Genomic DNA, 111,999 nt, shown 5'->3' on the forward strand with positions numbered 1-111,999 from the left:
CGGCTGATTAGTTCCCGAGTTGAGGCTCGATCCCGTCGTCGTACCCGACGTACCGGTTCCCGTCGCCGAACTACTCGAACCGCCCGGCGCAGACGAAATACCGGCACCGCCGGAGTTCTGCGGTAACGAACTCGGCGCACTGATGCCGCCCGGCGAGGCCGCACCGCCCGCGGTGCCGCCGGCCCCGCTGCCGCCGCCTGTGCCACCGGTTTGGGCGGATGCACTCGACGCTGCGAGCAGTGCAGCCGCAATCATCAAACCCGTCTTGGATCGCATGACGTTCTCCCTTTGCTGTGAAGGAAGAACGGGTGCTGGCGCGATGTCGTTCCGCACCATTACACACGAGTTGGTGCGTCGGCGCGGAACAACGAACGCAATCAGGCGACTTGCGAAATGAAGCGCTGCACCTCGCTCCGCAGGCGGTCGACCTGGCCGGCGATCTCGCCGGAGACGCCGTTGACCCGCACCGCGATCTTGCCGGCATCGTCGGCCGCATGGCTGATACCAACGACGTTCGATGACACCAGCGCAGTGCCGGCCGAAGCCTGCTGCACGTTGCTGGCGATCTCGCGCGTCGCGGCGCCCTGCTCCTCGACCGCGGAGGCGATGGTCGTACTCACCTCGTTGATCTCGCTGATACGGCGGCTGATCGCCTCGACGGCGCCGACCGACTGCTCGGTGATCGACTGCATCTCGCCGATCCGCGCGGTGATCTCCTCGGTCGCCTTGGCGGTCTGGCTGGCAAGCGCCTTCACTTCGGCCGCCACCACGGCGAAGCCGCGGCCGGACTCACCAGCCCGCGCCGCTTCGATCGTGGCGTTGAGCGCCAGCAGATTGGTCTGCGCTGCGACCGCGTTGATCAGCTTGACGACATCGCCGATCCGCTGCGCCGCGTCCGCGAGTTGCTGGATCTTCGCGGTGGTCTGCGCCGCCTCGTCGACGGCCTGATGCGTGCTGGCGGTGGAGTGCTGGATCTGACGGGAGATCTCGGCGATCGAAGCGGTGAGTTCCTCGGCCGCGCTCGCAACCGTCTGGACGTTGGCGGAGGCCTGCTCGGCACCGGAGGCAACGCTCACCGATTGGCGGCTGGTCTCTTCGGCCGCATTGGCCATGGCGCCCGCATCGCCCTTCAGGCCGGTCGACGCGGTCACCAGCATGCTGGCGACATTGTCCATGCCGGCCGCGAAGCACTGCGCCTCCTTGGCGACGTCCCGCACCCGGCGATCCATCACCCCGGTGGCGTTGTTGATCGTGGTCGACGCCACCTTGAACGATCCGGGCAATCCGCGCGTCAGCACTTTGCGGAAGGTCTTGCCCTGGCTGACGTAGTCCATCGAGGCCGAAGCCTCGCGGACGAAGGCATCGACGATGTCCAGCATGTTGTTGACGCCGGCCTGCGCCTTGCCGATGTCACCGCCGTCGCGACGGCCTTGCACCCGTGCTTCGAGATCGCCATGCGCGGCGCTTTCGGCCACTGCCGCAATCTCGCCGACCGCACCCGCTGCACCACGCAGCAGCCACGCAGCGACGCCAATGGAGCCTAGACCGAGCAGCAGCCCAGCGATCTCCACGACCGAGCCGAGCGGCCCGATCAGGATGCGCGCTACGGCCAATCCGAGCATGACCACGGCGGCGACGGCGACCGCGAGCATCGCCTTAGACAGAGAAGATAAACTCATCATACTCGACGCCCCGGTCCTTGATCATGTTCATCAGCAACCCATAGCCCGCCATCATCCCGTCCTTGGCGTTGCGATGCCGGTTCTCCTCGTCGCGCAACTGGCGATACAGCGCCTCGATGCGGGCGACTTGATCGCGATCCGGCTTGCGGCGATTGGAATGGAAACCGGTGACGTTGCGATTGGCGTCGAGCGTCGGCGTGACATGGGCGAACACCCAGTAATGATCGCCGTCTCTCGCCATGTTCACCACATAGGCGAAGATCTCCTTCTTGGCCTGGATGGTGTCCCACAGCAGCTTGAAGATCGATCGCGGCATGTCCGGGTGGCGCACCAGCGAATGCGGCGCGCCAATCACTTCCGAGCGCGGAAACTTTGCCAGACGAACGAAGACGTCGTTGGCATACGTAATGTGCCCTTTGAGATCCGTTTTGGAGACGATCAACTCATCTTCGTCGAACGGGCATTCGATACCCGTCGGCTTCACCTGCGGCCGAGCCATCGGTCGTGCACTCCTGATAATTGAAACCTGAATGGGCAGGTCCGAGGCCGGTTGCCTCCCTCAGAAACAGCGCTTCTTATACCGAGTAGAATCTTATTGACCCCGTTACCCCGCCGTTAAACTGCTACTCAGTAGCAATACCGGGTTATGATGGGCCTGAGGAATAATCGATTCAAAAGCGCATCGTCATGCCGACATGCGACGGCTGAAATCCGAGGCGGACGTAGAACCGCTGCGCATCGACGCGGCTCTGATGCGTAAACAGTTCGACCAGTTTGCAACCCTGGTCGCGCGCCTGTGCGATTGCCCAGCGCACCAGCACTTCGCCGATGCCGCGGCTGCGGCAATCACCGGCCACACGAACGTCCTCGATGATTGCTCGGGACGCGCCCTGCGAACTCAGTCCCGGCAGCACCGCAAGCTGCAGACAGCCGACGACGCGGCCGTCGTGATCTTCCGCCACCACCATCTGAATGTGCGGCGAACGTTCCAATGCATCGAACGCCGCATAGTACGATTCCGGCAGTGGGTCTTCGAGCTTCTCGCGGCCGGCACCGAGATGATCATCGGCCAGCATCGCCACGATGGCGTACACATCGTCGCGGCGCGCGGTGCGGATTCCGATGGCGGGATCGGCATTCATGTGAGACGGGCTCACGAACTGAAAGCAGGCAAGCCGAGCCCAGCTTCGGCGCGGCTGATCCAACCTCGAATGGCCGGATAGTCATGCAGCTCGAAACCACCCTGCTCCGCCATCCGGGTGTAGGCCAGCAGCGCCACATCGGCGATCGACAGCCTCTCGCCGGCAAGAAATTCGGAATACGCCAGATGCTGCTCCATCCGGGCCAGCGCGGCGTGGCCGCGGCGAACCTTGTCCGGATCCAGTTCGCTGGCCGGCTTACCGAGATAGACCATCTGGAAGCGGCACACCGCGATATACGGCTCGTGGCTGTATTGCTCCCAGAACAGCCACTCGTCCATCTTGGCCTCGAGCCACGGATCGGCGGGGATCAGGTCGCTGCCGCGGGCGAGATAACGGATCACGGCGTTGGATTGCGCCAGCGAGCGGCCATCGTCGAAGGCGACCACCGGCACCTGCCCGGCCGGATTGAGCGCCAGGAAGACCGGCGTCCGGCTTTCGCCCTTCATCGTATCGACGGCGACCCACTCGTACGGCAGACCCAGCCGGTCGCAGGTCCACTTCACCTTCAGGCAATTGCCGGAGTTGAGGTCGCCGTAGATCTTCATGCGGAGAGGCCGCTCCCGTCTGCCGCCGGAGCTTAGGTCAATGCCGGCTCAGAACTTGTAGCCGATGCCGCCACGCACGGTGGAGACCGCCGTGTTGATCGGCGCCGCGAATTTCAGATATTCCCACTCGGCACGGAGAAACAGGCCTCGCGTAATCATCATGTCCATGCCGACGCCGCCGGCATAGCCATAGATGAAGTGATTGTTCTGCACCTGGCTGAGGCTGTCGCTGAACGGGATGTTCTGAAAAGGGGGCGCAGCTTTGGCGTTGACGGAGATGCCAGAGACTGAGGCTGTGCGGACGATATCGGCCTGACCGAGCGAAACGCCGCCGAACGCATAAGGCAGAAAGCTGCCGAACGCATAGGCGGCGCGGGCGCGCACCGACCCGATATCTTTGACTTTCATCGCCGCGGCTCCCGAGTACGTGACGCCGTTGGTATACCCATCCGATGTCGTGAAACTGCGGCCCATCGAGCCCGAATCAGAACCGCCAAAGTCGCCATGCATGTAGTTGGCTTCGAGGCCGAGTACGACGTCATCCCACTGCCAGTTGTAGCCGACGAAGCCGCCGAAGCCGCTGCCATGGCTGGACTTCTTACCGAGCACTGGCCAACGTGAAATGTTGTACTCATTCTCGATGGTGGTCAGAACCATCTGCTGGTGGGCGAGGCTGCTTGTGGCATCGGTAAAGTCCATATCGGAGGTGCCGTAGCCACCCTGACCGCCGACGTAGAAGCCTTCCCAGTTGATCACACGGGGTGTTTCCACCAGCGCGCCGCGGAGCGGACCGTAGTCCGGCATGTCGGCCGCATATGCCGTCTGAGCCATCACGCCGACTGCCGCAGCCACCACAACTCTACGCATCGCCACACTCCTCGACGAACCTTCCACGCCACAAATCATCGGCTGTTAACCTTAATTCTTCGTTGTCACCCGAGGTGTCGGACACAGAAAAACGGCGCGGGAAGCTCCCGCGCCGTTAAGACTTGTAAACAATGGAGGGCGACGATCAGCCCTTGCGCATCAAGGGCGGCGGGGCAGCGTAGAACGGACCCGCGTCGAGATTCCACCGCACGCCGAGCTTCAGGTCGTGCGAAGTGATATTATTGAATTTGAACGAATTGCCGCGAGTTGCAGAGTCATAGGCCCGCAGATCGGAGGCGGTCGTGCCCTTACCAAGGTCGACGTAGCTGTAAGCGAGCTCCATCGTCATATTCGGACTCAGCTTGTAAGCAAGACCGGCATGGGCGGCCCAGGCAAAATTCCACTGCGACCCTGAACCGGCGAGCGCATAGCTTGGATACGTACCGTAGATTGCCGTCGGTCCAGCGCCGACGAAGAGATTGTTCGATCCAACATCGGTGAAGTTTGAGATCGTCACGCGGGCAGCACCGACACCGGCGCCAATGAACGGGGTGATGCACCACCACGTGCCGAGATCGACATAGGCGTTCGCCAAGAACAGCAGTTCGGATTTGCTTGCGCTGTAGTTATCCACACCGCTGTACGGAAATCCGGTGTTCGTCGCCGTGAAAGTATCGGTTCCTTTGAAATTTGACTTGCCGCGGTATTGGCCAGTCAGATCGGCACGGAACCAGTTGTTGAATTGATAGCCGACACCCAACCCGAAGATGCCTGCGGTGTCGAAGGTGGTCGTTTGATCGAATGACGTAAGCTGGGTGTAGCGAGTCGGATCGGAGTGGCGCACATCCTTGACCTGCTGGTTGCTGAACCCGATGTCGCCGCGCAGGTACCAGCCACCAAAGTCTTCGGTCGGGGGAGGCGCGTAAGCGGGCGGAGGAGCAATCGGCATATCGGCCGCCACCGCGACCGAGGCAACCAGCGAAGCCGCTCCGGCGGCCATCAAAATCTTCACGCTACGCATTGGCTTCGTCCTTTGGTCCAATGATCAATTACGAAGGCCCCACACCCGGAAACCTATGAGATCAGACGATGCCACCAATTCCTTAAGCGCGACTTAACCCTAATTTTTAAGGTTGATATTTGGTGTCGCATCGCCATGCCCTGGTAACAACTCGATCCGCCAGGCCGCTGCGACGCCGCAATGACTAATAATTTATGACTAACGAGCGCGATCCGGACTGGCCGGCGCACGACCAAAAACGGCTCCAGTTCCATCGGAACCGGAGCCGGGATTTGAGCGGATCAGGGTGACGCCCTGCCCCAACGCCTCGCTAGTGGGCGTGCCGGGGCATCTTCGGCAGCAGCACCGCCAGCAGGCCGAGCGCCGGCAGGAACGAACAGACCTGATAGACGAAGTCGATGCCACGGATGTCGGCGACCTGGCCAAGCGCCGCCGCGCCGAGACCACCGATGCCGAACGCGAAGCCGAAGAATACGCCGGAGATCATGCCGAAGCGATGCGGCATCAGTTCCTGGGCGAACACGATGATCGCCGGCGTCGCCGACGCCAGGATGAAGCCGATGAACACCGTGAGCACCGCGCTGGCGGTGAGCCCCGCATAGGGCAGCGCCAGGGTGAACGGCAGGATGCCCAGGATCGAGAACCAGATCACATAGCGGCGGCCGAACCGATCGCCGAGCGGGCCACCGAAGAACACGCCGGCTGCGGTTGCAGCCAGGAAGATGAACAGGAAGATCTGCGCGGTCTGGGTCGAGACGTGGAACTTCTCGATCAGATAGAACGTGTAGTAGCTCGACAGGCTCGACAGATAGAGCTGCTTGGAGAACAGCAGCGCCACCAGCACCACCAGCGCGACCATCACCCGACGCCGGCTCGGCGCGTGCGGATGCGGCTGCACCGCCATCTTCTTCTTGCCGGCGACCTGCGGCTTGTACCAGACGCCGATCCGCCACAGCACGATGATGGCGAGAAACGCGATCGACGAGAACCAGGCGATCGACGGCTGGCCGAACGGCACCACGATCAGCGCCGCCAGCACCGGACCGAGCGCGGTGCCGGCATTGCCGCCGACCTGAAACACCGATTGCGCCATGCCATGGCGACCGCCCGAGGCGAGCCGCGCGATCCGCGCCGACTCGGGATGAAACACCGCCGAGCCGAGCCCGATCATCGCCGCCGCGATCAGGATCACCGCATAGGAATGCGCGACGCTGAGCAGCAGCAATCCCAGGAAGGTTGAGCCCATGCCGATCGCCAGTGAGAACGGCTGCGCCTTCTTGTCGGTGATGTGCCCGACCACCGGCTGCAGCAGCGACGCGGTGAACTGAAACGCCAGCGTAATCATGCCGATCTGGCCGAAATCGAGCGCGTAGTTCGCCTTCAGGATCGGATACACCGACGGGATCAGCGACTGCATGGTATCGTTGAGGAAATGCGAGAAGCTGATGCCGCCGAGCACGATATAGGCCGGCCCGGCCGCTGCAGGCGCCGCCGGCTTGGTGAGTTCGGGTACCGGCAGCTCGGCCGGATTGACCGGAGCAGCGATATCCGCATCGACGGTGACAGGCTTGTTCACGGCGTTTCCTGAAATAGGCTTGGGGGCGCCGATCGAATTGCGCGGCGCAATAACGACGAACGGCCGGCACGTTGGCCGACCGCTCATAAATTAGTTCCAGGCGCCGCTGGTGTGTAGCGCGGATTTGCGATGGCAGCGTTGCACCCCGCCTGATGAGGCGGGAGCAGGCCTCAGGCGGCTGCAGCCGCCGCGTTGCCGAGCGCGTCGACGATGCTGTCGACCACTTCCTCGACTACGTCGCGATCATCGCCCTCGCCCATCACCCGAATCACCGGCTCGGTGCCCGACGGGCGGATCAGCAGCCGGCCGTGACCGTTCAGCCGCTTCTCACCATCCTGGATCGCCGAGATCACGCCGCTGTTATCGAGCGGCCGGCCGCTGCGATAGCGCACGTTCTTCAGGATCTGCGGCAGCGGATCGAACCGACGGCAGACTTCGGACACCGGACGGCCGAGCTTCTGCACCATCGCCAGCACCTGAAGCGCGGCGACGAAGCCATCGCCGGTGGTGTTGAAGTCGGACAGGATGATGTGGCCGGAGGACTCGCCGCCGACATTGTAGCCGTCCTTCAGCATCTGCTCGAGCACGTAGCGGTCGCCGACCGGCGTGCGCAGCAGCGCGATGCCTTCGCCTGCGAGGAAGCGCTCGAGCCCGAGATTGGACATCACGGTGGCGACGACGCCAGGCTTGGCGAGGCGGCCGTCTTCCTTCCAGCTCTGGCCGATCACCGCCAGCAGCTGATCGCCGTCGACCACATGGCCGCGCTCGTCGACCAGGATCACCCTGTCGGCGTCACCGTCGAGCGCGATGCCGATATCGGCGCGCATCTCGCGGACCTTGGCGCACAGCGCCTGCGGCGCGGTCGAGCCGCATTCCTTGTTGATGTTGAAGCCGTCCGGTTCGACGCCGATCGAGATCACGTCGGCCCCGAGCTCCCACAGTGCTTCGGGCACCACCTTGTAGGCGGCGCCATTGGCGCAATCGATCACCACGCGCAGGCCTTCGAGGCTCAGCTCGCGCGGCAGGGTGCGCTTGGCGAATTCGATGTAGCGATCGTGGACGCCATCGATGCGGCGGGCGCGGCCGAGGCTGGCGCTCTGCGCCAGCTTCTTGTCGAGCGACTCGTCGAGCATCAGCTCGATCTGCTTTTCGACGTCGTCGCTGAGCTTGTAGCCGAGCGGGCCGAACAGCTTGATGCCGTTGTCCTCGAACAGATTATGCGACGCCGAAATCATCACGCCGAGGTCGGCGCGCATCGACTTGGTCAGCATCGCGACCGCCGGGGTCGGCATCGGGCCGACCAGCAGCACGTCCATCCCGACCGAGGTGAAGCCCGCGACCAGCGCGTTCTCGATCATGTAGCCGGACAGACGGGTGTCCTTGCCGATCACGACCCGATGGCGATGCTCCCCGCGCTGAAACGCGAGGCCCGCGGCTTGGCCGACCTTGAGGGCCAGCTCCGGCGTGATCAAACCATTGGCGCGGCCCCGGATTCCGTCCGTCCCGAAATATCTGCGGCTCATCCAATCATCCCCCGCCCTTGCCGGTCACGGTCAAAAACCCACGATTCGTCCGGGGCTTGCCGTACGGCGAAACGGCCTTATAGGCCCAAAATAGTTGCGGGGACTTCAAAAAATGTAATCAAAGATTACGCCGCCGACCTCGGCCGGCGGCGTAACTTGCTGAAAATACAGCCTTATCCGACCATGCTCAGGGTCGAATGATTAACCCTTGCGGTGGTTATCCCCATCCGGTTTCGATGGCGCCGGCTGGGTCACGCTGACCGGATCGGAGCCCGGAAACGAATCCTCCAATCCCTCATTGAGCTGTTCTTCCAGCTTTTTCTTTTCCTTGGCCGGGGTGTCGGTGGTCTTGGCGTCGGTCATCACGTCCTCCTGCTCCAGCCTTGCGACTTGGACGGAAAACGCGCTGCAACGCAGCGAGTTCCCAGGCTTCGCCGATCGCTCGACGCGACGATTTTGCACAGGGCGCCCGCGTGCTACAGGACGAGCGGCTCGCAACAACCCGCAAGAGGCGGACGGCAATTCCCATGAAAGAGATCACCTGCATCGAAGACCTCCGCCAGATCCACAAGCGCCGAGTGCCGAAGATGTTCTTCGACTACGTCGACCACGGCTCCTATGCCGAGGAGACGCTGCGGGCCAATGTGGATGACCTGAAGCGGATCAAGTTCCGCCAGCGCATTCTGGTCGACATCTCCAAGCGCGATCTCGCGACCACCATTCTGGGCGACACCTACGCGATGCCGCTGATCCTGGCGCCGGTCGGCTCGACCGGGATGCAGCATGCCGATGGCGAAATCCACGCCTGCCGCGCCGCGCAGGCCGCCGGCATCCCCTACACGCTGTCGACGATGTCGATCTGCTCGATCGAGGACGTCGCCGCCAATGTCGAGAAGCCGTTCTGGTTTCAGCTCTACGTGATGCGCGACCGCGGCTTCGCCAAAGCGCTGATCGAGCGCGCGATCGCCGCCAAGTGCAGCGCGCTGGTGCTCACGGTCGACCTGCAGGTGATCGGCCAGCGCCATCAGGACATCAAGAACGGCATGACGGTGCCGCCGCAGCTGTTCAAGCTGAAGAACGTCATCGACATCGCCACCAAGCCGCGCTGGGTGAAGGGCATTCTCGGCACGCCGCGGCGCAATTTCGGCAACATCGCCGGCCACCTGCCCGGCTCCAAGGATCTGGAGTCGGTGTCCGCCTGGGTGGCGTCGCAGTTCGACGCATCGCTGAACTGGCGCGACATCGACTGGATCCGCTCGATCTGGCCGGGCAAGCTGATCATCAAGGGAATCCTCGACGTCGAGGACGCGCGCGAGGCGGTGAAGGTCGGCGCCGAAGCGCTGGTGGTGTCGAACCATGGCGGACGCCAGCTCGACGGCGCGCCGTCGTCGATCGAAGTGCTGCCGGAGATCGTCCACACCGTCGGCTCGCATATCGAAGTAATGTTCGACGGCGGCATCCGCTCCGGCCAGGACGTGATGCGCGCGCTCGCGCTCGGCGCCAAGAGCTGCATGATCGGCCGCGCCTATATCTACGGCCTCGGCGCCTATGGCGGCCCGGGCGTCGCCAAGGCAATCGACATCATCGGCAAAGAGCTGTCGACCACGATGGGCCTGTGCGGCGTCAATTCGATCCACGAGATCGACGAGAAGGTGCTGGCGGACTAATTCCGCCTGCACAATTGCGTCTGTCATTGCGCACCATCGGGCGGCTCGAAGCGCCGCCCCATGACAGGCTCAGCGAAGCAATCCAGAGATGCAGTGCATGGCGCTGGATTGCTTCGTCGCTTCGCTCCTCGTAATGACGGGGAGACAGCCAACAAACAACGAACAACAAAAACAACAACCGGAGGAAATCCATGACTGATACGCAACGCGCGCCGCAGACCGCTTCCAGCGAAGTGCTCTATGCGGTCGAGGATCACATCGCCACGATCACGCTGAACGCGCCGGAGCGGCTGAACACCATCTCCGGGCCGATGCTGAATACGCTGGCGGCGCTACTTACCAAGGCCAACGAAGATCCGGACGTCCGCTGCGTCATTCTCACCGGCAACGGACGCGCGTTCTGCGCCGGGCTCGACCTCAACAAGGAGCGCGGCGACGAGGGCCTCAGCGCTGCGTCCTCACCGACCACGCTCGACCTGCGCAACACCCCGCCGACCGTTCTGCAGGCAATGGACAAACCGGTGATCTGCGCCGTCAACGGCGGCGCGGCCGGCTACGGCATGGACACCGCACTCGGCTGCGACATCCGCATCATGGCGGAATCCGCCAAGCTCGCCGCAGCTTTCGTCAAACGCGGCGTGGTGCCCGAGAGCGGCGGCACCTGGTTTCTGCCGCGGATGATCGGCTGGGCCAAGGCGGCGGAGCTGATCTTCACCGGCCGCACGCTGAGCGCGCGCGAGAGCCTGGAATGGGGCCTCGCCAACGAAGTGGTGCCCAATGCTGAGCTGATGGGGCGCGCCCGCGAGGTGGCCAAAGAGATCGCCGGCAATGCACCGCTGGCGGTGCAGGCGGCGAAGCGGATGATGCGGATGGGCCTCAACGAGACCTTCCCGGATCACGTCCATCACGTGTACTTGCAGCTGCTGCCGCTGTTCAAATCCAAGGACATGGCCGAAGGCATCCGCGCCTTCCTGGAAAAGCGCGAGCCGAACTTCCAAGGCAAGTAAGCCCCCGCGCCACGTAGTCCTACGCGGCGCCGTCTTACGGTTTGATTCACCGGTCGGGCGACACTGTGGGGCGACGCGCAGGCCGACTGCAGCCCTGCTGCAGACGGCTGCGCGCGTTCGCCATCGCAGTCAGCTCGATCGGAGCGCCATGACCGACCATCCCGAGAGCTCTGCCGCGGCCGCGGCGGGCTCAGCAGAGTTGAAGCCCCGCCTCCTGGTGATCGACGACGACCAGGTGCACCGCACGATCATCTGCAAGATCGCGGTACGCGCCGGATTCGAACCGGTCGAAGCCGGCTCGCTCGACGAGGTCGTCGAGCTGACCACCTACAACGATTTCGAAGGCGTCACGCTGGATCTGTCGCTCGGCGAACAGGCCGGCACCGAGGTGCTGCGTCATTTTGCCGATCGCGACTTCCGGGCGCCGGTCATTATCCTCAGCGGCGCCAAGAGCGAGATCGCGCGCAAGGCGCATGACTTCGGCGAATCGCTCGATCTCACCATGCTGGAAGCGGTGTCGAAGCCGGTCGATCTGACCGAACTGCGCGAGCAGCTTTCGATCATCGCACGGACGTGGCGGATCATGCACCACGCCGCGTAGCACCCGAACGATTACTTCGGGACCAGATCAGCCTCGACCAGAGCCCGCAGCTCCGGGGTGACGTGCGGCCGCGCCCCGAACCACAGATCGAAACCGCGCACCGCCTGGTGCAGCAGCATGCCGAGACCGTCCGCGGTGCGCAGGCCGCGCGCCTTGGCGGCGGCGAGCAGATCGGTCTCCAGCGGCACATAGACGAGGTCCGAAACCACCGCGTCCGCCGGCAGCGCCGACAGGTCGATCTGAAGCGGAGGCTGTCCCTTCATGCCGAGCGAGGTGGTGTTGACCAACAGGCCCGCGCCCGGCAGCGCGGCCGGGATGTCGCTCCAGGCGATCGGTACCACGCGTTCGCCGAACAGATCGCGCAGCGCCTGCGCCCTCTCGATCGAACGGTTGGCAAGTGCGATCCGCTGCACGCCGCGCTCCAGCAGGCCGAACACCACCGCCCGCGACGAGCCGCCGGCGCCGAGCACCAGCGCATGCGCGGAGCGGTCCCAGCCCGGTGCCGAGGCGTCGAGATTGCCGATGAAGCCTTCGATGTCGGTGTTGGTCGAGCGCAGCAGATCGCCATCGTAGTACAGCGTGTTGGCGGCGCCGACAGCACGGGCGCGCTCGTCCGGCTCGGTGAGCTGCAGCGCGCGTTCCTTATGCGGGATGGTGACGTTGGCGCCGACATAGCCGTGCGACTTCAGGTGCAGCACGAATTCGGCAAAGCCTTCCGGCGGTACGGCTTCGATCGAATAACCGCCCTCGATGCCGAGCTGGCGCAGCCAATAGTGATGGATCAGCGGCGAGCGCGAATGCGCCGCCGGCCAGCCGATCAAACACGCGGCGCGCTTAGTCGCAGCCATTTCGCCCTCCAACAGACGCGAGACCTCCGAAGCCTGTGAAAATCAGGCCGCCGCGCCAGCGTCAATCGCAAAACGCGCCGCCGCGACGGAAGTCGGTGGCCTCACGCCGAGGCGGGCTGCGGCGCGGTCGCCTCCTGGGGCGCAGGAGTCTTGCCCTTGATCTCGTCGACCGCACTCGCAATGTCGGCGCGGTAGTGCGCCAGCGGCGGCTTGACACCGTGGGTGAGCAGCGCACGCCGCACCGTCGGCGAGGCGCCGGTGATGATCAGCTTGATCCGCTTGCGCTGCGCCGACAGCGCAACGCGGTAGATCGCATTCGCGGCGGTGGAATCCAGCAGAGGCACCGCGGCGAAATCGACCACGAACACCTTGTGGCGGTCGGCGATGTTGTTCAGCACCGAAGAGACCGTCGCGGCGGCGCCGAAGAAGAACGCGCCGGTGATGCGATACACCACCACGTCCGGATCGGTGACCAGCGACAGGTCGGCGGCAGTGCCGCGCCGCTTGCCGCTTTCGTCGGCGCGGTCTTCTTGCGCCAGCCCGGAATAGGCCTCGACGCCAGTGACTTCGGACATGCGATGGATGAACAGCACCGCGCCGAGCGCGAAGCCGACCACGATGCCTTCGGTGAGATCGCGGAACACGGTGAGCAGGAAGGTCGCTAGCACCACCACCGCGTCGCCGCGCGAGGAGCGAACCAGCGTGGCGAATTCGTGCTTCTCGGCCATGTTCCAGGCGACGATCGCCAGCACCGCGGCGAGCGTGGCGAGCGGGATGTAGCTCGCCAGCGGCGCCGCCACCAGCATGAACACCAGGAGGAACACCGAGTGCAGCATACCGGCGATCGGCGAGCGCGCGCCGGTGCGGATGTTGGTCGCGGTACGGGCGATCGCACCGGTGACGCAGATGCCGCCGAACAGCGCCGAGCCCATATTGGCGAAGCCCTGCGCCACCAGCTCGCAGTTCGAGCGATGCCGCCGCCCGGTCATGCCATCGGCGACCACCGCAGAGAGCAGTGACTCGATGGCGCCGAGCAGCGCGAACGCGATCGCGTCCGGCAGCACCTCGATCACTTTGGAGACCGAGAACACCGGCCAGGACGGCAGCGGAAAACTCTCCGGAATGCCGCCGAACTTGGTGCCGATGGTCGCGACCGGCAGAGAGAAGCCCCAAACCAATGCCGCGGTGACGGCGACTGCGATCAGCAGCCCCGGCCAGTTCGGCCGCAATTTCTTCAAGCCCACGATCAGCACGATCGCGGCGACGGCGATGCCGAGCGCATAGACGTTCATGGTCGGCAGCGCCTGCGCCAACGCCTCGAGCTTGGGAATGAACGGCCCCGGCTCGTGCGCCAGATCGATGCCGAGCAGATCCTTGAGCTGGCTGGCGAAGATGATCACCGCGATGCCGGCGGTGAAGCCGACCGTGACCGGATAGGGAATGAATTTGACGTAGGTGCCGATCTGCAGGAAGCCGGCGATCACCAGCATGATGCCGGCCAGGAAGGTCGCGAGCAGCACGCCGTCGATGCCGTGACGCTGCACACTGAGCATCACCAGCACGATGAAGGCGCCGGCTGGACCGCCGATCTGAAACCGCGAGCCGCCGAGCAGCGACACCAGAAATCCGCCGACCACCGCGGCGTAGAGGCCGCGATCCGGCGTGACGCCGGAGGCGATCGCGATCGCGGTCGAGAGCGGCAATGCCACGATCGCGACGGTGAGGCCGGCGATCATGTCGGCGCGGAAATCGCCGAGGCCGTAGCCCTCGCGCAATACCGTGATCAGCTTTGGGGTAAACAGCTCGCGGAAGCTCGGTTTGGTCGCAGCCACAAGTCGCCGGGAGGTGTCCATGCTGTTTGCTCCTGGTCCGCCCCGCTGCTGCACCGAAACCCTTAGGCCTCGTTGCGCGGCGGCGCCGGCTCTTTGAACCGGACGCCGCGGCCGCCGCCTTCGCTGCGGGAATTGTCTCCGATCAGAGTCACGCCGCAGCGGTCGAGGGCCTCGATCACCTTGGTGAGGGATTCCACCACACCGCGGACGTTGCCTTCGCTCGCCTCCATCCGCTGGATGGTCGGCAGCGACACGCCTGACAGTTCGGCCAGCGTGCGCTGGTCGATGCCAAGCAGCGCGCGCGCGGCGCGCAATTGGGCTGCGGTCATCATGGATGAGACATGAACTCTGATGTCTGAAGACCCGAATATGATGCTTTGAACAGCATGACGCAAATAAAAAACGGCTGGAATGATGTCTGAGACATCAGTCCAGCCGCTTTGGGACAGTCATATTTTAGTGAGGGGCGGAAGGCTTCCCGCCCCATCTCGATCCTGGCTCAGGCCGCCGCCTGGCGATGGGCCGCAACGATCTGGTCGGCGGTTCGCCCGGAGACCTCGGCCATGTGGTCGAAGCTGCGGGTGAAGCTGCCTGCGCCGGCGGTGGCCGAACGCAGCTCGACGATCAGGTCGCCGATCTCGGCCTCCGGCATGGTGGCGCGCACCATGTCCCAGCCCGGCCAGCCGTCACGAGTGTCGAAGCCGAGGATCTGGCCGCGCCGCCCGGACAGGATGGCATTGACCTTGGCTGTCGCCTCGGTCGGGCAGACGATCTCGACGGTGTGGATCGGCTCCAGCAGCACCGGCTGGCACTGCGGCAGTGCCTCGGTGATGCCGATCCGCGCCGCGGTGCGGAACGCCTGATCCGAGGAGTCGACGCTGTGATACGAGCCGTCGGTCAGGGTGACATGGACGTCGACCACCGGGAAGCCGAGCGGCCCGGCCCTCAGGGCGTCGATCACACCCTCCTCCACCGCGCCCATGTAGTTGCGCGGCACCGCGCCGCCGACCACCGTCTCGGCAAAGGCGAAGCCCTCGCCGCGCGCCAGCGGCTTGATGTCGAGCACCACATCGCCGAATTGGCCGTGGCCGCCGGACTGCTTCTTGTGCCGGCCACGCTGGGTCACCGGCTTGCGGATGGTCTCGCGATAGCCGATCCCCGGCGCGTGCGACTTCACGGTGACGCCGTAGCGATCGTGCAGCCGCTCCAGCGCGACGCGCAGATGCATCTCGCCCTGCCCCCACAGCACCATCTCGTGGCTCTGCGGATCGTGCACGATGGTGAGCGAGGGATCTTCCTCGTTCAACCGCTGCAGCGCCTGGCCGAGCTTGACGTCGTCCTTGCGATCGGCGGCGGCGAGCGCCATCGCCAGCACCGGCGGTGCGGCGGTGACTTCGACCAGCGAGGCCGGCGCGGTCTTGCCGTTGCCGAAAGTGTCGCCGGTCTTGATCGTGTCGAGCTTGCCGAGTGCGACGACATCGCCGGCCGTAGCCGACGAGCGCTTGCTGTCGTGCCCGCCGCCAACGGCCTGCATGCCGGAGACACGCGAAGCCTCACCGGACGATGACTGCACGTTGTCGCCGTCCGCGAGCGTGCCGGCGAATAGCCGGGCCAGCGACAGCTTGCCGCCGTGCTGCAGATGCTGAGTCTTGAAGACGTAACCGATCGCATCCTTGCCGGCGGTGACGCCGAGGCGTGCCGCGGTTTCGGTGACGTCGGGCGCTTCGTGACGCAGCGCCTTGAGAAGACGCAGCACGCCGTTCTCGCGCAGCGCCGAGCCGAGCAGCACCGGACAGATCACGCCTTCGCGCAGCTCGCGGGCGAGATCGTCGAACACCGCATCGCGCGGCGGCTGGATGTCGTCGAGCAATTGCTCCATCAGCGCGTCGTCGTGATCGGCGAGCTTCTCAAGCATCGAGAACCGCGCTTCCTTCTCACGGTCGAGATTGCCGCCTTCGAGGTCGATCACTTCGGAAGGTTTGTGCTCCCGATAGACGAAGGCGCGCTCCAGCGCGAGATCGACATAGCCGGCGATCAGGTCGCCGTTCCAGATCGGAATCTGGCGGAGCACCAGCGGGATACGCGAGGCCGGCTGCAGACTGTCGAGCACTTCGCGAATGCGTTTGTTGGCGCGATCGATCTTGTTCAGGAACAAAAATCTGGGAATGCCGAGATCTTCGAGTTCGCGCAGGATGAGCTGCAACTGCGGCAGCTTGCGCTCGTCGGCTTCACACACCACCACGGCGGCGTCGACGGCGGGAAGCGCCGCGCGCATGTCGTGCGCGAATTCGACGGAGCCGGGACAATCGAGGAAGGTGTAGCTCTCACCCATGAATTGGGTGGTGACGGCCGTCAGGCTGAGGCCCATTTTGTGCTGGCGTGCCTCGGGGCTGGAGTCGCCGTGCGAGGTGCCCGCATCGACCGAGCCGGCCCGCGGGATGGCGCCGGTTCGTGCCAGGATCGCTTCAAGTAGTGTGGTTTTTCCGCTTTGGAATGGGCCCACCAGTGCGATGCACCGGGGACCACGGGGACTTCTGACGTCTTGTCCCATCGCCGCCTCCTTCTATCTGGAGCTCGGCCCGTGATTGGGTCGGCAAGACGTGATGCTTTCGCAACACACGACACTTGGCAAGCGCGAAAAATTACGACGCGATGATGTCGGTGTTGAGCAGGATCAAGGACACCAAAAATTTGCGCTGCGACGCGTTTGCATCGCAGCGCAATGTTGCAAAACAGGAATTGGACCGGCGAGCGCGCTGTTACTTAGCGGCCCGGACGCAGCTCGAGTTCCTGCAGTCCGACCGCAACGTTGACACCGGTCTGGCCCTGCAGGCTGACCGGCTGCAGCGCGATCGAATTCGCCGAGCCGCCGAGCAGCACGTTGGCGCCGAGACCGACGCCGACCGAAGCCGACCCTTGTGCACCTGCGTAGTTACCAGCGAGGTCGCCGGGGCCGAAGCGTTCGACCGGCGCGAACACCGCCCAGCCGAGCGCGGTTTCCGGGGTGATACCAATATCAAGACCGACCTTGCGGATGGTGGCGACATAGGGCGTGTCCGGGCGGCCTTCGGTGCGCAGTACGCAGCCGAGATTGGTCACCGAACCGACGATGAAGCCCATGCTGGCACCGCCGCGGCATTCGAGCATGCCGACGCGCACCCGGCCCTGTTGAGCATCGGCGGCGGTTGTTATCAGCGCGGCGGCGGCGAGGCCGGCGAGAAGCGAGAGGCGGCGCATAGCGAAGATCTCCGACGTGGGAAGGTGATGCGGAAGACGACCCGATTCGGGCAAACGCGCAAACGAGTGCGCGCCATCTAGTCACAGCATCGGCAAATCTTCAATGACACCCCCGGGCGCGCTGCGCCGCGACCGGGTGCCCGAGCGTACAAAAGCGTCCAGACGCAAAAAGGGCCCGCGCTGGCGGGCCCTTTTCGTTACGACGCTAATGCTTCGTAAACGCTGTCACTTAGTGATGATGACGGCGATGCTTGCGATAGTGCTTCTTGGCGATCGGGGCCGGCAGCAACTGCACGTCGACGATGCCGGCGGTCGCGTTCAGACCGGTCTGGCCCTGCAGGCTGAGCGGCTGCAGCGCGAAGGCGTTGTTCGAACCGCCGATCAGCAGGTTGCCGCCGACGCCGAAAACGAACGACGCGTTGGCGCCGACGCCACCGTAGCTGCCGCCGAGGTCACCGCGACCGACGCGCTGAGTCGGAGCGTACACGGCCCAGGCGAGGCCGGTGTTCTGGGTGAAGCCGAGGTCGACGCCGATGCGCTGCACGTGCGCGATGTACGGCTCGGGACGACGGCCGTCGGTCCGGAACAGGCACTCGAGCTGGGTGGTCGAGCCGACCACGTAGCCGACGTTCGGACCGCCGGCGCATTCGATCACGCCGACCTGCACGCGCTGTTGCGCGCTCGCGCTCGCAACCGAGGCGATCAACGCGACCGCAGCGATGCCGAACTGTCTCAGGGTAAACATATAAGCACTCCACATGTGGATTGAGATTGCGACGGCGACAAAAAGGAAGCGTCTTGTCCAAAACAAGGCGCTTTCGCAGTTTTGGAACGAATCCTGTGAACGTTGCGGATTGTTAATGAAATCTTTACCGCAAATTTCCACAGAACCGCTGGATGCGCTTGCAGGCGTCCTCGAGATCCGAGGTCTTGGTGGCGTAGGAGATGCGGAATGCCGGGCCAAGGCCGAACGCCGAACCCTGCACCACCGCCACGCCTTCCGCTTCCAGAAGCTCGGTGACGAAGTCCTGGTCGGTTTCGATCTTTTTGCCCGACGGCGCGGTCTTGCCGATGGTGCCGGCACACGACGGATAGACGTAGAACGCACCCTCCGGACGCGGGCAATCGATGCCGGTTGCCTGGTTCAGCATCGACACCACCAGGTCGCGGCGCTCCTTGAACACCTTGTTGTGGGCGTCGATGAAGTCCTGCGGACCGTTGAGCGCCTCGACGGCGGCCCACTGGGCGATCGAGCACGGGTTCGAGGTCGACTGCGACTGGATCGTCGACATCGCCTTGATCAGCTCGGCCGGGCCGCCGGCATAACCGATCCGCCAGCCGGTCATGCAATACGACTTCGACACGCCGTTCACCGTGAGGGTGCGATCGAACAGCTTCGGCTCGATCTGCGCCGGGGTGGTGAACTCGAAGTCGTCATAGACGAGGTGCTCGTACATGTCGTCGGTCATCACCCAGACATGCGGGTGCTTGACCAGCACGTCGGTGAGCGCCTTCAGCTCGGCACGGCTGTAGGCCGCGCCGGTCGGGTTCGACGGCGAGTTGAGAATGATCCACTTGGTCTTCGGCGTGATCGCCGCTTCCAGTGCCGCAGGCTGCAGCTTGAAGCCGAACTCGGCGGTGCACACCACCGGCACGCTTTCGCCGCCGGCGAGCGCGACCATCTCCGGATAGCTGACCCAATACGGCGCCGGGATGATCACCTCGTCGCCCGGATTGATGGTCGCCATCAGGGCGTTGTACAGCACCTGCTTGCCGCCGGTACCGACGATGATCTGGTTCGGCTTGTAGGTCAGGCCGTTCTCGCGCTTGAACTTGTCGATGATGGCCTGCTTCAGCTCCGGAATGCCGTCGACCGCGGTGTACTTGGTCTTGCCGGCCTCGACCGCATGGATCGCCGCCAGCTTGATGTTGGCGGGAGTATCGAAGTCCGGCTCGCCGGAGCCCAAGCCGATGACGTTGCGCCCGGCCGCTTTCAGCTCACGCGCTTTGTCCGTGACCGCGATGGTCGCGGACGGCTTCACACGATCGAGCGCGGTGGCGAGGAACGGCATCGTCTTCTCCTTGCAGCCGTCATGAGTCGGCATTTGGCGCGACTCTTCCATCTCTGACGGGAATATCCCCACACTAAGCGCGGCCACGTTGCATCGCAAGAAGCTTGCGGGAATGGCGGCATTGTTCAGTCGTCGGCACAACCGCCAGGAGAGGCCGCACGCCCCCCTGCCGAGAACGGTAGTTGCCAGTCATGCGCGGCATTGCGCGCACCCGCGCGATTTCGCATAGCGAAAAGACGAAATCGGTCGCAGCAGCGGGATTTTCGGGTCACCGCCGCCCCCTGTGCAATGCGGCATGGGATTTCGACCCTTTCCAGCGCTTGGGGCTTGCGGGGCCTGCCGGGGGACATCATTGTTTAGCCGCGTTAGGCGCGGCAGATGCCGGCGGCAGGGAGAGCGAAGCGACCTTCAGGATGTACAAGCTCTATTCGATGCAGCGATCGGGAAACAGCTACAAGGTTCGCCTTGCGCTGGCGCTTCTCGATGCCCCCTACCGCGCGGTCGAGGTCGATATCCTGCGCGGCGAAAGCCGCACGCCGGATTTCCTCGCCAAGAATCCGAGCGGCCAAGTGCCGCTGCTGGAGACCGCACCGGGCCGCTACCTCGCCGAATCCAACGCGATCCTATGGTATCTCGCCGTCGGCACCTCGCTGGCGCCGGACACCCGCATGGACCGCGCCGAAGCGCTGCAATGGATGTTCTTCGAGCAGCACGCGCTAGAGCCGAACATCGGCTCGGCGTATTTCTGGCTGTGCTTGGTCAAGGGCGGCCGCGACCTGCAGACCCACGCGCTGGAGGATTGGCTTGAGCGCGGCTATGCGGCGCTGCAGGTGATGGAAAATCATCTCAAGACCAACGATTACTTCGCAGCCGGCCAGCTCACCATCGCCGACATCGCGCTTTACGGCTACACCCACGTCGCCGACCAATGCGATTTCGACCTGTCGACGTTTCCGGCGGTGAACGCGTGGCTGCGCCGGGTTGAACAGACCCCGGGCTTCATCACCATGGATTGGACCCCGGAAACCATCGCCGCCGACCCGACGAGCTTCGCGGCCGAGGCTTGACGGCGGCCCTACCGCTCGAATTCCGCCGCGATTTGGTCATGATTGGCGCCCTTCGGCGCCGCACAAACGCCCGTGATCGCACGACAATTCACCTACGCCGGTGATTCGCCGGCGTTTGGTTCGAGGATTTCGAGTCATGCTTTCGTCGCCCGGCTCGGCGCCCGGCTTCAACCGGCCTGCCGCGCCCGTCACCTCTCCCCGTTTGGTTCGAGCCGTCGCCGCTTCACTGGTCATCGCGGTCGCCTCGCTCGGCACCATCCTCGCGCTGACGCTGCTGTCGACCCAATGCGGGCCAGGCTGCGGCATGGGGACGCCTTTCGCGCTCTGATCGGCTCGGCAACGATCCTTTCCCATCACGGCGCGTTGACTCGCGCGCCGCACCGCAGCCGCGACGGCCATCCTGCGAGGAGGCAGTGCGATGAAGGCTCCGATCGTCTGGGTTTCCGGCACGCTGAGCGCGTCCACCGCGCTGCTTGCCTCGCTGCTGATCGTCACCGCGAGCCGCGGCGAGATCACCACTTACGAATCCTCCGCCGGCCCGCTGACCGTGCAGACCGTGGCGCAGAAGCTGGTGCATCCCTGGGGTCTGGCGTTTCTGCCTGACGGCCGGATGCTGGTGACCGAGCGCCCCGGCCGCCTGCGGCTGGTGACGCCGCAAGGCCAGGTGTCGAAGCCGCTGCAGGGCGTGCCCGAAGTGTGGGCCTCGGGCCAGGGCGGACTGCTCGACGTCGCGGCCGACAAGGACGTCGCCAGCAACCACACGATCTACCTGTGCTACGCCGAACGCGATGGCAACGGCGGACGGACCGCGGTCGCGCGCGCGTCTCTCGACGCCGGCCAAGCGCCGCGGCTGAGCGACGTCAAGGTGATCTTCCACCAGCAGGGGCCGCCGTCGTCCGGCAATCACTATGGCTGCCGGATCGCGCAAGGCACCGACGGCAATCTGTTCGTCACGCTCGGCGAGCACTACGCGCATCGCGACCAGGCGCAGAGCCTGTCCAATCATCTGGGCAAGATCGTCCGCATTGCGCCGGACGGCGGCGTGCCCGACGGCAATCCGTTCACCGGCCGCGACGGCGCCGAGCCCGAAGTCTGGAGCCTCGGCCACCGCAATCCGCAGGGCCTCGCCTTCAACCCCGCCGACGGTAAACTGTGGGAGGTCGAGCACGGCCCGCGCGGCGGCGATGAGGTCAACATCATCCGCAAGGGTGAGAATTACGGCTGGCCGGTGATCGGCTACGGCATCGACTACAACGGCGCCAAGATCCACGAGGCGACCGCTAAGCCGGGCATGCAGCAGCCCGCCAAATATTGGGTGCCGTCGATCTCGCCGAGCGGGATGGCGTTCTACACCGGCAAGCTGTTTCCGACCTGGACCGGCAGCCTGTTCGTCGGCGCGCTGTCGGGACAGATGCTGGTGCGGCTGTCGCTCGACGGCGACAAGATCACCGGCGAAGAGCGGCTGTTGCAGACGCTGGACGAACGCATCCGCGACGTGCGTCAGGGGCCGGACGGTGCGCTGTGGCTCTTGACCGACAGCGACACCGGACGCCTTCTGCGCGTCGTGCCAGCGGCCAACTAAGCGGTATTTTCAGCGGAGAAATGCGCCCGCTGCCGCGCCCCGCCTCACACGTTAAGATGTAGTTGACGCGTCACTGCCGTGTAACAAACTACCGCTAGGGTCCGCTCGCGTCTGATCGAGGCCCCCCGTCGCCGATCAACGTCCCCAGCGGTCCCCGTCAGTCGCCGCGTCTGACCGGGGCCGCACCTTTTTGAGCGGCGCAAAGTTATTGCCATGCTGCGATTCATCCTCGTCATTGCCGCCGTCGTGCCGCTGACGTTGACCCTGCTGCCGGTGCATCTGCTGGCGATCCGCTTCGGCTGGCGCGCACAGCGCACAATTCCGCAGCTGTATCATCGCATCGTCTGCGCGCTGATCGGCGTACGCATTCATCAGGTCGGCCGCCGCTGCGACGGCCCGGTTCTGATCCTGTCCAATCACGTCTCCTGGCTCGACATCTGCGTGATCTCCGCGGTGGCACCGGTGTCGTTCATCGCCAAGAGCGAAGTCGCGACCTGGCCGGTGTTCGGCGCGCTGGCACGCTGGCAGCGCACCGTGTTCATCGATCGCCAGGCCCGGCAGCGCACCGGCGAAGCCACGCGCGAAATCGGCACGCGGCTGCAGAACGGCGACGCCATGGTGCTGTTCGCCGAGGGCACCTCGTCGGACGGCAGCCGGGTGCTGCCGTTCCGCTCGGCGCTGGTCGGCGCGGTGCATCATGCGATCGGCGAAGAGACCGGCGCCCGCGTCGCAGTACAGCCGATGGCGGTGACGTATACCGGTTTCGGAGGCCTGCCGATCGGCCGCGAACTGCGCCAGCGCGTGGCGTGGTACGGCGACGCCGAGCTGATTCCACATTTCGTCGAGTTGCTCTCGGCCGGCGCGATCGACGTCACCGTGAGCTGGGGCGACGCGGTCGCGACCTCGATCGACGCCGACCGCAAGCAGATCACCCGCGAGGCCGAGCAATCGGTCCGCCGGATGTGCGAAGCCGCCCGCCGCGCCGGCATGCGCGGGGCGATCGCGCCGCGCCCCGCCCCAGCGCCGGTGACGACGCCCGACGTGCAGCCGGAAGCGGCATAGCGCGCTTCAAGCGGCCGCGGGCACCGGCGACCACCTGATCTCGTCGCCCCCCACAAAACAGGCGTGCGAGAACAGGCCGAGGTCGAGCTCGTTCATCAAGCGAACGTCGCTCAAATCCGGGCAGCGCTTCTTGGCAGGATCGTAAGAGCGATCGATCTGCGAAATGATCACCAGAATGACACCAGCTCTACGGGCGAACGACCGCAGCGCGCGGATCTGGCTGTTCAGGTCCGGCGTGTCGCGACGCCGATCGAGCAACTGCAGATAGTCGATCACCACCAGAGACCCGCGTGCGGCTGACGCCAGTCGGGCAATGATGTAGTCGGAGCAGATCGCATCCGACGTATCGAGCGTAAACTTGTCCGCCAGCGACGCCGGATCGGCTCCGATCGCGCGAAGCCGCGTCAATACCTCAGCCTCAGTGTATTCGAGCGTGAAGAACGCACTGGTGCGCCCGGCCTTGATCGCTTCCACCGCAAGTTCGAGGCTGAGCAGTGTTTTGCCCTGCCCCGGCCTTGCGCCGAGCAGTACCAGATCCCCGGGGTTCAGCGCCCCGAACAGACGGACCGCCGGCGAAGCCGCTGCCGACTCAACCAGCAGGCTCCAACGCTCGAATCCTTCTGTTGCGGCGACATGATCCAGCGCCGCGTGCAGCGGCACGTTCTGGGCGCGGGACAGCAGTTTGGCTTTGCGTTTCAGGCGATAGACCGGCGCAGACAATCGCATCTCGATAACCTCCTCGATCGAGCCACTGCCGCAATCCCTCCTCATGCTGGCGCTCGAACAGGCGGTTCGACGGTCGTGCAGCCCTGTATGAAAGATACTTTCCCAATGGAGGGGGGAGGCGCGGGCCACGCCAGAATCAGATTGTAGCGCGCCTCGCCACGACCGAGAACAGCTTTCGCCGGCGACGCCGCTTGACGCTTGTGTGATCGGGGCGGTGCCTTGCGGCGCTGCGGGGTGCGCGCCACAATGGGCGGCTCCACGCATCTCTCAAGGACACTTCATGGACATACGCAATCTCGGCGGCAGCGGCCTGCGGGTCTCGGTCGTCGGCCTCGGCTGCAACAATTTCGGCCAGCGCACCGATCCCGAGACCTCGAAGAAGGTGATCCACAAGGCGATCGACCTCGGGGTCACGCTGTTCGACACCGCCGACATCTATGCCGGCATGGGCGGCTCCGAGACCGTGCTCGGCAACGTGCTCGGCGATCGCCGCAAGGACATCGTGCTGGCGACCAAGTTCTGCAAGCCGATGGCGACCGACGGCACCAAGCAGGGCGCGTCGCGGCGCTACATCGTCGAGGCGGTCGAGGCCAGCCTGAAACGGCTGAAGACCGACTGGATCGACCTGTATCAGCAGCACGATTACGATCCGCTGACGCCGATCGACGAGACCCTGCGCGCGCTCGACGACCTGATCCGCGCCGGCAAGGTGCGCTACATCGGCAACTCCAACTTCCCGGCATGGCGTATCGCCGAGGCCGAATACGTCGCGCGTGCGCTCGGCACCCATCGCTACGTGTCGTGCCAGGACGAATACAGTCTGGTGGTGCGCGACATCGAGAAGGACCTGCTGCCGGCCGCACAGGAATACAAGCTCGGGTTGCTGCCGTTCTTCCCGCTGGCGAGCGGCCTTCTGACCGGCAAGTATCAGCGCGGCGCGGAAGCGCCGGCGCACACCCGCTTCGCCAAGATGCCGGCGATCCGCGACCGCTATTTCACCGACGCCAATCTCGATCTGGTCGACAAGCTGAAAGCCTTCGCCGAAGCGCGCGGCCACTCGCTGCTCGAACTAGCGTTCTCCTGGCTCGCCTGCCGCCCGCAAGTCTCCAGCGTGATCGCCGGCGCCACCACGCCAGAGCAGATCGAGCAGAACGTCAAGGCCGTGAGCTGGAAGCTGACGGTCGAGGAGACGGCCGAGGTGGACGCGATCACCAAGGGGTAGTTCACGGCGGCGCCTCCTCACCCCGTCATTCCGGGGCGCGCCCGAAAGGGCGCGAACCCGGAATCTCGAGGTTAGTATCTATGGAGGTTCGTGTGCGTATCGGATTCCGGGTTCGCCGCTGCGCGGCGCCCCGGAATGACAGGTGGAGAGACCACGCCAATTCTATCGACCTGGAGCCTCGCCTGCCCCCTCCCCCTCCGCGACCTTCCGCGTATTGCATCGCGGCTCAGGCGGAGTACGCTGCGAGCGCGTTTCAACCTGCGTTCATTGGCCGTTGCTCATGCCGCTCCGCCCGACCTCGTCCGACACGCCCGCACCGCCGCCGCGGCGGCTGATCTGCGCCGGCTGCGGCGCGGAGTTTTCGTGCACGATGGACAGCGGCTGCTGGTGCTCGGCGGAGCCGGCGCATCTGCCGCTGCCGTCGGACGCGGTCGATTGCCTGTGCCCGGAATGCCTGCGCGAGGCTGCGAAGGCGAGCCGCAAATCGTGACCGGTGCACATGACTGGCTGATCGCAGCGGTGCTGCTCGATATGGACGGCACGCTGGTCGATACCGAGCGCCTGTATCTGGAAAGCCTGACTGAGGTGCTGAACGCATTCGGCCTGCCGGATGCGATCGAGACCTGCGAGTCGATGGTCGGGCTGCCGGGGCCGGAGTGCCAGGCGCTGCTGGTCGCGCGCTACGGCGAAACGTTGCCACTGCGCGAGATCAATCGCGCCTTCGTCGAGAAGCGCGACGCCCGGTTCGCGCAAGGTCTCCCGGTGAAGCCTGGCACCTGCGAGCTGCTCGACGCGCTGGACGATGCAGGCTGCCCGGTCGCGGTCGTGACGTCGTCGTCGCGCAAGACGGCTGACATGCACCTGACGCTCGCCGGCATCCGCGCGCGGTTTGGTACCATCCTGACCCGCGACGACGTCGCTCACGGCAAACCCGCGCCGGATCTGTATCTGCTCGCCGCCGACCGACTCGGCGTGCCGCCGGCACATTGCGTCGCGGTGGAAGATTCCAGCGTCGGCGTCGCTTCTGCCTTCACGGCCGGCGCCATCACGCTGATGGTGCCGGACCTGCTGCAGCCCGACGCCGCCACACGGGGAAAATGCGCCGCGGTGCTGCCGGATCTCAACGCGGTGCGGACGCTGCTCGGGATCCGCGGCCAGTTCGCGGCGCCAAACGCGGCCCTCGCACCGCGTTGAAGCTGCGCGGCAGGGCTGCGACCACCAGCTTGGCCGCCGCCACGCCCGCGGTCTCCATGTAGCTCGGGTCGCGATGCAGCAGCACCACCGCGAACGAGCCGTCGAGCAGCAACAGCATTTGCCGGGCGAGTTCCTCAGGCGCATCGATGCCAGCTTCGGCGAATGTCTCGCGCAGCCAGCCCTCGAACTTCTTCTTGTGCGCGGCGCCGATCTTGATCGCCGGATGGCCGGGCAGATTAGCGAGCTCGGCGGAGGTGCGCAGGAAGCCGCAGCCCTTCCATTTCGGATGCCGCGCGGCCCGCGCAAGATTGCGGAAGATGCCTTCGACCTTGGCGGGCAGTTCCCCCGGCGTCTCCTCGAACCACTGCCGGAATAGCGCCAGGTTCGGCTGGTCGCGGCCTTCAAGATAAGCCGCAACCAGATCGTCCTTGCTGCGGAAGTGATAATACAGCGTCCGCTTGGTGACGCCCGCCTTCTCCGCCACCGCGTCGACACCGACGGCGCGGATCCCTTCGCTGTAGAACAGCTTGGCGGCGGCCGCGACGATGCGGTCACGGGTCGGGCTGGACGGAAACGCCTTCGGCGCTACGGATGCTCGGACGGCCATCCGGCTTATGTATACCGACCAGTGAATATACACAACGCGCCGCCCACAGTAACCATCGCGTGCCCCGATGGAGACCGCGACATGACTGAACTGATCCCGATGGAGCTGCGCGACGACGTCGCGCTGCTGACGCTGAACCGCCCCGAGAAGCTGAACGCGCTGAGCTACGCGCTGATCGACCGGCTGATGCAGCGGCTCGACGCGATCGAAGTCGATGACGCCGTCCGCGCCGTGATCCTCACCGGCGCAGGCGAGCGGGCGTTCTCCGCCGGCGCCGACATCGCCGAGTTCTCCGGCAGCGTTGCACGCGGCGCGGATCACGCGGTGCGCGATTTCGTCCGCCGCGGCCAAACCATGACGGCGCGACTGGAGAGCTTTTCCAAGCCGGTGATCGCGGCGGTGAACGGCCTCGCTTACGGCGGCGGCTGCGAGATCGCCGAAGCAGTACATCTGGCGGTCGCGAGCGATCGCGCCCGCTTCGCCAAGCCGGAGATCAAGCTGGCGATGCCGCCGACCTTCGGCGGCACCCAGCGGCTGCCGCGCCTCGCCGGCCGCAAGCGCGCCCTGGAATTGTTACTCACTGGCGAGCCGTTTTCGCCCGACCATGCGCTCGCGATCGGCTTGGTCAATCGCGTGGTGCCGCACAAGGAGCTGATAGGCGCGGCGGATGCGCTGGCACGGCAGATCATCCGGCATCCGCCCGGCGCGGTGGCCGCGGTGATTACGGCGACGACGCGCGGGCTCAATCTGTCGATCGACGAGGGCCTGTTGGTCGAGCGCGCGCAGTTCGCCATGCTGGCCGGCCGCGAGGAGCTGGCGCGTGGCCTCGCCGAGTGGCGCAGCCGGCCGCGCGACGCGGCTCAGACCGGATAGCCGGGCGTGGCCCGCGCCAAGCCGCCGAATGCATCGAGCAGCCGTTCGCGCCAGGCGTAGACCGGGTCGTCGCTCTGCAGCAGCGAGAAGTCGCTGACGACCCGGGCCCATTGGAAGCCGCCGAACACGATGTAGTCGGCGTAGTTCGGTGCGGCGCCGCCGATGAAGGCTTGCGTCTTCAGCGTCAGCCGTAGCGGGTCGAGCGACTTGCGAAAGCCCTCGACCGCGCGATCACGGGGCGCGGCGGCCTCCTCCAGCGTTGTCTTCAGCCGCGCCTCACGCGACTGCCGGAAATACGCGGCATCGTCCGGATCGAGCCGCTGGGCGATGTCGGCGACGATCATCGGGAAGATGCCGCCGACGATCGCGAGGTCGCCCCACCAGTTCAGCATCCGCGCCATCGCCCGGCCGCCATCGCCGCCGAACAGCGACGGCCGATCCGGATAGGCGTCTTCGAGGTAGTTGGCGATTGCCCAGGAATCGACGACCGTCTTGTCGCCGTCGAGCAGCACCGGCACCTTCTCCGAGCCGTAGGGTGCGATCGCCGCCTTATCGGTGAAGCGCCACGGGATCGTCTCGGCCGTCAGCCCCTTGTGCGCCAGCGCCATCCGCGTCCGCCACACGAACGGCGAAAACGGCCGGCCCACATCGGCCCCGACCAGTTCGAACAGTTTGAGAGTCATGTCGCGCGTCCTCGGGTCTCGCGATGGTTGTGGGCACTCGCCGCACATCTCTGGCGCCGGGCGCTCGCCACACACTTCACGTCATCGCCGGACTTGATCCGGCGATCCATCTCTTCAAGATGATGGATGCGCGGGTCAAGCCCGCGGATGACGCTGTGCGGGCGAACGGCACCGCCGCGCCCTGCTCTGCCGTTGGTTGTCATTCCGGGGCGCCGCGCAGCGGCGAACCCGGAATCTCGTTGGACTACCTGCCGCAACAACCTCTGGATTCCGGGTTCGCGCCCTGGCGGGCGCGCCCCGGAATGACGTGCGGGTGGAGCTGCGCCTCCCCTACTCGATCTTCGCCTTGACCGGCTCGATCACCTCGAAGTTCGGTGAGAAGTCTTCGAACAGGCCGAACAGTTCGCGCAGCTTCAGCGGATTGCCGCTAACCCAGAGGTCGCCGCTCAGCACCGCGCCGAGGAAGCCGCGCTGCTTCAGCGAGATCGCATCGAAGGTGGCGCGGTTCAGGGTGACGCTGACGTCGGCGTTGTCGGACAGCTTGCCGGAGATGTGGGTCAGCGCCGAATTCTCCAGGTTCATGGTGTAGGTCTCCTTCAGGTCGGTGAAGGTCCAGTTCACCACGATGTGCTTGCCCTCGGCCTTCGCCGCATTCAGCCGCACCGCCAGGAAGTCGAACGCCAGATCGATCGATACGCCCTTGAGCAGATCGGGATTGGACGTGACCGAATCGGTCTTGATCAAACCGTTGCGCAGTTCCTGCGCGCCGAGCAGATAGGCGTTGCGCCAGGTCGAAGCTTCGGCCTGATAGCCGAGCTGCTCCAGCGCGTCGGCACCGAGCGCGCGGGCTTCGGTGTTGGCGGGATCGGCGAACACCAGCTTGCTGGCCACCGTCGCCACCCAGCGATATTGCCCAGCCTTGTAGTCGTCGCGGGCGCGCGCCAGCACCGCAGCGGCGCCACCCATATAGTCGATCTCCTTCTTGGCCTGCTCGGCGCGCGGCAGCGGATTGAGATCGGCCGGGTTGGCGTCGTACCAGCCGAGATAGAACTGATACACCGCCTTGGCGTTGTGGCTGACCGAGCCGTAATAGCCGCGCGCGGCGAATTCGCTCGTCAGCGACGGCGGCAGCGTCAACCGCTCGGCGATCTCGGTCGGCGTCAGGCCGTGATTGAGCAGGCGCACGCTCTGGTCGTGGATGAACTTGTAGACGTCGCGCTGCTTCTTCAGATAGCCGACGACGCGGTCACGGCCCCACACCGGCCAGTTGTGCTGCGCGATCACCACGTCGGTCTTGTCGCCATAGCGCTCGATCGCCTCGCCGATGTATTTCGACCACAGCCGGCCGTCGCGGATCGCGGCGCCGCGCAGGGTGTAGAGATTGTGCAGCGTGTGGGTGGTGTCCTCCGCCATGTTCAGCACCTTGAACTGGGGATAGTACGAGATCATCTCCGACGGCGCCTCCGACTCCGGCACCAGGTGGAATTCGATCTCGACGCCATCGATGCTGCGGGTCTCATAGGCCTGTTTGATCAGGTCGTTCGGCGCGATCAGCGACACCGTGCCCTTGGCCAGCGCCTTGCCGAGGCCGGCATCGACCTGACCGCGCTCACCGACCGGGAGCTGCGTTCCGAACTGGAATTGCGCGCGGCGGCTCATCGCGTTGCCGGCGATGACGTTCTCGGCGACCGCATGTTCCAAGAAGCCGGTCGGCGCGATCACCTTGACCTTGCCGCTCGCCGCATCCGCCTCGTCGATCAACCCGCGGGCGCCGCCGAAATGGTCGATGTGGCTGTGGGTGTAGATCAGCGCCACCACCGGCTTCTTGGGCCGGTGCTGGTAGTACAGATCGAGTGCCGCCTTGGCGGTCTGCACCGTCAACGTGGTGTCGGTGATGATCAGGCCGGTGTCGCCTTCGACGATCGTGACATTGGCGATGTCGAGCCCGCGGACCTGATAGACCCGCTCGGCCACCTGGAACAGGCCGCTGGCGAGGTTGAGCTGCGCCTGCCGCCACAGGCTGGGATTGACCGTCGCGGAGGGCTGATCGCCCTTGAGGAAGTCGTACGGCTTGAGGTCCCACGCGGCCGGCGCCCCCGCCGGTCCGGGGACCACGCCATCGGGCAGCGAGGCGATCAGGCCGCGCTGCGCGTCCTCGAAATCGGCGCGATCGGCAAGAGGCAGGAACTTGTTCACCACCTCGTTCGCCGCCCGCGTCGCCGGCTCGGCGTCGTTGGGCTGGGCAGCCAGCGGTGCAGCCAGCAGCGACAGCGCCGCGGTGGTAGCAAGTATCATCGACGGTATAATTCGTGCCATGATCAATCTCCGGAAGGGCGCGGATCATCGCCCGGTTCCCGCCGCGGTGACCATCGCAATCCCGCCCGCGAAATCGAAATTCTGTACCCTGCACAGTGCTCTCCACAGCCGAAGTTTTGCCGCGGTGCAAAGTATTCCGTAACGCGAATTGAACATGATCCCTCTCCGCCGACACCACCAGCGGCGGCCGATCGGCAACCAGACCGACGGCCGGGCGAAGGGAGAGTTGCGATGCGCTATTCGGCCGAAGATCTACAAGCCGCGGCCCAGGCCGGCGTGATCACCCCGGCGCAGGAGGCGGCACTCCGCGCCTTCCTGGACGCCAGACGCCCGGCGGTCGCGAGCGACGCCCCGCGCTTCGATATCGTGCATCTGCTCTGGTATGCGGGCGCGCTGATCGTGATCAGCGCGATGGGGCTGTTCTCGACCATGGCGTTCGCCGGCCTTGGCGGCGCAGCGCTGACTGCCACGGCGCTGATCTATGCCGTCGCGTTCTGGTGGACCGGGCACTATCTGTGGCACGTGAAAGCTCTGCGCACGCCCGGCGGGCTATGCATCGCCGTCGCGGTCGGGATGATGCCGCTGGCGGTGTATGGCGTGCAGGAGGCATTCGGGCTGTGGTCCGAATTCGGCAAGCCCGACACCATTCGCAGCTTCTACATCTGGGTCAAAGGCAGCTTCATCTTCATGGAGCTCGCCACCATCGTGGCCGCACTGGTGGCGCTCGCGTTCTATCGCTTCCCGTTCATCGTGTTTCTGATGGCGGTGGCGCTGTGGTTCCTGTCGATGGACCTGGTGCCGTGGATCACCGGCACGCCGCATGGCGATTTCGAAACCGGCCGCAAGGTCTCGATCGGATTCGGCGCCGTCATGGTGATCGCCGCCGTGATCGTGCATCTGCGCCAGCGCAGCGGCGATTTCGCATTCTGGCTGTATCTGTTCGGCGTGATGACGTTCTGGGGCGGCATCACTGCCACCTCGAACGGGACCAATCTCGACAAGGCGCTGTACTGCGCCATGAACGTCGTGTTCCTCGGCATCGCCGTGGTGCTGGGCCGGCGGGTGTTCGCGGTGTTCGGCGCGCTCGGGATCGCGATCTATCTCGGCGATCTCGCCGAAAAGCTGTTCCGCGACTCGCTGCTGTTCCCGTTCGCGCTGTCGCTGATCGGCATCGCGATCATCGCGCTCGGACTGTTCCTGCATCGTCGCCTGCCGGCGATCGAGGCGTGGTGCGACGCGCGGCTGCCGAAGGGGATGCAGCGCCTGCGGGTGGCACCGGCCTAGACAACACGGCTGGGCGGCGCACCCTTTATTCGCCCCCCGCTTCGCCCCATATTGCCGGCATGGCGAAGACTCCCGACAAGCCTGGCAAGCCGGCAAAAACCCCGAAATCCAAAGCACATCGGCCCGAGGTGAAGCCGATCGGCCCTGCGCTGGCCGAACTGCTGAACCCGGCGCTGAATCGCGGCGACGCGGGCCTCGGCTCAGGCACCGGCCTGCAGCCGCCGCCGGACAATTCGCACGACCGCCGCGGCGGCGAAGCGGCGGTGCATCGCGGCCGGGCCTCGACTGCCAAAGCCGGCGACGGCGCAACGCCGCGGCCGACCGCGCTGCAGCCCTATCCGCAGCCGCCGGGCGCCAGCCGCGGCGGCCTCAATGAAGCGCCGCAGGCCAATTATGGCACCGCCGCCACCATCCCGACGCTCGATCCGGAACTGGCGCGGCAGCTCGGCCTGCCGACCGAGGAGGACGACGCCGAAGCCTTGGCGCGGCCACCGCGCAGCAAGATGGAGGCGCTCGGCGTCAAGGCCACCGCCGACGCACTGGAGAGCCTGATCCGCGAGGGCCGCCCGGAGTTCAAAGGCGAAGACGGCGGCGTCAAGCTGTGGGTGCCGCACCGGCCGCCACGCCCGGAGAAATCCGAAGGCGGCGTCCGCTTCGTGCTGAAGTCCGACTACCAGCCGCGCGGTGACCAGCCGACCGCGATCAAAGAACTGGTCGAAGGCCTCGACAGGAGCGACCGCACACAGGTGCTGCTCGGCGTCACCGGCTCAGGCAAGACCTACACCATGGCCAAGGTGATCGAGGCAACGCAGCGCCCGGCGATCATCCTGGCACCGAACAAGACGCTGGCGGCGCAGCTCTACGGCGAGTTCAAGAACTTCTTCCCCGACAACGCCGTGGAATATTTCGTCTCGTATTACGACTACTACCAGCCCGAAGCCTACGTTCCGCGCACCGACACCTATATCGAGAAGGATTCGTCGATCAACGAACAGATCGACCGGATGCGCCACGCCGCGACCCGCGCGCTGCTCGAGCGCGACGACGTCATCATCGTCGCCTCGGTGTCGTGCATCTACGGTATCGGCTCGGTCGAGACCTATACGGCGATGACCTTCGCGCTGAAGCGCGGCGAGCGGATCGACCAGCGCCAGCTGATCGCCGATCTGGTAGCGCTGCAATACAAGCGCACCCAGGCTGACTTCTCGCGCGGCACCTTCCGGGTGCGCGGCGACGTCATCGACATCTTCCCGGCGCACTATGAGGATCGCGCCTGGCGAGTGAAGATGTTCGGCGACGAGATCGAGGGCATCGAGGAGTTCGACCCGCTCACCGGCCACAAGCAGGACGAGCTGGAATTCGTCAAGATCTACGCCAACTCGCACTATGTGACGCCGCGGCCGACGCTGATCCAGGCGATTCAGTCGATCAAGACCGAGTTGAAATGGCGGCTCGATCAGCTGCATGCGCAAGGCCGCCTGCTGGAAGCACAGCGGCTGGAGCAGCGCACCACCTTCGACATCGAGATGATGGAAGCGACCGGCTCCTGCGCCGGCATCGAGAACTACTCGCGCTATCTGACCGGCCGCCGGCCGGGCGAGCCGCCTCCGACGCTGTTCGAATACGTGCCCGACAACGCGCTGGTGTTTGCCGACGAAAGCCACGTCTCGATCCCGCAGATCGGCGCGATGTTCAAAGGCGACTTCCGCCGCAAGGCGACGCTGGCCGAATACGGCTTCCGCCTGCCGTCCTGCATGGACAACCGGCCGCTGCGCTTCGAAGAGTGGGACATGATGCGGCCGCAGACGGTCGCGGTGTCGGCGACGCCGGCAGCATGGGAGCTGAACGAAAGCGGCGGCGTGTTCGTCGAGCAGGTCATTCGCCCCACCGGCCTGATCGACCCGCCGGTCGATATCCGCCCGGCGCGCACCCAGGTCGACGACCTCGTCGGCGAGGTCCGCGCTACCGCGGCGCGCGGCTATCGCACGCTGATCACCGTGCTGACCAAGCGGATGGCCGAGGACCTCACCGAGTTCCTGCACGAACAGGGCATTCGCGTGCGCTACATGCACTCGGACATCGACACCATCGAGCGCATCGAGATCATCCGCGATTTGCGGCTCGGGGCGTTCGACGCGCTGGTCGGCATCAACCTGTTGCGCGAAGGCCTCGACATTCCCGAATGCGCGCTGGTGGCGATCCTCGACGCCGACAAGGAAGGCTTCCTGCGCAGCGAAACCTCGCTGATCCAGACCATCGGCCGCGCCGCCCGTAACGTCGACGGCAAGGTCATCCTCTATGCCGATCAAATGACCGGCTCGATGCAGCGCTCGATCGACGAGACCAATCGCCGCCGCGAGAAACAGATCGAATACAACACCGCGCACGGCATCACGCCGGAGAGCGTGAAGAAGTCGATCGGCGACATTCTCAACAGCGTGTACGAGCGCGACCACGTGCTGGTCGAAATCGGCGACGGCAAGGGCGCCGGCTTCACCGACGACGCCGCGGTGATCGGCCACAATTTCGAAGCGGTGCTGGCGGATCTCGAAACCCGGATGCGCGAAGCCGCCGCCGACCTGAACTTCGAAGAAGCCGCCCGCCTGCGCGACGAAGTCAAACGCCTGCGCGCCACCGAGCTCGCGGTGATCGACGATCCGACCGTGAAGCAGCGCAAGGTCGCCGACAAAGCCGGCAGCTACGCCGGCGCCAAACGCTACGGCGACGCCGCGAACCTGCCAGCCGATGCGGGCAAAGGCGGACGCGGCAAGTCAGGATCACGAGGCGGCGCCGCCACGTCACCCTCCCCCTTGCGGAGTGGGTCGGCCGAAGGCCGGGGTGGGGGTGCCGCGAGCACTGCGTCAAAGGTCCACAAACCCGACCTCGACGAAATGGGCATCGCCGGCTTTCACGAATTCAAGAAAGTCCAGCGCCCCAAGCCGCGCAAGCCGACGCTCGACGAAATGGGGCCGGGCACGGAGAGCAAGATCTATCAGCCGACCTCCAGCCGCGAAGCCGGCCCGGAATTCGGCCCCTCCCCGCGCAGCACAGGCGGCGCGCCGGGGAAGAGGGGGGGATGGAAGAAGAGGTAGGATCGCGGACTATCCCGCGCTTGGTTTGAACTTCGACCGAGGTGAGCTATCTTTATGAAGGCGGTCTGACGACCGCGTCAGGAGGTCGCCGTGGCAGTGCTGGTTATTCAGGTCACGTACGACGAAGAGGCAAGAGTCTGGGTCGCCCAGAGCGACGACATTCCCCTGGTGACGGAAGCCGACACCTACGAGGTGCTCTATCGCAAGATGCCGGACCTGATCCAGGACGTGCTGGTGGAAAACGCCGACCCGCGCGCGGGCACCGATGTGCCGTTCGAGCTCGTCACGTCCAGTCGAGCAGCGCCGCGTTTCCAAGTGGCGTAGATGACCGACTACGCACCTGCTTTGAAGGACCTGCTCCGAAAGCACGGTTGCGAGTTTATTCGGCAAGGCAAGGGTGATCACGAGATGTGGCGAAGCCCGATGACCGGCAAGAGCTTGCCCGTCGATTCCAAGATCAAGTCGCGGCACACGGCGAACGGAATTTTGAAGCAGGCTGGACTGCCGAAGCAGTTCTGAAGAAGACGGGGGGGACCTTGTCCTCAGCCACCAGAACCAATGTGGTCTTTCCCGGCGTTATTCGGGCTTTAGCATCCTGACCGCCTCCTCCACCTCCTTCCAATCCTCCACCAGCACATACTCCCCGTTGGCCAGCGTCGTCGCGCTCGCGGTGACCACCGCACGTTTCGGGCAGATGCCGAGACAGCCGATGGTGACGAGCTTGGGACGTTTGCCGCCGTGCGACGCGGCGGCCTGTTTCAGTTCGGACTTCAGCGCCTGCTTCAGCTTCTTGCCGCCGTCGATCTTAGACAGGCATTTGCCGCAGATCAGCACCGGCGGCGGGCGTTTGGGGCGGGCGATGGTGGGGGAGGATTTCGGGTACATCACGTAGATATAGGGATGACGCCGTCTCATCCAAACGCCGCGCTTTTCCCAACGCGAGATGATTTGTTAGGCTGAGCCATGAAGCTCGGCTTTGAAGAGACCCAGGCCGCCTACAATAGCGGCTCGCAGAATGCCCGCGTCTGGACCGAGACGTGGGTCAAGACCTGGGCTTACTGCCCACATTGCGGCAACCAGAACATTTCTCAGTTTCCGAACAACAGCCCACTTGCTGACTTTTTCTGCGCATCCTGCCAGGAGGAGTTCGAGCTCAAGAGCCAGAAAGGCAAGTTCGGCTCGTCCGTCGCCGATGGCGCCTACAAGACCAAGTGCGATCGCCTTGCGGCAAGCAATAACCCCAACTTGCTGCTGATGAACTACGACCTCAAGTCGCTTGAAGTCATCAATCTGTTCGTCGTGCCGAAGCACTTTTTCGTCCGCGAGATCATTGAGGCGCGGAAGCCGCTGGCACCGACGGCGAGGCGCGCGGGCTGGGTCGGATCGAATATTCTGCTAAGCAGAATTCCCGAGTCAGGGAAGATACACATCGTCGAGAACCGGAGCATCCGACCGAAAGATCTGGTGCTGGAGCAATGGCAGAAGACACTCTTTCTTCGGCAAGAATCCCTCGAAACCAAGGGCTGGCTGCTCGATGTGATGAGTTGCGTCGAGTCCATCGGCAAAACAGAATTCTCGCTCGATGAAGTCTATGCGTTCGATCGACACCTGGGCTCGCTGTACCCGGACAACCAGAACGTTCGACCGAAAATTCGACAACAGTTGCAGTATCTACGCGACCGTGGGTTCCTGGAGTTTGTAGGCAAGGGAAATTATCGCTTGATCAAATGAGGAGGCGAGCGTGGCGTGGTTTCTCAACATCTACCGATGCGAGCGCTGCGGACGGATTTGGACCGACGAGTGGTCCTGCATGTGCGACGACGACTGCCCCCATTGTGGGGCGCGCCACATGTCACCGCTCGACAGCAATGATCTGACCGACTTGATCGTGCAGGAAGGCAAAAAGTTCGTCGCTCTCCGCTCGCCCGATTCTGCGGGACACCATCCTGACTACAAGGAGATCGGTCGTTTTCCGACCAGGAAGAAAGCCGCGGCATTCTTGGCTAGGAATTGAGTATCGTAGGATGGGGTGAGACCAATCGGCTCGTCCTTCCTGCGCAATTCCGTCATTGCGAGGAGCGATGCGACGAAGCAATCCAGCGCCTTGCACAGAGCCTGGATTGCTTCGCTTCGCTCGCAATGACGCTGTGGTCGCAAAAACGAAAAGTGGCCGGGGGCGAGCCCGGCCACGTCGTAACAGACCAAGTTGAAAGCGCTAAGCCGCCCTCACACCCGCTCGATGATGATCGCCGGGGCCATGCCGCCCGCCGCGCACATCGTCACCAAGCCGCGCTTGAGGCCACGGCGCTCGAGTTCGTCGAGCACGGTGCCGACCAGGATCGCGCCGGTGGCGCCAATCGGGTGGCCGAGGGCGATCGCGCCGCCGTTGACGTTGACCTTGGAGCGGTCGAGGTCGAGGTCGCGCATGAACTTCTCGGCGACCACCGCGAAGGCTTCGTTGATCTCCCAGAGGTCGATGTCGTCCTTGGTGAGACCGGCCTTCTGCAGCACCTTCTTGGCGGCCGGCACCGGGGCGTTGAGCATCAGGGTCGGATCGTCACCGATGTTGGCCATCGCCAGGATCTTGGCGCGCGGCTTCAGGCCGTGCTTCTCGGCGTATTCCTTCGAGGTCAGCAGCAGTGCCGCAGCGCCGTCGACCACGCCCGACGAGTTGCCGGCGTGGTGGACGTGCTTGATATCGACGTCCGGGTACTTCTGGTTGATCAGCTTGCGGTAGGTCGTGCCCTTGTCGTCGAGCGGATAGTCGGCGATCGCGGTGAAGGCCGGCTTCAGCGCCGCGAGGCCTTCGGCGGTGGTTTCGGGGCGCGGATATTCGTCCTTGGCCAGCACCACATTGCCTTCGTCGTCCTTGACCGGGACGATGCTCTTGTCGAAGCGGCCTTCCTGAATCGCGATCGCGGCGCGACGCTGGCTTTCCAGGCCGAGCGCGTCGAGGGTCTCGCGGCTGATGCCTTCCATCGTGGCGATGGCATCGCCGCAGATGCCCTGATGCGACTGCGGATGCGTCTTGGCCAGGCGGGCGTTGCCCGAGCCCATTCCGAGCGGCGGCTTGCCGGCGGCCATGTCCTCGGCAGCCATCGCGGCGGTCAGCGACATCATCTCGGTGCCGCCGGCGATCACCACGTCTTCCATGCCGCTCATGATCTGCGCGGCGGCGAAGTTCACCGCGGTGATGCCACCGCCGCAGAAGCGGTCGAGCGTGGTGCCGGAAGCCTTGATGTCGTAGCCGGCGTCGAGCGCGGCCATGCGGCCGAGGTCGCCGCCCTGCTTGCCGCGCTGGGTCGAGGTCGACCAGATGATGTCGTCGACGTCGGCGGTGTTGAGCTTGTTACGTTCGGCAATCGCCTTCAGCACGGTGGCGGCGAGGTGCTGGGGATGCATGTCGGCGAGAGCGCCCTTTCCGACTTTGCCGATGCCGCGGGGGGTGCGGACTGCGTCGATGATGTAGGCGTCTGCCATCTTGTTCTTCTCCCGATCTTGTTTGCGGTTTGTTGGGGCTTGGCGGCGAGATTGTCCGAGACGACGACGAAGTCAAGCCGCGGCGGCGATGCAGCCCCATTCAATCTGTGTCGAGCGCCGGCTTATGCCGCACGGCGGAACTGACGAATTGCCAACCGCGGTGCGCCTCTGCATAGTCGCGCGCCAACAAGACACTTCTGGGGGACTACCAACATGGCCGAGGCCGATCTCGACGCGATCATCCGGCAGCTCGCAAAACAGCAGACCAAGGCGCTGACCGCCGCGGTGAAAAAGCGCCGCGACGCGCTGCTGGCCCGTGCCGCCAAGGCCAAGGACGCCGCCGGCAAGGCGCAGGGCAAGGCCCTGGCGACCGCCGCCTATGAGCAGGGGCTGGCCGCGGCAAAGCGGCTGCAGACCGCCGCCGACAACGCCGCCGATGCCTACGCCCGCGCGATGCGCAAGGCGGCCGAAGATGCCGCCACGGCTGCCGCAGCGGCGTCCAAGCCGAAGGCGGACGACAAGCCGAAGGCGACCGCCAAGTCCAAGACTGCAAAGTCGAAGCCCGCCAAGGCAGCAGGCGACAAGGCGGAGACCAAGCCGGCCAAAACCGGCGCCAAGAAGAAGGCCGCCAAGAAGGCCAAGCGCTGACCCGGTTCGGCTGTCCAGATGGGCGGTTCGGTCCGCCCGTCTCTCCCTAACCCCGCCGCTTGCGCTCAGCATCCCGTCACGGTCCGCGAATCAGTTGGCGAAGCGTGTCGCCATGTGGCGAAGTCGTGCGCGTCGCGAGTGATCGCCGGGCGGCATCGGTTAGCTGACGTTTCCCGGCTCGGTACGCTATCCGCCTCGGACTATTCCGAGGCCGTGCGGGGCGATTACTCGATATCGGGCGCAACTACTCAGAGGCTGCAGAAAAGCCGGCAAAACCATGGCGGCTTGGCCCGCTGGATGCCTGCCAAACGGGCGGCTTGAGCCTGCGAATCTAAATTTGTGCAATGCACAAAAGACGATTGCAATTGGCTCTTAGTGTAACTAATCGGAACACACAGCGCAGCAAATTGTAAAGGGCAAGGCGACCAACGCGTCGCCAGGTGCCGCTGCTTGCATCGACAATCAAACTTTGAACGGGATTGCCAATGACAGAGCATAGTCTCTGGCGTTTCTCGCGTGCATTGCATCGCGCCCTCAACGACCGCCAGACCGAAGACCTCGCTACGATTATCGACGACAACATCGATTGGGCGATCTACGGCCCGATCGACATGTTCCCCTTTTTCGGTGCCCGCCAAGGCAAAGCGGCGGTGCTCGAAGTCTGCCGGCAGATCGCCGACAGCGTGCGGATCTATCGCTATCACCGCGAGTCGGTGATGCTCGGCATCGACTCCGCCGCCTCGATGGTCCGCTACTCGTTGACCGCCGCCGGCACGAACCGGCCGATCAGCGTGCGGATGGCGCTGTTCACCCAGTTTCAGAACGGCCGGCTGACCAATCTGCGCATGGTGCTCGACACCTTCGACCTGGTCGAACAGGCGCTCGGCCGCCCGATCCACCTGCCGAAAATCGCCTGAGACAATCGTCTGAGTTGTAGCGCAGCCGGCTTCTCCCCCGAGGCTGGCGGCCGCGTCGTTAATGGGACGTTGAGGATTGTCGCCGAAACACCGAGACGGCGCCGCAGAACGGCCGCGATGCGGTCAAATTGCGCTGGAGTCATGCGGCGGCAGATTACGTGCGGGCGATCCCCGCGCGGCGTGACGCTCACACAGGGGACCAACCGAATGAACGCCATTCCTTCCGAGAAGATCGAGACCACCGAGACCGACGAGAACCTCGCCGCCGTTTCCGAGGTCGAAGCGGGGATCCGCGACTTCGTCCGCAACGACATCGCCTATCTGCGCCGCCCCTCGGCGACGACCGCGACCACCGACACGGCGGCGGCTCCGGCCTCGTCGCTCGGCCTCGAAGGCACCGCCGAAGCTGCGGTCAACAACGTCAACTCGCTGATCCAGCGCGTTGCGGGCACCTCGCTCGGCGAGATCGAAAACCTGATCGGCGAACTGGAGACGCTGCGCGACCTGCTGCACGCCGAAGGTCAGCGGGTTCAGCGCGAGATCTCGAGCTACGCCCAGCTCAGCCAGGCGGCGATGAAGTCGACCCGGATGATCGCCGAGAACGTCGCGCAGTGGAAGCGCGCCGCCGACACCCTGCGTCACGGCTGATCGGTCCACCCTGATTCGGCCCGCGATCCGGTCGATCACAGGTCTTGAAACGACAAAAGCAGCCATCGCGAGGTGGCTGCTTTTTGCGTGCTATCTCGGATTTAGTTCGATGGCCGGCGGGGTGCCGGCAGCCGCGAGCTTTAAGCTCAGCGGTCGGAGATCGTCGTCGCGGAGTCGAGGCTGTAGGAGCCCACTGCGTAACCCTTCACAACCATTCCGGTGGTGATCATCACCGCCAGCGTCACGGTGGCGAAGATCACGCCCACCCATTTCAGTCCAGCTTGGTCAGCCATTGTCTTCAATTCCCTCAGCCCTGCGTTCGTCGAACGTGGCGCTCGCAAGGTTCACAACATCTTAATATCCCGGCCGTTCCGGGATCGTCTCGGGCAAAAGCCTCGCATTTGGTTAAAATGCGATCGGCTGTGTCCCCCTCGCCTCAGTTCACTCCGCGTTCGGCCGGCGCGGCACGAACGCCGTGGCGAGGAACGAGAACACCACCTCGCCGCGCTGATTGATCCCGGTGTTGCGGGCCTGCATGATTCCCCATTGCGGGCGCGAATCGGACGGCCGCAGACTCTCGACCTGCTTGTAGTAGGTGATGGTGTCGCCGGCCAGAACCGGCTTGAGCCAGCGCAGCTCGCGAAAACCCGGGGACGGGCCACCGGTCGCCACCAGCTCGCCGCGCTTGGCGGCCTCGGCGGACTCGCGCTGAGCATCCGCGACCATCAGCTTCATGCACACCGCGGCGACGTGCCAGCCCGAGGCGGCGAGGCCGCCGAACAGCGAGTTCTTGCCGGCCTCCTCGTCGAGGTGGAACGGCTGCGGATCGAACTGCGCCGCGAAGGTCTTGATCGAGTCGGCCGTGAACGTGAACGTACCGACCTCACGGCGTTCGCCGATCGTCATGTCTTCCAGGAAACGCATGGTGATCGCTATCCGTTGCTGCCGGCGGCGCTGGTCGCGTCCGCGTCGCGGCGCTTGACGATGATCGGCGACACCATCTCGCTCAGCATCTGGCCGTGGCCGTTGCGCACGTAGCACTTGAAGGTGACGATCCCGGTTTCGGGACGGCTCTTCGACACCCGTGCTTCAATCACTTCGACGTCGAGCAGCAGATCGTCGCCCGGGCGCAGCGGCGACATCCAGCGCATCTCGTCGACGCCCGGCGAGCCGAGCGACGCGGTGTCCTTGATGAAGCCGTCGTACATCATCCGCATCATCAGCGACGACAGATGCCAGCCCGAGCCGGACATGCCTTTCAGCATCGAGGCATTGGCGGCGTGGTCGTCCAGATGCATCGGCTGCGGATCGTATTCCGAAGCAAAAGCGATGATCTCCTCGCGCGTCACACGGCGAGGTCCATAGCGGCCGAAGTGGCCGGGCGCGAAATTTTCGAAGAACAGGGCTGTCATGGCATTTGCTGGTGGGAGGCCCGATTGTGGCCGTTATTGCGGTCGATCACAAGCCCATCATTCGGTTTGTTGGGGGAGACCACCGATGTTCAATTTTCGGGACCTATTTCAATGGGACCGCTTCATCACGCCGACCATCATCAAGACCTTCTATTGGCTGGTGATCGCGTTGACCGTGCTGTTCGGCATTTCCGGCGTGTTTTCCGGGCTGGCGGCGATGGCGGTGAGCCCGTTCGGCGGTTTCATCCTGGTGCTGTCCAGCCTCGCCTCGATCCTGGTCGGGATCGTGTTCTCGCGCATCGTCGCCGAGTTCGTGCTGATCGTGTTCCGAATCAACGAACACCTCGGCGCGATCCGCGATCAGCAGGGATTCAGGTGACGACAACCACCTCATCGTCATTCCGGGGCGCGAACATAGTTCGCGAACCCGGAATCCCGAGATTGTAGCGCACAGAGATTCCGGGTTCGCGCTTCGCGCGCCCCGGAATGACTCGCTGAGAGGACGGCGCTCGAAGAGTTTCGCCGTCCGCCTTAGGTATTAAACCTGAAGTGCATCACGTCGCCGTCGGCGACGACGTATTCCTTGCCTTCCAGCCGCAGCTTGCCGCCGTCGCGGGCGCCCGCTTCGCCGCCGAGACGAATGTAATCGTCATAGGCGATGGTCTCGGCGCGGATGAAGCCCTTCTCGAAATCGGTGTGGATCACCGCGGCGGCCTGCGGCGCCTTGGTGCCCTTGGTGATGGTCCAGGCACGGGCTTCCTTGGGGCCGACCGTGAAGTACGTGATCAGGTGCAAGAGCTCGTAGCCGGCGCGGATCAGCCGGTCGAGACCGGCCTCGTGCAAGCCCAGCGTGTCGAGGAAGTCGGTGCGCTCTTCCTTCGACAGCGTCGCGATCTCGGACTCGATCTTGGCCGAGATCACCACCGCGACCGCGCCCTCTTCCTTGGCGCGCGCCATCACCTGTTCGGAGAACTTGTTGCCCTCGGCGGCCGAGCCTTCCTCGACGTTGCAAACGTACAGAACCGGCTTGGAGGTGAGCAAGCCAAGCATCCGGAACGCACGCTCTTCCTCGGGCTTGCGCTCCAGGAAGCGCGCCGGCTTGCCGTCGCGCAGCAGGGTCAGCGCGCGGGTGACCAGCTCGAGCTGCTCCTTGGAATCCTTGTCGCCGCCCTTGGCCTTCTTGGTCAGGTTGTCGACGCGCTTTTCCAGACTCTCGAGATCGGAGAGCATCAGCTCGGTCTCGATCGTCTCGATGTCGGCGAGCGGCGCAACCCGGCCCTCGACATGGGTGATATCGCCATCCTCGAAGCAGCGCACCACATGCGCGATCGCATCGACCTCGCGGATGGTGGCGAGGAACTGGTTGCCGAGGCCTTCCCCCTTGGAGGCGCCCTTCACCAAGCCGGCGATGTCGACGAAGGTCAGCCGGGTCGGGATGATCTGCTGCGACTTGCCGACCTCGGCCAGCTTGTCGAGCCGCGGATCCGGCACCGCCACCTCGCCGACATTCGGCTCGATGGTGCAGAATGGATAGTTCGCCGCCTGCGCCGCCGCAGTCTCGGTCAGCGCATTGAACAGCGTCGACTTGCCGACGTTCGGCAGCCCGACGATCCCGCATTTGAAGCCCATGGTGTGTCCCGCTGTTCGAGGCCGGCGCGTCCGCGTCTCGTTTCTGTGTCATGCGCGGGCTTGACCCGCGCATCCATCCTCTTCGCACAATGATGGATCGCCGGGTCGAGCCCGGCGATGACGCACGTTACTTGTCGCGCTCGCCGCCTTTGGCCTGTTTGTCGTTGTCGTAAAATCCCTTCGCCTGCATCGCCAGATGCACCTTGTTGGCGAAGGAGGCGTCCTTACCCTTGGCGATCAGGCCGGCGTTGTCCGCGGCGATCTCGCAAAGCGCCTCGACCCAGGGCCGCTCGCTCTTGGCAAAATCGCCGAGCACGTGATTGTGCACCAGCTCCTTCGCGCCCGGATGGCCGACGCCGAGCCGCACGCGAAGATAATCGTTGCCGATATGCGCCGAGATCGAGCGCAGGCCGTTGTGCCCGGCGATGCCGCCGCCGACCTTCACGCGAACTTTCGCCGGCGGCAGCTCGATCTCGTCGTGAAACACGGCGATCTCGTTCTGCCCGATCTTGTAGAAGCTGGCCGCGTCCTGCACGGCGCGGCCGGACTCGTTCATGTAGGTGAGCGGCTTCAGTAGTGTGATTCGCTCGCCGTCGAGCACACCGTCTGCGGTCTCGCCCTGAAAACGACGGCGCCATGGCGAGAAGCCATGACGCCGCGCGATTTCGTCGATGACCATGAAGCCGATGTTGTGCCGGTTGCCCTGGTACTTCGCCCCGGGATTGCCCAGCCCAACGAACAGCCGCATGACGCGGAACCCCGCGCCGGCTTACTTCTTCTTGGCAGCCGGAGCAGCCGCGGCCGGAGCCTTGGCAGCAGCAGCCGGAGCCTTCGCCGCAGCAGCAGGCGCAGCAGCGGCCGCAGGCGCGGCACCCGCCGCGGCCTTGTCTTCGTTGTAGCCCGACGGCGGCACGATGGTGACCAGCGTGACGTCATCGCGCGACACCGACTTGACGCCGGTCGGCAGCGCGATGTCAGACAGATGCAGCGACACGCCGATGTCGAGGGTCGAAACGTCGGCTTCGATGAACTGCGGAATGTTCTCGGCCGGGGCTTCGAGCTCGACGGTGTGGGTGACGATGTTGAAGGTACCGCCGCGCTTCACGCCCGGGGCCACTTCGAGGCCCTTCAGGTGCAGCGGCACGCTGACGCGGATGGTCGCGCCGGCGCCGAGCCGCAGGAAGTCGACGTGGATCGGGAAGTCCCTCACCGGATCGAGGTGATAGTCACGCGGAATGACGCGATGCTTCTTGCCGTCGAGGACGACGTCGAACACCGTGGTCAGGAACCGGCCGGCCAGAATCCGCAGGCGGAGTTCTTTCTCTTCGACCGAGATCGGCAGCGGGGATTGGTTGTCACCGTAGATCACTCCGGGCACGCGGCCGGCGCGACGCTCAGCCCGGGCGGCCCCCTTGCCGCTCTTCGGACGTGCGGTCGCCTTCAGTTCCAAGACGCTCGTCATCTGTTTAAGTCCTTGATCTGTAAAAAGTTAAAGGCCGCAAAGCGGCCCATTGCACACGTCGCGGCAAGCCTCCAGGGGTGCGGGGGCCGCGGACGTGGCCGGTTTCTAGCCGCAAAGGCCGCAAATGACAAGGAAATCGGGGAGCCAAGCCCCCTCAAGCCGTCATTGCCGAGCTTGACCCGGCAATCCATCTGCTTCGCAAGATGATGAAGCCCGAGCCTTCGGCGCGTCGAAGGGGCTGCGGCCCCGCAGGCGGGTCAAGCCCGGGCGTGACGGTCGTGTGACTAAATGAGTTGCCTCAAGCCAGCGCGGTCGGGGGCTCGGAGCCGCCACCCTGGCGGGCTTCCAGCGCGGCGATCCGGGCCTTCAGGGCTTCATTCTCTTCGCGGGTGAGGCGGACCATCTCCTTGAACGCCTCGAACTCCTCGCGCTTCACCAGATCGAGGTCGCGCAGGATCTTCTCGGCCTGGCTGCGCACCACCCCGTCGATCTCGCGCTTGACGCCCTGGGCCGCGCCGGCGGCGTCGTTCATCAGGCGGCCGATCTCGTCGAAAAGCCGGTTGTTGGTCTGGGTCATGGTCGAGATCTCCGTCGCGCGTCGTGCGCGGTTGAAAGCCAAACGGGCATTGGCGGTGACAATGGCGATGGAACGGGCTTCCTTCAAGGCCGCCTGGCACGCACCATCTCCGCCCGGTCCGATTTGCCACTCCTTGCGACGTTCGCACCCCCGTCGCAAGGTCGATTTAAGCATCGGTCTGGACGACACGCACCGCTGGCGCCGGCAATTGACCCTGTACCGTTGCGGGCTTTGGAGATAAGCCAAACGAACAATGCCATTCTTCGCCGTCGCCTTTCCCGTATTCGATCCGGTGGCCGTCGCGATCGGTCCGTTCGCGATCCGCTGGTACGCGCTGGCCTATATCGCCGGCATCGTCATCGGCTGGCTGTATGCCCGGATGCTGCTGCAGCGACAGCGGCTGTGGGGCGGCCCATCGCCGATCTCGCTGGACGCGTTCGACGACTTCATCCTGTGGGTCACCATCGGCATCATTCTCGGCGGCCGCACCGGCTACGTGCTGTTCTACAATCTCGACTTCTTCATCCGGCATCCGGCCGAGATCTTCGAATTGTGGAAGGGCGGGATGTCGTTCCACGGCGGCTTCATGGGCTGCGTGGCGGCTGTGGTGCTGTTCGGATGGAAGCGTAAGGTGCCGATCCTGTCGCTCGGCGACATCACCTGCGCGGTCGGCCCGATCGGGCTGTTCCTCGGCCGCATCGCCAACTTCATCAACGGCGAATTGTGGGGCCGTCCCGCCGACGCATCAGTGCCGTGGGCGATGGTGTTTCCCAATGCCGGCCCGCTGCCGCGGCATCCGAGCCAGATCTATGAAGCCGGGCTCGAGGGCATCGGGCTGTTCGTCATCCTGGCGCTGATGATCCGCGCCGGCGCCCTGAAGCGGCCGGGCCTGATCATCGGGGCGTTCCTGACCTTCTACGGCCTTGCCCGCATCACCGGCGAATTCTTCCGTGAACCCGATCCACAGCTCGGCTTCCTGTGGGGCGGCATGACCATGGGCATGCTGCTTTCGATCCCGATGGTGATCGTCGGCATCGTGGTGATGATCACCACCTGGCGGCGCGGACGCGGGGCGCCCGCGGCGGCGACACCTTCCAGCGAGGCAGCCTCATGATCGACCAGACGGCGCTCGCCACCGAGATCAAGCGGCTGATCAAGGCCGCCGGCCCGATGCCGGTGTGGCGCTACATGGAATTGTGCCTCGGCCATCCCGAGCACGGCTATTACGTCACCCGCGATCCGCTCGGGCGCGAAGGCGACTTCACCACCTCGCCCGAGATCAGCCAGATGTTCGGCGAATTGCTCGGGCTGTGGTCGGCCTCGGTGTGGAAGGCTGCCGACGAGCCGCAAACGCTGCGGCTGATCGAGATCGGCCCCGGTCGCGGCACTATGATGGCGGATGCGCTGCGCGCATTGCGGGTGCTGCCGATCCTGTATCAGTCGCTCAGCGTGCATCTGGTCGAGATCAACCCGGTGCTGCGCCAGAAGCAGCAGACCCTGCTGGCCGGCATCCGCAACATCCACTGGCACGATAGCTTCGAGGACGTGCCGGAAGGCCCCGCGGTCATCCTCGCCAACGAATATTTCGACGTTCTGCCGATCCACCAGGCGATCAAGCGCGAGACCGGCTGGCACGAGCGGGTGATCGAGATCGGCGCGTCCGGCGAGTTGGTGTTCGGCGTCGCCGCCGATCCGATCCCCGGCTTCGAGGCATTGCTGCCGCCGCTGGTGCGGTTGTCGCCGCCCGGCGCCGTGTTCGAATGGCGGCCCGACACCGAAATCCTGAAGATCGCCAGCCGGGTGCGCGACCAGGGCGGCGCGGCGCTGATCATCGACTACGGCCATCTGCGCAGCGATGTCGGCGACACCTTCCAGGCGATCGCGAGCCACAGCTACGCCGACCCGCTGCAGCATCCCGGCCGCGCGGATCTCACCGCCCATGTCGATTTCGACGCGCTCGGCCGCGCCGCCGAGAGCATCGGCGCCCGCGCCCACGGACCGGTGACGCAAGGCGCATTCCTGAAACGGCTCGGCATCGAGACCCGCGCGCTGTCGCTGATGGCCAAGGCGACGCCGCAGGTATCGGAAGACATTGCCGGCGCGCTGCAGCGCCTGACCGGCGAAGGCCGCGGCGCGATGGGCTCGATGTTCAAGGTGATCGGGGTGTCCGATCCGAAGATCGAGACGCTGGTCGCACTCAGCGACGATACCGATCGCGAAGCCGAGCGCCGGCAGGGGACCCACGGATGATCATCACCTCGCCGCTGCTGGGCGCCGCGCCGGGCCTGCGCCATGCCTTCTTTACCCGCGAGGGCGGCGTGTCGGACGGCATCTATGCCGGCCTGAACGGCGGCATCGGCTCCAACGACGATCCGGCGAAGGTCGCCGAGAACCGAAGGCGGATGGCGGAAGCGCTGGGCGTCGCGCCGGAGCGCTTCCTCACCGTCTATCAGGTGCACTCGCCGGACGTCGCAGTCGCCGAAGCGCCGTGGGATCAGGCGAGCCGGCCGAAGGCCGACGCCATCGTCACCCGCACACCGGGCCTCGCGATCGGCGTCACCACGGCCGATTGCGGCCCGATCCTGTTCGCCGACCCGGCCGCGCAGGTGATCGGCGCCGCCCATGCCGGCTGGAAGGGCGCGCTGACTGGCGTGCTCGAATCTACGCTTCAAGAGATGGAGAAGCTCGGCGCCCAGCGCGACCGCGTGGTCGCGGCGATCGGCCCGCTGATCCGGCAGCCTTCTTATGAGGTCGGCGACGAATTCGTCGCCCGGTTCACCGCGACCGGTCCGGCCTATGCGGCCTTCTTCACCGCAGCCGAGCGGCCCGGCCACGCGATGTTCGATCTCGGCGGCTTCATCCGGATGCGGCTCGAGGCTGCCGGCGTCGGCATGATCGACGACCTCGGCATCGACACCTACCCGGACGAGCGGTTCTTCTCCTATCGGCGAACCACCCATCGCAGCGAGCCGGACTACGGCCGCCACGTCCACGCCATCGTGCTGGACCCGGACATCTGAGACCCGTCAGGCCCGCTCTAAGCGACCCAAAGATGAACGCGAATTAACCACGTTCGTTTACGCCCGAGGCGCCGCCAATCTGGCTAATATTCTGAAAATTTTAGAGAAATTGAAACGGACGGGCCGCAAAGGATTAACCTGGTACTCGCCCTGCCCTAGACCTTAATGCATTTTAACGATATCGCTTCCGTCGTTCGGCGGCCACCGCGCCGCGCTTTCGACGGGACCCTGCATGTTGGCTCGCCTGCCCCGCCAGATCGCCACGCGCACGATGCGCACCGCCCTCCTGCTCACTCTGCTGACCGGCCTCGCCGGCTGCGTCACCGGAGGCGGCCCGGGCGCCGGCCCGATGGCCTCGGCAGGCGGCAGCGGCGTCGCGTTCGAATCCATCGACGGCCCGCCGCCGCAGGTGTTCGACCGCATGGTCGCGGTGCTCGACAGCGAGTCCAAGCTGCGCAACATCCCGGTGGTGTCGCGCGAAGGCGGCGCGGCGTATCGCGTCCGCAGCTATCTGTCGGCGCAGGTCCGCGGCAACCGCACCAATATCGCCTGGGTTTGGGACGTTTATGATCGCAACCAGCAGCGCACGCTGCGGCTGTCGGGCGAGGAACCGGCCGGCAACGGTCGCGATGCCTGGCAGCAGGCCGACGACGTCGTGCTGCGCCGGATCGCGCAAGCCGGCCTCACCGGAATGAGCGGCTTGGTGAACGGCGGGTTACCTGCCGACACCGCACCCGCCGCAGCCCCGAGCGAGCGCGGCCCGGCGATCGCAAGCGCCGAGCCGGCTCCAGCCGCGAGCAGCGATGCGCCCTCTGCAGCCCTGAGTTTCGCTGCGCGCTGATTGCTGCAATTGCACGCTACATAGGTCGAATCCGCACCGGAAAACCGTCACAACGGGTTGCCATCGCCGGCGACCGGCTGATATCACCTCGCTCGCAAAACAGTCCGATTTCGCGAGTCAACCGATATGCTGAACGTTGTATCCACCGCGCAGAGGGGAAACGCGTCGATGTCGGGCAAGAACGGATCGGTCAAACTGGTCGCCGGCAATTCCAATCCGGCGCTGGCCCGCGACATCGCGCAGTGGCTGAACATGCCGCTGACCAAAGCGAGCGTCCGCCGCTTCGCCGATAACGAAGTCTTCGTCGAGATCCAGGAGAACGTCCGCGGCTCGGACGTCTTCATCATCCAGTCGACGTCGTTTCCGGCCAACGACCACCTGATGGAACTGCTGATCATCACCGACGCGCTGCGCCGTGCTTCGGCGCGCCGTATCACCGCGGTGATCCCGTATTTCGGCTACGCCCGCCAGGACCGTAAGGTCGGCTCGCGCTCGCCGATCTCGGCCAAGCTGGTCGCCAACCTGATCACCCATGCCGGTGTCGACCGGGTGATGACGCTGGACCTGCATGCCGGCCAGATCCAGGGCTTCTTCGACATCCCGACCGACAACCTCTACGCCTCGCCGGTGATGGTGCGCGACATCAAGGAGCGCTTCGATCTGTCGAAGGTGATGGTGGTGTCGCCCGACGTCGGCGGCGTGGTCCGCGCCCGCGGTCTCGCCAAGCGCCTCAACACCCCGCTGGCGATCATCGACAAGCGCCGCGAGCGCGCCGGTGAATCCGAAGTGATGAACGTGATCGGTGAGGTCGCCGGCTACACCTGCATCCTGCTCGACGACATCGTCGACTCCGGCGGCACCCTGGTGAACGCCGCCGAAGCGCTGCTGGCGAACGGCGCGACTGAAGTCTACGCCTACATCACCCACGGCGTGCTGTCCGGCGGCGCCTGCGCCCGCATCACCAACTCCAAGCTCAAAGAGCTGGTGATCACCGACTCGATCCAGGCCACCGAAGGCGTCTGCAAGGCGCCGAACATCCGCACCATCACCATCGCGTCCCTGATCGCCGAAGCGATCGGCCGGACCGCGGCGGAAGAGTCGGTGTCGAGCCTGTTCGACTAAGTTTCAGTCATCTCCGTCGTCATTCGACGCAATCAGCCTCTCTTTCGTCATTCCGGGGCGCTCACGAAGTGAGCGAACCCGGAATCTCGACGTTCGAGCCACCAGCAGTATTTCAACAATCTCTGGATTCCGGGTTCGCGAGCTTTGCTCGCGCCCCGGAATGACGGAATAGTTCGACTACACGATCCCGGCCGCGACCTGGCCGCGCAGGCGCTCCAGGCTGAGCAGGGTGTCGGCGCAGGCGTGGGCGACGTCGGCGCCCTTGGTGGCGAAGTGCTGCCGGAAATGCTCGGTGTTCGACGAGCCGCGCTCGAAGCTGTGCGGCGTCGCCACCGCGGAGAACACCGGCACCTCGGTCTTGAGCTGCACGTCCATCAACGCCTGAATCACCGTCTGGGCGACAAAGCCGGTGAGGCCGTCGTCGACCACGAGGCCGGCCGCGACGATCGCGGTGTAGCGCCGGGTCTTCGCCAGCATCTGCACGTGCAGCGGAATCTCGAACGAGCCCGGCACTTCGAACAGATCGACCTGCGAGGCGACGATGCCGCGCTCGACGATCTCGCGCACGAACGACTCCCAGCAGCCGGCGACCACATCGCGATGCCACGACGACTGCACGAAGGCGACGCGCTGCGGCTTGGCGAAGCGCGGATACGACCGCTCGGCCGTCGGCGGCGCAGTCTCGGCAGGATCGGTCACGGTTTCGGTCATCGGCAGGCTCACTCGGCTGTCATCTGAAGGGCGGCTCAGGCTACCAGCGGCGGCCCATGAATCAAAGGTTGACCATGCGGCGAAAGACTCGTGTGGAGCGAATTCCGCGCCCCGGACTCGGCTGACGCGAATCCGATTCCGTTTTGTTCTCGCGCCACTCGTTCCGTTGTGGACGGGTTACTCTTTGGTTGTGGAATTGGCGAAGCCCGGGATTGCGCCGATTCCGCAAATCACATCATTTCATCCCTGCAACCTCGGTTCGTCCGGACTAATCCTTCCGACGCGAGCACAGGTACAGGCGCGTACCGGCCTGCCTCATGCGTATCAGCATATTCCAACGTAAGGTCGAGACGGCATGCCCTTGCTCGAAGGCATCATCGAGTCACGAAATAATCCGCTCGCCGTGGTCGAAGACATCGCCGCGTCGAACGACCTCGCTTTCGAGCGCTCCGGCGAAGACGAAATCACCATCGTCGCCAAGGGCCAGTGGACCGACTACACGCTGTCGTTCACCTGGATGAACGAGATCGAAGCGCTGCATCTGGCCTGCGCGTTCGACATGAAAGTACCGGCGGCACGCCGCAACGAAACTCTGCGACTGATCGCGGCGATCAACGAACAGCTTTGGGTCGGACATTTCGACGTGTGGAATCACACCGGCACCGTGATGTACCGACAGGCGCTGGTTCTGCCGGGCGGGCTGGCCGCCACCGAAGCGCAGTGCGAGACCATGCTGATCAGCGCGATCCACGCCTGCGAGCGTTACTACCCGGCGATGCAGTTCACGGTGTGGGCCGGCAAGACCGCCGCCGAAGCGATGAGCGCGGCGATGTTCGACACTCAGGGCGAGGCGTGAGCCAAGCGCCGCGCATCGTCGTTCGCGACGGCGCCTCCGAGCTCGACCGCGCCGCGATCCTGCGCGCGCTGATCACCCACAATGAGAAGGCCGGCGGACCGTCGGGCTTTCAGCAGGTCTGCCTCGTGGTCGAAGACCCCGACACCGGCGAGACCACCGGCGGGCTGTGGGGCCGGATCATCTACGACTGGCTGTTCGTCGAATTCCTCGCCGTCCCGGAGACGGCGCGTCGCAGCGGACTCGGCACCGAACTGCTGGGCCGCGCCGAGCAGATCGCCAAGGACCGCGGCTGCGCCGGTGTGTGGCTCGATACCTATCAGTTTCAGGCCCCCGACTTCTATCGCAAGCACGGCTATCAGGAGTTCGGCCGCATCGCCGATCACCCGCGCGGATCGCAGCGCCTGTTCTTTATGAAGACCTTCTGATCGCTGCGCGCGGGGCACCGCGCTTGTGACCCCTGCGAGCATCCAATAAAACCCGGCCAGAACGCGCCGCCGTCGCGGCGTGGATGGATGTTCGCGATGACCAGCTCTGCTCAATCTCCCCTGCAACAGCTCGGCGGCACGGTGGTTCTTGCCGGCGCCGGCAAGATGGGCGGCGCGCTGCTCACCGGCTGGCTGGCGCAAGGGCTGGACGGCGGCGACGTCGTGGTGATCGAGCCGCATCCGACCGAGGAGATCGCGGCGCTGAGCGCGCGCGGCATCCGCCTCAACGCCTCCGCCGGCGATGTCGGCGCGGTGTCGACGCTGGTGGTCGCGGTCAAGCCGCAGATGTTCGCCGAAGCCGCCGCAGCACTGCGCGGCTATGTCGGCCCCTCGACCCTGGTGGTGTCGATCATGGCCGGCAAGCCGATCGCAACGCTCTCCGAGCAGCTCGGCGGCCACGTCGTCCGGGCGATGCCGAACACCCCGGCCGCGATCGGCCGCGGCATTACCGTCGCGGTCGCGGCCGGTAATGTGACGGCCGCGCAGCGCGGCATTGCCGATGCGCTGCTGCGCGCCACCGGCGGCGTCGAATGGGTCGACGACGAGGCGCTGATCGATGCCGTCACGGCGGTGTCCGGCTCGGGCCCGGCCTACGTGTTCCTGCTCGCCGAAGAACTCGCCCGCGCCGGCGTCGAAGCCGGTCTGCCCGAAGGCCTCGCCATGACGCTCGCCCGTGCCACCGTCGCCGGCTCCGGCGAACTGCTGCACCGCTCCGACCTCGATGCCGCCACGCTGCGCAAGAACGTCACCTCTCCCGGCGGCACCACCGCCGCGGCGCTCGAGGTGCTGATGGCGAACGACGGCTTCCGCCCGCTGCTGACCCGCGCGGTCGCCGCAGCGACCAAGCGGTCGAAGGAACTGGCGAAGTAGGCAACGCTGCGAAGCATCGTCCGCAGGCTCGACCCGCGGCCCCATCGCGCGCGTAAGCGCGCCGACATAATGCTCCACTCACTTCGCGAAGACGATGGATCGCCGGGTCGAGCCCGGCGATGACGCTTCGTTAAACACACCCACGTCATCGCCCGGCTTGTCCGCGCGACCCAGTATTCCAGAGCGCTCAGTTCAAATAATCGGCGCTCTGGAATACTGGATCACCCGCATGCGCGGCTGATGACGCAGGATTTGTGGTAGCGCTTCGTCCTACACCGGCACTCGCACCGTCGCGCGCAGGCCGCCCATCGGGCTGTCGCCCAGCGTAATGTCACCGCCGTGCGAGCGGGCGATGTCGCGGGCGATGGCGAGGCCGAGTCCGGTGCCGCCTTCGTCCTGGTTGCGGGCGTCGTCGAGCCGCAGGAACGGCTTGAACACTTCTTCGCGCATCGCCATCGGAATGCCGGGTCCGTCGTCGTCGATCGTCACCGTGAGATAGCGGTGATCGCGCTGCCCCGTGATCGCGATGGTGTGGGCGTGGCGCGCGGCATTCGACACCAGATTGGCGAGGCAGCGCTTGAACGAGGCCGGCTTCACCGTCACCACCGGCTGGCCGGTGAAGGCGACGCTGACGACGTGACCATGGCGTTCGGCGTCGGAGCGTAGTTCCTCGAGCGCCGCCGCCATATCGGTCGGCTGCGCCTGCTCGCCGCTGTCGCCGCGCGCGAACGCCAGATACGCTTCCAGCATCGCCGACATTTCGTCGACGTCCTTGCGCATTCCCTCTGTCTCAGGCGCGTCGCCGATCAGTTCGAGCTCGAGCTTGAAGCGGGTCAAGATAGTGCGCAGATCGTGGCTGACGCCCGCCAGCATCGCGGTGCGCTGTTCGATCGAGCGCTCGACACGTGCCTTCATCTCGATGAACGCATAGGCGGCACGCCGCACCTCGCGGGCACCGCGCGGCCGGAAATTCGGCACGTCGCGGCCCTTGCCGAAGCTCTCGGCGGCGTCCGCAAGCCGCAGCACCGGCCGGATCTGATTGCGCAGGAACAGCACCGCGACGATCAGCAGCACGGTCGACGTGCCGACCATCCACAACAGGAAGATCTCGGAGTTCGACGCGTAGGCCGCGCTGCGCAGCGCGAACACCCGCATCACCGCATCGTCGAGCTGAATGCGGATCTCGACCAGGCTGGAGCGGCCGACGGTATCGATCCAGAACGGCCGCGCGATCTGCCGGCTGATCTGCTTGCTGATCGACTGGTCGAGCAGCGAGAAGAACGGCTTCGGCCCGGGCGGCGGCATTTCGCCGGGCCCAAGGAAGTCGACCACCAACCCGAGCCGGGTCTGCGCTATCCGCCGCAGCACCGCGCGGTCCTTGTCCTGCGGATAGCTTTTGTAAACGTCGATCAGCGTCGCGATGTCCTGCACCACCGCCGCTGACAGCCGCTGCGTCACCGTGTTCCAGTGCCGCTCCATGAACACGAAGGCGATCACCGACTGCAGCAGCACCATCGGCACGATGATGATCAGCAGCGCGCGGGCATACAGCCCCTTCGGCATGAAGTCGTTGAAGCGCTGGCCCAGATAACCATTGGCCGCCGACACCCGCCCATAGGCAGAGCGGATCAGCGTCAGCCCGGTATCGAGCGTGCTCATGACGAAGACTGCCCAAATGCGCGAGCGCCGTCCCTTTCAGCGCCAATGCTGAAAGCAATGCCCTCGCCAAAAGCACGGCGAGCCCCCTCTCCCCGCCCTTGCGGGGAGAGGGTTGGGGTGAGGGGCTGCGGCGTATCCACCAGTGCCAACGTCTGCGATGAACGTCGTGCCAAGCCCCTCACCCGCCGCGCCGAAGCGCGGCGACCTCTCCCCGCGCAGGGCGGGGAGAGGTTGCGTCGTGCATGGTGAAAGGCCGTGCTCATGTTCGGAGGCCCGGCCTACGGCGCCGCCACCAGGCGATAGCCGATGCCGCGGACGGCTTGCAGGAACAGCGGGTTGGCGGGGTCGCGTTCGATCTTGCGGCGGAGGCGATTGATCTGGACGTCGACCGCGCGCTCATTGGCATTGCCGGCGCCGCTGAGATCGCCGCGTGGCACCGTCTCGCCGGGCGCCGCCGCCAGCATCCGCAGCATGTCGCGCTCGCGGTCGGTCAGGTGAACGATCTCGTCACCCTGGCGCAGTTCGCCGCGCTCGATGTGAAACACGTAAGGCCCGAACGCCACCGTCTCGGCCTTGGCGGCCGGCGCCGGCGCGGTGCGCTTGAGGATATTGCCGATCCGCAGCAGCAGTTCGCGCGGCTCGAACGGCTTGGCGACGTAGTCGTCAGCGCCGATCTGCAGCCCCTCGATCCGGCTCTCCGCCTCGTGCCGGGCGGTGAGCATCACGATCGGTACGTCGGAGGTTTCGCGGATCGAGCGGGCGAGATCGAAGCCGGTCTCGCCCGGCATCATCACGTCGAGGATCAACAGATCGAAATCGAGCCCGGCGAGCTTGGCGCGGGCGTCGCGCACGCTCTGCGCGGTGGTCACGCGATAGCCCTCGGAGGCGAGAAACCGCGACAGCAGATCGCGGATCCGGCGATCGTCGTCGACCAGCAGCAGATGCGGCGCATCGTCGGCGGGGCGGATCGGTTTCTTCGCCAGTGTTGCGAGCTGGATCACGTCACGTCCTTTGCGGTGGTGCCGCCGTGCAGGATGGTCTGGAGCACCTTGTCCGGATCGTCCCGATCGATCATGGCGCGCAGGAATTTGGCGACCGCCTCGGCGCCACCGGGAGCGAGGTCGCGCAACGCGCGATCGATCCGCTCGGTCTGCAGCCGGGCCAGTTTCTCCACCAGCGCCTCGCCCTTTGCGGTGGCGAAAAGAAGGCGCTGGCGGCGGTCGCTGTCGCCGGCCTTCTGCACGATGTAGCCCTCGTCGAGCAGCTGCTTCAGCACCCGGCTCAGCGACTGCTTGGTGATCCGCAGCACGTCGAGCAGATCTGCCACCGTCAGGCCGGGATAGCGGCAGACGAAATGCACCACCCGGTGATGGGCGCGGCCGAAGCCGAACGCCTCCAGCACATGGTCGGCGTCGCCGACGAAGTCCCGATAGGCGAAGAACAGCAGTTCGATGATGTCCCAGCGCGGCGGGCATGCATCGGCGCCGGCCGGTTCCGCGGAGCGGTCGCCGGACGGCCGGATCATCTCGTTGAAATTTATGTCAGCCATGTTGACATATCAGGTCTTTATGTTACAAAACCGCCGACCAAGACGAAATAAACGACTATTCCGCTTGCGACCCGTGCCCGCGCAGTCCGATAAAGGAAGCTGCCCGGCGGCCTGCATGCGATGGTCGGACGGCTCGGCCGAAACATTAGCGGAGTTCGGCAATTCCGCCAAAACATCTCCCGGCGACCACCGGGACCGACAACCACCCTTGCGGCCGGCTTGCGTAGCCCGGTCCGCCACAACCACGGCCACCCGCAGGCGCGCCGATCGAGGAGAAGATCGATGGGAGTTTCGTTCGACAAGATGGACGGCTCGCTCTGGCTGGATTTCGACGTGCAGCCGACCGCCAGCCCGACGCCGGACGCCGATCGCGCCGCCAAGCTGGAAAATCCGGGCTTCGGCCGGGTGTTTACCGACCACATGGCCGTGGTCCGCTATGACCAGACCAATGGCTGGCACGCTGCGCGCGTCGAGGCTCGTGCCAATTTCCCGCTGCACACCGCGACCGCCGTGCTGCACTACGCGCAGGAAATCTTCGAGGGCCTGAAGGCTTACAAGCGCGAGGACGGCGGCGTGAACCTGTTCCGCCCCGACGCCAACGCCAAGCGCTTCCGCGACTCGGCCGATCGCATGGCGATGGCGCCGCTTCCGGAAGCGGTGTTCATCGAAGCGGTCGAGCAGGTCGTCAAGATCGACCGCAACTGGATTCCGGGCGGCGAAGGCAGCCTGTATCTGCGCCCGTTCATGATCGCCAGCGAAGTGTTCCTCGGCGTCAAGCCGTCGGCGGAATACATCTTCGCGGTGATCGCCTCGCCGGTCGGCTCGTACTTCAAGGGCGGCCCGGCCCCGGTGTCGATCTGGGTGTCGGAAACCTACACCCGCGCGGCGATCGGCGGCACCGGCGGCGTCAAATGCGGCGGCAACTACGCGGCGTCGTTGCGCGCGCAGGCCGAGGCGATCGAGCGCGGCTGCGATCAGGTGGTGTTCCTCGACGCGATCGAGCGCCGCTACGTCGAAGAACTCGGCGGCATGAACGTGTTCTTCGTGTTCGAGGACGGTTCGCTGTCGACGCCGCCGCTCGGCACCATCCTGCCCGGCATCACCCGCGACTCGATCATCGCGCTGGCCCGCGAGGCCGGCCGCACGGTGCGCGAGGAGGCTTACACCATCGATCAGTGGCGCGCCGATGCGGCCAGCGGCAAGCTCAAGGAAGCGTTCGCCTGCGGCACCGCCGCGGTGATCTCGCCGATCGGCAAGGTGTGCTCGAACCACGGCGACTTCGTCATCAACGGCGGCCAGGCCGGCGAAGTGGCGATGGGCCTGCGCAAGCAGCTCGTCGACATCCAATACGGCCGCGCCGCCGACACCCACGGCTGGATCAAGAAGGTGTTCTGAGGCGTACGCACCTCACTAACCGGCGTGCCTCACAACGAGTCATTCCGGGGCGCTCACGACGTGAGCGAACCCGGAATCTCTTGCTAACAACCTCGATCCGACTGCCGGGTAACCTCTCCCGCTTGCGGGAGAGGTCGACGCGCGAAGCGCGGCGGGTGAGGGCACTCCTCTCCGCGAGTTGCTTAGTCAGCACCTGGGGCGCCCTCACCCCAACCCGCTCCCGCAAGCGGGAGAGGGAGTGCATTGCGCTCGGGGCGCAGGAAATGCGCGGACGCACAGATAACAACTACCTCCGCCCGAACAGCTTCTCGATATCGGCAAGCGTCAGCTCGACATAGGTCGGGCGGCCGTGGTTGCATTGGCCGGAATTCGGCGTCGCTTCCATCTCACGTAGCAGCGCGTTCATCTCTTCCGGCTTGAGCACGCGCCCCGCCCGCACCGAGCCATGGCACGCCATGGTGGCGGCGACGTGCATCAGGCGGCGCTCCAGCGGCAGCGCTTCGTCCCACTCGGCCATGTGCTCTGCGAGATCGCGGAGCAGACCTGACGCATCGGTCTTGCCGAGCAGCGACGGCGTCTCACGCACCGCCACCGCGCCGGGGCCGAAGCTTTCGATGACGAGGCCGAACTTCGCCAGCTCCTCGGCGCGCGCGACCAGACGCTCGACCGTCGCTTCGTCCATCTCGACGATGTCGGGGATCAGCAGGATCTGGCGCTGCACGCCGTTGGCTTCGAGCGAGGCTTTGAGCCGCTCATAGACGATCCGCTCATGCGCGGCGTGCTGATCGATGAAGATCAAGCCGTCGCGGGTCTGCGACACGATGTAGGTCTCGTGGATCTGGGTGCGCGCAGCTCCAAGCGGCCGGTCGAGCAGATCCGGCGTCACCTCCTGCGGACGAATATCTGCACTCGGCGCGCCGACATCGAACGCCGCCTGCGCGCGCTCGGCGAAGGACGGCGCCGCGCTGCCGCCGACCGGATAGGACGGCGAACTGCGCCAGTCCCAATTTGCCGGTGGCATCGAGGCGGGACGAAACGTCGAGATCACGCTGCTGGCGCTGTTGGCCGCGGTACGACGGCCTTCGCGCGCCAGCCCATCCTTGAGCGCATGCACGATCAGGGCGCGGACGAGACCGGAATTGCGGAAGCGCACCTCGGTCTTGGCCGGATGCACGTTGGCATCGACCTCGCGCGCATCCAGCGTGACGAACAGCGCCACCACCGGATGACGGTCGCGCGGCAAGTAGTCCGAATAGGCGGCGCGCACCGCCCCGAGGATCAGCTTGTCGCGCACCGGACGGCCGTTGACGAACAGATACTGGCCGAGCGCATTGGCCTTGGTCAGCGACGGCGCCGCGGCGAAGCCTTCGACCACCACGCCCTCGCGCTCGGCACGGACTTCGATGGCGTTGGCGCGGAAATCCGCGCCGAGAATGTCGCCGAGCCGGATCAATTGCCCCGGCGCGCCGGGCAGCGCCGCCGCCCAGGTCACCGGCGCGCGTTCCTCGCCAGCCAGCGTGAAGGCAATGTCGGGCCGCGCCATCGCCAGCCGCCGCACCACTTCGCGGATCGCCTCGGCCTCGGTGCGATCGGTCTTGAGAAACTTCAGCCGCGCCGGCGTGGCAAAGAACAGATCGGCGACTTCAACGCGAGTGCCTTGGGTCAGCGCGGCCGGCGCGATCGGGGTCTTGTCGCCGCCCTCGACGCGCAGGCTCCAGGCGTGCGGCTCGGCGGCGTGGCGCGTCGTGATCGACAGCCGCGCCACCGCGCCGATCGACGGCAGCGCCTCGCCGCGAAACCCGAGGGTGCGGATCTGCAGCAAATCCTCATCGTCGAGCTTGGAGGTGGCGTGACGATCGACCGCGAGCGCGAGATCGGCCTGCGTCATGCCGGAGCCGTCGTCGGCAATCACGATCTTCCGCCGCCCGCCGCCGTCGCTGAAGATGTCGATCCGGCTGGCGCCGGCGTCGATCGCGTTCTCGACCAGCTCCTTCACCACACTCGCCGGCCGCTCCACCACCTCGCCGGCAGCGATGCGGTTGACGATGGTTTCGGGAAGCTGGCGGACGGGCATGCGGCGACTCGAAGTTGGGCGTGAAGTTTAAGCGACCTTGGCAGTGATGGCGATGCGGCCGCCAACCAGAGCCGTCTTCACCCTCCCCTTGAGGGGGAGGGTCGGCGGGTGGCGCGCGAAGCGCGGTACACGCCGGGGTGGGGTGCGCCGCGGCACGGGAGATGAACTCTTCGCCACCCCACCCCGCTCGCTAAAGCGAGCAACCCTCCCCCTCCAGGGGAGGGTGAAGGGGCTCAATCGTCGAAGCTCTTGCCGCTCCGCCCGGCCTTGATGTCGCCGCGGCGCTTTTTGCCTTCGAGGCGGCGTTTCTTGGAGCCGAGCGTCGGCCGGGTGGCGCGGCGCGGGATCGGGCGCACCAGCGAAGCCTTCAGCAATTCTTCGAGACGCTCCAGCGCATCGGCGCGGTTGCGCTCCTGAGTGCGATAGCGGTCGGCGCGGATGACGATGACGCCGTCTTTGGTCATGCGCTGGCCGGCGAGCCCGACCAGCCGCGCGGCGGCATCCTCCGGCAACGCAATCTTGGCCGTATCGAACCGAAGCTGTGCCGCGGTCGAGAGCTTGTTGACGTTCTGCCCGCCCGGCCCCGAGGCGCGGATGAAGCTGATCTCGATGTCGTCGTCCTCGATGACGAGGTTGCGGCTGATCCGCAGCATGGGGCACCAAAGCGGTTGATGCCGCGCGGACCGCACGGCGGCCTGCTGTTTAGCACGGTCGAGCCGCGTGCGCCCCCTCTCCCCGCCTGCGGGGAGAGGTTCGGTCGTGCTCGGGGAGAGGTTTAGGCGAATGCGAGTCTGATCGTGATGCTAATTGGCCCGCGGCGCGGGCGGAGCGCCGGCTGGTTTGACAGCGGCCGGCTGGGCTGCGGCCTGGGGCTGGCGGCCGACCACCACGGTGAGCAGGCCGTTCGACCACAGCCGCTGTGCGACGCGCTTGGCATCTGCCAGCGTCACCGCGTTGACCACTTCGCTGCGCTTGTCGATGTAATCGATCGGCAGGCCGTCGTTCTGATACTGCAGCAGCGCCTGCGCCAGCTTGGCCGAGGTGTCGAGCGACAGCATTTGCGAACCGTTGATGTAGGACTTCGCCTCGGCGAGTTCCTGCTCGCTCGGCCCCTGCTCGCCGATCCGCTTCACCTCGGCGGTGATGGCGTCGATCGTCTCGGTGGCACGGTCGGCGCGGGTACCGGTCGAGCCGATGAACAGCGCCGAATGCTGCATCCACAGCAGCTGCTCGTAGATCGAATACGCCAGCCCGCGCTTCTCACGCACTTCGCGGTACAGCCGCGACGACAGCGAACCGCCGCCGAGGATGTGATTGACCACATAGGCGGCCATGAAATCCGGATCGTCGCGCTTGATGCCTGGTCCGCCGAACATCACCACGGTCTGCGGCACGTCCAGCGTGACGTTGGTCCGCTGCGGCGGCTTGGCGGCGGCGACGTCCGGCACCGGCGTCAGCTGCGCCTTGGCCGGTAGGCTGCCGAAAGTGTCGTCGAGCAGCTTGGCGAGCGTGGCGGCGTCGACGTCACCGACCACCGCGATCTTCAGCGTATCCTTCGCCAGCACCCTGCCGACATAGGCATTCATGTCCTCGATCGTGACCTTGGGCAGGCTTTCCGGCGTGCCGGTCGAAGGCCGGCCATAGGGGTGATCGCCGAACGCAACCTCGAGAAACTTGCGGCTGGCGAGGTTGTTCGGATCGAGCGCCTGGCGACGCAGCGTCGACAACAGCTGCGCGCGGATCCGCTCGACGTCCTTCGGCTCGAACCGCGCCTGGGTCATCGAGGTGTGCAACAGACCGAACGCCTCGTTGCGGTCGTCCTTCAGCATCCGCAGCGAGCCGCGGAAGTAATCGCGAGTCACCGAGTAGGACAACTGAATGGCGCGGCGATCCAGCCGCTCATGGAACGTCGCCGAGTCCATGTCGCCGGAGCCTTCGTCGAGCAGGTTGGCGACCATGTGGCCGACGCCCGGCTTGTCGGCCGGATCCTGACTGGCGCCGCCGTCGAACGAGTACTCCATCGAGATCAGCGGCACGGTGGCGTCCTGCACGAACCACGCGACCAGACCGCCCGGCGTCACCAGCCGCTGGATCTTGGCGGCGGCATGAGACGGCACGGCCGACAGCGCGACGGCGAGGCCGACGCAGGCGGCGAGCGCGAGCCGCTGAGCAAAACCGGCGCGGGTCACGACGACAGCAGCGGTCACGCGCCGCGCCGACAACAGATCGATGCTCACGAGCGCTTCTCCTCCTGCTTGGCGGCGGGTCCGGTGACCAGATAGCCGGTCGCCGAGCGGTTGCGGTCGAGCCACTGCTTGGCGGCGGCACGCACATCATCGGACGTGACGGCGCGGATGCGGTCGGGCCAGCTCTGCACGTCCTGGACGCTGAGACCGGTGGTCAGCGCCTGGCCGTACCAGCGCGCCAGAGTCGCCTGATTGTCCTGCGCATAGACCGCGGCGGCGATCAGCTGGGTCTTGACGCGCTCCAGGTCCTCGGAGCGAACCGGGTTGGCGACGACGTCGGCGATCACTTCGTCGATCTTCTTCTCGATCGCCGCAAAATCGACACCCGGCTTCGGCGTGCCGGCGACGATGAAGTAGCTGTCGTCGAGCGCATTGCCCTGGTAGTTGGCCCCCACCGTGATCGCCAGCGGATTGTCGATCACCAGCGCGCGGTACAGATACGAATTGCTGCCATGGCCGAGCAGTTGCGCCAGCACTTCCAGCGCGGCGCTGTCGCCCTTGGCGCCGGTGTGGGCCGACGGCACCAGGTAATAGCGCCGCACCGCCGGTTGTTCGACGCGCGGATCGGCGAGCGTCACCGTGCGCGGCCCCGCCGGCGTCGGCTCCTGCGGGCGGATGCGCTGCGGCGGGATCGCCGGCTGCGGCGGGATCGTTCCATAGATCCGCTCGGCGAGCGGGCGAACCTCATCGGCCTCGATATCGCCGGCGATCACCAACGTGGCGTTGTTGGGCGCGTAGAACCGGCGATAGAACGCCAGGGCATCCTCACGATCGAGCTTGGCGATTTCCTGATGCCAGCCGATCACCGGCCGGCCGTAGGGATGGTTGAGATATAGCGCCGCCATGATCTGCTCGGTCAGCCGCGCGTCCGGATCGTTGGCGACCCGCATGTTGTACTCTTCGAGCACGACGTCGCGCTCCGGCAACACGTTCTCGTCCTTCAGCACCAGGCCGGTCATGCGATCGGCCTCGAACGTCATCATCTGTTCGAGGTGGGACCGCGGCACGCGCTGGAAGTAGCCGGTGAAGTCGTAGGAGGTGAACGCGTTCTCGTTACCGCCGATCTTCAGCACGGTCTGCGAGAACTCGCCGGCCGGATGCTTCTCGGTGCCCTTGAACATCAGATGTTCGAGGAAATGCGCCAGCCCCGACTTGCCGGGCGTCTCATCCGCGGAGCCGACCTTGTACCAGATCATCTGGGTCACCACCGGCGTACGGTGATCCGGAATCACCACCACCCGAAGTCCGTTCTGCAGCGTGAAGGTCGCGGGCGGCGCGGCAGTGACGGTCTGCGCCGCAGCGGGCGTTCCCACCACCACGGCGGCAAGGACGGCGAGCGCGGCGAGCGGGCGACGGCGCAAGACGGCGGATGCGGTCATATCAGGCATCATCCAGGCTGGAGGACGGATCAGGCCGAGCGCCTGTCCGAAGGCAAGGCGCAAGCCATCGGCAGCGGCACTGACGTGCACGCTTGTCGACGGAACGAGAGATGGGAATGCCGCGCGATGCGGCCGGCCGTGGTGAAGCGGGACGGACGGCAACCAGGCTCAATTGCTGGTTTCTTTGCCCGACATGATGTCCATCCGCTTGCTGCCGAGGGCTTCCTTCGGTCCGGTGCCGTAGGCGAAGTTCGGCGACGGCGTCTGGTAGCCGGACGGCGGCTGGGTCAGGTTCTCACGCGTCGGCTCGCTGGTGAAGGTCGCGGTTTCGGTCTTGCTGCCGCCGAACACGTTCCACAGTGAGCCGTTGAAGCCGAGCTGAGACGGGCTCAGCATCGGATTGTTCTGCTGGTTGCCGGGCTGCATCGGATCGTTGCCGCCCTTGGCGGCGTCGGCGCGGACCGATTTGAGCTGCGACGGCGTCAGCGGCTGGGCCGATTCCCACGGATTCGGCTTGGCCTTGGCTTCGGCTGCCTTGATTTCCTTGCGGCGCTGCAGATCGGCGTCCTTCGGCCAGTTCGGCGCCGGCGCGGCTGCGGCGGTGGCTTCCGGCGGCGGCAGTTCGAGCTTCGGCGGCACGACAAGCGGCGAGCGCTCGCGATAGTCGATGCCGGAATTGTCCATGTTGGTGGCGCCGATACCGGACATCAGACCCTTGATCACCTTCTCTTCGAAGGTGCTGTCGTCCTCGTCGTCCTGGGCGCGGGCCACACCTGCGGAGAGCACCAGCCCAATCCCGAGCGCGACGGCGGTCAGCCGGGCGGTGCGGAGCAGCGCGGCGGTGGACGTTTCCAGCTTCGGAAGGCGGCTGTCGGTCTGGCGCATGGCGTTGATCCTATTCACGTCTTGCGATCGGGCCGCAACCCGGAAGCAGGCCCAATTCCGCGCGGTCGGTATCGGCCGGGATCAGGGCGCTTTTGCGGCGGGTAGCCCTATCAGGGAGTCATACAGCAGGGCCGCCACCCCGACAACAATCGCCACGTCGGCGATGTTGAACACGTACCAATTGTAGATTTTACCGCCGATTTCAGCGTGAAGCAGGGCAAAATCGACCACCGCGCCATAGGCCAGCCGGTCGATCGCATTGCCGATCGCCCCGCCGATGATCAGACCGAGACCGATGGTCGCAAGCCTCGTGGTTGAGCGCGCCATCCAGATCGCCAGCGCCACGATCGCCACCGCCTTGAACGCCAGCATCAAGATCTGGCCTGTCGGTCCCTGCCCGGAAAACCAGCCGTAGGAGATCCCGGTGTTCCAGGCCAGCACCAGGTCGAAGAACGGCAGCACCTGCACCACGCCCTTCCGCGCCAGCTCGAACCCATACAGCAGCCAGAGCTTGGTGACCTGATCGAGCACCAGAGCGACGATGCCGGCGAGGACGCCGAGACGGGCGGGGGTCATGCGCATGAGCTCGCGGCACGACGAGGCGTCGTCCCCGCGCAGGCGGGGACCCATACGCCGTGTCGGTCATGTTGAGACGAGGCATCGGTCATCGGCTTGGCCTTGCCGCACTCACTGGCGTCAAGCCCGGCCATAACGGGCGTGGGTGAGGATGCACGCCGCTCAAGCCGCTGCGCCCCCCAGCGCCTTCCACTCCCGCAGCGCCTGGGCGTCGCGGGGGGAGACGTCGGGATATTCGGCGTCGGAACCGACGCTGGAGAGGATCTTCCAGGACCGTGCGCATTTGGTGCCCTGCGCCCGCTCGACCACCACGGCGACGTCGGCCAGCTCCGGCAGCCGGAAGGCGTCCGCCGGCGGCGTGTCGTTGCCGCGCAGGATCTCGACCATCGCGTTCGAGGTGATGCAGATCTCCGCCCAGTCGACGTCGAAGATATCGCCCATGAATGCTTCCGGCAGATAGATCATCGGCGAGGCTTCGAGCGACGATCCGATCCGCTTGGCGGCGCGTTCGACTTCCAGTGCGCCGGTGACGACGCGGCGCACCGCGCGGATCAGCGTCCATTTCTTCGCCAGCGCGTCGTCGCGATATTCGCCGAGGTCGAGCGGGAACAGCGTCAGGTGAACGCTCGGCTCGGCGTCGGGCCGGTACATGCTCCAGGCTTCGTCCGCGGTGAACGACAGCACCGGCGCCAGCCATTTCAGGATCGCATCGCAGATGATGTCGATCGTGGTCAGCGCCGCCTTGCGGGCCAGCGACGACGGCGGGTCGCAATACAGCGTGTCCTTGCGGATGTCGAAATAGAACGCCGACAGCTCGGTGTTCATGAACGCCGCGAGCGACGCCACCACGGTCTTGTAGTCGAACTCGGCGTAGGCGGCCCGCACCGTCGCACTCTGCTCGGCGAGCTGATGCAGCATCAACCGCTCCAGCTCCGGCATGTCGGCGAACGCCACCGCTTCGTCGCGCTTATAGTGATGCAGCGTGCCGAGCATCCAGCGGATCGAGTTGCGCAGCTTGCGATAGGTCTCGACCACGTTCTTGAGGATCTCGGGGCCGATGCGCTGATCGTCGGCGTAGTCGGTGGCGCACACCCACAGCCGCAGGATGTCGGCGCCGGACGACGCGATCACCTTGGCCGGATCGGTGGTGTTGCCGAGCGACTTCGACATCTTGCGGCCCTGCTCGTCGAGCGTGAAGCCGTGGGTCAGCACGACATCATAGGGCGCGCGGCCGCGGGTGCCGCAGCTCTCCAGCAGCGACGAATGGAACCAGCCGCGATGCTGGTCCGAGCCTTCGAGATACATCACCGTGTCGGCGCCGCCGTCGACCTTGCGGCGGATGCCGGCGAGGCCGGGGAAGTTCTGCGCGTCTTCGAGCACGAACGCATGGGTCGAACCGGAATCGAACCAGACGTCGAGAATGTCGTCGACCTTGCGCCAGCCTTCGGCCGCGCGATCGCCGAGGAAGCGCTCGGCGGCACCTTCGGCGTACCAGGCGTCGGCGCCTTCCTGCATGAAAGCTTCGGCGATGCGCTGGTTGACGATCTCGTCCTGCAGGATGTCGACCGAGCCGTCGCCCTTGTCCTTGATGAACACCGCGATCGGCACGCCCCAGGCGCGCTGCCGCGAGATCACCCAGTCGGGGCGGCCGGAGATCATGCCGTTGATGCGGTTCTGGCCGGCCGGCGGCACCCATTGGGTGACCGAGATCGCCTGCAGCGCGCGGGCCCGCAGCGTGTCGCCGGGTTTCGCCACACCGTCATCGACGATGTCCTTGTCCATCGCGATGAACCATTGCGGCGTGTTGCGGAAGATCACCGGCTTCTTCGAGCGCCACGAATGCGGATACTGGTGCTTCAGCTTGCCGCGCGCCAGCAGCGCGCCGCGCGCGATCAGGGCCTGGATCACCGCCTCGTTGGCGTCGCCCTTCTCGCCCTTGTCGTTGATCACCCGCTTGCCGGTGAACCCCGGCGCCTGCTCGGTGAGCGCGCCGTTCTCATCGACGGTGTAGGGAATGACCGACGAAATGCCGCGCGCTTCCAGAGCGCGGGCGTTGTGCATCCAGATATCGAAGTCCTCGCGGCCGTGGCCCGGCGCGGTGTGGACGAAGCCGGTGCCGGTGTCGTCGGTGACGTGATCACCGTCGAGCAGCGGCACGGTGAACTCATAACCGCCGGCGAGTCCCTGCAGCGGATGCGCGCACTCGCTTGCTTTCAGCACGTCGGCACCGACGTCCGAGACCTTCTCGTACGCCACGACGCGCGCCTGCTTGAACACACTCTCGGCGAGCCCATCGGCGAGGATCAGCAGGTCGCCGGTCTTGGCCCAATTATCAGCCGGCGCATCGGTGACTTTGTACAGGCCATAACCGATCTTCGACGAGAAGCTGATCGCGCGGTTGCCCGGCAGCGTCCAGGGCGTCGTGGTCCAGATCACGACGCTGGCGTCCTTGGTCGACGCATCGCCGGTCTTGACCGGAAACTTCACCCACACCGTATCCGAGGTGTAGTCCTCGTACTCGACCTCGGCCTCGGCGAGCGCGGTCTTCTCGACCACGCTCCACATCACCGGCTTACTGCCGCGATACAGCGTGCCGTTGGCGGCGAACTTCATCAGTTCGCGGGCGATCTGCGCCTCGGCGGCGTAGTTCATCGTGGCGTAGGGATGATCCCAGTCGCCGATCACGCCGAGCCGCTTGAACTCCTCGCGCTGCACGTTCAGCCATTTGTCGGCGTAGGCGCGGCACTCCTTGCGGAACGCGATGATCGCGGCCGAATCCTTGAAGTTCGGCTTCGGCTTGCCCTTGGAGCGGTAGTTCTCTTCCTCGATCTTCCACTCGATCGGCAGGCCGTGGCAGTCCCAGCCGGGCACGTAGTTGGAGTCGAACCCGAGCATCTGCTGGCTCTTGGTCACGACGTCCTTCAGGATCTTGTTCAGCGCATGCCCGATATGGATGTTGCCGTTGGCATAGGGCGGGCCGTCGTGCAGCACGAATTTGGCGCGGCCGCGGGCGCTTTCGCGCAGCTTGCCGTAGAGGTCCATCTCCTCCCAGCGCTTGAGCAGCTCCGGCTCGCGCTGCGGCAACCCGGCGCGCATCGGAAATTCCGTCTGCGGCAGGAAGAGCGTTTTGGAATAGTCGTTACCGCTCTGGGCGGCGTCGGTCTTGGGCTTGTCGGACATGGAAGCTCTGGGTCAAGAGGCGCTGACGCGATCGATCGCGATGATAGTGAGACGGGTCCCGGTCTTGCGCCGAACTCAAAGCTCAGGCGGAAGCCGGGCCGATAATGCTGATGATGGCGCGCCGTGCAGACATGCGGGCATTCATTAGCAGGCGGTCGCAGGATCGCAAAGCCCCGCGGCGGTCATCCTTGCGTCTGGCCGCCCTTCCCCAGCGGCTTGGCCGGGTTGCCGCCGACGATGGCATGGGGGGCGACGTCGCGGGTCACCACGCTGCCGGCACCGATCACGGCGCCGTCGCCGATGCTGATGCCGGGCAGGATGATGGCACCGCCGCCGATCCAGACGTCGTTGCCGATCGTCACCGGCCGGCCGAATTCCAGGCCATCGCGGCGGGTGGCGGCGTCGCGCGGGTGGTCGGCCGCATAGATCTGCACCGCCGGGCCGATCTGGGTGCGGTCGCCGATCCGGACCGGCATGATGTCCAGGATCACGCAGTTGAAATTGAGGAAGACGTTGTCGCCGACGAAGATGTTGTAGCCGCAGTCGCAGAAGAACGGCGGCCGCACCACCGCGCCCTTGCCGACATGGCCGAAATGCTCCGTCAGCAGCGCATGCCGCTCCGCCACCGGCTGCGCACCGGAAGCATTGTAGCGGGCGATCCAGGCCTTGTTGGCGGCCTCGTCGGCGGCGAGCTCCGGGCTGCCGGGGCGATACAGCTCGCCCGCCAGCATCTTTTCCTTCTCGGTCCGGTTCATCGCAGCGCGCCGAGCTTGGGGAACGCACCGTGGTCGGCGGCGAGTGCCGCGCGGGCGCGGGCGGAATCGTCGTCCATTTGCCGGATCAGCGCCTCGATGCTCTCGAACTTCTCCTCGTCGCGGATGAAGGCGATGAAGGCGACGTCGAGCGTCTCGCCGTACAGCGGCTCGTTGAAATCGAACACGAACACTTCGAGCAGCGGCGCGCCGTTGTCGAAGGTCGGCCGGCGGCCGAAATTCGCCACCGCGTCGTAGTGCCTACCGCCGCGGCCGACCCGCACCGCATAGATGCCGTGCTTCAGGCTGCATTGCGGATCGAGCCGGATATTGGCAGTGGGGTAGCCGAGGTCGCGGCCGCGCTTGTCGCCATGGATCACCTCGCCGGTGACAAACCACGGCCCACCGAGCATCTCGGTCGCGGCTGCGATGTGGCCCTCCTCCAGGCACTTGCGGATCGCGCTCGACGACACCGGATGGTCGCCGAAATCGACATGCGGCTGGACGTCGACCTCGATCCCGAGCGACGGCGCCTCGGCCACCAGCATCGACGGCGAGCCGCCGCGGCCCTTGCCGAAGTGGAAATCGTAGCCGATCGCGATGCCCTGCACCCCGAGCCGGCCGATCAGCTCATGCTGGATGAAATCATGCGCCGTGGTGGACGCGCGACGGGCGTCGAAGCTGAGGATCACTGCGCCATCGAGCCCGGTCCCCGCCAGCAGCCGTAGCTTGGCGGTCTCGTCGGTGAGCCGGAATTGCGGGACGTCGGGGCTGAAGAACTTGCGCGGATGCGGCTCGAACGTCACCGCCAGAGCGGGCGCCTTCTTGGTCCGCGCCATGTCCAGGCAGGCGCCGATCACGGCGCGATGGCCGCGGTGGACGCCGTCGAAATTGCCCATCGCCACCACCGCGCCCTTGGGGATCACGGCCGTCGGCGTATCGTCGCGGATTACGGCAAAGCCTGTCATTTGGGATTCAGTTCATCGCATTCAGGAGGGACCCGGACCGTGACGCGGAGCCGCGCGCGGTGTCAAGCCATCGTGCGGCCTGGGACACCTTCGGGGACTGCCTGAAGCGAGGCGCCGTGGGCTCAGCCGCCGCGCAGCGGCGGCACTTCGAGCTGGTCGCGGCGGCAGGCGCGGCGATCGATTTCCTCGCAGGCCCGGAATTGCAGATCCTTGCTCATGCAGATCCGCACTTCGCTGAGCCGCTTGCGGTCGCACATCACCGCAATCGCCGAGTTCGACAAGCCCGGATTGACCTTGATGAAGGCGGCCTCGACCTCGTCGGCCGTGACGGTGCGCGGCTCCTTGGCATCGATGAAATCCGGCGGGATCCGGACCGCGGCGCGGGCCTTGCGGATCTGCTCGAAATAGCTGCGCTGCGACAGCCCTGCGCAGGTGCCGTGCTTGTCCCACTCGTTGTAGATCAGCCCCGGCGCCGGCATCAGGTCGAGCATCGAGTCGACGATGCGGCGATCGAGCCGCGGCGCCGGACGCTCGCAATATTCGGGGAAGCCGCGCTCGTATTGCGGCCACAGCCCGTGCACCACGAAAGCGAACGGACGCCCGCCGCACTGCAGCTGCTGCGACCGGCCGCTGAGGCCGCGTTCGGACGCCTGCTCGCAATAAGACGGCGACCACGACAGCGCCAGTAAATAGAAATCGAACGCGCCGGGCGCATTCTGGCGACGGTCCTGAGCCTCGGCTCCGGCCGAGGTGAACAGAGCCCCGACCACCGCGCAGGCGGCGATCAGCGACCGTCGTCGACGTCGAAATCCAAGCATGTGACAGGGCCCTGCTGCTGGAGGTGCGAAAAGCCTACCAGGACTCAGGAACGTTTCAAGAACGCAAATGGTCGATGGCGCTGCGGTTCAGCGCGGCACGCCGCTCAGGGCTTGGCGGCCTTGCAGACCGGATTGAACGCCCAGTTGCGATCGACGCCGACGACGCAGAATTCGACGCCATCCACGAAGCCGGCCAGACCGCCGTCTTCGATGATCGAGAAGTACACCGGGTGGGTCTTGCCGTCGTTCAACAGCGCGTCGGCGGCACAAAAGCGGCGCGGAATGTTGTCGCTCTGCCAGGGGCGGAACGCGACGTCGCGGATCTTGGCATAGGCGGTGATGCGCAGATCCGAATTCCAGAAGTTGCCTTCCTTCTCGGCGAACTGGTGGGTGATCGACGGCAGCGCCGCTTCGCACGGCGGCAGGTTGCCGTCATAGCGCGGGCCCGACAGCCAGAAGTTCATCTCGAGCGGATTGGCCGCCTGAGCGGTGGGTGCCAGCGCGAACAGGCCGAGCAGGGCCGCGACCGCGGCGACGGGCGTTTTCAACGTCGAAATGAATCGCATGGCTCATCCACCGGAATTCGATGCGGCGGACGGTGCCGCGAAGCCATGCCGAGGTCAAGTGCGGGCCGGCCACACCTCGGCAGAACCCCACGCGGAACGCGGCCGTGTTCTTTCCATTCTCATGGCGGCGTTCTAGACTCGAATACATCGAGAGAGGGAGACGACGATGCGATTGATGGGGGCTGCCGGCTTGGCCGTTCTGGGTGCGGTGCTGGCGAGCACGGCGGCGCGCGCCGATTATGTGCCGCCGTTCAAGGGCAATGATACCGGCGGGATCATCTCCACCAATCTGATCGGCCATGCCGACGTCCGCGCCATGGCGGTCGATCACTGCGCCCGTTACGGCAAGGTGGTGAAGCTGCTCGGCGTGCAGGCCAATTACGGCGGCTACATCTCGTTCGCGTGCCGCTGGGTGCCGTATGGCGCCGACGAGCGGCCGCTGCGGACCAAGTACTGAGCCACGCCGATGAGGCTCCGCCGCGCCATCTGGCTGTGTGCGTTGCCGCTGCTGCTGCCCGCGGCGGCGGGGGCAATCGAGCTGCCGACCCGCAAGGCCGGCCTGTGGGAATTGAAGATGGCGCGGCCGGGTGGCGGCGCCGCATCCGACATCACCATCCTGCATTGCACCGATGAGGCGACCGACAAGCGGATGACCTCCTCGTTGCAGCCGATGGCGAACGAGACCTGCTCCAAGCAGGAGACCCAGAAGACCGCCACCGGCTACGTCACCGACTCGGTGTGCGACATCGCCGGCATGAACACCACGTCTCACGCCGTGGTCACCGGCGACTTCAATTCCGCCTATACGGTCGAGGTCACCTCGAACACCGACAAGCCGCTGCCGGGCCTGCCGAAAGAGGGCCACATGACGCTGCAGGCGAAGTGGCTGAGCCCGTGCAAGGAAGGCCAGAAGCCGGGCGACATCGTCATGCCGGGCGGTCTGAAGATGAACATCGTCGACATCGAAAAGCTCAAGGCGCTGCTGCTCAAGAGCAAATGAGACGACTTGCTCGGCCAATGGCCGAGCAAGTCGTGCGCAAAAGCCACACCCGGGCGGCCATTCGCGGCAGCTCCGTTGACAGTGCGGCGTCTTCCCGCAATGTTACTTTATAACATCGGCTGAGCGGGGACACGCCGCCGATGCGAGGGGCTTCGGCGGGCATGGATTGGGTGCGGACGAATATCCGGTGGGGCGCGCGGCTGGCGTTGATCGCGCTCGCCCTGCAGTTCGCCGCCGCGTTCGGTCACTTCCACGGCTTCGAACCGCCGACGCTACAGATTGCCCAGGCCGGCTCGGCCAATGGCCCAGCCGAACCTGATACCGACCATCACCATCCCGGTGCCGATCTCTGCGCCATCTGCGCGGTCGTCTCGATGGCGAGCCTGGCGCTGGCCGCGACACCGCCGGCGCTGCCACCGCAGCAGGCGCATTCCTTCCACTACCGCCTCGCCGTCCTCGACGACGCCGAACTGTCGTCACCGCCCGCCGGTTTTCAGCCGCGCGGCCCTCCTTTGTCCTGACCGCCGATCCCTTGTGAATGCCGCGCCAAGCCGGTCCCCGGCGGCGCGCGGACCAACGTGATCGATCTGCGTCGCCGCAGATCCCGGCTCCGCTGCGAGCCGGCAGTCAGGACAGAACCATGTCATCTCGCCTCAAGACCGGGCTGCTGCTCGGCACCGCAACGCTCGCCGTCTGCAGCCCCGGCGCTCCAAGCGCGCGCGCCCAAACCGCCCTGCCCGAAGTCACCGTCACTGCGCCGAGCCCGATCCAGCGCCGCCCGCACACCGAGACCAAGCCACGCCCGGCGCCCCGCGTCGCCGCTTCAGCTCGGCAGCGCGGCCCCGCACCGGAGACGCCGCCGGTGGCGCAGGCCACCCCGGCACCGCAGCCCGGCATCCTGCCGATCGTCACCGACCAGTTCGCCACCGTCACGGTGGTGCCGAATGAGGAAATCCGCCGCAGCGGCGGCGGCACGCTCGGCGACCTGCTCGCCAACAAGCCCGGCATCACCGGCTCGGCCTACGCGCCCGGCGGCTCCAGCCGCCCGATCATCCGCGGCCTCGACGTCAACCGCGTCAGCATCATCGAGAACGGCACCGGCAGTAACGGCGCGTCCGACCTCGGCGAAGACCACTTCGTGCCGGTCGATCCACTCTCCACCAATCAGGTCGAAGTGATCCGCGGTCCGGCGACGCTGCGCTACGGCTCGACCGCGATCGGCGGCGTGGTCAGCGCCACCAACAACCGGATCCCCGACGCGCTGCCGCCCTGCGCGCAGCCGTTTCAGAGCTATGGCCTGGCGAAGCCGCAGACGCTGTTCGGCGGCACCGGCTGCATGAACGGCGAAGTCCGCAGCGCCGTCAGCTCGGTCGATCGCGGCGTCGAAGGCGCGGTGCTGCTCGATGCCGGCGGCAACAACGTCGCGGTCCATGCCGACGTCTATGGCCGCAATGCCGGCGACTACAATGTGCCGAGCTATCCGTATGCGGCGCCTGGCATGCCGTTCAACGGCCGCCAGCCGAATTCCGCCGCGACGGCGGCGGGCGCCTCGGTCGGCGGTTCGTATCTGTTCGACGGCGGCTTCATCGGCGCGTCGATCACCCAGAACAATTCGCTGTATCACATCCCCGGCGTCGAAGGCTCGCAGAACGGCACGCGGATCGACGCCAAGCAGACCAAGTTCAACGTCAAGGGCGAGTATCGCCCGGATGCGGCCGCGATCGACGCGATCCGGTTCTGGGTCGGCGCTACCGACTACAAGCACAACGAAGTCGGTCAGGCCACGGCCGGCGACCCGACCACCGATGGCGTGCGCCAGACCTTCACCAATCGCGAGCAGGAAGGCCGGCTCGAAGTCCAGCTGGCGCCTTTCAACGCCGGCTTTGCGGCGATCACCACCGCGGTCGGCGTGCAGGCCAGCCATCAGGAATTGACGGCGCCGAGCCCGGACGATCCGGGCAGCCCGCTGAACGGCCTGTTCGATCCGAACAAGAACACCAAGGCGGCGGGCTACGTGTTCAACGAGTTGCAGTTCACCCGCACCACCAAGGCGCAGGTCGCCGGCCGCATCGAGCATGTCGAACTGTCCGGCACCACGCCGGCGTTCGTGCCCGAGATCTTCGACCTCAACAATGATCCGAGCGCGATCGGTCCTGCGACCCAGCGCAATCTGTCGTTCACGCCGAAGAGCTTCAGCGTCGGCCTGATCCAGGCGCTGCCGTGGGATCTGTCGGCCAGCATCACCGGACAATATGTCGAGCGGGCGCCGAAACCGGCAGAACTGTTCTCGCGCGGCGGCCACGACGCCACCGCCACCTTCGACATCGGCAATCCCAACCTGAAGATCGAAACCGCCAAGTCGGTCGAGGTCGGGCTGCGCCGCGCCACCGGACCGTTCCGGTTCGAGATCACCGCTTACTACACGCAGTTCAGCGGCTTCATCTATCGGCGCCTGACCGGCAACACCTGTGAAGACGGCTCCTGCGTCGATCCGGGCACCGGCACGCTGGAATTGAACCAGGCGATCTACTCGCAGCGTGACGCCACCTTCAAAGGCGGCGAATTCCAGAGCCAGCTCGACGTCGCCCAGATCTATGGCGGCACCTTCGGCATCGAGAACCAGTTCGACATCGTGCGGGCGACTTTCGCGGACGGCACCAACGTGCCGCGGATTCCGCCGATGCGGGTCGGCGGCGGCCTGTTCTGGCGTGACGCCAACTGGCTGATGAAGGTCAACCTGCTGCACGCCTTCGCACAGAACGACGTAGCACCGATCGCCGAAACCACGACGCCCGGCTACAATCTGCTGAAGGCCGAAGTCAGCTACCGGACCAAGCTCGATCCCAACGCCTGGGGCGCGCGCGAGATGCTGGTCGGTATCGTCGGCAACAATCTGCTCAACGAGGACATCCGGATCGCGACGTCCTACAGCAAGGACAACGTGCTGATGCCCGGCATCGGCGTGCGGGCGTTCGCGAACCTGAAGTTCTGAGCAGCCATAGGGCGCAGGGCCTGCCCCACCACGTCATTCCGGGGCGCCCGCCCTTGCGGGCGACCCCGGAATCCAGAAGTTGTGGAAACGCTCCCCGTCTCCACCTCGAGATTCCGGGTTCGTCGCTACGCGACGCCCCGGAATGACGAACCACAGATCTTAAATTGCCGGCACGCGAGCGAAAACACGCCGCCGGACTCGGATGAAACCATGAACTGGGTACGGACGCATATCCGACTGGGAACGCGGCTGGCGCTGATCGCGCTGGCGCTGCACTTCGTCGTAGCGTTCGGTCACTTCCACCAGATCGTCACCCAGTCGGCGGTGCTCGCGCTCACGGCCGCCGATCCGGCCACGCCCGATAGCGATCCTCAGTCCGACGAGGACGGCGACGGTTGTACGATCTGCGCCGTGATGGCGATGGCCGATGCGATGCTCGGCGCATCGCCGCCCTCGTTGCCGCTACGGCAAGCGACCGCGTTCGTGCACAGCGTCCCGGATCTCCTTCTGATCCGTTCGAACGGCATCCGCGCCGCCTTCAATCCTCGCGCTCCTCCCGCCTGCTGACATCGATCCCTGTGAGCCAGAGATCGCGCCATGCCGCGCGGTCTCGATGTCAGCCAAGCCCGTCGGCCATCGACGGCAAGCCATCGCCCGCACCCAGCGGCGACGATCAGCGTCGCCCGCGCACGCATGGCTTCGAGGAGCCCCCCATGCTTTGTCACATCAAACGCGGCCTTGCGGCGTCGAGCTCTGCCACGCTGCTGTTCGCCGCTCTGAGTTCACCAAGTCTGGCGCAAAGCGCTGCGCCGGCCAGCCACGGCGCGACACCACTTCCGGAAATCGACGTGATCCAGCCGCAGCGTGCGCCCCACCCGGCTCGACGCCCGAAGACTCAAACCGCAGCCCGGGCGCGCCGCGGGGCAGCGACAGCCTCGCCGCAGCACGACGCCCAAACGCCTGCGCAAACTGCGGCACAAGCCGTCGCGGCCAAACATGCGGGCTTCGATGCTGCGCGGCAGACGATCTTTGCGCCGAATGGCGCGAGCGCCTTCGACGTCAATCATGAGGCCATCCTGGCACTGCCGCAGGGCGCCAATGCGACGCTCGACAAGGTGCTGCTGCAGGCACCGGGCGTGTCGCAGGACTCCGCCGCCAGCGGCGATCTGCACGTCCGCAACGAGCACGCCAATGTGCAGTACCGGATCAACGGCATCGCGCTGCCCGACGGCGTCAGCGGCTTCGGCCAGATGCTCGACACCTCGCTGGTCGGGCGACTGACGCTGCTCACCGGGGCACTGCCGGCGCAATACGGCCTCCGCACCGCCGGCGTCGTCGACATCACCACGCGCACCGACGCGTTCAACAACAGCGGCACCGTCAGCGTCTATGGCGGCAGCCGCCAGACCATCACGCCGAGCGTCGAATATGGCGGCACGGCCGGCGAGACTCAGTACTTCGTCTCCGGCCGTTATTTCGGGACGGGGCTTGGCCTCGAGAACCCGACCTCGTCGCCGAACGCGATCCATGACGATTCCCAGCAGGGCAGAGGCTTCGCCTATCTGTCGACCGTGATCGACGACACGACGCGGCTGACCTTTATCGGCGGCGGTTCGGCCAACAACTACCAGATCCCCAACAACCCGGGCCAGACGCCCGGCTTCACGGCGTTCGGCGTGTCGAATTTCGACTCGGCGCAGCTCAACGAAACTCAGCAGGAGCGCAACGGCTTCGGCGTGCTGGCGCTGCAGAAGTCGATCAACGGCCTCGACCTGCAGCTGTCGGCGTTCTCGCGCTACAGCACGCTGCACTTCATGCCCGACACGGTCGGCGATCTGGTGTTCAACGGCGTCGCCTCGGACGTCTATCGCAAGAGCGTCGCCAGCGGCATCCAGGCCGACGGCTCGTACCGGCTCAGCGATGCGCATACGCTGCGCGGCGGCTTCCAGGTCACCGCCGAGCAAAGCCGGGTGACCAACTCCTCGGTGGTGCTGCCGCTCGACGACAGCGGCAACCCGCTGGACGCGCCGTTCAGCGTGGTCGATTCCAGCAGCAAGCTCGGCTGGCTGTTCAGCACCTATCTGCAGGACGAATGGCGGGTCACCAACACGGTGACGCTGAACTCCGGCCTGCGCTTTGATCAAATGAACGAATACACCAACGCCAATCAGCTCAGCCCGCGCATCAGCCTGACCTGGAAGCCGACCGAGGACACCACCTTCCACGCCGGCTATTCGCGTAATTTCACGCCGCCCGCGCAGGTGCTGGCGGCGCCGACCAATCTGGCGCTGGTGCAGAACACCACGCAGCAGCCCGCCGTCAACGCCAACAGCCCGGTGCTGCCGGAGCGGTCGAACGTGTTTGATGTCGGCGTCACGCAGAAGCTGCTGCCCGGCCTCGAGGTCGGCGTCGACACCTACTACAAGACCGCGCGCGATCTGCTCGACGATGGCCAGTTCGGCGCCGCCTATGTGCTGTCGGCGTTCAACTACGACCGCGCCGAGAATGTCGGCATCGAGTTCAAGGGCGCGTACACCAACGGCAACTTCCGGATCTACGGCAATCTGGCGCTGGCGCGGCAGATCGCCACCAAGGTTGTCTCGAACCAGTATTTGTTCGATCCGGACGAGCTCGCCTACATCGCCAGCAACTACATCTACACCGACCACGCGCAGCTGGTGACGGCGTCAGCCGGCGCATCGTATCGCTGGCACGATACCAATTTCAGCGCGTCGATGATCTATGGCAGCGGATTGCGCTCTGGCTTTGCCAATATCGGATCGCTGCCGTCCTACACCCAGGTCAATCTGGGCGTATCGCACGACTTCTATCTGGTGAGCGCGACCAAGCCGACCACGGTGCGGTTCGACGTCGTCAACCTGTTCGACAGCGTGTACGAAATCCGCGACGGCTCGGGGATCGGCGTGTTCGCGCCGCAATACGGTCCGCGGCGCGGCTTCTATGTCGGCGTGGCGCAGAAGTTCTGAAGTCGCCACACAGCAAGGCGCGTCAGCGCGCCTTGCTCCAATCCGGGCGGATCGCGCCGCCGACGCCTTCGAACGCGCCCTCGGCGAGTTCGAGCACCAGCAGGCGGGCCGCATCGACAGGGCCGGGCATGGTGACGCGGCCTTTCGGAATCCGCTTGAAGCCGACCCGGCTGTAATACGGTTCGTCGCCGACCAGAACGATCAGCTTGTGGCCTTGGGCCCGCGCATCCGAGATCGCGCGATCGAGCAGCAGGCGGCCGACTCCGCGCGAGCGGAACGGCGGCTCCACCGTCAGCGGCCCGAGCAGCAGCGCCGGTGTGTCGCCGACCAGGATCGGCAACTGCCTCACCGAACCGACCAGCAGCGTGCCGATCCAGGCGGTGAACGACAGTTCGGGGAGATGGTCGACATGCTCGCGCAGCCGATAGGCGCTGAGCACGAAGCGGCCAGGCCCGAAGGTACGCTCGTGCAGCCGCTCGATGGCCTGCGCGTCGTTCGGGGATTCGGGCAGAATGGTGAGTTTCAGATCGGACATGACGGAGGCGAAATAGCACCGCCTCCGCATCAGGTCCATTGCCAGGCTAGACCCGCTCCGGGATCCCGCCCCTCACCTTGGCACCGTCCGATGCGGTGCCCGGCGCATCTTCATCGCCGCCCTGCCGCTGGGCGGCGCCTTTGGCGCGCGCCACATAGACAGTCTGCGAGCCGGCCGCAAAGCCTGTCCCGGCCGCTTCGACCAGCTCCAGGATCTTCAGCATCAGATCTTCCTGCACTTCCAGGAAGGTGTCGCCGTCGACCGCGTGCACATAGGCGAAGATCTCGACCTTGAGGGCGGCCGGAGCCAGCCCGATCAGCCGCACCCGTGCCGGATCGTTATCGACGTCCGGATGGTCGAGCAGCATTTCCCGCAGCGAAGCCAGCAACGTGCGGATCTGCTCGGAGGAGGTCTCGTAACGCAGCTCCAGAATCGGGTGAAACCAGAACTTGTCGCGGCGGCTGAAATTTTCGATCTGCAGCGCCGCAAGCGCGCCGTTCGGCACCGTCACGACCGTGCGATCGAGGGTGCGAACACGGGTCGATCGCATCCCGATGTCCTCGATGGTGCCGGAAGTGTCGCCGAACTTGCAGAAATCGCCGACCCGCATCGGCTGGTCGGTGACCAGAGTCAAACTGCCGACCAGATGTTCGATGGTCTTCTGCGCACCCAGAGCGATCGCGATACCGCCGATGCCGAGGGCGGCGAGGCCGGCGGTGACGTTGTAGCCGAGAGCGTTGAAGCCGACGATGATCGCAAACGCGATGATCACGAACTTGACGCTGCGGCGGATGAAGGTGACCGCCGACAGCATCGACAGCCGGCCGCGCAACGTCATGCGATCGATCGCGAACGCCGCCAGCGAGTCCACGACGCGCCAAATGATCCACGACAGCGCGACCCAGCCGAGCAGTTCGATGGCGCCGGACAGATGCTGCCGCGCCACGATCGCGACGCCGGCGAGCGTCATCGCGATCCGCAGCGCCCAGGCGGTAAGCAACAGCCGCACCGGCAGCGCCGAGGCTTCGAGCACGCGCCTGATCCGCGAGTCGCCGGTCGAGCGCCGCAACCTGAGGATGATGAAGCCGATCGCGCCGGTGATCAGCCAGACCGCGCCGAAGCACACGAACGCCAGCACGATCACCGCGATCCAGTGGCCGATCGGTACGCCGGCGAAGCGATATTCGTCGCGCAGCGCATAGGGCAGGAGCTTGTCGACCGAGCTCGACACCACGGTACGGGACAGCTCAGGCAGTTCGGAAACCGTGCGGGCGGAAACCAGCCAGATCTTGACGCCGTCCTTGCCTTCGACGCGCTGCGCGATCAGATCCACCGTGCCGTGGTCGGTGCGCACCATGCCGAACTTCTCTTGCTCGGGCGGCAGGCTGTCATCCTGGTCGCCCTGCGGTTCGGTGCTCAGCCGCAGCCGCGAATACACCACGCCGCCGCGGTCGAGGATGCGCTGGAGCTGCTGTGCGACGCTCGGGCCCCAGGCGTCTTTTTCCTGGCTGAGGTCGAGATACATCGCGGCGCGTTCGTAGTTCTGCTCGGCGGCGGCGGCGATGAAGCCTGCCACCATGCCGGCCGGCGTCTCGCGGCCAAGCGGGTCGGTCGGCGCCGCCGGTTGTGCGGGTGCCGCTCCGTTGCCGTTGGTACCGGGGATCTGAGCGAAGGCAGAACTCGCGACCACAAGGGTCATGGTCGCGACCAGGATCAGGGCTCGAAACAACGCGCGTGCAGATGACGTCAAAATCGCTCCTCTTGAACGGACGGGCGCAGGATCAGGACGAATCGTCCACTTGGGCTCCACCCTCTCCGGCGGCGCCCTGCAATCCCGGGGCAAAATGCTTCGGCCGCACCGATAATCACGAAATGGGCCATCTCTGTGGTCTCGGGTGACCAGCAACACGAGGGAACCCGGATGGTCAAGTTCGGGCCGACGCCCAGCACTTCGGCGATTTTACCGCCAGGTCGCGATCGGGGGCCGGCCCTCGAGCACTTCGGCGATCCGCAGCCGGGTGCCCGGCGTGGTTTCGGCGGGCAGCGCGTCGGCGGCGAAGAAGCCGCTGGCGATGATTTCGTGGTTCGGCTCCGGCGGCCGATCTTGTTGGTATTGACGCACCACATAGACGGCGACGTGGTCGCGCGGCGACACGTGGCTGTTGAAGAAGATGCCGTGCAGCGCCGGCGCCCCCGTCAGCGCGATGCGGCCCTCCTCCATCAGCTCGCGGGTCAGAGCATCGACGAAGCTCTCGCCGACCTCGACCCCGCCGCCCGGCAGATGCCAGCCGCCGACATACGAGTGCTGGATCAGGAACACCCGATCCTCAGCGTCCAGCACCACGCCGCGCGCGCCCAGCGTCATGCCGCGGGCGAACCGCCAGTACAGATGAAACATCCGGGTCAGCGCCGGCTCGAACTTCAACCGTAGGTTCTGAACAGCGGTCACCGCCGGTGGCCCTCGCGCGAAGGCGCAGCGGAGGCTTGCGCCGTTCCGGGCAACTTGCCAAAACCGCAGAGGTTTTCACAGGCGGCAGTTCGCGACCGGCTCGCAGGGGCGCGGCGTCGCGACAGGATCGGGCGATGACCGAATTCACTCTGGCGCATCTGTCCGACCCACATCTGCCGCTGCCGCCGAAGACCAGCCTGCGCCACCTCGCCTCCAAGCGCGCGCTCGGCTACCTCAACTGGCGGCGCAACCGCCATTTGATCCACCGCCGCGACATCCTCGATACGCTGGTCGCCGACCTGCAGGCGCAGCAGCCCGACCACATCGCGGTCACCGGCGACCTCGTCAATATCGCGCTGGTCAACGAATTCGCTCCGGCGCGGCAATGGCTGGAGAGCGTCGGCCCGGCCGACCGGGTCAGCCTGGTGCCGGGCAATCACGACGCCTACGTCCGCTCCACCGCGCATCGCTTCGCCGAAACGTTTCCGGACTACATCAGCGGCGACGACGCTACCCCGGGCTTTCCATATCTGCGCCGCCGCGAGGCAATCGCGATCATCGGGGTGTCGAGCGCGGTGCCGACCGCGCCGCTGCGCGCCACCGGCTGGCTCGGCGCGACCCAGCGTGCCGCGCTGGAGGCGCTGCTGCAGAGCCTTGCCGGCGAGCGCGTGTTCAAGGTGCTGCTGATCCATCATCCGCTGCAGTCGCGCTCGCGGCACAAACGGCTGACCGACGCCGCCGACCTGATTGCCCTGCTGCAGCGGCATCCGGTCGATCTGGTGCTGCACGGCCACGATCACGTCCACGCCACGGTCCGGATCGAGACGCCATTCGGCGCGATTCCCGTCGTCGGCGTGCCATCGGCCTCAGCGATGAACGATCACCACCGGCCGTCGGCCGCCTACAACCTGTTCAAGATCAGCGAAGGCAATGACGGCTGGCGCTGCGAGCACCGCATCCGCGGCTTCCAGGCCAGCGAACAGATCGTCGACGTGCGCCCGCCCGAGATGCTGTAGCGCTCGGGTTGCCCGCGCACCGCGTCCCCGCGCAACCAGAAGCGTCAGGAAATCCGCAGCGCCGCGAACAGCGCGAGCGCAAAGAGCGCCAGCGCGCCGGCAACGAAGCCGAGCACGAAGGTCCACAGCCCATTGCGGCGCGGCGGCGCTGGCGGCGGAGCGGCTTGGACCGGCGGCAACGACAGCGCTCGCTCGCGCTCGACCAGCCGGCGGGCCACATAGCTCGTCACCGCATCGGCGATCTTGGCCGCCTCGTGGGATTCGGCCAGCACGATCCGGCCATAGGCGGTGTCCTGGACGAAGCGGTACATCCGCTTGTCGCGCCCCATCACCACATGGGCGACGACATCGATCCACAGCCGCGGCGTGTCGCCCTGGGTGATGCCGCGATCGAACAGCTCGACTCCGGCCGGGATCTCGGCGAACAGCGGGTCGAGCGCTTCATTGAGGATTTCGAGCCGGGCGATCTCGGCATCGCGCAGGTCGACGACCACGCCGGTGCGGTCGGCGGCCTCGATCCGGGCCTGCCGCAACGCATCCTTCAGCCGCATCGGCCTCGCCGCCGTGCTTACGGAGTTCTGAGCGTCCGCCATTCTCGACTTCAGCCTCGTGCTTGCCTGAGCCCGCCGCCGATTAACCTATCAGTAACCCTTCGGCCGCGAAAGCCGATTGCGGATCAACCAGTTGGCTCATCCACGGCAGTCTGACGGACGTTCCACCATCCGGCCGAAGGGGCCCAAAACGACGATGGCGGCCCTGACGGGTTGCCCCGACAGGACCGCCAAAGTCCTTGGACGTCTTCTATCTCGTCAGCTCGCCGGGCGGCGCGTGCGCCGCCGCGGCTCAGGAGCGCATCAGGCCGGGGTAACGGCCCGGTTCGGCTCTTCCACGATCGAGAACCGCACGCCTGCGCGATGGCGATTCTCTTCGGAAAGGACCTTCCAGGCCTCTTCGGCCTCCTTGCGCGTCTTGAAGGGACCCTTCACCTGGGCCGACCCTTCGACGAGCTTGTGGAAGTTCATCGAACCGAACTCGCCACCGATCACCCAGAAGTTGCTGCCCGTTGTCATGGTCCTTCTCCTGCTTCTTTCCGTTTAGCTGAACTGGTTCATCGTGTTGTGTTCGCCGCCGGCCTTCAGAGCCGCGTCGCCGGCGAAGTATTCCTTGTGATCGTCGCCGATGTCCGAGCCGGCCATGTTCTGGTGCTTCACACAGGCGATGCCCTGACGGATTTCCTGGCGCTGCACGTTCTTAACATAACCCAGCATGCCCTGGTCGCCGAAATATTCGCGGGCCAGGTTGTCGGTCGACAGCGCAGCCGTGTGGTAGGTCGGCAGCGTGATCAGGTGGTGGAAGATGCCGGCGCGCTTGGCCGAATCCGCCTGGAAGGTGCGGATGCGGGCGTCGGCTTCGATCGCCAGCGGGGTTTCGTCGTATTCGGCCTTCATCAGCTCGGCGCGGTTGTACTTGCTGACGTCCTTGCCCTCTTCCTTCCAGGCGTCATAGACCTGCCAGCGGAAGTTGAGCGTCCAGTTGAACGACGGGGAGTTGTTGTAGGCCAGCTTGGCGTTCGGCACGACTTCGCGGATCCGATCGACCATCGAGGCGATCTGCTCGATATGCGGCTTCTCGGTTTCGATCCACAGCAGGTCGGCGCCGTTCTGCAGCGAGGTGATGCAGTCCAGCACGCAGCGGTCCGCGCCGGTGCCCGGACGGAACTGGTACAGGTTGCTCGGCAGGCGCTTCGGACGCAGCAGCTTGCCGTTGCGGCTGATGATCACGTCGCCGTTGCCGATCTTGCTGGCATCGACTTCCTCGCAATCCAGGAAGCTGTTGTACTGGTCGCCGATGTCACCCGGCTGATGGCTGACGGCGATCTGCTGGGTCAGGCCGGCGCCGAGCGAGTCGGTGCGGGTGACGATGATGCCGTCTTCCACGCCCATCTCGAGGAAGGCGTGACGGATCGCGCGAACCTTGGCGATGAACACGTCGTGCGGCACGGTGACCTTGCCGTCCTGGTGGCCGCACTGCTTCTCGTCCGAGACCTGGTTCTCGATCTGCAGCGCGCAGGCGCCCGCTTCGATCATCTTCTTGGCGAGCAGATAGGTCGCCTCGGCGTTACCGAAGCCGGCGTCGATGTCGGCGATGATCGGCACGACGTGGGTCTGGAAATTGTCGATCTGGTCGATGATCGCGGTTTCCTTGGCCTTGTCGCCGGCCTCGCGGGCCTTGTCGAGCTGGCGGAACAGGTCGTTCAGCTCGCGCGAATCCGCCTGGCGCAGGAAGGTGTAGATCTCTTCGATCAGCGCCGGCACCGAGGTCTTCTCGTGCATCGACTGGTCGGGCAGCGGACCGAACTCCGAGCGCAGCGCCGCGATCATCCAGCCCGACAGGTAGATGTAACGACGGTCGGTGCGGCCACCGCCGTGCTTCTTGATCGAGATCAGCTTCTGCTGCGCGATGAAGCCGTGCCAGCAGCCCAGCGACTGGGTGTACTTGGTCGGGTCGGCGTCATACGCCGCCATGTCGGCGCGCATCTGGGCCGCGGTGTAACGGGCGATGTCCAGACCGGTCTTGAAGCGGTTCTGCAGGCGCATCCTAGCCACGGCCTCGGCGGTGACGCCATTCCAGGTCGGCTTGTCCTTGAGGAGAGCTTCGGCCGCTTCGATCTCGCTCTTGTAGGAGGTCGGAGCGTGGATGGCGCTGATGCCGCGTGGCTGGAAGTTCATGACATGATCCCTTCGGTACGAATAATTCGCAGCGCGACATTCGTGACAATCGCGCCTTGAAACGTGCCGAGAGATAAACGCGAGATGACAGAAGACGTACAGACCTCTTGCGAACGAATGGTGATGTCATGTAACTTCAGTACATGTAACAATTGTTATTTTGTAAATTTTGTAAAACGCGATATCTGGGGCGGAATCTGAAAGGACCCTGCAATGGCCGGTGATTCCGGTAAAAAACTGTTCGTGGGCCCCCGCTTCCGCCGCATCCGGCAGCAGCTCGGGCTATCGCAAACCCAGATCGCCGAAGGTTTGGGCATTTCTCCCAGCTACGTCAACCTGATTGAGCGCAACCAGCGCCCGGTGACCGCCCAGATCCTGCTGCGGCTGGCCGAGACCTATGATCTCGACCTGCGCGACCTGGCGACCGCCGACGAGGACCGGTTCTTCGCCGAACTCAACGAGATCTTCTCCGATCCCTTGTTCCGGCAGATCGACCTGCCCAAGCAGGAACTGCGCGACCTCGCCGAGCTCTGCCCCGGCGTCACCCATTCGCTGCAGCGGCTGTATGCCGCCTATACCGAGGCGCGCCGCGGCGAGACCATGGTGGCGGCGCAGATGGCCGACCGCGAACAGATCCGCTACGAGGCCAATCCGATCGAGCGGATCCGCGACCTGATCGAGGCCAACCGCAATTATTTCCCCGAACTGGAGCAGGCCGCCGAGGCGGTGCGCGACGAGCTCAATATCGGCTCGCAGGAGATGTTCGGCGCACTGAGCGACCGGCTGCGCGAGCGCCATTCGATTACCACCCGGATCATGCCGGTCGACGTGATGCGCGAAACGCTGCGCCGGTTCGACCGCCACCGCCGGCAATTGCTGATCTCCGAACTGATCGACGGCCCCGGCCGCGCCTTCCAGGTCGCGTTCCAGACCGGGCTGACCGAGCATGGCGGCGTCATGGACGCGATCGTGCACCGCGCCGGCGGGCTCGAAGACCAGGCGCGGCGGCTGTATCGCATCACGCTCGGCAACTACTTCGCCGCCGCGGTGATGATGCCCTACGCGGCGTTCCACGCCGCCGCCGAGCAGCTCTCCTACGACGTCAACGTGCTGGCGCAGCGTTTCAACGCCGGCTTCGAACAGGTCTGCCACCGCCTCACCACGCTGCAGCGGCCGAACGCGCGCGGCGTGCCGTTCTTCATGCTGCGGGTCGACAACGCCGGCAACGTCTCCAAGCGGTTCTCCTCCGGCACCTTCCCGTTCTCGAAATTCGGCGGCACCTGCCCGCTGTGGAACGTGCACTCGACCTTCGATACGCCGGACCGGCTGCTCAAGCAGGTGATCGAACTGCCCGACGGCAGCCGCTACTTCTCGATCGCCCAGATGGTCCGCCGCCCGATCGCGCCGCATCCGCAGCCGCAGCCGCGTTTCGCGATCGGCCTGGGGTGCGAAATCCGCCACGCCTCGAAACTGATCTACGCCGCCGGCATGGACCTGGAGAAAGCCGAAGGCACCCCGATCGGCGTCAACTGCCGCCTCTGCGAGCGCGAACATTGCTCGCAAAGAGCGGAGCCGCCGATCACCAGGACGCTGATCCTCGACGAGAACACACGGCGGGCCAGCAGCTTTGCGTTTAGTAATGCGCGGGAGTTATAGGGGACGCCTACAGCAAGGCTTGTATTGCCACGGGGTTGTTACTCAGTCTCGCCTAGTAAACGAAACCACCTCGCCCATTTCTGCACCGTCAGACACTCGTCCCGGACTCGGTTTAAGACGAACGACCATAGCAGCCTCATGAGCGAACCAGCCTGGCGGCAATCCCGTTAGATTCTCAACATCACCCGCCGGAATTGTAAATTCGAGCGCCAACAGATCTGACTTCGACCGAACACCTCCATCAACAATCAAATGAAGAGCATCTCGAAGCAATCGGGGTTCGCCGGGTATCCATTGGCGATCGAACGGCTCCTCCTTTGTCCACCCCTTAGCAGAATACAGCTTGTAGAGGTGTGTAGCAAAGTCACCAGGAATAACATCGAGATCCGCCAACCGTTTGATTTGTGCCTTGATCGACACCCGCCAACGCTCCTTCGCGGTCACCATACTTGCGAGCGAGGGGAAACGCATCTCGACTGGATAGGTAGTCGAAGGAAGCAAGAAAGCACTAGCTAGCCGGAACGCCTGCGTCTCTATCAGCTTTAGGTCTCGTTTGAGCTGTTCTTCGGACACGTCGCGATGGAGAATCGCATGCGCCATTTCATGCGCAGCATCCATTTGGCGCCGAGCGAACGACATTTTATCACTCGCAAGCAGTATATGCGGTCTATCGTCGCCTGGCGACCAACTGCACAATCCGTCGAGCTTCACCGTCCCCATTTCAATGACGGCCACAACGAAACCGAGCCGCTCGAGCAACGGCACCATATCGCCGCACGGGCCTTCGCCAAGTTCCCAATGTCGCCGCAGATCTAGCGCGATCTGCTCAAGGTCTTCGTCACGAAGCTGGTGGTAACTGGCACCCGCCATCACGTCTGGAATGTTGACGGGGGGCAGATCAACATAGTGTTCGACAGCATTGCTGATCTCTTGGAGCCACCGCATTTGCGCGCTCTGATACTGCAGATCCCGAACTAATGTGGACGAAAGTGAACGAAGGAACGTCGGCCGTGCTGAAACGCGCTCGGGCCGAAAGAAGAACTCCGGTCGAACCTGCAAAAATCCGGCCAATCGGGTTAGAGTCTCGGGATCAGGGGCCGAACTTCCATCTTCCCAACGCGAGACAGTACTGGGATTCAAACTCATCGCCCGCGCAAGAGCGGACATACTTGGAATCCTCCTAGCAGCCCTGACCTCCGTCAGGCGACCTGGCACGAAGCCTGGTGTACCAATTGGCATGTCCGTACTTAACCTGATGGGTTGTCGGTTGCGTCGTCCGAATCCGGCTTCTCCGGAGGCCTGAAAGCCCTGGGAGACGTCTTGAGCGTGACGAGCGGCTGACCTCCTGACGAGGGCTCTGTTGAATTCGGAGGCGGAGCATACGCCTCCATCAACAGCTCAACAGTCCTATATTCAAGGAATCCGTTATACTCGGCATCGATAACGCCAACTGCAACCTCATTAAGGCGGCCGCCCCGCGAGGGATCACGAGCGAAGAGGAAGAGGACGAAAATGTCGCCCGGCTTGGCTCTTCCCTTGCCTCCTTCCAAGTCCAGACGCGGCGTGAGAAGGTAGTTCAAGGTCACGCCCACGAGCCTAGACTTGTTCTTTGTTGGCAGCTCTCTCGGTGCCGGCATCGAGGCCAATCCCAGCAGTACCCCCGGTTTATCGCCCCCAAACCGCATGAATGGTTGAAAGTACTGCAGATCGGTCCCGGGGATCACGTCCCCTTCCAGCCTCATCCCTCCATGACGTTCGCACACATCCTGAAAACCCTTCTCCATCAGACGGAAGCGAGCTTGCCCTTCCAGCCCTCGCGCACTTCGCCCGGTCAGGTCAGTGTTGTCGCGAATAAGTTCGTGAGCCTGACGCGCCCGCGACTCGGCGGCATCCAGAAGGTCGATCAGCAGATCGCGACGCAAAGTCGCGACGATACGCGCACCAATTTCATCCTCGGACATTTCAGAGCCCCGAATCATTGCGCCAGACCTGATTATCTACCGATATTTTTGCACAAACAAGGAATAATGCTACGAAGGTATCTTGAAAACCGTTGTCGGTCGCAGTTCCTTTGCAGCCACGCTTAGCCATGGGCTTTGGGTGCCACGCCTCGAAACTGATCCACACCGCCGCCATGGAGCTTGAGAAAGCCGAAGGCACCCCGATCGGCGTCAACTGCCGCCTGTGCGAGCGCGAACACTGCTCGCAAAGAGCGGAGCCGCCGATCACAAGAACGCTGATCCTGGACGAGAACACGCGGCGGGCCAGCAGCTTTGCGTTTAGTAACGCGCGGGAGCTGTGAGCTGGTTGGCGTAACGCAAACGTGTTACAGTGAAGTATGACGGCGAAGACCCAAACCAAAACAGCTCGTTCTCCCGCGAAGCGGGACGGGAAGACTGCGGGCAAGACGGCCGCCCGTAAGCCGGTCAAGAGCGGCTACATCAACGCGCGTGTCGAGCCGAAGCTGAAGAAGAGCGCCGAGGCGGTGCTCGACAAGATCGGGCTGTCGACCACCGATGCGGTGACGATGTTTCTCAAACAGGTCGTCGCCCATAAAGGCATGCCGTTTCCGGTGAAGGTTCCTAACAAGGAGACCATCCGCGCCTTACGCAATGCCGAACGCGGGCGGGTCACGCGATTCAGCGGCACGACCGAAGAGTTCTTCGCCCATCTGGATAAGACAACCCGCTGAACGGGGTGTCATGAAGGAGCTGGACCATACTGGCTCATTCAAGCGCGACTACAAGCGGATCAAGAAGCGCGGTTATGACCTGTCGAAATTGTCGGCGGTCATCGACCTTCTGCGACGGGACCTACCTCTGCCCGCCTCCAATCGGCCGCACGCCCTCAAAGGCAGATGGCGCGGCTTTCTGGAATGTCACGTCGAGCCGGATTGGCTGCTGATCTATCAGACCGACGCACACAGCGTGCTGCTGGCGCGAACCGGCACCCACTCCGACCTGTTCGACGAGTGACCGCAGCGTGATCTCTCCCATCGGGCGTCGTTGCCGGGCTTGACCCGGCACCCCATCCCGCCAAGACTCGTCGTCTGATTTGATGGATCGCCGGGTCGAGCCCGGCGATGACGTTGGTGAGGTGGCGATGCTGCGGCTTGGTTCGACGGTTCGAGACGTGCGCGCTCTTGCTCGCGGGCTGCGCATGGCTTGTGCGGCGGCAGCGATCTCCGCAGCCACAGTGCTCTCCTCCCCCGCCCTCGCCCAGCGCGGTGCCTCGTGTCATGGCGGGCAGAGCTTTCCGCAGTTCCTCGCCGGCCTGAAACAGAAAGCCGTTGCGGCTGGCGTATCGCAAAGCGCGATCGCGGAAGCCTCGCCGTATCTGGTGTACGATCAGGGCATCGTCAATCGCGACCGCGGGCAGCGGGTGTTCGGGCAGATCTTCACGGTGTTCGCCGGACGGATGGCGTCGGAGGGACGGCGCGTCAAAGGCCAGCAACTGATCAAGCAATACGCGCAGGCGTTCGCGCGGGCCGAGAAGGAGTACGGCGTGCCGCCCGCGGTGATCGCGGCGTTCTGGGCGCTGGAGAGTGACTTCGGGGCGATCCAGGGCAACCTGTCGACGCTGCGCTCGCTGGTATCGCTCGCCTATGACTGCCGTCGCTCCGAGATGTTCCAGGACGAGACCATCGCGGCGCTGAAGATCATCGACCGCGGCGACCTGACGCCGGGCGAGATGATCGGCTCCTGGGCCGGCGAACTCGGTCAGACGCAATTCCTGCCGCGGCATTATTACGACTACGCGGTCGATTATGACGGCGACGGCCACCGCGACCTGCTGCACAGCGCGCCCGACGTGATCGGCTCGACCGCGCACTACATCGCGGCCGGCCTGAAATGGCGACGCGGCGAGCCGTGGCTGCAGGAGGTGCGCGTTCCTGAGAACCTGCCGTGGGATCAGGCAGATCTCACCGTGAAGCATCCGCGCTCGCAATGGGCGCAGTGGGGCGTGACCAACGCGGACGGCCGGCCGCTGTCCAACGACGCGCTGCCGGCCTCGCTGCTGCTGCCGATGGGGCGGCACGGCCCGGCGTTCCTCGCCTATGCGAACTTCGCCGCCTACACCGAGTGGAACAACTCGCTGATCTATTCGACCACCGCGGCCTATCTCGCCACCCGCATCGCCGGAGCCGGGCCGATGCAGAAGCCGCGCGCCGCAGTCGCTCAGCTGTCGTTCAACGAGATGAAACAGCTGCAGCAGCTTCTGGTGCGCGCCGGCTTCGATGTCGGCAAGGTCGACGGTGTGCTCGGCCAGCAGACCCGCAGCGCGGTGAAGACCATGCAGCTCAAATACGGCCTGCCGGCGGATTCCTGGCCGACCGCCGAACTGCTCACCCGCATGGGCGGCAGCGCTGCGCCGGCACCTTCGGCTTCTGCAGAATCGATGCAGCCGACCGAGCCGCGGCGCGCCAAACGCGCCCGTCCGCCAGCACCGCTGCCGCAATAGCGGAAAAATCCGTCCCGCGGCTTTTCAAATTCCGCCGACTTGCTCTAGGCTGCGACGCAATAATATCCTGGAGGAAACGACGTGCGTCATCTGTTGATTATGACAGCCACGGCTGTCGCGCTGGCTACCACCGCGGTCCATGCCGCCGACGACCTCAAGATCGCGCTGATCTACGGCAAGACCGGCCCGCTCGAAGCCTACGCCAAGCAGACCGAGACCGGCCTGATGATGGGGCTGGAATACGCCACCAAGGGCACGATGACGCTCGACGGCCGCAAGATCGTGGTGATCACCAAGGACGATCAGAGCAAGCCGGACCTCTCCAAAGCCGCACTCGCCGAAGCCTATCAGGATGACGGCGCCGACATCGCGATCGGTACCTCGTCGTCGGCTGCGGCGCTCGCCGATCTGCCGGTCGCCGAAGAGAACAAGAAGATCCTGATCGTCGAGCCGGCCGTGGCCGACCAGATCACCGGCGAGAAGTGGAACCGCTATATCTTCCGCACCGGCCGCAACTCCTCGCAGGACGCGATCTCCAACGCGGTCGCGATCGGCAAGCAGGGCGTGACCATCGCGACGCTGGCGCAGGACTACGCATTCGGCCGCGACGGCGTCGCAGCCTTCAAGGAGGCGCTCGCCAAGACCGGCGCGACGCTCGCAGCCGAAGAATATGTCCCGACCACCACCACCGACTTCACCGCGGTCGGCCAGCGGTTGTTCGATGCGCTGAAGGACAAGCCCGGCAAGAAAATCATCTGGGTGATCTGGGCCGGCGGCGGCGATCCGCTCACCAAGCTGCAGGACATGGACCCGAAGCGCTACGGCATCGAGCTGTCGACCGGCGGCAACATCCTCCCCGCGCTCGCCGCCTATAAGCGCCTGCCCGGCATGGAAGGCGCGACCTATTACTACTACGACATCCCCAAGAACCCGATCAACGAGTGGCTGGTGACCGAGCACCAGAAGCGCTTCAACGCGCCGCCGGACTTCTTCACCGCCGGCGGCTTCTCGGCCGCGATGGCCGTGGTCACCGCCGTGCAGAAGGCGAAGTCGACCGACACCGAGAAGCTGATCGCCGCGATGGAGGGCATGGAGTTCGACACCCCGAAGGGCAAGATGGTGTTCCGCAAGGAAGACCATCAGGCGCTGCAGAGCATGTATCACTTCAAGGTCAAGGTCGACCCGGCCGTCGCCTGGGCGGTGCTGGAGCCGGTGCGCGAATTGAAGATCGAGGAGATGGAGATCCCGATCAAGAACAAGAAGTAGCTCGGCTCCGGATTTGGTGCGCGTCGCCATCCTCATTCACAAACGTCACCACCCGCGAAAGCGGGTGGCCCAGTATCCCAGAGCGTCGGTGAAACGACCGCAACGCTGCGGCGTACTGGATCCTCCGCCTTCGCGGAGGATGACGGCGTGCTGGGGGGCAGCGCGGTGGACCACACTGCCGCTCGATGTCGTGTAAGCGGCCGCCCGCTTCACAACTGCTTCGAGGACGCTCAGACTCAATGATGATAACGCGGATCTCATGACCACCCTCGAAACCCAATCCCTCACCATCCGGTTCGGCGGCCATGTGGCGGTCGATGCGGTGAGTTGTGCGTTTCGCCCCGGTGAGCTGACCGCGATCGTCGGGCCGAACGGCGCCGGCAAGACGACGTATTTCAATCTGATCTCCGGGCAGCTCCGCCCAAGCGGCGGCCGCATCCTGTTCGACGGCGCGGACATCACCAAGATGACCGCGCCGCTGCGGACCCGCGCCGGGCTCGGCCGCGCGTTCCAGCTCACCAATCTGTTTCCAAATCTGTCCGTCGAAGAGAACGTCCGCCTCGCCGTGCAGGCGCACAGCGGCACGCATTACGACATGCTGCGGCCGTGGCGGACGCGGCGCGACCTGATCGAACGCGCTGACGCCATTCTCGACAGCGTTGCGCTGGGTGCCCGCCGCAGCGTCGCGGCCACCGCGCTGTCGCACGGCGACCAGCGCAAGCTCGAAGTCGCGCTGATGATGGCGCTGGAGCCGAAGGTGTACATGTTCGACGAGCCGACCGCCGGCATGAGCGTCGACGAGGTGCCGGTGGTGCTCGACCTGATCGCGCGGCTGAAGACCGATCCCAGCAAGATCATCCTGTTGGTCGAACACAAGATGGACGTCGTCCGCTCGCTCGCCGACCGCATCATCGTGCTCCACCACGGCAAGCTCGTCGCCGACGGCAAGCCCGCCGAAGTGATCGCCTCGCCGATCGTGCAGGAAGCCTATCTCGGCATCGCGCCGGGCAAGAGTGCGGCGTGAGGGTGATGATGAAGATGTCGAATGCTTCGATGCTGGAGACGCCCGCTTCTGCGATGTTGGTCGCACCATCTCCCCTTGCGCCGGCGAGCTCCCTCTCCCGCCTGCGGGAGAGGGTTGGGGTGAGGGCGACGCGAGGATGGCATCCCGTTGTGGCCCCCCACCCCCGCCCCCTCCCCGCAGGGGGGAGGGGAGTAGGCTTGGCTTCGGGGAAAGTTCACGCCAGATGACCGACCTCCTCACGCTTTCCGGCGTGCATACCAATATCGGGCGCTATCACATTCTGCAGGGCGTCGATTGCGTGGTGCCGGAAGGGCAGACCACGATGCTGCTCGGCCGCAACGGCGCCGGCAAGACCACGACGCTGCGTACCATCATGGGGCTGTGGCCGGCGTCGCGTGGCACGATTACCCTCGGCGGCCGTCGCATCGAGGCGCTGGCGACGCCGGACATCGCCCGGCTCGGCGTCGGCTACGTGCCGGAGACGATGGCGGTGTTCTCCGATCTCACCGTGAAGGAAAACCTGATCCTCGCGGCGCGCGACGGCGAGATGGATGCAGGGCGCCTCGACTGGATCTTCGGCTTCTTTCCTGCCTTGCGAAAGTTCTGGCTGTCGCGCGCCGGCTCATTGTCGGGCGGACAGAAGCAGATGTTGTCGATCGCCCGCGCGGTGATCGAACCGCGGCAATTGCTGCTGATCGACGAGCCGACCAAGGGGCTGGCGCCGGCGATCATCGGCGCGCTGATCGACTGCTTCGCCGAGATCAAGCGCAGCGGCGCCACCATCCTGCTGGTCGAGCAGAACTTTCACGTCGCGCAGCAGATCGGCGACAGCGTGCTGGTGATGGACAACGGCATGATCGTGCACCGCGGCGCGATGGCCGAGCTGGCCGCCGACGTGCCGCTGCAGGAACGCCTGCTCGGCCTCAGCCTGGAGGCGCATCAGTGACCACCACCGACATCCCCACCCCGTCCGCGTCCGATCCGCTGCCGCAGGCCAAGCGCGATCTTCTTCCCGTGCTGCTGCCGGCGATCCTGGCGCTCTTGATGCTGCCGCTGGTCGGCTCGTTCTCCTCGTGGGTGACGCTGACGGTCGCCAGCCTAGCGATGGGCATGATGATCTTCATCATGGCGTCCGGTCTGACGCTGGTGTTCGGACTGATGGACGTGCTGAATTTCGGCCACGGCGCGTTCATCGCGGTCGGCGCCTATGTGGCGACGCTGGTGCTGCTGCCGCTCGCGGCGATGTCGGGCGCGGATTCGCTGCTGACCAATCTCGCCGTGCTGGTGCCGGCGGTGCTGGCCGCGATGGCGGTGTCCGGCGCGCTCGGCGTGGTGGTCGAGCGGGTGCTGATCCTCCCCGTGTATGGCCAGCATCTGAAGCAGATCCTGATGACCACCGGCGGGCTGATCGTCGCCGAGCAGGCGCTGTATGCGCTGTGGGGGCCGCAGATCATCCCGCTGCCGCTGCCGACGTCGCTGCGCGGCTCGTTCATCATCGGCGACATCGCGATCGCCAAATATCGCCTGCTGGTGATGCTGGTCGGCCTCGTGGTGTTCGTCGGCATCCAGCTGACGCTGAACCGCACCAAGATCGGCCTTCTGATCCGCGCCGGCGTCGAGAACCGCGAGATGGTCGAAGCGCTCGGCTATCACGTCAAGCGGCTGTTCCTCGGCGTGTTCATGGTCGGCTCGGCGCTGGCCGGGCTCGGCGGCGTGATGTGGGCGCTGTACCGCGAGCAGGTGCACGCCTCGATGGGCAACGAGCTCACGGTGCTGATTTTCATCGTGGTGATCATCGGCGGGCTCGGTTCGGTCGGCGGCTGCTTCATCGGCGCGCTCTTGGTGGCGATGGTCGCCAATTACGGCGGCTTCCTGGTGCCGAAGCTGGCGCTGGTTTCCAACATCCTCTTGATGGTCGCGATCCTGATGTGGCGGCCGCGCGGGCTCTATGCGGTGACAAGTCGATGATGATCCTGTCGGGCGACCCGCCGCGCAGCCGGGTGCTGTCGCTGCTGCTGATCACGATCGTGGTGGTGCTGGCGATCACCCCGTTCGTGTTTCCCGGCGCCAAGCCGCTCAACGTCGCCGCCAAGATCTGCATCTTCGCGGCCCTGGTGGCGTCCTACGACCTGCTGCTCGGCTACACCGGCACGGTGTCGTTCGCCCACACCATGTTCTACGGCATCGGCTCGTATGCTGTGGCGATCGCGCTGTACGGGATGGGGCCGAGCTGGGCCGCGGTCGGCGCCGGCGTGCTGATCGGCCTGCCGCTGGCCGCGCTCTTGGCGCTCGTCATCGGGCTGTTCTCGCTGCGGGTCGAGGCGATCTTCTTTGCGATGATCACGCTGGCGGTCGCCTCCGCCTTCCTGGTGCTGGCGTCGCAGCTGTCGTGGCTGACCGGCGGCGAGGATGGCCGCAGCTTCAGCCTGCCGGAGCTGCTGCGGCCCGGCACGGTGTTTATCAAGGATCTGTTCGGGGTGCGGATCAACGGCCGCATCCTGACCTACTACATCATCCTGGTCGGCTGCGCCGGCATGATCCTGGCGCTGCTGCGGGTGGTGAACTCGCCATTCGGCCGCGTGCTGCAGGCGGTCCGCGAGAACCGCTTCCGCGCCGAGGCGCTCGGCTATCGCACCGTGTTTCATCTGACTTACGCCAATGTGCTGGCCGCGCTGGTCGCCGCCGCCGCCGGCGTGCTGAATGCGATGTGGCTACGCTATGCCGGGCCGGACACCTCGCTGAGCTTCTCGATCATGCTGGACATCCTGCTGATGGTGGTGATCGGCGGCATGGGCACGATCTACGGCGCCATCATCGGCGCCACCATCTTCATCCTGGCGCAAAACTATCTGCAGGCGCTGATGGGCGCAGCCTCGGGCGCCGCCGCCGACGCGGGGCTCCCGCTGCTGCCGAACCTATTACATCCGGACCGCTGGCTGCTGTGGCTCGGGCTGCTGTTCGTCGCCAGCGTCTACTTCTTCCCGACCGGAATCGTCGGCCGATTGCGCGGGGCGCCGAAGGCCGCCGACTAGCTCGACGAAAGTCGTAGGAGGCGCGCATCGGCGCCGGATCGTTCGAACGATTCCAGGCTCCGGCTTTTTAGTGCCGCTTTTCACCCCCCAGAGGTTGATGGCGGAAAATCGCTCAGCGCATGAGTGCGGGATTTAGGTATTAAAATGCCTGTTCGCGTCCTGCGATACCTCTCGGGCGACTACCCGCGCCGGTAAAATAAGAAGCAGTTTCTGCGCTCGATCAACATCGTTTGCAGCGCACAAAGTATCCTGTTGCCGCTGAACAGGCGCCCTCCCATAGTCCGCGCCTTTGTCGACCTAGGACATTCTCCCTACTCCAGCACCATCTTCACGGTGCGGCAGGGGAGCGTCCGACCAAACAGGAAGTTGGAATGATGCTGCTCTTGGTCCTTACCGCGATCGCCTTCGTCGCCACCGCCGTGGTTGCGCGTGTGCTGGCCGCCTCCGCGCCGGAAGGCAAATTGTACTGCCAGGCGGCCGGTGCCGCTTCGATGGTGGTCGGGCCGTTCATCACGCTGGTCGCCGCCTTCGTGCTCGGCAAGGCCGGCATCGGCGGCGAAGTGCTCGACGCCACCGCGATGCTGCGGGTCGCCGCGCTGCCGGCGTTCGGCACGCTGTTCGTTGGCCCGATCGTGTTCTGGTTCTTCCGCCGCCAGCGCCGCACGGTTGCGGCCGCCTGAGGGCGCGCAACGAGCGCGCGATAGCGAAGACAGGTTCGGCGGCGCTCTCGCCGCCGAACTGCGGACCGGCAGGAATCATCCCGGCCTCGCGTTATTTCCGGCAAATCTCTTCCCTCTTGAACGGCATTTTGGAAACCGCGCTCCAAAGTTTCATGCGGACGCATCTATTTTCGGCAAAGCCATTGTGTTTCGGGAGCCGCGCCCCAAGTTCCAGGCATCCGTAACTGTCCAGGACGGCCCCTCATGTCGAATTCCAAGCTTTTCGAGCCCACTAAGCTCGGCCCGATCACCCTTGCCAATCGCGTCGTGATGGCGCCGCTGACCCGCAACCGCGCGGTCCCCGAGGGCCTCGTCCCGAGCCCGCTGGCGGCCGAGTATTACGGCCAGCGCGCCAGCGCCGGACTGCTGATTACCGAGGCCAGCCAGGTCTCGCAGCAGGGCCAGGGCTATCAGGACACGCCCGGCATCTACTCGCAGGCCCAGGTCGAAGGCTGGCGCAAGGTCACAGGCGAGGTGCACAAGCGCGGCGGCAAGATCTTCATCCAGCTCTGGCATGTCGGCCGGATCTCCCATGTCGACCTGCAGCCGAACCACGGCGCCCCGGTCGCGCCCTCGGCGATCCGCGCCAACACCAAGACCTTCGTGGGCGGTCAATTCGCCGACGTCTCCGAGCCGCGCGCGCTCGAGCTCTCCGAAATCCCCGGCATCATCGAGGACTTCCGTAAAGCAGCCGCCAATGCGATCGCAGCCGGCTTCGACGGCGTCGAAATCCACGGCGCCAACGGCTATCTGCTCGACCAGTTCGCCCGCGACAGCAGCAACAAGCGCACCGACGAATATGGCGGCTCGATCCAGAACCGCGCGCGGCTGATGCTGGAAGTCGCCGCAGCGGTGGCCAAGGAGATCGGACCGGAGCGGACCGGCATCCGGATTTCGCCGGTGACCCCGGCCAACGACGTCTCCGACTCCAACCCGCAGGCGCTGTTCGACTACATCGTCGACGAACTCAACAAGCTGAAGCTGGTCTATATCCACGTCATCGAAGGCGCCACCGGCGGCCCGCGCGACATTGCGCCGTTCGACTACGCGAGTTTGCGCAAGCGCTTCAGCGGCAGCTATATCGGCAACAACGCCTACGACCTCGCGCTTGCCAACAAGCAGCTCGACGCCGGTGCGGCCGACCTGATCGCATTCGGCAAGCCGTTCATCTCGAACCCGGACCTCGTCGAGCGCCTGAAGCGGAATGCTCCCCTGAACGAGCCCGACAAGTCGACATTCTACGGCGGCGGCGCCAAGGGCTACACCGACTACCCGACGCTGGAGACGGCACAGGCTGCGCAGTAGTTGTTACCTCTCCCCGCGTGCGGGGAGAGGTCGACCGGCATCGCGTAGCGAAGCCGGTCGGGTGAGGGGGCGTTTCCACGCGGCCGAGACTCAGTGCTCGCCTCGCCCCTCACCCCAACCCTCCCCCCGCAAGAGCGGGGCGAGGGAGCGCGCTCACAGCGCGGCGACCTCAGCGGATCAATTCACCTTCAGCAATGAAAAAGGCCGGGATCGCTCCCGGCCTTTCGCGTTCTTTGTTGCTTGTTCGGCGAAGCTTACTTCGCTTCGGCGCGCTTCGGCGGGGTCGCCGGCCAGGACTTGATCAGGGTGTCGTAGTCGACGGTTTCACCCTTCGGCTTCTCGTTCGCCAGCTTGCGCTGCGGCGCGATGTTGCCGTCCTTCTCGGCCTTGGCGTACCAGTACTCGGCGGTCTCCTTCTTGTTCAGCTTCGGACCGCAATCGCCCTGCACCTTCGACTTTTCGAGGCGCTCCAGCACCGAGTCCTGCGCCGCGGCCAGCGAGTCCATCGCAGCTTGCGGGGTCTTCGCACCGGACGACGCGTCGCCGATGTTCTGCCACCACAGTTGCGCCAGCTTCGGATAGTCCGGGATGTTGTTGCCGGTCGGCGACCATTGCACGCGGGCCGGCGAGCGATAGAACTCGATCAGGCCGCCGAGCTTCGGCGCTCGTTCGGTGAACGACTTGTCCCAGATATCGCTCTCACGGATGAAGGTGAGACCGACATGGCTCTTCTTCAGCGACACCGTCTTGGAGGTGATGAACTGCAGATACAGCCAGGCGGCCTTGCGGCGGTCAGCCGGGGTCGACTTCAGAAGCGTGGCCGAGCCGACGTCCTGGTAGCCGAGCTTCATGCCTTCCTTCCAGTACGCGCCGTGCGGCGACGGCGCCATGCGCCACTTCGGCGTGCCGTCGGCGTTCATCACCGGCAGGCCCGGCTTCACCATGTCGGCGGTGAAAGCGGTGTACCAGAAGATCTGCTGGGCGACGTTGCCCTGCGCCGGCACTGGGCCCGACTCCGAGAACGTCATGCCCTGGGCCTGCGGCGGGGCGTACTTCTTCATCCAGTCGAGATATTTGACGATCGAGTACACCGCCGCTGGGCCGTTGGTGTCGCCGCCGCGCTCGATCGACGAGCCGACCGGACGGCAGCCTTCCATGCGGATGCCCCATTCGTCGACCGGCAGACCGTTCGGCAGGCCCTTATCGCCGTTGCCGGCCATCGACAGCCAGGCGTCGGTGAAGCGCCAGCCGAGCGAGGGATCCTTCTTGCCGTAGTCCATGTGGCCATAGACTTTGACGCCGTTGATCTCCTTGAGGTCGTTGGTGAAGAACTCGGCGATGTCCTCATAGGCCGACCAGTTCACCGGGACGCCGAGGTCGTAGCCGTACTTCGCCTTGAACTTGGCCTTGTAGTCCGGATTGGTGAACCAGTCGTAGCGGAACCAGTACAGGTTGGCGAACTGCTGGTCCGGCAGCTGATACATCTTCTTGTCGGGCGCCGTGGTGAACGACGTGCCGATGAAGTCCGCGACGTCGAGCATCGGATCGGTGACGTCCTTGCCCTCGCCCTTCATGTAGTCCGACAGCGCGATGGTCTGGTTGTAGCGGAAGTGCGTGCCGATCAGGTCGCTATCGTTGATCCAGCCGTCATAGACGTTCTTGCCGGACTGCATCTGGGTCTGCAGCTTCTCGACGACGTCGCCTTCCTGGATCAGGTCGTGCTTCAGCTTGATGCCGGTGATCTCGCTGAACGCCTTGGCGAGCGTCTTGGCTTCGTATTCGTGCGTGGTCAGCGTCTCGGAGACGACGTTGATGTCCATGCCCTTGAACGGCTCGGCCGCCTTGGCGAACCACTGCAATTCCTTGAGCTGTTCCTCCTTCGACAGCGTCGAAGGTTGGAATTCCTCGTCGATCCACTTCTTCAGCACAGCATCATCGGCCGACCATGCCGGCGCCGCCAGCGTCATCGACCCGGCGACAAGCGCCGCGGCGCTCGCCATCGTCATCAGCCGCAAACGGCTGAGGTGGGGCTTTCGTCCAATCATCGTTCGTTTCCTCCGTTGAGCGACACCATTCAGGTCCGGGTTGATCCCGGATCTGTTCCTCTTTCGCCGGGATCAGACGGTGCGGAAGATCGCAACGGCCGAGACCAACGACAGCAGCGTGGCGAGCCACAGGCTCGACACTTCGAGTCCTTCTCCGATCGGCAGCGTCAGCAGCGGATCGGTCCCGACCACCGCGATCCAGACCAGATGGATCACCGCGGCCAGGATCAGCGACAGAAACAGCCGGTCGCCGCGCGTCGTCGGAATCCGCAGGATGCCGACGCGCTCGACCTCGGGATCAACCACCGCGAGCCAGGTCATGGTCGCGAGCGTGCCGGCGAGCGCGACGAAGAACGCCGCGGTCGGCGAGGTCCACGCCATCCATGCGAAGGATTCCATCATGGCCCCCTTACACCCGGCCGAGCGCGAAGCCGCGCGCGATGTAGTTGCGGACGAACCAGATCACCAGCGCACCCGGAATGATGGTGAGCACGCCGGCGGCGGCGAGCAGGCCCCAATCCATGCCGGCGGCCGACACGGTGCGGGTCATCACCGCCGAGATCGGCTTGGCGTTGACCGAGGTCAGGGTGCGAGCCAGCAGCAGTTCGACCCATGAGAACATGAAGCAGAAGAACGCCGCGACGCCGATGCCCGAGGCGATCAGCGGCATCAGGATCTTCACGAAGAACCGCGGGAACGAGTAGCCGTCGAGGAACGCGGTTTCGTCGATCTCCTTCGGCACGCCGGAGACGAAGCCCTCCAGGATCCACACCGCCAGCGGCACGTTGAACAGGCAGTGCGCCAGCGCCACCGCCCACGGCGTATCGAACAGGTTGAGCGCGGAATACAGATTGAAGAACGGCAGCGCATAGACCGCGGCCGGCGCCATGCGGTTCGACAGCAGCCAGAAGAACAGGTGCTTGTCGCCGAGGAAGCGATAACGCGAGAAAGCGTAAGCAGCCGGCAGTGCGAACGAGATCGACAGCACGGTGTTGATGACGACGTATTGCAGCGAGTTGATGTAGCCCGAATACCAGCTCGGATCGGTGAAGATCGTCCGGTAGTTCTCCAGCGTCGGCTGGTGCGGCCACAGCGTCATGGTCGAGACGATCTCGCCATTGGTCTTGAAGCTCATGTTGACGAGCCAATAGATCGGCAACATCAGGAACAACAGATACAGCGCCATGACGATGCGGCGGCCGGGGATCGAATGCATCACATACTCCCTTCGGCCTGTCGCCGCTCGTTACCGGCATTGGTCATCACGGTGTAGAACACCCAGCACACGATAATGATGATCAGGTTGTAGACGATCGACAGCGCCGCGGCCTTGCCGAGGTCGAACTGGCCGAGCGCGATCTTGACCAGCTCGATCGAGATGAAGGTGGTCGAATTTCCCGGCCCGCCGCCGGTGACGACGAACGGCTCGGTGTAGATCATGAAGCTGTCCATGAAGCGCAGCAGCACGGCGATCAGCAGCACGCGGTGCATCTTCGGGAGCTGGATCGCCTTGAACACCGCCCAGCGCGAGGCGCCGTCGATCTGCGCCGCCTGATAATACGCGTCCGGGATCGACTTGAGGCCCGCATAGCACAGCAGCGCCACCAGGCTGGTCCAGTGCCAGACATCCATCACCACCACCGTGGCCCAGGCGTCGAAATCGTTGGACACGTAGTTGTAATTGAAGCCGAGATGATTGAGCGTGTAGCCCATCAGGCCGATGTCGGGACGGCCGAAGATCTGCCAGATGGTGCCGACCACGTTCCACGGGATCAACAGCGGCAGCGCCATGATCACCAGGCAGAGCGCCACCGACCAGCCGTGGCGCGGCATCGCCAGCGCCACCACGATGCCGAGCGGGACTTCAATGGCGAGAATGATCGCCGAGAACGCCAGATTGCGCCACAGCGAGGCGAAGAACCGGCCCCCCAGATCGGTCGACGGATCGAGCAGTTCCTTGAACCAGCCCACCCCGTTCCAGAAGAACTGGTTGTTGCCGAAAGTGTCCTGCACCGAATAGTTCACCACCGTCATCAACGGCAGGATCGCCGAGAACGCCACGATGGCGAACACCGGCAGCACCAGGAACCAGGCTTTCTGGTTGACGACCTTGTCCATCAGGCGACCTGCTCCAGTGAGCTGCCTTCGACGATTTCGCTGTCGGCATAGACGTGGATGCGCGACGGCTCGAACCGCAGCGCGGCTTCGTCTCCGCTGGGCGAGAAGCCATCCGGGACGCGCGCGGCGAACTTGACGTCGCCGACCCACACTGAGGCAAAGCGAATGCGCCCCAGGTCGTCGATCCGCTCGACGCGGCCCGTCATCAGGCCCGGCGCCTTGGCGGTGAGGTGGACGAATTCCGGCCGCACCCCGATCTCGATCTTGCCGGAGGGGAGCTTGTCGTAGCTGCGGGCGAGCGGCACGCGATGGCCGGCGACCAGCGCCTCGCGCCCTTTCACCTCGGCCGGCACAATGTTCATGCCCGGCGAGCCGATGAAATAGCCGACGAAGGTGTGGGCGGGACGTTCGAACAGTTCTTCCGGCGTGCCGCTCTGCACCACACGTCCGTCATGCATCACCACCACGGTGTCGGCGAAGGTCAGCGCTTCGGTCTGGTCGTGGGTGACGTAGATCATCGTGAGATCCAGCGCGCGGTGCAGCGCCTTGAGCTTGGAGCGCAGCTCCCACTTCAAATGTGGGTCGATTACCGTCAGCGGCTCGTCGAACAGGATCGCAGCGACGTCGTTGCGCACCAGGCCGCGGCCGAGCGAGATCTTCTGCTTGGCGTCGGCGGTGAGCCGCGTCGCCTTGCGGTTCAGGTTCGGCGTCAGGTCGAGAAGATCGGCGATCTCGGCGACGCGCCTCGCGATGTCCGCCTTCGGCACGCCGCGGTTCTTCAGCGGAAACGCCAGATTCTCGCGCACCGTCATGGTGTCGTAGATCACCGGAAACTGGAACACCTGCGCGATGTTGCGCTCGCGGGTGGACAGCTCGGTGACGTCCTGGCCGTCGAACAGGATCTTGCCGCGCGACGGCGTGACGATCCCCGAGATGATGTTGAGCAGCGTGGTCTTGCCACAGCCCGACGGGCCGAGCAGCGCATAGGCACCGCCCTGCCGCCAGGTCATCGACACCGGCTTCAGCGCATAGGCCTGCGGTGGCAGGTCGTCACCGACCAGATAGGAGTGAGCAAGATCGACGAGATCGATGCGTGCCATCGGGCTGTCCCCTCAGATCGGCTTCGGCGCGGCGACGAGGCGATCGGCCGCGTCGAACACGAACAGATTGGCGGGGTCGAGGATGGCGTCGAGCGTCTGGCCCGGTTCGAACTCGTGGATGCCGTGCAGCACCGCGACCCAATAGTCGTCGCCGCGCTTCAGATGCACGAAGCTCTCAGAGCCGGTGATCTCGGTGACCGCCACGGTCGCCTGGAACGCATGGCGCTCCGGATCGGCGCTCTTCACCTCGATCTGATGCGCACGGAAGCCGACGCGATAGGCGCCATCGGAAAGGCTCGCGAATACACCAGTCGCGGGCGCGGTGACGCCGCCGGAGTAATGCACGGTGCCGGCCTTCTTCTCGGCGCCGACGATGTTCAGCGGCGGATCGGAGAACACCTGCGCCACCCGCATGGTGTCGGGCTTGCGATACACCTGCGGGGTCGGCCCGACCTGCAGCGCCTGCCCCTCCCACATGCAGATGGTGCGGCCGCCGAGCAGCAGCGCTTCGGAAGGCTCGGTGGTGGCGTAAACGAAGATCGCGCCGGAGGCCTCGAAGATCTTCGGCAGCTCGGTGCGCAGTTCTTCGCGCAGTTTGTAGTCGAGATTGGCGAGCGGCTCGTCGAGCAACACCAGATCGGCACCCTTGACCAGCGCGCGGGCGATCGCGGTGCGCTGCTGCTGGCCGCCGGAAAGCTGCAACGGCGTGCGTTGCAGATACGGCTCGAGCTTGAGCAGCTTGGCCGCCTCCTGAACGCGCTGCTCGATCTCGGCGCGCGACTTGCGCTGCACGCGCAGCGGCGAGGCGATGTTCTCGTATACGGTCAGCGACGGGTAGTTGATGAACTGCTGATACACCATCGCCACCGAGCGGGTGCGTACATCGGCGCCGGTGACGTCCTTGCCGTCGACCAGCACACGACCGGTGGTCGGCTTGTCGAGACCGGCGAGCAGCCGCATGATCGAGGTCTTGCCGGACAGGGTTGGTCCGAGCAGCACGCTGAGCGTACCGCGTTCCAGCGTCAGCGATACGTTGCGGATCGCCGGAACGCCGTCCAGCACCCTGGTGACATTCTCCAGGCTGACGCTCATGCCCGGCCTCCCGCTTGCTGCTGGGGCTTCTCGGCGGCGCGGTGGACGATGACCCATTCGTCGAGCGCGGCGACCGCGGCCGGTGTCAGCCGCAAACCGAGCTTGGATCGCCGCCAGACGATGTCGTCCGCGCTGCAGGCCCATTCGCGGCTCATCAGATAGCGGACCTCGGCCTCCGTCAATGTGGCGCCGAAGTCGCGGCCGAGGTCGGCCGCCGACTTGGCCGAGCCGAGCACGTCACGCGCCCGGGTGCCGTAGGCGTGCACCAGACGCGAGGCATGCGCGGAGGCCAGGAACGGATACTCGCGCAGCAGGTCGCCGATCAGCGCCGGACCGCCGTCGACCGGGAAGTCGCCGCCGGGCAACGGCTGATGCGCGGTCCAGCCCTGCTTGGCCGTTCCGCCCTTCAGGTAGGACGACAGCTTCTCCAGCGCCTCTTCGGCGAGCCGGCGATAAGTGGTGATCTTGCCACCATAGATCGACAGCAGCGGCGCGCCGCCCGGGGTGTCGAGCTCGAACACGTAGTCGCGGGTCGCCGCCTTGGCTTCGCTGGCGCCGTCGTCATACAGCGGCCGCACGCCCGAGAACGTCCACACCACATCGGCCGGCGTCACGGGCTTGGCGAAATAGCCGCTCACCGCCTTGCACAGATAATCGATTTCCTCCGGCGTCGCTTTCACCTGCGACGGATCGCCGTGATAGTCGCGGTCGGTGGTGCCGATCAGGGTGAAGTCGCCCTGATAGGGAATCGCGAACACGATGCGACCGTCGGCATTCTGGAAGATGTAGGCGCGATCGTGGTCGTAAAGCTTACGTGTGACGATGTGCGAGCCCTGCACCAGCCGCACCTTGTAGCGGGCATCGACCCCGGCGCCGGAGCGGAGCACGCCTTCGACCCAGGGGCCGGCGGCGTTGACCAATGCCCGCGCCTGGATCGTGCTGCGGGCGCCGCTACCAACATCTTCCAGCGTCACCTGCCAGATGCCGCCCTGCTGGCTGACCTGGACTGCGCGGGTGCGGGTGCGGATTTCGGCGCCGCGCTCGGCCGCGTCGCGTGCAGTGAGTACCACCAGCCGCGCGTCGTCGACAAAGCAATCGGAATACTCGAAGCCTTTGGTGTAGCGACCGGGGATCAGGGGCTTGCCGACTTCGTCATGCGCCAGATCGACCGAGCGGGTCGGCGGCAGCAGCTTCCGGCCGCCAAGATAATCGTACATGAACAAGCCGAGCCGCAGCCGCCAGGCCGGACGCAGGCCGTCGTGATGCGGCAGCACGAAACGCAGTGGCCCGATGATATGCGGCGCGATCTGCCACAGCCGCTCGCGCTCGATCAGCGCCTCGCGCACCAAACGAAACTCGAAATATTCGAGATAGCGCAGGCCACCATGGATCAGCTTGGTCGACCACGACGAGGTGCCGCTGGCGAGGTCGTTCATCTCGCACAGGAACACGGAATGTCCGCGGCCCGCCGCATCGCGCGCGATGCCGCAGCCGTTGATCCCGCCCCCGATGATCGCGAGGTCGTACACCATCCCCACCGACGCTCCTCACCGCACTGCAGCATTTTGCTGCAATGCACTTTCGCTTCTGTCGATTTACGCTGGAAAACGAATAAAGCACAAACCAAAACGAAAGCAACTGCGATCTGCAAAAGCATCGCGTTTCCCGGCGCGAAATCGCGCCCGGGCGCTGGGAGACAGGCACAACTGACGATGTGGAGAGGCGGTTTAGGCCGCGGACTCGTCGAGATCGGGTTTCGCCGGGAAGGCTTCGATTACCTCGATACCATTCGTATCGCAGATCGCCTGCAGCGAGGGCGGCAGCGCCCGGTCGGTGACGAAGGTCTGGATCTGGCTGAGATGGGCGATGCGCACCGGCGCGTTGCGCTCCAGCTTGGTCGAATCCGCCACCAGCATCACGCTGCGGGCATTGGCGATGATCGCCTGCGAGGCCTGGACTTCGCGATAATCGAAATCGAGCAGCGCGCCCTCTTCGTCGATCGCCGAAGCGCCGATGATCGCGTAGTCGACCTTGAACTGGCCGATCAGGCTGGTGGCGGTGGAGCCGATCACCGCACCATCGGCACGCCGCACGGTACCGCCGGCGACGATCACCTCGATCCGCGGATGCCGGTACAGCAGCATCGCGACGTTGAGATTGTTGGTGATCACCAACAGATCCTGATGCGCCGACAGCGCGCTGGCGACCTCCTCGGTGGTGGTGCCGATGTTGATGAACAGCGAGCAGCCGTTGGGAATCTGCGCCGCCGCCGCGGCCCCGATCGCCTTCTTTTCTTCGGCGGCGACGAAGCGGCGCGCTTCATAAGCGAGGTTGGCGACGCCGGAGGCGATGATCGCGCCACCGTGGATTCGCGTCAGCGAGCGCTGGTCGCACAGATCGTTGAGATCCTTGCGAATGGTCTGTGCCGACACTTCGAAGCGCCGCACCAGATCCTCGACCATCACCCGGCCCGAGGCGCGGGCGAGGTTGAGGATTTCAGACTGGCGATGGGTCAGAGCCGTCACGCACGCACCTTGCAACGTTGATGCGCCATGGTGCGGCTGTTCGCGCGTCAGGTCAACGCGCCGGGCGAGACGGCTGCGCTCCGTTAGCTGCAGCTCCGATGCTGCGCACTGCCGCTCCCCTGGTCATGCCCGGGCTCGTCCCGGGCATGACGTAAGCGAAGTCCTTTGCTGGAGTTGGGAAAGCCGTTCAGGCCGGCCGCACCATCTCGAACATCGCGTCGGGGCGAATCTCGAAATAGTCGCCGCGCCGGCCGGCGCGCACGATCGGCCGCGCCGCAGCCGTTTGATAGACGCCGTCTTCGATCAGGCGCTTGTCGATATGCACCATCACCACTTCGCCGATCGTCAGCCAGGCATCGACCTCGACGCCATCGGCGCCCTTGAGCCGGATGATTTCCGACAGCTTGCATTCGAACGACACCGGGCTCTCGGCGACCCGCGGCGGCTTCACCAGCTCGCTCTCGAGCTTGGTGAGATTACCGAGCGAGAACTCATCGACCTCGTGCGGCACGCTGGCGGAGGTGGCATTCATCGCCTGCGCCAGATCCATCGTCACCAGATTCCAGACGAACTCACCGGTGCGCTGGATGTTGGCGACGGTGTCCTTCCAGGTGGTGGAGGAGAACCCGATCAGCGGCGGGTGGTAGTTGAAGGCGTTGAAGAAGCTGTAGGGCGCGAGGTTGACACGGCCCTCGGCGTCGCAGGACGAAATCCACCCGATCGGCCGCGGCGCGATGATGGCGTTGAACGGGTCGTGCTTGAGGCCGTGGCCCTTCGCCGGCTGGTAGGAATGCAGATCAGTCACGCGGGATATCCTTGTTGTTATTGCGCGTCGGCGCGCCGGCCGGCGCCGAGCGCCGCCAGCACGAAATCGATCATGTCCTCGAGGGTCGGCCGCTCCTTGTTGAAGCTCTGCGCGATCATCTGCGGGTGGAAGAACCGGATCATCGCGGCGCAGGTGCAGCTCGCCGCCTGCGGCACGTCAAGGACCTTGAACTCGCCGCTCGCCACGCCCTGGACGATCACCTCGCCGATCGTGCCGGTGATGAACTCCATATGGGCGATGCAGACGTCCCAGTTCTCCTCCATCGCGATCGCCACCATCTCGTGCAGCTTGGCGTCGCCGATGTAGCGTTCGCAATTCATCCGGTGCACGGTGGTGAGCAGATCGCGCAGCCGCTGCACGGCGGGACCGGGCGCGTGGACGATCGCGATCGCCGCCTGCTCGACCTCCGCCATCAGATGCCGCGCCACGCCCTTGTGGATCGCCTTCTTCGAATCGAAGAAGCGATAGACGTTGGCCGGGCTCATCTGCAGCAGCTTGGCGATGTCGGCCACCGTGGTCTTCTGGTAGCCGATCTCACGGAACAGGCGTTCGGCCACCACCAGGATGCGGTGCCGCATGTCGGCTTCGGTATTCTCGGAAAGCAGCGTCATCGGGCCAAGATATTGAATTATTCCGCCGCGTCGGCAAGCGGAAAGGCGTTCGGCGCGGCGCCGCCGTGTTGCGGCGCGAGATCGGGCTCCTCGGCCTTCCCCCGTTCGTCCAGGCTGTTGCGGAACCACAGCGCATACAGGCCGGGCAGATAGAACAGCGTCAGGAAGGTGGCGACGAACAGGCCGCCCATGATGGTGATCGCCATCGGCCCCCAGAACGCCGAGCGCGACAGCGGGATCATCGCCAGGATCGCCGCCAGCGCGGTCAGCACCACCGGCCGCGCCCGGCGCACCGTCGCCTCGACGATCGCCTCACGCCGGGGCGAACCGTGCGCGACATCGCTCTCGATCTGGTCGACCAGGATCACCGCATTGCGCATGATCATGCCGGCGAGCGCGATCAGGCCGAGCAGCGCCACGAAGCCGAACGGCGCCGAGGCGACGTTGAGCCCGAGCGAGGCGCCGATGATGCCGAGCGGCGCGGTGAGAAACACCAGCAGCAGCCGCGGGAAGCTTTGCAGCTGGATCATCAGCAGCGCCAGCATCGCAATCACCATCACCGGAAACAGGATGAAGATCGAGGCATTGCCTTTGGTGGACTCCTCGATCGCGCCGCCGGTCTCGATCCGGTAGGCCGGCTGCAGATTGGCGCGGATGTTCTCGAGCTGCGGCCAGATCGCGTTGGTGACGTCCGGCGCCTGCACGCCGTCGACGACGTCGCCGCGCACGGTGATCGCCATGTCGCGATTGCGCCGCCACAGGATCGGCTCCTCGTGCGAATACTCGACCTTGGCGACCTGCGACAGCGGCACCGCCATGCCGTTGCGGGCCGTAATGGTGAGTTCGCCGATCCGGGCGAGATCGAGCCGCTCGTTCGGCACCGCGCGCGCGACCACGCCGATCTTTTCGACGCCGTCCCGCACGGTCGTGACTTGCGCACCGGAGATCAGCATCGCCAGCGCCTGCGAGACGTCCTGCGGCGTCAGGCCGAGTGCGCGGGCACGCGACTGGTCGACAACCAATTTGAGATACGGCGACTGCTCGTTCCAATCGAGATGCGGATCGACGACGTTCGCGTTCTTCTTCACGACGTCCCGGACCTGATAGGCGATCTCGCGGACCTTGGCGGTGTCCGGACCGATCACCCGGAACTGCACCGGGAAGCCGACCGGTGGGCCGAAGTTGAAGCGGTCGACACGCACCCGCGCCGCCGCGAGCCGGCCGCTATGCGCAGCCTGCTCGATCCGCGCCTTGATCCGCTCGCGCGCCGCGACGTCCTTGGCGACGACCACGATCTCGGCAAACGACTCGGTCGGAAGCTGCGGATTGAGGCCGAGCCAGAACCGCGGCGAGCCCTTGCCGACGTAAGCGGTGTAGGTCGCGATATCGCCGTCGTCCTTCAGCAGCGTCTCGGCTTCCTTCACCGACTTCATGGTGACGTCGAACGCGGTGCCTTCGGGCAGGCGGAGCTGCAGGAACAGTTCAGGCCGTTCCGACAGCGGGAAGAACTGCTGCTGGACGTGGCCGAAGCCGACCACCGCGGCGATGAAGATGCCGACCGTCGCCGTCACCACCGTGCCGCGCCAGCGCACGCACCAGGTGACCGCGGCGCGGAGCGCGCGATAGATCCGGGTGTGATACACCTCGTCCGGATTGTGGCCCTTCTTGCCGGCGAAGTCCGGCAGCAGCTTGACGCCGATATAGGGCGTGAAGATCACCGCCACGAACCACGAGGCGATCAGCGCGATCGCCACGATCCAGAAGATGCCGCCGGCATATTCGCCGACGCCGGAGTTCGCGAAGCCGATCGGCAGGAAACCGGCGGCGGTCACCAGCGTGCCGGTGAGCATCGGAAACGCCGTCGACTCCCAGGCGAACGACGCTGCCTTGGCGCGGTCCCAGCCCTGCTCCATCTTCACCACCATCATCTCCACCGCGATGATGGCGTCATCGACCAGAAGACCGAGCGCGATGATGAGCGCACCGAGCGTGATCCGGTGCAGATCGATCGCCATCACGTTCATGACGATGAACACGATCGCGAGCACCAATGGCACCGACAGTGCCACCACGATGCCGGTGCGCCAGCCGAGCGCCAGGAACGACACGAACAGCACGATCACCAGCGCCTCGACGAACGAGCGCATGAACTCGCCGACCGCGTGCTTCACCACTTCGGGCTGGTCGGCGATCTGTTCGATGTCGATGCCCTGCGGCACGTCGGCCATGAACGACGTGGTCGCCGCACTGACCTGCTCGCCGAGCTGCGGGATGTTGGCGCCCTTGGCGGTGACGACGCCGATGCCGATCGCCGGCTTGCCCTTCTGGCGCACCTGATAATCGGTCGGGTCGACATAACCATGCCGGATCTCGGCGACGTCGCCGAGCCGAAATACCC

At 65.3% G+C, this 111,999-nt stretch carries 112 protein-coding genes and 1 pseudogene (2 of these 113 only partly in view); 49 read left to right on the forward strand and 64 right to left on the reverse strand.

What is annotated here, in order from left to right:
* From HZF03_RS21560 to HZF03_RS21605, 10 genes are all read right to left on the reverse strand, one after another.
* Nucleotides 1-276: the 5' portion of a hypothetical protein gene (locus HZF03_RS21560; RefSeq protein WP_080518848.1), read on the reverse strand. 111 nt of this gene lie to the left of the window's left edge; only the first 276 of its 387 coding nucleotides appear in the window; it begins with the start codon at nt 274-276; the stop codon falls past the left edge of the window.
* A gap of 101 nt (nt 277-377) precedes the next feature.
* A complete protein-coding gene (locus HZF03_RS21565; RefSeq protein WP_011159845.1) occupies nt 378-1,682 on the reverse strand; it encodes a methyl-accepting chemotaxis protein in 1,305 nt (434 codons plus the stop codon).
* Nucleotides 1,657-2,181, reverse strand: coding sequence for a PAS domain-containing protein (locus HZF03_RS21570; RefSeq protein WP_119019057.1), 525 nt, complete (start codon nt 2,179-2,181; stop codon nt 1,657-1,659). Before HZF03_RS21570 ends, HZF03_RS21565 begins: the two co-directional genes overlap by 26 nt.
* 172 nt (nt 2,182-2,353) lie before the next feature.
* Nucleotides 2,354-2,824, reverse strand: coding sequence for a GNAT family N-acetyltransferase (locus HZF03_RS21575; protein WP_119019058.1), 471 nt, complete (start codon nt 2,822-2,824; stop codon nt 2,354-2,356).
* Between the two features lie 11 nt (nt 2,825-2,835).
* Nucleotides 2,836-3,429 carry a glutathione S-transferase family protein gene (locus HZF03_RS21580; RefSeq protein WP_119019059.1) on the reverse strand — a complete coding sequence of 198 codons (594 nt, stop codon included), beginning with the start codon at nt 3,427-3,429 and terminating at the stop codon, nt 2,836-2,838.
* Between the two features lie 48 nt (nt 3,430-3,477).
* On the reverse strand, nt 3,478-4,296 hold the full coding sequence (locus HZF03_RS21585) for an outer membrane protein (protein ID WP_119019060.1): 819 nt from the start codon (nt 4,294-4,296) through the stop codon (nt 3,478-3,480).
* 145 nt (nt 4,297-4,441) lie between these two features.
* Nucleotides 4,442-5,317 (reverse strand): outer membrane protein, encoded by an 876-nt coding sequence (locus HZF03_RS21590; protein WP_119019061.1) that lies wholly within the window; start codon nt 5,315-5,317, stop codon nt 4,442-4,444.
* A gap of 310 nt (nt 5,318-5,627) precedes the next feature.
* Nucleotides 5,628-6,893, reverse strand: a complete 1,266-nt coding sequence (locus tag HZF03_RS21595; RefSeq protein WP_119019062.1) for an MFS transporter — start codon at nt 6,891-6,893, stop codon at nt 5,628-5,630.
* Nucleotides 6,894-7,063: 170 nt separating this feature from the next.
* Nucleotides 7,064-8,416, reverse strand: coding sequence for a phosphoglucosamine mutase (gene glmM / locus HZF03_RS21600; RefSeq protein ID WP_119019063.1), 1,353 nt, complete (start codon nt 8,414-8,416; stop codon nt 7,064-7,066).
* A gap of 201 nt (nt 8,417-8,617) precedes the next feature.
* Nucleotides 8,618-8,779 (reverse strand): hypothetical protein, encoded by a 162-nt coding sequence (locus tag HZF03_RS21605; protein WP_012497529.1) that lies wholly within the window; start codon nt 8,777-8,779, stop codon nt 8,618-8,620.
* 164 nt (nt 8,780-8,943) lie between these two features.
* Here HZF03_RS21605 and HZF03_RS21610 point away from each other — a divergent pair, with 164 nt between their 5' ends.
* From HZF03_RS21610 to HZF03_RS21620, 3 genes are all read left to right on the forward strand, one after another.
* Nucleotides 8,944-10,083 (forward strand): alpha-hydroxy acid oxidase, encoded by a 1,140-nt coding sequence (locus HZF03_RS21610; RefSeq protein WP_011159854.1) that lies wholly within the window; start codon nt 8,944-8,946, stop codon nt 10,081-10,083.
* A gap of 191 nt (nt 10,084-10,274) precedes the next feature.
* Nucleotides 10,275-11,090 (forward strand): enoyl-CoA hydratase/isomerase family protein, encoded by an 816-nt coding sequence (locus HZF03_RS21615; protein ID WP_119019064.1) that lies wholly within the window; start codon nt 10,275-10,277, stop codon nt 11,088-11,090.
* A gap of 148 nt (nt 11,091-11,238) precedes the next feature.
* Entirely contained in the window at nt 11,239-11,691 is a 453-nt protein-coding gene (locus HZF03_RS21620; protein WP_119019065.1) for a response regulator, read from the forward strand.
* 11 nt (nt 11,692-11,702) lie between these two features.
* On the opposite strand, the gene HZF03_RS21625 is transcribed toward HZF03_RS21620, so the two are convergent.
* The 7 genes from HZF03_RS21625 to HZF03_RS21655 form a co-directional block, all read right to left on the reverse strand.
* Nucleotides 11,703-12,539 carry a shikimate dehydrogenase gene (locus HZF03_RS21625; RefSeq protein WP_119019066.1) on the reverse strand — a complete coding sequence of 279 codons (837 nt, stop codon included), beginning with the start codon at nt 12,537-12,539 and terminating at the stop codon, nt 11,703-11,705.
* A 101-nt stretch (nt 12,540-12,640) separates the two neighbouring features.
* Nucleotides 12,641-14,392, reverse strand: coding sequence for a SulP family inorganic anion transporter (locus tag HZF03_RS21630; RefSeq protein ID WP_119019067.1), 1,752 nt, complete (start codon nt 14,390-14,392; stop codon nt 12,641-12,643).
* Nucleotides 14,393-14,433: 41 nt separating this feature from the next.
* Complete coding sequence (locus HZF03_RS21635; RefSeq protein WP_011159861.1) at nt 14,434-14,703, reverse strand: helix-turn-helix domain-containing protein; 270 nt, start codon at nt 14,701-14,703, stop codon at nt 14,434-14,436.
* Nucleotides 14,704-14,870: 167 nt separating this feature from the next.
* Complete coding sequence (locus HZF03_RS21640; protein ID WP_119019068.1) at nt 14,871-16,922, reverse strand: elongation factor G; 2,052 nt, start codon at nt 16,920-16,922, stop codon at nt 14,871-14,873.
* A gap of 212 nt (nt 16,923-17,134) precedes the next feature.
* Nucleotides 17,135-17,608 (reverse strand): DUF992 domain-containing protein, encoded by a 474-nt coding sequence (locus HZF03_RS21645; protein ID WP_119019069.1) that lies wholly within the window; start codon nt 17,606-17,608, stop codon nt 17,135-17,137.
* Nucleotides 17,609-17,837: 229 nt separating this feature from the next.
* Nucleotides 17,838-18,353, reverse strand: coding sequence for a DUF992 domain-containing protein (locus tag HZF03_RS21650; RefSeq protein ID WP_119019070.1), 516 nt, complete (start codon nt 18,351-18,353; stop codon nt 17,838-17,840).
* A 124-nt stretch (nt 18,354-18,477) separates the two neighbouring features.
* The gene (locus tag HZF03_RS21655) at nt 18,478-19,680 is read right to left on the reverse strand and encodes a pyridoxal phosphate-dependent aminotransferase (protein ID WP_042441707.1); all 1,203 of its coding nucleotides are present in this window, start codon (nt 19,678-19,680) and stop codon (nt 18,478-18,480) included.
* 413 nt (nt 19,681-20,093) lie between these two features.
* Here HZF03_RS21655 and HZF03_RS21660 point away from each other — a divergent pair, with 413 nt between their 5' ends.
* The 4 genes from HZF03_RS21660 to olsA all read left to right on the forward strand — a co-directional run bounded on the left by HZF03_RS21660 (nt 20,094) and on the right by olsA (nt 23,391).
* On the forward strand, nt 20,094-20,747 hold the full coding sequence (locus HZF03_RS21660) for a glutathione S-transferase family protein (RefSeq protein ID WP_011159866.1): 654 nt from the start codon (nt 20,094-20,096) through the stop codon (nt 20,745-20,747).
* Between the two features lie 136 nt (nt 20,748-20,883).
* The gene (locus HZF03_RS21665; RefSeq protein ID WP_119019071.1) at nt 20,884-21,075 is read left to right on the forward strand and encodes an HtrA2 peptidase; all 192 of its coding nucleotides are present in this window, start codon (nt 20,884-20,886) and stop codon (nt 21,073-21,075) included.
* 90 nt (nt 21,076-21,165) lie between these two features.
* A complete protein-coding gene (locus HZF03_RS21670; RefSeq protein WP_119019072.1) occupies nt 21,166-22,329 on the forward strand; it encodes a PQQ-dependent sugar dehydrogenase in 1,164 nt (387 codons plus the stop codon).
* A gap of 213 nt (nt 22,330-22,542) precedes the next feature.
* Nucleotides 22,543-23,391, forward strand: coding sequence for a lyso-ornithine lipid O-acyltransferase (olsA, locus tag HZF03_RS21675; protein ID WP_119019073.1), 849 nt, complete (start codon nt 22,543-22,545; stop codon nt 23,389-23,391).
* A gap of 6 nt (nt 23,392-23,397) precedes the next feature.
* On the opposite strand, the gene HZF03_RS21680 is transcribed toward olsA, so the two are convergent.
* Complete coding sequence (locus tag HZF03_RS21680; protein WP_119019074.1) at nt 23,398-24,117, reverse strand: DNA helicase; 720 nt, start codon at nt 24,115-24,117, stop codon at nt 23,398-23,400.
* A gap of 280 nt (nt 24,118-24,397) precedes the next feature.
* Between HZF03_RS21680 and HZF03_RS21685 the strand changes: the two genes are divergently transcribed.
* From HZF03_RS21685 to HZF03_RS21695, 3 genes are all read left to right on the forward strand, one after another.
* Nucleotides 24,398-25,339 carry an aldo/keto reductase gene (locus HZF03_RS21685; RefSeq protein WP_119019075.1) on the forward strand — a complete coding sequence of 314 codons (942 nt, stop codon included), beginning with the start codon at nt 24,398-24,400 and terminating at the stop codon, nt 25,337-25,339.
* A 280-nt stretch (nt 25,340-25,619) separates the two neighbouring features.
* On the forward strand, nt 25,620-25,829 hold the full coding sequence (locus tag HZF03_RS21690; RefSeq protein WP_107356877.1) for a cysteine-rich CWC family protein: 210 nt from the start codon (nt 25,620-25,622) through the stop codon (nt 25,827-25,829).
* Complete coding sequence (locus HZF03_RS21695; RefSeq protein ID WP_119019076.1) at nt 25,790-26,533, forward strand: HAD family hydrolase; 744 nt, start codon at nt 25,790-25,792, stop codon at nt 26,531-26,533. Before HZF03_RS21690 ends, HZF03_RS21695 begins: the two co-directional genes overlap by 40 nt.
* Here HZF03_RS21695 and HZF03_RS21700 read toward each other — a convergent pair.
* Nucleotides 26,460-27,140, reverse strand: a complete 681-nt coding sequence (locus HZF03_RS21700; RefSeq protein WP_119019077.1) for a TetR/AcrR family transcriptional regulator — start codon at nt 27,138-27,140, stop codon at nt 26,460-26,462. The genes HZF03_RS21695 and HZF03_RS21700 overlap by 74 nt on opposite strands.
* Nucleotides 27,141-27,221: 81 nt before the next feature.
* Between HZF03_RS21700 and HZF03_RS21705 the strand changes: the two genes are divergently transcribed.
* Nucleotides 27,222-28,013, forward strand: a complete 792-nt coding sequence (locus HZF03_RS21705) for a crotonase/enoyl-CoA hydratase family protein (RefSeq protein WP_119019078.1) — start codon at nt 27,222-27,224, stop codon at nt 28,011-28,013.
* On the opposite strand, the gene HZF03_RS21710 is transcribed toward HZF03_RS21705, so the two are convergent.
* Both HZF03_RS21710 and HZF03_RS21715 read right to left on the reverse strand, forming a co-directional pair.
* Nucleotides 28,001-28,696: a glutathione S-transferase family protein gene (locus HZF03_RS21710; RefSeq protein WP_119019079.1), complete on the reverse strand. Its 696-nt coding sequence runs from the start codon at nt 28,694-28,696 to the stop codon at nt 28,001-28,003. The two genes, HZF03_RS21705 and HZF03_RS21710, sit on opposite strands and share 13 nt — an antisense overlap.
* 330 nt (nt 28,697-29,026) lie before the next feature.
* On the reverse strand, nt 29,027-31,012 hold the full coding sequence (locus tag HZF03_RS21715; protein ID WP_119019080.1) for an alkyl/aryl-sulfatase: 1,986 nt from the start codon (nt 31,010-31,012) through the stop codon (nt 29,027-29,029).
* 231 nt (nt 31,013-31,243) lie between these two features.
* Here HZF03_RS21715 and HZF03_RS21720 point away from each other — a divergent pair, with 231 nt between their 5' ends.
* From HZF03_RS21720 to HZF03_RS21735, 4 genes are all read left to right on the forward strand, one after another.
* Nucleotides 31,244-32,296, forward strand: coding sequence for a hypothetical protein (locus HZF03_RS21720; protein ID WP_119019081.1), 1,053 nt, complete (start codon nt 31,244-31,246; stop codon nt 32,294-32,296).
* Between the two features lie 59 nt (nt 32,297-32,355).
* On the forward strand, nt 32,356-35,388 hold the full coding sequence (gene uvrB / locus HZF03_RS21725; protein ID WP_119019082.1) for an excinuclease ABC subunit UvrB: 3,033 nt from the start codon (nt 32,356-32,358) through the stop codon (nt 35,386-35,388).
* Between the two features lie 90 nt (nt 35,389-35,478).
* On the forward strand, nt 35,479-35,712 hold the full coding sequence (locus tag HZF03_RS21730) for a DUF1902 domain-containing protein (RefSeq protein WP_119019083.1): 234 nt from the start codon (nt 35,479-35,481) through the stop codon (nt 35,710-35,712).
* Nucleotides 35,713-35,907: a type II toxin-antitoxin system HicA family toxin gene (locus HZF03_RS21735; protein WP_119019084.1), complete on the forward strand. Its 195-nt coding sequence runs from the start codon at nt 35,713-35,715 to the stop codon at nt 35,905-35,907.
* 57 nt (nt 35,908-35,964) lie between these two features.
* Here the strand turns inward: HZF03_RS21735 and HZF03_RS21740 are convergent, their stop codons facing one another.
* Nucleotides 35,965-36,303, reverse strand: coding sequence for a (2Fe-2S) ferredoxin domain-containing protein (locus tag HZF03_RS21740; RefSeq protein ID WP_234832279.1), 339 nt, complete (start codon nt 36,301-36,303; stop codon nt 35,965-35,967).
* Nucleotides 36,304-36,351: 48 nt separating this feature from the next.
* On the opposite strand from HZF03_RS21740, the gene HZF03_RS21745 reads away from it, so the two are divergent.
* The gene (locus tag HZF03_RS21745; RefSeq protein ID WP_119019086.1) at nt 36,352-37,119 is read left to right on the forward strand and encodes a DpnI domain-containing protein; all 768 of its coding nucleotides are present in this window, start codon (nt 36,352-36,354) and stop codon (nt 37,117-37,119) included.
* Nucleotides 37,120-37,129: 10 nt separating this feature from the next.
* Entirely contained in the window at nt 37,130-37,402 is a 273-nt protein-coding gene (locus tag HZF03_RS21750) for a hypothetical protein (RefSeq protein ID WP_119019087.1), read from the forward strand.
* Nucleotides 37,403-37,614: 212 nt separating this feature from the next.
* On the opposite strand, the gene HZF03_RS21755 is transcribed toward HZF03_RS21750, so the two are convergent.
* On the reverse strand, nt 37,615-38,868 hold the full coding sequence (locus tag HZF03_RS21755; protein ID WP_119019088.1) for an acetyl-CoA C-acetyltransferase: 1,254 nt from the start codon (nt 38,866-38,868) through the stop codon (nt 37,615-37,617).
* Nucleotides 38,869-39,081: 213 nt separating this feature from the next.
* Here HZF03_RS21755 and HZF03_RS21760 point away from each other — a divergent pair, with 213 nt between their 5' ends.
* From HZF03_RS21760 to HZF03_RS21770, 3 genes are all read left to right on the forward strand, one after another.
* Nucleotides 39,082-39,516: a hypothetical protein gene (locus tag HZF03_RS21760; RefSeq protein ID WP_011159881.1), complete on the forward strand. Its 435-nt coding sequence runs from the start codon at nt 39,082-39,084 to the stop codon at nt 39,514-39,516.
* Nucleotides 39,517-40,001: 485 nt separating this feature from the next.
* On the forward strand, nt 40,002-40,433 hold the full coding sequence (locus tag HZF03_RS21765) for a nuclear transport factor 2 family protein (RefSeq protein WP_012497557.1): 432 nt from the start codon (nt 40,002-40,004) through the stop codon (nt 40,431-40,433).
* Between the two features lie 207 nt (nt 40,434-40,640).
* Nucleotides 40,641-41,081 (forward strand): hypothetical protein, encoded by a 441-nt coding sequence (locus HZF03_RS21770; protein WP_042441301.1) that lies wholly within the window; start codon nt 40,641-40,643, stop codon nt 41,079-41,081.
* 146 nt (nt 41,082-41,227) lie between these two features.
* Here the strand turns inward: HZF03_RS21770 and HZF03_RS21775 are convergent, their stop codons facing one another.
* The 3 genes from HZF03_RS21775 to HZF03_RS21785 form a co-directional block, all read right to left on the reverse strand.
* Nucleotides 41,228-41,374 carry a hypothetical protein gene (locus HZF03_RS21775; protein WP_011159884.1) on the reverse strand — a complete coding sequence of 49 codons (147 nt, stop codon included), beginning with the start codon at nt 41,372-41,374 and terminating at the stop codon, nt 41,228-41,230.
* 148 nt (nt 41,375-41,522) lie between these two features.
* The gene (locus tag HZF03_RS21780) at nt 41,523-42,005 is read right to left on the reverse strand and encodes a MaoC family dehydratase (RefSeq protein ID WP_119019089.1); all 483 of its coding nucleotides are present in this window, start codon (nt 42,003-42,005) and stop codon (nt 41,523-41,525) included.
* 8 nt (nt 42,006-42,013) lie between these two features.
* Entirely contained in the window at nt 42,014-42,493 is a 480-nt protein-coding gene (locus tag HZF03_RS21785; protein WP_011159886.1) for a MaoC family dehydratase, read from the reverse strand.
* A gap of 85 nt (nt 42,494-42,578) precedes the next feature.
* Between HZF03_RS21785 and HZF03_RS21790 the strand changes: the two genes are divergently transcribed.
* On the forward strand, nt 42,579-42,872 hold the full coding sequence (locus HZF03_RS21790) for a DUF4282 domain-containing protein (protein WP_011159887.1): 294 nt from the start codon (nt 42,579-42,581) through the stop codon (nt 42,870-42,872).
* Between the two features lie 152 nt (nt 42,873-43,024).
* Here the strand turns inward: HZF03_RS21790 and ychF are convergent, their stop codons facing one another.
* From ychF to HZF03_RS21810, 4 genes are all read right to left on the reverse strand, one after another.
* Nucleotides 43,025-44,122: a redox-regulated ATPase YchF gene (gene ychF, locus HZF03_RS21795; RefSeq protein ID WP_011159888.1), complete on the reverse strand. Its 1,098-nt coding sequence runs from the start codon at nt 44,120-44,122 to the stop codon at nt 43,025-43,027.
* Between the two features lie 127 nt (nt 44,123-44,249).
* Nucleotides 44,250-44,870 (reverse strand): aminoacyl-tRNA hydrolase, encoded by a 621-nt coding sequence (gene pth, locus HZF03_RS21800; protein WP_011159889.1) that lies wholly within the window; start codon nt 44,868-44,870, stop codon nt 44,250-44,252.
* Nucleotides 44,871-44,891: 21 nt separating this feature from the next.
* Entirely contained in the window at nt 44,892-45,584 is a 693-nt protein-coding gene (locus HZF03_RS21805) for a 50S ribosomal protein L25/general stress protein Ctc (protein ID WP_011159890.1), read from the reverse strand.
* A gap of 298 nt (nt 45,585-45,882) precedes the next feature.
* Nucleotides 45,883-46,161, reverse strand: a complete 279-nt coding sequence (locus HZF03_RS21810; protein WP_011159891.1) for an accessory factor UbiK family protein — start codon at nt 46,159-46,161, stop codon at nt 45,883-45,885.
* 253 nt (nt 46,162-46,414) lie between these two features.
* Here HZF03_RS21810 and lgt point away from each other — a divergent pair, with 253 nt between their 5' ends.
* The 5 genes from lgt (at nt 46,415) to HZF03_RS21835 (ending at nt 51,144) form a co-directional block, all read left to right on the forward strand.
* On the forward strand, nt 46,415-47,275 hold the full coding sequence (gene lgt / locus HZF03_RS21815) for a prolipoprotein diacylglyceryl transferase (RefSeq protein WP_119019090.1): 861 nt from the start codon (nt 46,415-46,417) through the stop codon (nt 47,273-47,275).
* Nucleotides 47,272-48,411 (forward strand): class I SAM-dependent methyltransferase, encoded by a 1,140-nt coding sequence (locus tag HZF03_RS21820; RefSeq protein WP_012497562.1) that lies wholly within the window; start codon nt 47,272-47,274, stop codon nt 48,409-48,411. Before lgt ends, HZF03_RS21820 begins: the two co-directional genes overlap by 4 nt.
* Nucleotides 48,408-49,181, forward strand: coding sequence for a peptidoglycan editing factor PgeF (pgeF, locus tag HZF03_RS21825; protein WP_179906216.1), 774 nt, complete (start codon nt 48,408-48,410; stop codon nt 49,179-49,181). Before HZF03_RS21820 ends, pgeF begins: the two co-directional genes overlap by 4 nt.
* A gap of 232 nt (nt 49,182-49,413) precedes the next feature.
* Nucleotides 49,414-50,022: a hypothetical protein gene (locus HZF03_RS21830; RefSeq protein WP_011159895.1), complete on the forward strand. Its 609-nt coding sequence runs from the start codon at nt 49,414-49,416 to the stop codon at nt 50,020-50,022.
* Between the two features lie 168 nt (nt 50,023-50,190).
* Nucleotides 50,191-51,144, forward strand: coding sequence for a ribose-phosphate pyrophosphokinase (locus tag HZF03_RS21835; protein WP_011159896.1), 954 nt, complete (start codon nt 50,191-50,193; stop codon nt 51,142-51,144).
* 177 nt (nt 51,145-51,321) lie between these two features.
* On the opposite strand, the gene HZF03_RS21840 is transcribed toward HZF03_RS21835, so the two are convergent.
* Complete coding sequence (locus tag HZF03_RS21840; RefSeq protein WP_119019091.1) at nt 51,322-51,855, reverse strand: 6,7-dimethyl-8-ribityllumazine synthase; 534 nt, start codon at nt 51,853-51,855, stop codon at nt 51,322-51,324.
* 355 nt (nt 51,856-52,210) lie between these two features.
* Between HZF03_RS21840 and HZF03_RS21845 the strand changes: the two genes are divergently transcribed.
* The 3 genes from HZF03_RS21845 to proC all read left to right on the forward strand — a co-directional run bounded on the left by HZF03_RS21845 (nt 52,211) and on the right by proC (nt 54,066).
* On the forward strand, nt 52,211-52,711 hold the full coding sequence (locus HZF03_RS21845; RefSeq protein ID WP_011159898.1) for a type III secretion system chaperone family protein: 501 nt from the start codon (nt 52,211-52,213) through the stop codon (nt 52,709-52,711).
* Nucleotides 52,708-53,136: a GNAT family N-acetyltransferase gene (locus HZF03_RS21850; RefSeq protein WP_119019092.1), complete on the forward strand. Its 429-nt coding sequence runs from the start codon at nt 52,708-52,710 to the stop codon at nt 53,134-53,136. Before HZF03_RS21845 ends, HZF03_RS21850 begins: the two co-directional genes overlap by 4 nt.
* 96 nt (nt 53,137-53,232) lie before the next feature.
* Nucleotides 53,233-54,066, forward strand: coding sequence for a pyrroline-5-carboxylate reductase (gene proC, locus HZF03_RS21855; RefSeq protein WP_420853824.1), 834 nt, complete (start codon nt 53,233-53,235; stop codon nt 54,064-54,066).
* 270 nt (nt 54,067-54,336) lie between these two features.
* Here proC and HZF03_RS21860 read toward each other — a convergent pair whose 3' ends face one another.
* From HZF03_RS21860 to HZF03_RS21870, 3 genes are all read right to left on the reverse strand, one after another.
* Nucleotides 54,337-55,725 (reverse strand): ATP-binding protein, encoded by a 1,389-nt coding sequence (locus HZF03_RS21860; protein WP_012497568.1) that lies wholly within the window; start codon nt 55,723-55,725, stop codon nt 54,337-54,339.
* Between the two features lie 278 nt (nt 55,726-56,003).
* Nucleotides 56,004-56,726: a response regulator gene (locus tag HZF03_RS21865; RefSeq protein WP_012497569.1), complete on the reverse strand. Its 723-nt coding sequence runs from the start codon at nt 56,724-56,726 to the stop codon at nt 56,004-56,006.
* Complete coding sequence (locus HZF03_RS21870) at nt 56,723-57,274, reverse strand: MarR family winged helix-turn-helix transcriptional regulator (protein WP_011159903.1); 552 nt, start codon at nt 57,272-57,274, stop codon at nt 56,723-56,725. Before HZF03_RS21870 ends, HZF03_RS21865 begins: the two co-directional genes overlap by 4 nt.
* Nucleotides 57,275-57,556: 282 nt before the next feature.
* On the opposite strand from HZF03_RS21870, the gene HZF03_RS21875 reads away from it, so the two are divergent.
* Nucleotides 57,557-58,669: a branched-chain amino acid aminotransferase gene (locus HZF03_RS21875; RefSeq protein WP_119017887.1), complete on the forward strand. Its 1,113-nt coding sequence runs from the start codon at nt 57,557-57,559 to the stop codon at nt 58,667-58,669.
* Between the two features lie 286 nt (nt 58,670-58,955).
* On the opposite strand, the gene mutL is transcribed toward HZF03_RS21875, so the two are convergent.
* The 11 genes from mutL to HZF03_RS21930 all read right to left on the reverse strand — a co-directional run bounded on the left by mutL (nt 58,956) and on the right by HZF03_RS21930 (nt 72,113).
* A complete protein-coding gene (gene mutL, locus HZF03_RS21880) occupies nt 58,956-60,743 on the reverse strand; it encodes a DNA mismatch repair endonuclease MutL (protein ID WP_119017888.1) in 1,788 nt (595 codons plus the stop codon).
* Nucleotides 60,744-60,976: 233 nt separating this feature from the next.
* The gene (gene arfB, locus HZF03_RS21885; RefSeq protein WP_119017889.1) at nt 60,977-61,396 is read right to left on the reverse strand and encodes an alternative ribosome rescue aminoacyl-tRNA hydrolase ArfB; all 420 of its coding nucleotides are present in this window, start codon (nt 61,394-61,396) and stop codon (nt 60,977-60,979) included.
* 150 nt (nt 61,397-61,546) lie between these two features.
* Entirely contained in the window at nt 61,547-62,932 is a 1,386-nt protein-coding gene (locus HZF03_RS21890; RefSeq protein WP_179906339.1) for a M16 family metallopeptidase, read from the reverse strand.
* A 44-nt stretch (nt 62,933-62,976) separates the two neighbouring features.
* Nucleotides 62,977-64,368 (reverse strand): M16 family metallopeptidase, encoded by a 1,392-nt coding sequence (locus HZF03_RS21895; RefSeq protein WP_119017896.1) that lies wholly within the window; start codon nt 64,366-64,368, stop codon nt 62,977-62,979.
* A 168-nt stretch (nt 64,369-64,536) separates the two neighbouring features.
* On the reverse strand, nt 64,537-65,253 hold the full coding sequence (locus HZF03_RS21900; RefSeq protein ID WP_042441304.1) for a hypothetical protein: 717 nt from the start codon (nt 65,251-65,253) through the stop codon (nt 64,537-64,539).
* An 81-nt stretch (nt 65,254-65,334) separates the two neighbouring features.
* Nucleotides 65,335-65,829, reverse strand: coding sequence for a signal peptidase II (lspA, locus tag HZF03_RS21905; RefSeq protein WP_119017897.1), 495 nt, complete (start codon nt 65,827-65,829; stop codon nt 65,335-65,337).
* Between the two features lie 162 nt (nt 65,830-65,991).
* A complete protein-coding gene (ileS, locus tag HZF03_RS21910; RefSeq protein WP_119017891.1) occupies nt 65,992-69,009 on the reverse strand; it encodes an isoleucine--tRNA ligase in 3,018 nt (1,005 codons plus the stop codon).
* A gap of 182 nt (nt 69,010-69,191) precedes the next feature.
* On the reverse strand, nt 69,192-69,764 hold the full coding sequence (locus tag HZF03_RS21915; protein ID WP_119017892.1) for a sugar O-acetyltransferase: 573 nt from the start codon (nt 69,762-69,764) through the stop codon (nt 69,192-69,194).
* A complete protein-coding gene (locus HZF03_RS21920) occupies nt 69,761-70,729 on the reverse strand; it encodes a bifunctional riboflavin kinase/FAD synthetase (RefSeq protein WP_119017893.1) in 969 nt (322 codons plus the stop codon). The genes HZF03_RS21915 and HZF03_RS21920 overlap by 4 nt, the downstream gene beginning before the upstream one ends.
* Before the next feature lie 122 nt (nt 70,730-70,851).
* Nucleotides 70,852-71,547, reverse strand: coding sequence for a ribonuclease T2 family protein (locus HZF03_RS21925; RefSeq protein ID WP_119017894.1), 696 nt, complete (start codon nt 71,545-71,547; stop codon nt 70,852-70,854).
* A 104-nt stretch (nt 71,548-71,651) separates the two neighbouring features.
* Entirely contained in the window at nt 71,652-72,113 is a 462-nt protein-coding gene (locus tag HZF03_RS21930; RefSeq protein WP_011159915.1) for a hypothetical protein, read from the reverse strand.
* Nucleotides 72,114-72,279: 166 nt separating this feature from the next.
* Here HZF03_RS21930 and HZF03_RS21935 point away from each other — a divergent pair, with 166 nt between their 5' ends.
* The 6 genes from HZF03_RS21935 (at nt 72,280) to HZF03_RS21960 (ending at nt 79,092) form a co-directional block, all read left to right on the forward strand.
* A complete protein-coding gene (locus HZF03_RS21935) occupies nt 72,280-72,570 on the forward strand; it encodes a hypothetical protein (RefSeq protein ID WP_012497579.1) in 291 nt (96 codons plus the stop codon).
* Nucleotides 72,571-72,579: 9 nt separating this feature from the next.
* The gene (locus HZF03_RS21940) at nt 72,580-73,113 is read left to right on the forward strand and encodes a DUF3617 domain-containing protein (protein WP_179906218.1); all 534 of its coding nucleotides are present in this window, start codon (nt 72,580-72,582) and stop codon (nt 73,111-73,113) included.
* Between the two features lie 140 nt (nt 73,114-73,253).
* Complete coding sequence (locus HZF03_RS21945; protein WP_104512921.1) at nt 73,254-73,634, forward strand: hypothetical protein; 381 nt, start codon at nt 73,254-73,256, stop codon at nt 73,632-73,634.
* Nucleotides 73,635-73,753: 119 nt separating this feature from the next.
* Complete coding sequence (locus HZF03_RS21950) at nt 73,754-76,105, forward strand: TonB-dependent receptor (RefSeq protein ID WP_119019962.1); 2,352 nt, start codon at nt 73,754-73,756, stop codon at nt 76,103-76,105.
* Between the two features lie 210 nt (nt 76,106-76,315).
* Nucleotides 76,316-76,672, forward strand: coding sequence for a hypothetical protein (locus HZF03_RS21955; protein WP_119019963.1), 357 nt, complete (start codon nt 76,316-76,318; stop codon nt 76,670-76,672).
* A gap of 146 nt (nt 76,673-76,818) precedes the next feature.
* Nucleotides 76,819-79,092 (forward strand): TonB-dependent receptor, encoded by a 2,274-nt coding sequence (locus tag HZF03_RS21960; protein WP_119019964.1) that lies wholly within the window; start codon nt 76,819-76,821, stop codon nt 79,090-79,092.
* 22 nt (nt 79,093-79,114) lie between these two features.
* On the opposite strand, the gene HZF03_RS21965 is transcribed toward HZF03_RS21960, so the two are convergent.
* From HZF03_RS21965 to HZF03_RS21975, 3 genes are all read right to left on the reverse strand, one after another.
* Entirely contained in the window at nt 79,115-79,627 is a 513-nt protein-coding gene (locus tag HZF03_RS21965) for a GNAT family N-acetyltransferase (protein WP_104512931.1), read from the reverse strand.
* A 46-nt stretch (nt 79,628-79,673) separates the two neighbouring features.
* Nucleotides 79,674-81,377 (reverse strand): mechanosensitive ion channel family protein, encoded by a 1,704-nt coding sequence (locus tag HZF03_RS21970; protein ID WP_012497586.1) that lies wholly within the window; start codon nt 81,375-81,377, stop codon nt 79,674-79,676.
* A gap of 210 nt (nt 81,378-81,587) precedes the next feature.
* The gene (locus HZF03_RS21975) at nt 81,588-82,076 is read right to left on the reverse strand and encodes an NUDIX domain-containing protein (protein WP_119019966.1); all 489 of its coding nucleotides are present in this window, start codon (nt 82,074-82,076) and stop codon (nt 81,588-81,590) included.
* Between the two features lie 134 nt (nt 82,077-82,210).
* On the opposite strand from HZF03_RS21975, the gene HZF03_RS21980 reads away from it, so the two are divergent.
* The gene (locus HZF03_RS21980; RefSeq protein WP_119019967.1) at nt 82,211-83,092 is read left to right on the forward strand and encodes a metallophosphoesterase family protein; all 882 of its coding nucleotides are present in this window, start codon (nt 82,211-82,213) and stop codon (nt 83,090-83,092) included.
* 44 nt (nt 83,093-83,136) lie between these two features.
* Here the strand turns inward: HZF03_RS21980 and HZF03_RS21985 are convergent, their stop codons facing one another.
* From HZF03_RS21985 to HZF03_RS21995, 3 genes are all read right to left on the reverse strand, one after another.
* Nucleotides 83,137-83,685: a hypothetical protein gene (locus HZF03_RS21985; protein ID WP_119019968.1), complete on the reverse strand. Its 549-nt coding sequence runs from the start codon at nt 83,683-83,685 to the stop codon at nt 83,137-83,139.
* Nucleotides 83,686-83,946: 261 nt separating this feature from the next.
* Nucleotides 83,947-84,162: a DUF4170 domain-containing protein gene (locus HZF03_RS21990; protein ID WP_011159927.1), complete on the reverse strand. Its 216-nt coding sequence runs from the start codon at nt 84,160-84,162 to the stop codon at nt 83,947-83,949.
* Nucleotides 84,163-84,186: 24 nt separating this feature from the next.
* On the reverse strand, nt 84,187-85,821 hold the full coding sequence (locus HZF03_RS21995; RefSeq protein ID WP_011159928.1) for an isocitrate lyase: 1,635 nt from the start codon (nt 85,819-85,821) through the stop codon (nt 84,187-84,189).
* A 213-nt stretch (nt 85,822-86,034) separates the two neighbouring features.
* Between HZF03_RS21995 and HZF03_RS22000 the strand changes: the two genes are divergently transcribed.
* Complete coding sequence (locus HZF03_RS22000) at nt 86,035-87,477, forward strand: helix-turn-helix domain-containing protein (protein WP_011159929.1); 1,443 nt, start codon at nt 86,035-86,037, stop codon at nt 87,475-87,477.
* A 42-nt stretch (nt 87,478-87,519) separates the two neighbouring features.
* Here the strand turns inward: HZF03_RS22000 and HZF03_RS22005 are convergent, their stop codons facing one another.
* Both HZF03_RS22005 and HZF03_RS22010 read right to left on the reverse strand, forming a co-directional pair.
* Complete coding sequence (locus tag HZF03_RS22005; protein WP_119019969.1) at nt 87,520-88,716, reverse strand: helix-turn-helix domain-containing protein; 1,197 nt, start codon at nt 88,714-88,716, stop codon at nt 87,520-87,522.
* A gap of 8 nt (nt 88,717-88,724) precedes the next feature.
* Entirely contained in the window at nt 88,725-89,438 is a 714-nt protein-coding gene (locus tag HZF03_RS22010; protein ID WP_133303265.1) for a hypothetical protein, read from the reverse strand.
* 113 nt (nt 89,439-89,551) lie between these two features.
* Here HZF03_RS22010 and HZF03_RS22015 point away from each other — a divergent pair.
* The 11 genes and pseudogenes from HZF03_RS22015 to HZF03_RS22065 form a co-directional block, all read left to right on the forward strand.
* Nucleotides 89,552-89,779: pseudogene (locus HZF03_RS22015) on the forward strand (short-chain fatty acyl-CoA regulator family protein); the annotation flags it as partial.
* A 36-nt stretch (nt 89,780-89,815) separates the two neighbouring features.
* Nucleotides 89,816-90,169, forward strand: a complete 354-nt coding sequence (locus tag HZF03_RS22020; RefSeq protein WP_119019971.1) for a type II toxin-antitoxin system RelB/DinJ family antitoxin — start codon at nt 89,816-89,818, stop codon at nt 90,167-90,169.
* A gap of 10 nt (nt 90,170-90,179) precedes the next feature.
* Entirely contained in the window at nt 90,180-90,452 is a 273-nt protein-coding gene (locus HZF03_RS22025; protein ID WP_119019972.1) for a type II toxin-antitoxin system YafQ family toxin, read from the forward strand.
* A 184-nt stretch (nt 90,453-90,636) separates the two neighbouring features.
* Nucleotides 90,637-91,938 (forward strand): lytic murein transglycosylase, encoded by a 1,302-nt coding sequence (locus tag HZF03_RS22030; protein ID WP_119019973.1) that lies wholly within the window; start codon nt 90,637-90,639, stop codon nt 91,936-91,938.
* Nucleotides 91,939-92,019: 81 nt separating this feature from the next.
* Nucleotides 92,020-93,204 (forward strand): substrate-binding domain-containing protein, encoded by a 1,185-nt coding sequence (locus HZF03_RS22035; RefSeq protein ID WP_119019974.1) that lies wholly within the window; start codon nt 92,020-92,022, stop codon nt 93,202-93,204.
* Between the two features lie 259 nt (nt 93,205-93,463).
* Entirely contained in the window at nt 93,464-94,228 is a 765-nt protein-coding gene (locus HZF03_RS22040; protein ID WP_011159932.1) for an ABC transporter ATP-binding protein, read from the forward strand.
* A 223-nt stretch (nt 94,229-94,451) separates the two neighbouring features.
* Nucleotides 94,452-95,174: an ABC transporter ATP-binding protein gene (locus HZF03_RS22045; protein WP_119019975.1), complete on the forward strand. Its 723-nt coding sequence runs from the start codon at nt 94,452-94,454 to the stop codon at nt 95,172-95,174.
* Nucleotides 95,171-96,196 carry a branched-chain amino acid ABC transporter permease gene (locus tag HZF03_RS22050; RefSeq protein ID WP_012497596.1) on the forward strand — a complete coding sequence of 342 codons (1,026 nt, stop codon included), beginning with the start codon at nt 95,171-95,173 and terminating at the stop codon, nt 96,194-96,196. The genes HZF03_RS22045 and HZF03_RS22050 overlap by 4 nt, the downstream gene beginning before the upstream one ends.
* A complete protein-coding gene (locus tag HZF03_RS22055; protein WP_179906220.1) occupies nt 96,193-97,260 on the forward strand; it encodes a branched-chain amino acid ABC transporter permease in 1,068 nt (355 codons plus the stop codon). Before HZF03_RS22050 ends, HZF03_RS22055 begins: the two co-directional genes overlap by 4 nt.
* 371 nt (nt 97,261-97,631) lie before the next feature.
* Entirely contained in the window at nt 97,632-97,940 is a 309-nt protein-coding gene (pufW, locus tag HZF03_RS22060) for a reaction-center light-harvesting complex 1 protein PufW (protein ID WP_012497598.1), read from the forward strand.
* Nucleotides 97,941-98,183: 243 nt separating this feature from the next.
* Complete coding sequence (locus HZF03_RS22065) at nt 98,184-99,284, forward strand: alkene reductase (RefSeq protein ID WP_119019977.1); 1,101 nt, start codon at nt 98,184-98,186, stop codon at nt 99,282-99,284.
* Between the two features lie 254 nt (nt 99,285-99,538).
* Here HZF03_RS22065 and HZF03_RS22070 read toward each other — a convergent pair whose 3' ends face one another.
* From HZF03_RS22070 to HZF03_RS22120, 11 genes are all read right to left on the reverse strand, one after another.
* Entirely contained in the window at nt 99,539-101,329 is a 1,791-nt protein-coding gene (locus HZF03_RS22070; RefSeq protein ID WP_119019914.1) for an ABC transporter substrate-binding protein, read from the reverse strand.
* Nucleotides 101,330-101,401: 72 nt separating this feature from the next.
* Entirely contained in the window at nt 101,402-101,728 is a 327-nt protein-coding gene (locus HZF03_RS22075; RefSeq protein WP_119019916.1) for a DUF2160 domain-containing protein, read from the reverse strand.
* A 10-nt stretch (nt 101,729-101,738) separates the two neighbouring features.
* A complete protein-coding gene (locus HZF03_RS22080; RefSeq protein WP_011159940.1) occupies nt 101,739-102,545 on the reverse strand; it encodes a carbohydrate ABC transporter permease in 807 nt (268 codons plus the stop codon).
* Nucleotides 102,545-103,447 (reverse strand): carbohydrate ABC transporter permease, encoded by a 903-nt coding sequence (locus HZF03_RS22085; protein ID WP_119019913.1) that lies wholly within the window; start codon nt 103,445-103,447, stop codon nt 102,545-102,547. The genes HZF03_RS22080 and HZF03_RS22085 overlap by 1 nt, the downstream gene beginning before the upstream one ends.
* On the reverse strand, nt 103,447-104,547 hold the full coding sequence (locus HZF03_RS22090) for an ABC transporter ATP-binding protein (RefSeq protein WP_119019912.1): 1,101 nt from the start codon (nt 104,545-104,547) through the stop codon (nt 103,447-103,449). Before HZF03_RS22090 ends, HZF03_RS22085 begins: the two co-directional genes overlap by 1 nt.
* A gap of 12 nt (nt 104,548-104,559) precedes the next feature.
* Nucleotides 104,560-105,639, reverse strand: coding sequence for an ABC transporter ATP-binding protein (locus HZF03_RS22095; protein WP_011159943.1), 1,080 nt, complete (start codon nt 105,637-105,639; stop codon nt 104,560-104,562).
* Complete coding sequence (glpD, locus tag HZF03_RS22100; protein ID WP_174270118.1) at nt 105,636-107,177, reverse strand: glycerol-3-phosphate dehydrogenase; 1,542 nt, start codon at nt 107,175-107,177, stop codon at nt 105,636-105,638. Before glpD ends, HZF03_RS22095 begins: the two co-directional genes overlap by 4 nt.
* Nucleotides 107,178-107,366: 189 nt before the next feature.
* Nucleotides 107,367-108,164: a DeoR/GlpR family DNA-binding transcription regulator gene (locus HZF03_RS22105; RefSeq protein WP_119019911.1), complete on the reverse strand. Its 798-nt coding sequence runs from the start codon at nt 108,162-108,164 to the stop codon at nt 107,367-107,369.
* A 187-nt stretch (nt 108,165-108,351) separates the two neighbouring features.
* Nucleotides 108,352-108,969 (reverse strand): flavin reductase family protein, encoded by a 618-nt coding sequence (locus tag HZF03_RS22110; protein WP_119019910.1) that lies wholly within the window; start codon nt 108,967-108,969, stop codon nt 108,352-108,354.
* 17 nt (nt 108,970-108,986) lie between these two features.
* Complete coding sequence (locus tag HZF03_RS22115) at nt 108,987-109,601, reverse strand: TetR/AcrR family transcriptional regulator (RefSeq protein WP_119019909.1); 615 nt, start codon at nt 109,599-109,601, stop codon at nt 108,987-108,989.
* Nucleotides 109,602-109,618: 17 nt separating this feature from the next.
* On the reverse strand, nt 109,619-111,999 hold the 3' portion of the coding sequence (locus tag HZF03_RS22120) for an efflux RND transporter permease subunit (RefSeq protein WP_119019908.1). Its footprint extends 757 nt past the window's final position; only the last 2,381 of its 3,138 coding nucleotides appear in the window; its start codon lies off the right edge, out of view; the stop codon is at nt 109,619-109,621.

This window comes from Rhodopseudomonas palustris (assembly GCF_013415845.1).
GTDB classification, from domain to species: Bacteria; Pseudomonadota; Alphaproteobacteria; order Rhizobiales; family Xanthobacteraceae; genus Rhodopseudomonas; species Rhodopseudomonas palustris_F.

Excerpts from the sequence above, each read along its gene's own strand:
- HZF03_RS21565 (WP_011159845.1), bottom strand. The coding sequence starts at position 1,682 with ATGATGAGTTTATCTTCTCTGTCTAAGGCGATGCTCGCGGTCGCCGTC.
- HZF03_RS21570 (WP_119019057.1), bottom strand. The coding sequence starts at position 2,181 with ATGGCTCGGCCGCAGGTGAAGCCGACGGGTATCGAATGCCCGTTCGAC.
- HZF03_RS21575 (WP_119019058.1), bottom strand. The coding sequence starts at position 2,824 with ATGAATGCCGATCCCGCCATCGGAATCCGCACCGCGCGCCGCGACGAT.
- HZF03_RS21580 (WP_119019059.1), bottom strand. The coding sequence starts at position 3,429 with ATGAAGATCTACGGCGACCTCAACTCCGGCAATTGCCTGAAGGTGAAG.
- HZF03_RS21585 (WP_119019060.1), bottom strand. The coding sequence starts at position 4,296 with ATGCGTAGAGTTGTGGTGGCTGCGGCAGTCGGCGTGATGGCTCAGACG.
- HZF03_RS21590 (WP_119019061.1), bottom strand. The coding sequence starts at position 5,317 with ATGCGTAGCGTGAAGATTTTGATGGCCGCCGGAGCGGCTTCGCTGGTT.
- glmM (WP_119019063.1), bottom strand. The coding sequence starts at position 8,416 with ATGAGCCGCAGATATTTCGGGACGGACGGAATCCGGGGCCGCGCCAAT.
- HZF03_RS21605 (WP_012497529.1), bottom strand. The coding sequence starts at position 8,779 with ATGACCGACGCCAAGACCACCGACACCCCGGCCAAGGAAAAGAAAAAG.
- HZF03_RS21610 (WP_011159854.1), top strand. The coding sequence starts at position 8,944 with ATGAAAGAGATCACCTGCATCGAAGACCTCCGCCAGATCCACAAGCGC.
- HZF03_RS21615 (WP_119019064.1), top strand. The coding sequence starts at position 10,275 with ATGACTGATACGCAACGCGCGCCGCAGACCGCTTCCAGCGAAGTGCTC.
- HZF03_RS21620 (WP_119019065.1), top strand. The coding sequence starts at position 11,239 with ATGACCGACCATCCCGAGAGCTCTGCCGCGGCCGCGGCGGGCTCAGCA.
- HZF03_RS21625 (WP_119019066.1), bottom strand. The coding sequence starts at position 12,539 with ATGGCTGCGACTAAGCGCGCCGCGTGTTTGATCGGCTGGCCGGCGGCG.
- HZF03_RS21630 (WP_119019067.1), bottom strand. The coding sequence starts at position 14,392 with ATGGACACCTCCCGGCGACTTGTGGCTGCGACCAAACCGAGCTTCCGC.
- HZF03_RS21635 (WP_011159861.1), bottom strand. The coding sequence starts at position 14,703 with ATGATGACCGCAGCCCAATTGCGCGCCGCGCGCGCGCTGCTTGGCATC.
- HZF03_RS21640 (WP_119019068.1), bottom strand. The coding sequence starts at position 16,922 with ATGGGACAAGACGTCAGAAGTCCCCGTGGTCCCCGGTGCATCGCACTG.
- HZF03_RS21645 (WP_119019069.1), bottom strand. The coding sequence starts at position 17,608 with ATGCGCCGCCTCTCGCTTCTCGCCGGCCTCGCCGCCGCCGCGCTGATA.
- HZF03_RS21650 (WP_119019070.1), bottom strand. The coding sequence starts at position 18,353 with ATGTTTACCCTGAGACAGTTCGGCATCGCTGCGGTCGCGTTGATCGCC.
- HZF03_RS21655 (WP_042441707.1), bottom strand. The coding sequence starts at position 19,680 with ATGCCGTTCCTCGCCACCGCGCTCGATCGTGTGAAGCCGTCCGCGACC.
- HZF03_RS21660 (WP_011159866.1), top strand. The coding sequence starts at position 20,094 with ATGTACAAGCTCTATTCGATGCAGCGATCGGGAAACAGCTACAAGGTT.
- HZF03_RS21665 (WP_119019071.1), top strand. The coding sequence starts at position 20,884 with ATGCTTTCGTCGCCCGGCTCGGCGCCCGGCTTCAACCGGCCTGCCGCG.
- HZF03_RS21670 (WP_119019072.1), top strand. The coding sequence starts at position 21,166 with ATGAAGGCTCCGATCGTCTGGGTTTCCGGCACGCTGAGCGCGTCCACC.
- olsA (WP_119019073.1), top strand. The coding sequence starts at position 22,543 with ATGCTGCGATTCATCCTCGTCATTGCCGCCGTCGTGCCGCTGACGTTG.
- HZF03_RS21680 (WP_119019074.1), bottom strand. The coding sequence starts at position 24,117 with ATGCGATTGTCTGCGCCGGTCTATCGCCTGAAACGCAAAGCCAAACTG.
- HZF03_RS21685 (WP_119019075.1), top strand. The coding sequence starts at position 24,398 with ATGGACATACGCAATCTCGGCGGCAGCGGCCTGCGGGTCTCGGTCGTC.
- HZF03_RS21690 (WP_107356877.1), top strand. The coding sequence starts at position 25,620 with ATGCCGCTCCGCCCGACCTCGTCCGACACGCCCGCACCGCCGCCGCGG.
- HZF03_RS21695 (WP_119019076.1), top strand. The coding sequence starts at position 25,790 with ATGCCTGCGCGAGGCTGCGAAGGCGAGCCGCAAATCGTGACCGGTGCA.
- HZF03_RS21700 (WP_119019077.1), bottom strand. The coding sequence starts at position 27,140 with ATGGCCGTCCGAGCATCCGTAGCGCCGAAGGCGTTTCCGTCCAGCCCG.
- HZF03_RS21705 (WP_119019078.1), top strand. The coding sequence starts at position 27,222 with ATGACTGAACTGATCCCGATGGAGCTGCGCGACGACGTCGCGCTGCTG.
- HZF03_RS21710 (WP_119019079.1), bottom strand. The coding sequence starts at position 28,696 with ATGACTCTCAAACTGTTCGAACTGGTCGGGGCCGATGTGGGCCGGCCG.
- HZF03_RS21715 (WP_119019080.1), bottom strand. The coding sequence starts at position 31,012 with ATGGCACGAATTATACCGTCGATGATACTTGCTACCACCGCGGCGCTG.
- HZF03_RS21720 (WP_119019081.1), top strand. The coding sequence starts at position 31,244 with ATGCGCTATTCGGCCGAAGATCTACAAGCCGCGGCCCAGGCCGGCGTG.
- uvrB (WP_119019082.1), top strand. The coding sequence starts at position 32,356 with ATGGCGAAGACTCCCGACAAGCCTGGCAAGCCGGCAAAAACCCCGAAA.
- HZF03_RS21735 (WP_119019084.1), top strand. The coding sequence starts at position 35,713 with ATGACCGACTACGCACCTGCTTTGAAGGACCTGCTCCGAAAGCACGGT.
- HZF03_RS21740 (WP_234832279.1), bottom strand. The coding sequence starts at position 36,303 with ATGAGACGGCGTCATCCCTATATCTACGTGATGTACCCGAAATCCTCC.
- HZF03_RS21745 (WP_119019086.1), top strand. The coding sequence starts at position 36,352 with ATGAAGCTCGGCTTTGAAGAGACCCAGGCCGCCTACAATAGCGGCTCG.
- HZF03_RS21755 (WP_119019088.1), bottom strand. The coding sequence starts at position 38,868 with ATGGCAGACGCCTACATCATCGACGCAGTCCGCACCCCCCGCGGCATC.
- HZF03_RS21760 (WP_011159881.1), top strand. The coding sequence starts at position 39,082 with ATGGCCGAGGCCGATCTCGACGCGATCATCCGGCAGCTCGCAAAACAG.
- HZF03_RS21765 (WP_012497557.1), top strand. The coding sequence starts at position 40,002 with ATGACAGAGCATAGTCTCTGGCGTTTCTCGCGTGCATTGCATCGCGCC.
- HZF03_RS21770 (WP_042441301.1), top strand. The coding sequence starts at position 40,641 with ATGAACGCCATTCCTTCCGAGAAGATCGAGACCACCGAGACCGACGAG.
- HZF03_RS21775 (WP_011159884.1), bottom strand. The coding sequence starts at position 41,374 with ATGGCTGACCAAGCTGGACTGAAATGGGTGGGCGTGATCTTCGCCACC.
- HZF03_RS21780 (WP_119019089.1), bottom strand. The coding sequence starts at position 42,005 with ATGCGTTTCCTGGAAGACATGACGATCGGCGAACGCCGTGAGGTCGGT.
- HZF03_RS21785 (WP_011159886.1), bottom strand. The coding sequence starts at position 42,493 with ATGACAGCCCTGTTCTTCGAAAATTTCGCGCCCGGCCACTTCGGCCGC.
- HZF03_RS21790 (WP_011159887.1), top strand. The coding sequence starts at position 42,579 with ATGTTCAATTTTCGGGACCTATTTCAATGGGACCGCTTCATCACGCCG.
- ychF (WP_011159888.1), bottom strand. The coding sequence starts at position 44,122 with ATGGGCTTCAAATGCGGGATCGTCGGGCTGCCGAACGTCGGCAAGTCG.
- pth (WP_011159889.1), bottom strand. The coding sequence starts at position 44,870 with ATGCGGCTGTTCGTTGGGCTGGGCAATCCCGGGGCGAAGTACCAGGGC.
- HZF03_RS21805 (WP_011159890.1), bottom strand. The coding sequence starts at position 45,584 with ATGACGAGCGTCTTGGAACTGAAGGCGACCGCACGTCCGAAGAGCGGC.
- HZF03_RS21810 (WP_011159891.1), bottom strand. The coding sequence starts at position 46,161 with ATGACCCAGACCAACAACCGGCTTTTCGACGAGATCGGCCGCCTGATG.
- lgt (WP_119019090.1), top strand. The coding sequence starts at position 46,415 with ATGCCATTCTTCGCCGTCGCCTTTCCCGTATTCGATCCGGTGGCCGTC.
- HZF03_RS21820 (WP_012497562.1), top strand. The coding sequence starts at position 47,272 with ATGATCGACCAGACGGCGCTCGCCACCGAGATCAAGCGGCTGATCAAG.
- pgeF (WP_179906216.1), top strand. The coding sequence starts at position 48,408 with ATGATCATCACCTCGCCGCTGCTGGGCGCCGCGCCGGGCCTGCGCCAT.
- HZF03_RS21830 (WP_011159895.1), top strand. The coding sequence starts at position 49,414 with ATGTTGGCTCGCCTGCCCCGCCAGATCGCCACGCGCACGATGCGCACC.
- HZF03_RS21835 (WP_011159896.1), top strand. The coding sequence starts at position 50,191 with ATGTCGGGCAAGAACGGATCGGTCAAACTGGTCGCCGGCAATTCCAAT.
- HZF03_RS21840 (WP_119019091.1), bottom strand. The coding sequence starts at position 51,855 with ATGACCGAAACCGTGACCGATCCTGCCGAGACTGCGCCGCCGACGGCC.
- HZF03_RS21845 (WP_011159898.1), top strand. The coding sequence starts at position 52,211 with ATGCCCTTGCTCGAAGGCATCATCGAGTCACGAAATAATCCGCTCGCC.
- proC (WP_420853824.1), top strand. The coding sequence starts at position 53,233 with ATGACCAGCTCTGCTCAATCTCCCCTGCAACAGCTCGGCGGCACGGTG.
- HZF03_RS21860 (WP_012497568.1), bottom strand. The coding sequence starts at position 55,725 with ATGAGCACGCTCGATACCGGGCTGACGCTGATCCGCTCTGCCTATGGG.
- HZF03_RS21870 (WP_011159903.1), bottom strand. The coding sequence starts at position 57,274 with ATGGCTGACATAAATTTCAACGAGATGATCCGGCCGTCCGGCGACCGC.
- HZF03_RS21875 (WP_119017887.1), top strand. The coding sequence starts at position 57,557 with ATGGGAGTTTCGTTCGACAAGATGGACGGCTCGCTCTGGCTGGATTTC.
- mutL (WP_119017888.1), bottom strand. The coding sequence starts at position 60,743 with ATGCCCGTCCGCCAGCTTCCCGAAACCATCGTCAACCGCATCGCTGCC.
- arfB (WP_119017889.1), bottom strand. The coding sequence starts at position 61,396 with ATGCTGCGGATCAGCCGCAACCTCGTCATCGAGGACGACGACATCGAG.
- HZF03_RS21895 (WP_119017896.1), bottom strand. The coding sequence starts at position 64,368 with ATGACCGCATCCGCCGTCTTGCGCCGTCGCCCGCTCGCCGCGCTCGCC.
- HZF03_RS21900 (WP_042441304.1), bottom strand. The coding sequence starts at position 65,253 with ATGCGCCAGACCGACAGCCGCCTTCCGAAGCTGGAAACGTCCACCGCC.
- lspA (WP_119017897.1), bottom strand. The coding sequence starts at position 65,829 with ATGACCCCCGCCCGTCTCGGCGTCCTCGCCGGCATCGTCGCTCTGGTG.
- ileS (WP_119017891.1), bottom strand. The coding sequence starts at position 69,009 with ATGTCCGACAAGCCCAAGACCGACGCCGCCCAGAGCGGTAACGACTAT.
- HZF03_RS21915 (WP_119017892.1), bottom strand. The coding sequence starts at position 69,764 with ATGAACCGGACCGAGAAGGAAAAGATGCTGGCGGGCGAGCTGTATCGC.
- HZF03_RS21920 (WP_119017893.1), bottom strand. The coding sequence starts at position 70,729 with ATGACAGGCTTTGCCGTAATCCGCGACGATACGCCGACGGCCGTGATC.
- HZF03_RS21925 (WP_119017894.1), bottom strand. The coding sequence starts at position 71,547 with ATGCTTGGATTTCGACGTCGACGACGGTCGCTGATCGCCGCCTGCGCG.
- HZF03_RS21930 (WP_011159915.1), bottom strand. The coding sequence starts at position 72,113 with ATGCGATTCATTTCGACGTTGAAAACGCCCGTCGCCGCGGTCGCGGCC.
- HZF03_RS21935 (WP_012497579.1), top strand. The coding sequence starts at position 72,280 with ATGCGATTGATGGGGGCTGCCGGCTTGGCCGTTCTGGGTGCGGTGCTG.
- HZF03_RS21940 (WP_179906218.1), top strand. The coding sequence starts at position 72,580 with ATGAGGCTCCGCCGCGCCATCTGGCTGTGTGCGTTGCCGCTGCTGCTG.
- HZF03_RS21945 (WP_104512921.1), top strand. The coding sequence starts at position 73,254 with ATGCGAGGGGCTTCGGCGGGCATGGATTGGGTGCGGACGAATATCCGG.
- HZF03_RS21950 (WP_119019962.1), top strand. The coding sequence starts at position 73,754 with ATGTCATCTCGCCTCAAGACCGGGCTGCTGCTCGGCACCGCAACGCTC.
- HZF03_RS21955 (WP_119019963.1), top strand. The coding sequence starts at position 76,316 with ATGAACTGGGTACGGACGCATATCCGACTGGGAACGCGGCTGGCGCTG.
- HZF03_RS21960 (WP_119019964.1), top strand. The coding sequence starts at position 76,819 with ATGCTTTGTCACATCAAACGCGGCCTTGCGGCGTCGAGCTCTGCCACG.
- HZF03_RS21965 (WP_104512931.1), bottom strand. The coding sequence starts at position 79,627 with ATGTCCGATCTGAAACTCACCATTCTGCCCGAATCCCCGAACGACGCG.
- HZF03_RS21980 (WP_119019967.1), top strand. The coding sequence starts at position 82,211 with ATGACCGAATTCACTCTGGCGCATCTGTCCGACCCACATCTGCCGCTG.
- HZF03_RS21985 (WP_119019968.1), bottom strand. The coding sequence starts at position 83,685 with ATGGCGGACGCTCAGAACTCCGTAAGCACGGCGGCGAGGCCGATGCGG.
- HZF03_RS21990 (WP_011159927.1), bottom strand. The coding sequence starts at position 84,162 with ATGACAACGGGCAGCAACTTCTGGGTGATCGGTGGCGAGTTCGGTTCG.
- HZF03_RS21995 (WP_011159928.1), bottom strand. The coding sequence starts at position 85,821 with ATGAACTTCCAGCCACGCGGCATCAGCGCCATCCACGCTCCGACCTCC.
- HZF03_RS22000 (WP_011159929.1), top strand. The coding sequence starts at position 86,035 with ATGGCCGGTGATTCCGGTAAAAAACTGTTCGTGGGCCCCCGCTTCCGC.
- HZF03_RS22005 (WP_119019969.1), bottom strand. The coding sequence starts at position 88,716 with ATGCCAATTGGTACACCAGGCTTCGTGCCAGGTCGCCTGACGGAGGTC.
- HZF03_RS22010 (WP_133303265.1), bottom strand. The coding sequence starts at position 89,438 with ATGTCCGAGGATGAAATTGGTGCGCGTATCGTCGCGACTTTGCGTCGC.
- HZF03_RS22020 (WP_119019971.1), top strand. The coding sequence starts at position 89,816 with ATGACGGCGAAGACCCAAACCAAAACAGCTCGTTCTCCCGCGAAGCGG.
- HZF03_RS22025 (WP_119019972.1), top strand. The coding sequence starts at position 90,180 with ATGAAGGAGCTGGACCATACTGGCTCATTCAAGCGCGACTACAAGCGG.
- HZF03_RS22030 (WP_119019973.1), top strand. The coding sequence starts at position 90,637 with ATGGCTTGTGCGGCGGCAGCGATCTCCGCAGCCACAGTGCTCTCCTCC.
- HZF03_RS22040 (WP_011159932.1), top strand. The coding sequence starts at position 93,464 with ATGACCACCCTCGAAACCCAATCCCTCACCATCCGGTTCGGCGGCCAT.
- HZF03_RS22045 (WP_119019975.1), top strand. The coding sequence starts at position 94,452 with ATGACCGACCTCCTCACGCTTTCCGGCGTGCATACCAATATCGGGCGC.
- HZF03_RS22055 (WP_179906220.1), top strand. The coding sequence starts at position 96,193 with ATGATGATCCTGTCGGGCGACCCGCCGCGCAGCCGGGTGCTGTCGCTG.
- pufW (WP_012497598.1), top strand. The coding sequence starts at position 97,632 with ATGATGCTGCTCTTGGTCCTTACCGCGATCGCCTTCGTCGCCACCGCC.
- HZF03_RS22065 (WP_119019977.1), top strand. The coding sequence starts at position 98,184 with ATGTCGAATTCCAAGCTTTTCGAGCCCACTAAGCTCGGCCCGATCACC.
- HZF03_RS22070 (WP_119019914.1), bottom strand. The coding sequence starts at position 101,329 with ATGATTGGACGAAAGCCCCACCTCAGCCGTTTGCGGCTGATGACGATG.
- HZF03_RS22075 (WP_119019916.1), bottom strand. The coding sequence starts at position 101,728 with ATGGAATCCTTCGCATGGATGGCGTGGACCTCGCCGACCGCGGCGTTC.
- HZF03_RS22080 (WP_011159940.1), bottom strand. The coding sequence starts at position 102,545 with ATGCATTCGATCCCCGGCCGCCGCATCGTCATGGCGCTGTATCTGTTG.
- HZF03_RS22085 (WP_119019913.1), bottom strand. The coding sequence starts at position 103,447 with ATGGACAAGGTCGTCAACCAGAAAGCCTGGTTCCTGGTGCTGCCGGTG.
- HZF03_RS22090 (WP_119019912.1), bottom strand. The coding sequence starts at position 104,547 with ATGGCACGCATCGATCTCGTCGATCTTGCTCACTCCTATCTGGTCGGT.
- HZF03_RS22095 (WP_011159943.1), bottom strand. The coding sequence starts at position 105,639 with ATGAGCGTCAGCCTGGAGAATGTCACCAGGGTGCTGGACGGCGTTCCG.
- HZF03_RS22115 (WP_119019909.1), bottom strand. The coding sequence starts at position 109,601 with ATGACGCTGCTTTCCGAGAATACCGAAGCCGACATGCGGCACCGCATC.